This is a genomic window from Nocardia sp. NBC_00403, from assembly GCF_036046055.1.
Lineage (GTDB): Bacteria > Actinomycetota > Actinomycetes > Mycobacteriales > Mycobacteriaceae > Nocardia.
The window spans coordinates 5,851,467-5,966,809 of the sequence record NZ_CP107939.1; the positions used below are offsets into that span (position 1 = coordinate 5,851,467).

General features: G+C 64.6%; 93 protein-coding genes, 8 pseudogenes and 1 riboswitch (2 of these 102 cut by a window edge). Of the genes and pseudogenes, 47 read left to right on the forward strand and 54 right to left on the reverse strand.

All coding sequences use genetic code 11. The features are described 5' to 3' along the window. Positions 1–1,225: the 3' portion of an MFS transporter gene (locus OHQ90_RS26055; RefSeq protein WP_328401772.1), read on the forward strand. The gene continues 161 nt to the left of window position 1, outside the view; the window shows 1,225 of its 1,386 coding nt (coding positions 162–1,386); its start codon lies beyond the left edge, outside the window; the stop codon is at positions 1,223–1,225. Positions 1,226–1,397: 172 nt separating this feature from the next. Here OHQ90_RS26055 and OHQ90_RS26060 read toward each other — a convergent pair whose 3' ends face one another. Then, a complete protein-coding gene (locus tag OHQ90_RS26060) occupies positions 1,398–4,304 on the reverse strand; it encodes a helix-turn-helix transcriptional regulator (RefSeq protein WP_328401774.1) in 2,907 nt (968 codons plus the stop codon). A gap of 442 nt (positions 4,305–4,746) precedes the next feature. Here OHQ90_RS26060 and OHQ90_RS26065 point away from each other — a divergent pair, with 442 nt between their 5' ends. Further along, entirely contained in the window at positions 4,747–5,361 is a 615-nt protein-coding gene (locus OHQ90_RS26065; protein ID WP_328401776.1) for a TetR/AcrR family transcriptional regulator, read from the forward strand. A gap of 826 nt (positions 5,362–6,187) precedes the next feature. Here OHQ90_RS26065 and OHQ90_RS26070 read toward each other — a convergent pair. The 3 genes and pseudogenes from OHQ90_RS26070 to OHQ90_RS39555 all read right to left on the reverse strand — a co-directional run. After that, a pseudogene (locus tag OHQ90_RS26070) lies at positions 6,188–6,598 on the reverse strand (transposase); the annotation flags it as partial. Positions 6,599–6,857: 259 nt separating this feature from the next. Then, positions 6,858–7,805 carry a tryptophan 2,3-dioxygenase gene (kynA, locus tag OHQ90_RS26075; protein WP_328401778.1) on the reverse strand — a complete coding sequence of 316 codons (948 nt, stop codon included), beginning with the start codon at positions 7,803–7,805 and terminating at the stop codon, positions 6,858–6,860. A 3-nt stretch (positions 7,806–7,808) separates the two neighbouring features. Then, entirely contained in the window at positions 7,809–8,972 is a 1,164-nt protein-coding gene (locus OHQ90_RS39555; protein WP_442941495.1) for a menaquinone biosynthetic enzyme MqnA/MqnD family protein, read from the reverse strand. A gap of 695 nt (positions 8,973–9,667) precedes the next feature. Between OHQ90_RS39555 and OHQ90_RS26080 the strand changes: the two genes are divergently transcribed. Then, the gene (locus OHQ90_RS26080; RefSeq protein ID WP_328401780.1) at positions 9,668–11,233 is read left to right on the forward strand and encodes a hypothetical protein; all 1,566 of its coding nucleotides are present in this window, start codon (positions 9,668–9,670) and stop codon (positions 11,231–11,233) included. A gap of 50 nt (positions 11,234–11,283) precedes the next feature. Here OHQ90_RS26080 and OHQ90_RS26085 read toward each other — a convergent pair whose 3' ends face one another. Beyond that, on the reverse strand, positions 11,284–11,490 hold the full coding sequence (locus OHQ90_RS26085; protein ID WP_328401782.1) for a hypothetical protein: 207 nt from the start codon (positions 11,488–11,490) through the stop codon (positions 11,284–11,286). Positions 11,491–12,957: 1,467 nt separating this feature from the next. Here OHQ90_RS26085 and OHQ90_RS26090 point away from each other — a divergent pair. From OHQ90_RS26090 to OHQ90_RS26100, 3 genes are all read left to right on the forward strand, one after another. After that, a complete protein-coding gene (locus OHQ90_RS26090; RefSeq protein ID WP_328401784.1) occupies positions 12,958–30,303 on the forward strand; it encodes an alpha/beta fold hydrolase in 17,346 nt (5,781 codons plus the stop codon). A 652-nt stretch (positions 30,304–30,955) separates the two neighbouring features. After that, on the forward strand, positions 30,956–31,570 hold the full coding sequence (locus tag OHQ90_RS26095; protein WP_328401786.1) for a hypothetical protein: 615 nt from the start codon (positions 30,956–30,958) through the stop codon (positions 31,568–31,570). Between the two features lie 2,098 nt (positions 31,571–33,668). Beyond that, positions 33,669–34,049, forward strand: coding sequence for an acyl transferase (locus tag OHQ90_RS26100; RefSeq protein ID WP_328401788.1), 381 nt, complete (start codon positions 33,669–33,671; stop codon positions 34,047–34,049). A 397-nt stretch (positions 34,050–34,446) separates the two neighbouring features. Here OHQ90_RS26100 and OHQ90_RS26110 read toward each other — a convergent pair whose 3' ends face one another. The 5 genes from OHQ90_RS26110 to OHQ90_RS26130 form a co-directional block, all read right to left on the reverse strand. Next, positions 34,447–34,776, reverse strand: a complete 330-nt coding sequence (locus OHQ90_RS26110; RefSeq protein WP_328401790.1) for a threonyl-tRNA synthetase editing domain-containing protein — start codon at positions 34,774–34,776, stop codon at positions 34,447–34,449. Positions 34,777–34,927: 151 nt separating this feature from the next. After that, positions 34,928–35,149, reverse strand: a complete 222-nt coding sequence (locus OHQ90_RS26115) for a transposase (RefSeq protein ID WP_328401792.1) — start codon at positions 35,147–35,149, stop codon at positions 34,928–34,930. Between the two features lie 120 nt (positions 35,150–35,269). Then, entirely contained in the window at positions 35,270–35,542 is a 273-nt protein-coding gene (locus OHQ90_RS26120) for a response regulator transcription factor (RefSeq protein WP_328401794.1), read from the reverse strand. A 271-nt stretch (positions 35,543–35,813) separates the two neighbouring features. Then, on the reverse strand, positions 35,814–36,548 hold the full coding sequence (locus OHQ90_RS26125) for a cache domain-containing protein (protein ID WP_328401796.1): 735 nt from the start codon (positions 36,546–36,548) through the stop codon (positions 35,814–35,816). Between the two features lie 743 nt (positions 36,549–37,291). Then, positions 37,292–37,873: a MerR family transcriptional regulator gene (locus tag OHQ90_RS26130; protein WP_328401798.1), complete on the reverse strand. Its 582-nt coding sequence runs from the start codon at positions 37,871–37,873 to the stop codon at positions 37,292–37,294. A 19-nt stretch (positions 37,874–37,892) separates the two neighbouring features. On the opposite strand from OHQ90_RS26130, the gene OHQ90_RS26135 reads away from it, so the two are divergent. Further along, positions 37,893–38,591 carry a methyltransferase domain-containing protein gene (locus OHQ90_RS26135; protein WP_328401800.1) on the forward strand — a complete coding sequence of 233 codons (699 nt, stop codon included), beginning with the start codon at positions 37,893–37,895 and terminating at the stop codon, positions 38,589–38,591. Positions 38,592–38,675: 84 nt separating this feature from the next. Here the strand turns inward: OHQ90_RS26135 and OHQ90_RS26140 are convergent, their stop codons facing one another. From OHQ90_RS26140 to OHQ90_RS26160, 5 genes and pseudogenes are all read right to left on the reverse strand, one after another. Then, entirely contained in the window at positions 38,676–38,909 is a 234-nt protein-coding gene (locus tag OHQ90_RS26140; protein ID WP_328401802.1) for a hypothetical protein, read from the reverse strand. Between the two features lie 77 nt (positions 38,910–38,986). Then, positions 38,987–39,828: pseudogene (istB, locus tag OHQ90_RS26145) on the reverse strand (IS21-like element helper ATPase IstB). Continuing rightward, a pseudogene (gene istA / locus OHQ90_RS26150) lies at positions 39,825–41,408 on the reverse strand (IS21 family transposase). Before istA ends, istB begins: the two co-directional pseudogenes overlap by 4 nt. Positions 41,409–41,824: 416 nt before the next feature. After that, a complete protein-coding gene (locus OHQ90_RS26155) occupies positions 41,825–42,160 on the reverse strand; it encodes a hypothetical protein (RefSeq protein WP_328401804.1) in 336 nt (111 codons plus the stop codon). Further along, positions 42,157–42,336 (reverse strand): hypothetical protein, encoded by a 180-nt coding sequence (locus OHQ90_RS26160; protein WP_328401806.1) that lies wholly within the window; start codon positions 42,334–42,336, stop codon positions 42,157–42,159. Before OHQ90_RS26160 ends, OHQ90_RS26155 begins: the two co-directional genes overlap by 4 nt. A 51-nt stretch (positions 42,337–42,387) precedes the next feature. Between OHQ90_RS26160 and OHQ90_RS26165 the strand changes: the two genes are divergently transcribed. Beyond that, the gene (locus OHQ90_RS26165) at positions 42,388–42,663 is read left to right on the forward strand and encodes a hypothetical protein (RefSeq protein WP_328401808.1); all 276 of its coding nucleotides are present in this window, start codon (positions 42,388–42,390) and stop codon (positions 42,661–42,663) included. Between the two features lie 380 nt (positions 42,664–43,043). Continuing rightward, positions 43,044–43,108: riboswitch (guanidine-III (ykkC-III) riboswitch) on the reverse strand. 106 nt (positions 43,109–43,214) lie between these two features. Next, positions 43,215–44,672 carry a hypothetical protein gene (locus OHQ90_RS26170; RefSeq protein WP_328401810.1) on the forward strand — a complete coding sequence of 486 codons (1,458 nt, stop codon included), beginning with the start codon at positions 43,215–43,217 and terminating at the stop codon, positions 44,670–44,672. Between the two features lie 508 nt (positions 44,673–45,180). Here OHQ90_RS26170 and OHQ90_RS26175 read toward each other — a convergent pair. From OHQ90_RS26175 to OHQ90_RS26200, 5 genes are all read right to left on the reverse strand, one after another. Further along, positions 45,181–45,564 (reverse strand): hypothetical protein, encoded by a 384-nt coding sequence (locus OHQ90_RS26175; RefSeq protein ID WP_328401812.1) that lies wholly within the window; start codon positions 45,562–45,564, stop codon positions 45,181–45,183. Positions 45,565–45,644: 80 nt separating this feature from the next. Then, complete coding sequence (locus OHQ90_RS26180; RefSeq protein WP_328413107.1) at positions 45,645–45,902, reverse strand: DUF1330 domain-containing protein; 258 nt, start codon at positions 45,900–45,902, stop codon at positions 45,645–45,647. A gap of 69 nt (positions 45,903–45,971) precedes the next feature. Continuing rightward, on the reverse strand, positions 45,972–47,417 hold the full coding sequence (locus OHQ90_RS26185; protein WP_328401814.1) for an MFS transporter: 1,446 nt from the start codon (positions 47,415–47,417) through the stop codon (positions 45,972–45,974). Next, positions 47,402–47,860: a MarR family winged helix-turn-helix transcriptional regulator gene (locus OHQ90_RS26190; protein ID WP_328401816.1), complete on the reverse strand. Its 459-nt coding sequence runs from the start codon at positions 47,858–47,860 to the stop codon at positions 47,402–47,404. Before OHQ90_RS26190 ends, OHQ90_RS26185 begins: the two co-directional genes overlap by 16 nt. 475 nt (positions 47,861–48,335) lie before the next feature. After that, a complete protein-coding gene (locus tag OHQ90_RS26200; RefSeq protein WP_328401818.1) occupies positions 48,336–49,238 on the reverse strand; it encodes a LysR family transcriptional regulator in 903 nt (300 codons plus the stop codon). A gap of 188 nt (positions 49,239–49,426) precedes the next feature. Here OHQ90_RS26200 and OHQ90_RS26205 point away from each other — a divergent pair, with 188 nt between their 5' ends. Together OHQ90_RS26205 and OHQ90_RS26210 are read left to right on the forward strand one after the other, a co-directional pair. Next, a complete protein-coding gene (locus OHQ90_RS26205; RefSeq protein WP_328401820.1) occupies positions 49,427–49,720 on the forward strand; it encodes a DUF1330 domain-containing protein in 294 nt (97 codons plus the stop codon). A gap of 513 nt (positions 49,721–50,233) precedes the next feature. Continuing rightward, complete coding sequence (locus OHQ90_RS26210) at positions 50,234–51,013, forward strand: glycoside hydrolase family 16 protein (protein WP_328401822.1); 780 nt, start codon at positions 50,234–50,236, stop codon at positions 51,011–51,013. Between the two features lie 269 nt (positions 51,014–51,282). On the opposite strand, the gene OHQ90_RS26215 is transcribed toward OHQ90_RS26210, so the two are convergent. The 3 genes and pseudogenes from OHQ90_RS26215 to OHQ90_RS26225 form a co-directional block, all read right to left on the reverse strand. Next, the gene (locus OHQ90_RS26215) at positions 51,283–51,483 is read right to left on the reverse strand and encodes an ATP dependent DNA ligase (protein ID WP_328401824.1); all 201 of its coding nucleotides are present in this window, start codon (positions 51,481–51,483) and stop codon (positions 51,283–51,285) included. A gap of 425 nt (positions 51,484–51,908) precedes the next feature. Further along, positions 51,909–52,734, reverse strand: a pseudogene (locus OHQ90_RS26220) (IS5 family transposase). 350 nt (positions 52,735–53,084) lie between these two features. Then, a complete protein-coding gene (locus tag OHQ90_RS26225; protein WP_328401826.1) occupies positions 53,085–53,342 on the reverse strand; it encodes a hypothetical protein in 258 nt (85 codons plus the stop codon). Positions 53,343–53,355: 13 nt separating this feature from the next. Between OHQ90_RS26225 and OHQ90_RS26230 the strand changes: the two genes are divergently transcribed. The 3 genes from OHQ90_RS26230 to OHQ90_RS26240 all read left to right on the forward strand — a co-directional run bounded on the left by OHQ90_RS26230 (position 53,356) and on the right by OHQ90_RS26240 (position 54,693). Continuing rightward, positions 53,356–53,490, forward strand: a complete 135-nt coding sequence (locus OHQ90_RS26230) for a hypothetical protein (protein ID WP_328401828.1) — start codon at positions 53,356–53,358, stop codon at positions 53,488–53,490. Positions 53,491–53,863: 373 nt separating this feature from the next. Further along, on the forward strand, positions 53,864–54,256 hold the full coding sequence (locus OHQ90_RS26235; RefSeq protein ID WP_328401830.1) for a helix-turn-helix domain-containing protein: 393 nt from the start codon (positions 53,864–53,866) through the stop codon (positions 54,254–54,256). A gap of 224 nt (positions 54,257–54,480) precedes the next feature. Further along, positions 54,481–54,693 carry a hypothetical protein gene (locus tag OHQ90_RS26240; RefSeq protein ID WP_328401832.1) on the forward strand — a complete coding sequence of 71 codons (213 nt, stop codon included), beginning with the start codon at positions 54,481–54,483 and terminating at the stop codon, positions 54,691–54,693. 114 nt (positions 54,694–54,807) lie between these two features. Here OHQ90_RS26240 and OHQ90_RS26245 read toward each other — a convergent pair whose 3' ends face one another. Continuing rightward, positions 54,808–56,070, reverse strand: coding sequence for an IS110 family transposase (locus OHQ90_RS26245; protein ID WP_328413109.1), 1,263 nt, complete (start codon positions 56,068–56,070; stop codon positions 54,808–54,810). A 772-nt stretch (positions 56,071–56,842) separates the two neighbouring features. Between OHQ90_RS26245 and OHQ90_RS26250 the strand changes: the two genes are divergently transcribed. The 5 genes from OHQ90_RS26250 (at position 56,843) to OHQ90_RS26270 (ending at position 59,868) form a co-directional block, all read left to right on the forward strand. Next, a complete protein-coding gene (locus OHQ90_RS26250) occupies positions 56,843–57,412 on the forward strand; it encodes a hypothetical protein (protein WP_328401834.1) in 570 nt (189 codons plus the stop codon). Next, the gene (locus tag OHQ90_RS26255) at positions 57,412–57,993 is read left to right on the forward strand and encodes an integrase (protein WP_328401836.1); all 582 of its coding nucleotides are present in this window, start codon (positions 57,412–57,414) and stop codon (positions 57,991–57,993) included. Before OHQ90_RS26250 ends, OHQ90_RS26255 begins: the two co-directional genes overlap by 1 nt. Then, positions 57,983–58,291, forward strand: a complete 309-nt coding sequence (locus OHQ90_RS26260; protein ID WP_328401838.1) for a hypothetical protein — start codon at positions 57,983–57,985, stop codon at positions 58,289–58,291. Before OHQ90_RS26255 ends, OHQ90_RS26260 begins: the two co-directional genes overlap by 11 nt. 4 nt (positions 58,292–58,295) lie before the next feature. Then, positions 58,296–59,111: a hypothetical protein gene (locus OHQ90_RS26265; protein WP_328401840.1), complete on the forward strand. Its 816-nt coding sequence runs from the start codon at positions 58,296–58,298 to the stop codon at positions 59,109–59,111. 373 nt (positions 59,112–59,484) lie between these two features. Continuing rightward, positions 59,485–59,868, forward strand: a complete 384-nt coding sequence (locus OHQ90_RS26270; protein ID WP_328401842.1) for a limonene-1,2-epoxide hydrolase family protein — start codon at positions 59,485–59,487, stop codon at positions 59,866–59,868. A gap of 428 nt (positions 59,869–60,296) precedes the next feature. On the opposite strand, the gene OHQ90_RS26275 is transcribed toward OHQ90_RS26270, so the two are convergent. Next, positions 60,297–60,803, reverse strand: coding sequence for a winged helix-turn-helix transcriptional regulator (locus OHQ90_RS26275; protein ID WP_328401844.1), 507 nt, complete (start codon positions 60,801–60,803; stop codon positions 60,297–60,299). 225 nt (positions 60,804–61,028) lie between these two features. On the opposite strand from OHQ90_RS26275, the gene OHQ90_RS26280 reads away from it, so the two are divergent. Genes OHQ90_RS26280 through OHQ90_RS26290 form a run of 3 tightly spaced genes read left to right on the forward strand, consistent with a single transcriptional unit; the run spans position 61,029 to position 62,082 of the window. After that, the gene (locus OHQ90_RS26280) at positions 61,029–61,211 is read left to right on the forward strand and encodes a hypothetical protein (RefSeq protein ID WP_328401846.1); all 183 of its coding nucleotides are present in this window, start codon (positions 61,029–61,031) and stop codon (positions 61,209–61,211) included. Next, positions 61,169–61,699, forward strand: coding sequence for an oxidoreductase (locus OHQ90_RS26285; protein WP_328401848.1), 531 nt, complete (start codon positions 61,169–61,171; stop codon positions 61,697–61,699). The genes OHQ90_RS26280 and OHQ90_RS26285 overlap by 43 nt, the downstream gene beginning before the upstream one ends. A gap of 23 nt (positions 61,700–61,722) precedes the next feature. Continuing rightward, complete coding sequence (locus OHQ90_RS26290) at positions 61,723–62,082, forward strand: nuclear transport factor 2 family protein (protein ID WP_328401850.1); 360 nt, start codon at positions 61,723–61,725, stop codon at positions 62,080–62,082. A 258-nt stretch (positions 62,083–62,340) separates the two neighbouring features. On the opposite strand, the gene OHQ90_RS26295 is transcribed toward OHQ90_RS26290, so the two are convergent. Next, the gene (locus OHQ90_RS26295; protein ID WP_328401852.1) at positions 62,341–63,462 is read right to left on the reverse strand and encodes a helix-turn-helix transcriptional regulator; all 1,122 of its coding nucleotides are present in this window, start codon (positions 63,460–63,462) and stop codon (positions 62,341–62,343) included. Here OHQ90_RS26295 and OHQ90_RS26300 point away from each other — a divergent pair. Continuing rightward, positions 63,461–65,089: an FAD/NAD(P)-binding protein gene (locus OHQ90_RS26300; RefSeq protein WP_328401854.1), complete on the forward strand. Its 1,629-nt coding sequence runs from the start codon at positions 63,461–63,463 to the stop codon at positions 65,087–65,089. The two genes, OHQ90_RS26295 and OHQ90_RS26300, sit on opposite strands and share 2 nt — an antisense overlap. Positions 65,090–65,229: 140 nt before the next feature. Here OHQ90_RS26300 and OHQ90_RS26305 read toward each other — a convergent pair. After that, positions 65,230–65,864: pseudogene (locus OHQ90_RS26305) on the reverse strand (thiopeptide-type bacteriocin biosynthesis protein). Between the two features lie 224 nt (positions 65,865–66,088). Here OHQ90_RS26305 and OHQ90_RS26310 point away from each other — a divergent pair. From OHQ90_RS26310 to OHQ90_RS26330, 5 genes are all read left to right on the forward strand, one after another. Continuing rightward, positions 66,089–66,472, forward strand: coding sequence for a DUF488 domain-containing protein (locus OHQ90_RS26310; protein WP_328413111.1), 384 nt, complete (start codon positions 66,089–66,091; stop codon positions 66,470–66,472). A gap of 231 nt (positions 66,473–66,703) precedes the next feature. Continuing rightward, positions 66,704–68,227, forward strand: a complete 1,524-nt coding sequence (locus OHQ90_RS26315) for a PucR family transcriptional regulator (protein WP_328401856.1) — start codon at positions 66,704–66,706, stop codon at positions 68,225–68,227. Positions 68,228–68,585: 358 nt separating this feature from the next. Further along, on the forward strand, positions 68,586–69,068 hold the full coding sequence (locus tag OHQ90_RS26320; protein WP_328401858.1) for a GreA/GreB family elongation factor: 483 nt from the start codon (positions 68,586–68,588) through the stop codon (positions 69,066–69,068). A gap of 15 nt (positions 69,069–69,083) precedes the next feature. Further along, positions 69,084–69,659, forward strand: coding sequence for a CBS domain-containing protein (locus OHQ90_RS26325; RefSeq protein ID WP_328401860.1), 576 nt, complete (start codon positions 69,084–69,086; stop codon positions 69,657–69,659). A 703-nt stretch (positions 69,660–70,362) separates the two neighbouring features. After that, positions 70,363–70,770 carry a hypothetical protein gene (locus OHQ90_RS26330; protein ID WP_328401862.1) on the forward strand — a complete coding sequence of 136 codons (408 nt, stop codon included), beginning with the start codon at positions 70,363–70,365 and terminating at the stop codon, positions 70,768–70,770. Between the two features lie 343 nt (positions 70,771–71,113). Here OHQ90_RS26330 and OHQ90_RS26335 read toward each other — a convergent pair. Beyond that, positions 71,114–72,257, reverse strand: a pseudogene (locus OHQ90_RS26335) (IS3 family transposase). 457 nt (positions 72,258–72,714) lie between these two features. Next, complete coding sequence (locus tag OHQ90_RS26340; RefSeq protein ID WP_328401864.1) at positions 72,715–73,719, reverse strand: LacI family DNA-binding transcriptional regulator; 1,005 nt, start codon at positions 73,717–73,719, stop codon at positions 72,715–72,717. A gap of 164 nt (positions 73,720–73,883) precedes the next feature. Here OHQ90_RS26340 and OHQ90_RS26345 point away from each other — a divergent pair, with 164 nt between their 5' ends. The 5 genes from OHQ90_RS26345 (at position 73,884) to rbsD (ending at position 78,069) form a co-directional block, all read left to right on the forward strand. Then, positions 73,884–74,879 (forward strand): sugar ABC transporter substrate-binding protein, encoded by a 996-nt coding sequence (locus OHQ90_RS26345; RefSeq protein ID WP_328401865.1) that lies wholly within the window; start codon positions 73,884–73,886, stop codon positions 74,877–74,879. Positions 74,880–74,884: 5 nt separating this feature from the next. Further along, positions 74,885–75,844: an ABC transporter permease gene (locus OHQ90_RS26350; RefSeq protein WP_328413113.1), complete on the forward strand. Its 960-nt coding sequence runs from the start codon at positions 74,885–74,887 to the stop codon at positions 75,842–75,844. A 9-nt stretch (positions 75,845–75,853) separates the two neighbouring features. Then, entirely contained in the window at positions 75,854–76,624 is a 771-nt protein-coding gene (locus OHQ90_RS26355; protein ID WP_328401867.1) for an ATP-binding cassette domain-containing protein, read from the forward strand. A gap of 76 nt (positions 76,625–76,700) precedes the next feature. Continuing rightward, positions 76,701–77,645 carry a ribokinase gene (locus OHQ90_RS26360; protein WP_328401869.1) on the forward strand — a complete coding sequence of 315 codons (945 nt, stop codon included), beginning with the start codon at positions 76,701–76,703 and terminating at the stop codon, positions 77,643–77,645. A 34-nt stretch (positions 77,646–77,679) separates the two neighbouring features. Next, the gene (gene rbsD, locus OHQ90_RS26365; protein WP_328401871.1) at positions 77,680–78,069 is read left to right on the forward strand and encodes a D-ribose pyranase; all 390 of its coding nucleotides are present in this window, start codon (positions 77,680–77,682) and stop codon (positions 78,067–78,069) included. Positions 78,070–78,914: 845 nt separating this feature from the next. On the opposite strand, the gene OHQ90_RS26370 is transcribed toward rbsD, so the two are convergent. The 4 genes and pseudogenes from OHQ90_RS26370 to OHQ90_RS26385 all read right to left on the reverse strand — a co-directional run bounded on the left by OHQ90_RS26370 (position 78,915) and on the right by OHQ90_RS26385 (position 82,467). Continuing rightward, positions 78,915–79,790 (reverse strand): tyrosine-type recombinase/integrase, encoded by an 876-nt coding sequence (locus tag OHQ90_RS26370; protein ID WP_328401873.1) that lies wholly within the window; start codon positions 79,788–79,790, stop codon positions 78,915–78,917. A 271-nt stretch (positions 79,791–80,061) separates the two neighbouring features. Further along, on the reverse strand, positions 80,062–80,187 hold the full coding sequence (locus OHQ90_RS26375; protein ID WP_328401875.1) for a hypothetical protein: 126 nt from the start codon (positions 80,185–80,187) through the stop codon (positions 80,062–80,064). Between the two features lie 610 nt (positions 80,188–80,797). Then, a pseudogene (locus OHQ90_RS26380) lies at positions 80,798–81,277 on the reverse strand (phosphotransferase family protein); the annotation flags it as partial. A 287-nt stretch (positions 81,278–81,564) separates the two neighbouring features. Beyond that, entirely contained in the window at positions 81,565–82,467 is a 903-nt protein-coding gene (locus tag OHQ90_RS26385; RefSeq protein ID WP_328401877.1) for a helix-turn-helix transcriptional regulator, read from the reverse strand. A gap of 101 nt (positions 82,468–82,568) precedes the next feature. Here OHQ90_RS26385 and OHQ90_RS26390 point away from each other — a divergent pair, with 101 nt between their 5' ends. The 5 genes from OHQ90_RS26390 (at position 82,569) to OHQ90_RS26410 (ending at position 89,186) form a co-directional block, all read left to right on the forward strand. Beyond that, the gene (locus tag OHQ90_RS26390) at positions 82,569–84,017 is read left to right on the forward strand and encodes an MFS transporter (protein ID WP_328401879.1); all 1,449 of its coding nucleotides are present in this window, start codon (positions 82,569–82,571) and stop codon (positions 84,015–84,017) included. Between the two features lie 165 nt (positions 84,018–84,182). Continuing rightward, the gene (locus OHQ90_RS26395) at positions 84,183–85,772 is read left to right on the forward strand and encodes a GMC family oxidoreductase (RefSeq protein WP_442941496.1); all 1,590 of its coding nucleotides are present in this window, start codon (positions 84,183–84,185) and stop codon (positions 85,770–85,772) included. A gap of 419 nt (positions 85,773–86,191) precedes the next feature. Further along, positions 86,192–87,925, forward strand: a complete 1,734-nt coding sequence (locus OHQ90_RS26400; protein WP_328401883.1) for a CDGSH iron-sulfur domain-containing protein — start codon at positions 86,192–86,194, stop codon at positions 87,923–87,925. A 127-nt stretch (positions 87,926–88,052) separates the two neighbouring features. Beyond that, positions 88,053–88,379, forward strand: coding sequence for a hypothetical protein (locus OHQ90_RS26405; protein ID WP_328401885.1), 327 nt, complete (start codon positions 88,053–88,055; stop codon positions 88,377–88,379). 39 nt (positions 88,380–88,418) lie between these two features. Beyond that, positions 88,419–89,186: a 2-phosphosulfolactate phosphatase gene (locus OHQ90_RS26410; protein WP_328401887.1), complete on the forward strand. Its 768-nt coding sequence runs from the start codon at positions 88,419–88,421 to the stop codon at positions 89,184–89,186. Between the two features lie 71 nt (positions 89,187–89,257). Here OHQ90_RS26410 and OHQ90_RS26415 read toward each other — a convergent pair whose 3' ends face one another. Both OHQ90_RS26415 and OHQ90_RS26420 read right to left on the reverse strand, forming a co-directional pair. Then, positions 89,258–89,518, reverse strand: a complete 261-nt coding sequence (locus OHQ90_RS26415; RefSeq protein WP_328413460.1) for a hypothetical protein — start codon at positions 89,516–89,518, stop codon at positions 89,258–89,260. Then, on the reverse strand, positions 89,481–89,828 hold the full coding sequence (locus tag OHQ90_RS26420) for a DoxX family protein (protein WP_328401889.1): 348 nt from the start codon (positions 89,826–89,828) through the stop codon (positions 89,481–89,483). The genes OHQ90_RS26415 and OHQ90_RS26420 overlap by 38 nt, the downstream gene beginning before the upstream one ends. A gap of 135 nt (positions 89,829–89,963) precedes the next feature. Between OHQ90_RS26420 and OHQ90_RS26425 the strand changes: the two genes are divergently transcribed. Continuing rightward, positions 89,964–90,842, forward strand: a complete 879-nt coding sequence (locus tag OHQ90_RS26425; protein WP_328401891.1) for a sigma-70 family RNA polymerase sigma factor — start codon at positions 89,964–89,966, stop codon at positions 90,840–90,842. A gap of 13 nt (positions 90,843–90,855) precedes the next feature. On the opposite strand, the gene OHQ90_RS26430 is transcribed toward OHQ90_RS26425, so the two are convergent. Both OHQ90_RS26430 and OHQ90_RS26435 read right to left on the reverse strand, forming a co-directional pair. Further along, on the reverse strand, positions 90,856–91,206 hold the full coding sequence (locus OHQ90_RS26430) for a DoxX family protein (protein ID WP_328401894.1): 351 nt from the start codon (positions 91,204–91,206) through the stop codon (positions 90,856–90,858). Positions 91,207–91,330: 124 nt separating this feature from the next. After that, complete coding sequence (locus OHQ90_RS26435; RefSeq protein ID WP_328401896.1) at positions 91,331–92,092, reverse strand: trans-aconitate 2-methyltransferase; 762 nt, start codon at positions 92,090–92,092, stop codon at positions 91,331–91,333. Between the two features lie 576 nt (positions 92,093–92,668). Between OHQ90_RS26435 and OHQ90_RS26440 the strand changes: the two are divergent. Continuing rightward, a pseudogene (locus tag OHQ90_RS26440) lies at positions 92,669–93,007 on the forward strand (transglycosylase family protein); the annotation flags it as partial. A 152-nt stretch (positions 93,008–93,159) separates the two neighbouring features. Next, a complete protein-coding gene (locus tag OHQ90_RS26445; RefSeq protein WP_328401898.1) occupies positions 93,160–93,606 on the forward strand; it encodes a nuclear transport factor 2 family protein in 447 nt (148 codons plus the stop codon). A 164-nt stretch (positions 93,607–93,770) separates the two neighbouring features. Here OHQ90_RS26445 and OHQ90_RS26450 read toward each other — a convergent pair whose 3' ends face one another. Continuing rightward, complete coding sequence (locus tag OHQ90_RS26450) at positions 93,771–94,106, reverse strand: hypothetical protein (protein WP_328401900.1); 336 nt, start codon at positions 94,104–94,106, stop codon at positions 93,771–93,773. 245 nt (positions 94,107–94,351) lie between these two features. Between OHQ90_RS26450 and OHQ90_RS26455 the strand changes: the two genes are divergently transcribed. The 3 genes from OHQ90_RS26455 (at position 94,352) to OHQ90_RS26465 (ending at position 98,181) form a co-directional block, all read left to right on the forward strand. Further along, complete coding sequence (locus OHQ90_RS26455) at positions 94,352–95,602, forward strand: PucR family transcriptional regulator (RefSeq protein ID WP_328401902.1); 1,251 nt, start codon at positions 94,352–94,354, stop codon at positions 95,600–95,602. Positions 95,603–95,708: 106 nt separating this feature from the next. Next, on the forward strand, positions 95,709–96,698 hold the full coding sequence (locus OHQ90_RS26460; protein ID WP_328399578.1) for an IS481 family transposase: 990 nt from the start codon (positions 95,709–95,711) through the stop codon (positions 96,696–96,698). 88 nt (positions 96,699–96,786) lie between these two features. Beyond that, positions 96,787–98,181 carry a pyridoxal phosphate-dependent decarboxylase family protein gene (locus tag OHQ90_RS26465; RefSeq protein WP_328401904.1) on the forward strand — a complete coding sequence of 465 codons (1,395 nt, stop codon included), beginning with the start codon at positions 96,787–96,789 and terminating at the stop codon, positions 98,179–98,181. Positions 98,182–98,475: 294 nt separating this feature from the next. Here OHQ90_RS26465 and OHQ90_RS26470 read toward each other — a convergent pair whose 3' ends face one another. Then, entirely contained in the window at positions 98,476–99,729 is a 1,254-nt protein-coding gene (locus tag OHQ90_RS26470; protein WP_328401906.1) for a serine hydrolase, read from the reverse strand. A 149-nt stretch (positions 99,730–99,878) separates the two neighbouring features. Between OHQ90_RS26470 and OHQ90_RS26475 the strand changes: the two genes are divergently transcribed. Both OHQ90_RS26475 and OHQ90_RS26480 read left to right on the forward strand, forming a co-directional pair. Next, positions 99,879–100,154, forward strand: a complete 276-nt coding sequence (locus tag OHQ90_RS26475; protein ID WP_328401908.1) for a YggT family protein — start codon at positions 99,879–99,881, stop codon at positions 100,152–100,154. 202 nt (positions 100,155–100,356) lie between these two features. Continuing rightward, entirely contained in the window at positions 100,357–101,475 is a 1,119-nt protein-coding gene (locus OHQ90_RS26480; RefSeq protein WP_328401910.1) for a CHAP domain-containing protein, read from the forward strand. A 412-nt stretch (positions 101,476–101,887) separates the two neighbouring features. Here the strand turns inward: OHQ90_RS26480 and OHQ90_RS26485 are convergent, their stop codons facing one another. Beyond that, a complete protein-coding gene (locus tag OHQ90_RS26485; RefSeq protein ID WP_328401912.1) occupies positions 101,888–102,361 on the reverse strand; it encodes a hypothetical protein in 474 nt (157 codons plus the stop codon). A gap of 223 nt (positions 102,362–102,584) precedes the next feature. Here OHQ90_RS26485 and OHQ90_RS26490 point away from each other — a divergent pair, with 223 nt between their 5' ends. Next, entirely contained in the window at positions 102,585–103,538 is a 954-nt protein-coding gene (locus OHQ90_RS26490; RefSeq protein ID WP_328401914.1) for a GlxA family transcriptional regulator, read from the forward strand. Positions 103,539–103,542: 4 nt separating this feature from the next. Here OHQ90_RS26490 and OHQ90_RS26495 read toward each other — a convergent pair whose 3' ends face one another. The 14 genes from OHQ90_RS26495 to OHQ90_RS26555 form a co-directional block, all read right to left on the reverse strand. Beyond that, positions 103,543–104,304, reverse strand: a complete 762-nt coding sequence (locus tag OHQ90_RS26495) for a DUF6390 family protein (protein WP_328413115.1) — start codon at positions 104,302–104,304, stop codon at positions 103,543–103,545. Then, positions 104,304–105,371 (reverse strand): HoxN/HupN/NixA family nickel/cobalt transporter, encoded by a 1,068-nt coding sequence (locus OHQ90_RS26500; protein WP_328413117.1) that lies wholly within the window; start codon positions 105,369–105,371, stop codon positions 104,304–104,306. Before OHQ90_RS26500 ends, OHQ90_RS26495 begins: the two co-directional genes overlap by 1 nt. Before the next feature lie 95 nt (positions 105,372–105,466). After that, positions 105,467–106,552 carry a hydrogenase expression/formation protein HypE gene (gene hypE, locus OHQ90_RS26505; RefSeq protein ID WP_328401916.1) on the reverse strand — a complete coding sequence of 362 codons (1,086 nt, stop codon included), beginning with the start codon at positions 106,550–106,552 and terminating at the stop codon, positions 105,467–105,469. Beyond that, positions 106,545–107,657, reverse strand: a complete 1,113-nt coding sequence (gene hypD, locus OHQ90_RS26510) for a hydrogenase formation protein HypD (RefSeq protein ID WP_328401918.1) — start codon at positions 107,655–107,657, stop codon at positions 106,545–106,547. Before hypD ends, hypE begins: the two co-directional genes overlap by 8 nt. After that, the gene (locus OHQ90_RS26515; RefSeq protein WP_328401920.1) at positions 107,654–107,995 is read right to left on the reverse strand and encodes a HypC/HybG/HupF family hydrogenase formation chaperone; all 342 of its coding nucleotides are present in this window, start codon (positions 107,993–107,995) and stop codon (positions 107,654–107,656) included. The genes hypD and OHQ90_RS26515 overlap by 4 nt, the downstream gene beginning before the upstream one ends. An 18-nt stretch (positions 107,996–108,013) precedes the next feature. Then, positions 108,014–110,344, reverse strand: coding sequence for a carbamoyltransferase HypF (gene hypF / locus OHQ90_RS26520; protein WP_328401921.1), 2,331 nt, complete (start codon positions 110,342–110,344; stop codon positions 108,014–108,016). Beyond that, entirely contained in the window at positions 110,341–110,583 is a 243-nt protein-coding gene (locus tag OHQ90_RS26525) for a HypC/HybG/HupF family hydrogenase formation chaperone (protein ID WP_328401923.1), read from the reverse strand. The genes hypF and OHQ90_RS26525 overlap by 4 nt, the downstream gene beginning before the upstream one ends. A 3-nt stretch (positions 110,584–110,586) precedes the next feature. Then, positions 110,587–111,048 (reverse strand): hydrogenase maturation protease, encoded by a 462-nt coding sequence (locus OHQ90_RS26530; RefSeq protein ID WP_328413119.1) that lies wholly within the window; start codon positions 111,046–111,048, stop codon positions 110,587–110,589. Between the two features lie 47 nt (positions 111,049–111,095). Beyond that, entirely contained in the window at positions 111,096–111,215 is a 120-nt protein-coding gene (locus OHQ90_RS39560; protein WP_406230613.1) for a DUF6893 family small protein, read from the reverse strand. Further along, positions 111,197–112,597: a hypothetical protein gene (locus tag OHQ90_RS26535; RefSeq protein WP_442941497.1), complete on the reverse strand. Its 1,401-nt coding sequence runs from the start codon at positions 112,595–112,597 to the stop codon at positions 111,197–111,199. Before OHQ90_RS26535 ends, OHQ90_RS39560 begins: the two co-directional genes overlap by 19 nt. Positions 112,598–112,605: 8 nt before the next feature. Then, on the reverse strand, positions 112,606–113,256 hold the full coding sequence (locus OHQ90_RS26540) for a DUF6084 family protein (RefSeq protein ID WP_328401927.1): 651 nt from the start codon (positions 113,254–113,256) through the stop codon (positions 112,606–112,608). Then, complete coding sequence (locus OHQ90_RS26545; protein ID WP_328401929.1) at positions 113,253–113,888, reverse strand: DUF5947 family protein; 636 nt, start codon at positions 113,886–113,888, stop codon at positions 113,253–113,255. The genes OHQ90_RS26540 and OHQ90_RS26545 overlap by 4 nt, the downstream gene beginning before the upstream one ends. Beyond that, complete coding sequence (locus tag OHQ90_RS26550) at positions 113,885–114,730, reverse strand: NifU family protein (protein ID WP_328413121.1); 846 nt, start codon at positions 114,728–114,730, stop codon at positions 113,885–113,887. Before OHQ90_RS26550 ends, OHQ90_RS26545 begins: the two co-directional genes overlap by 4 nt. Before the next feature lie 121 nt (positions 114,731–114,851). After that, positions 114,852–115,343, reverse strand: partial view of a nickel-dependent hydrogenase large subunit gene (locus tag OHQ90_RS26555; RefSeq protein ID WP_328401931.1) — the end only. It continues 1,305 nt past the right edge of the window; the window shows 492 of its 1,797 coding nt (coding positions 1,306–1,797); its start codon lies beyond the right edge, outside the window; the stop codon is at positions 114,852–114,854.

Genomic DNA, 115,343 nt, shown 5'->3' on the forward strand with positions numbered 1-115,343 from the left:
CATGTTGCTGGCCGGCCGGGCCACCGATCTGTTCGGCGAACGTCGGATGCTGGTCGGCGGGTTGGCTTTGTTCACTGCATCGAGTCTGACCGGTGGTCTGGCGGGTGCGCCGCAGATACTGGTGGCAGCCCGCGTAGCACAGGGCGTGGGTGCGGCGATGATGGCACCGGCGACGTTGACGGTGGTCAACACCAGGTTCACCGAAAAGCGTACGCGGGCGAGGGCTTTCGGTGTCTGGTCTGCTGCGGGTGGCGTGGGCGGGATGATGGGCGCGCTCGCGGGCGGAGTCATCACTACCGGCCTCTCGTGGCGGTGGGTCTTCCTGATCAACGTGCCGATCGGCGCGGTTCTGATCGCACTGGCGTCAATTACATTGTCCAACAAGCAAACCCGCCGGAGCGAATCGCTCGACCTCAGCGGTGCGATCACGGCAACGGCAGGGCTGGCCGCCCTGATATACGGAGTGATGCAAACCACCGATCACGTCTGGACGTCGCCCCGGGTACTCGGTCCGATCGGAGCGGGGCTCCTGCTGCTCGCGGTCTTTGCCGTGGCAGAGGCGCGCTTTGCAGCCGAGCCGCTGATGCCCTTGCAGCTCTTCCGAATCCGGCGAGTAACCGTCGGAGTCGGCATGCTGACGCTGCTCGGCGGAATTTCCATCGCGATGTGGTGTTTCACGCCGCTGTTCCTGCAGAACGTGCTGGGCTACAACTCACTTCACGCCGGACTCGGGCAAACACCGGCCGCGATGACCTTCCTAATTGTCGCGCGAGCGGCTGCGACGCTGCTACCGCGAACAGGGCCGCGCCCGCTGGTGCTGACCGGATGTGGTTGTCTCCTGACCGGTTTCGGCTGGCTCGCCCAAGCCGACACCGCTAGCGGCTACCTCTTCGGCGTGCTCGGTCCGACGTTGCTCGTCGCGGTCGGCATCGGGCTGACCTTTCCAACGCTCATGGCTACGGCAACGGTCGATGCCCTCGACAGCGACACCGGGATTGTCAGCAGCCTCGCAACCACCGGCAATCAAGTGGGCGGCTCGATCGGCCTGGCTGCACTCTCCGCTGTAGCCGGGGCCAAAGTGGCGCGGGAAGCGGTAAACTCCCTTTCCGCCGTCGCTGCTGGTTATGATTTGGTCTTCTTGCTGGCGGCCGGGCTCGCCTGCGCCATTGCCGTTGCGAGCGTGTTACTGCCGCCCAATCAACGGAATCGACCGCTTACTCGCTGAGAGCTGTTGCCTGTACTACAGAGCGGGGCCGAACATTTACGTGGGCGGGCCTGCGCCGCAGGCGATCTCGATTCATACAATCGATCGTCTGGTGGCTCGAACACTACCGGCCCTATCCCCCCTACCAGATCACCGAGCAATCCGCCCACATATTCGCGATTAGTCGGGCGTATTACGAGCTCTGCCCGGCCAAGCCGATCGCCACTTGGACCCGCGACTGCAGATTCAGCTTCGTCAGAATGCTGGAGACGTGTGACTGCACAGTGCGCGGGGACAGGAACATCCTGGTCGCGATATCGGAATTCGACCGTCCCTGCGCAATCAGCGCGACGACCTTCCTCTCGGTTGGCGTCAGCGCATCCCAGCCCGTCTTGGGCCGGTTGCGGGGCCCGCGGCGACCGCGCCGTATCCCGAAATCGCGTAGACGTGCCTCGGCCCGCGCAATGTCCCATTCGGCCTCGAAGCGGGTGTACAGTTCGATCGCTCTTTCCAGTGCCGACCGAGCCTCGTCCAGTCGGCCATTGCTCGCGAGCAAGACGGCGAGGTTTTCGTTCGCCTGTCCTTCATACCAAGGCCGACCGGCACACCGGAATGACTCTACGGCCTCGGCTACAAGTTCGATGCTGCTCTCGGCCAGCCCACGGCACAACGCCGCAGTCGCGTGGCGACTGTGTGTGAAGTAACGCGCTTCCAGCGCTTCCGCAGCGGCGGTGACCTTGCTGGCAATATCGAGCCTGTTGGTCATAACTGCCAGCCGCGCCAGATCCGGATACAGCGGATACACCGCGACGGAAGCCGCCGGTTCGGCGAGTTCATCGCAGATGTCCGACGCCGCTTCCAGCGCCTGATCCGGACGGCCTTGGGCCTCGCACACCAGCGCATGGACCCAGGGACGCAGATGGCGAGAATTGCGACTGCCCAGCCGGTCGTCTGGTGTAGGGAGCGACTCGGGAGCACCGATGAAGGTGCCACGGCGCACTGCAACGAGAGCGACAAAGCACTCGGTGGCTGCGGCATATCCGAAGATGTCCGGTCCGTCCTGGCAGATTCGGACATCGGCGAGGGCGTCGTCCCAGCGGCCTTCCAAGTAGTGCATGCGCGCCAAATCCAGCCGAATGGACCCGAGATACATCCCGGAGGTGCTTTCGCTCAATCGAATTGCCAGTGTGAACGTCTTCTCTGCCGCCGCGTACTGGTCGAGCTCGGTCAGGCACCGACCGCTCAGCGAGTACGGGTCGATGTTGGAAAGTCGCCGGCGGCCACTGTGTTCGTAGCTTCGAACCAGCCGATCGCCGAGTTCCTGCGCTTCACCGAGAAATCCCTGGTGATACCGCAGTAGGCCAAGCGCAAAGGCACCCAGTCCCCACGCGATGGGCTCCGCGCAGGCTTCACCAGTCGAAATCGCCAATGCCGACGCGTCTTCGACGATATCTCGGCGCCTGAGAAGCAGATAGGACAAGGCGCGGAACCCGTGATACTGGCCCTGTTGTAACGGCGTGAGGCCAGGCCGGGCAAGGACGGATTCGGCGACAGCGACGGCAGCGGCCACGTTTCCTTGGGCGAAGCACGCGTGAGCCAACAGCCAGTGGAGCTGATTGCTGGCCGCTGGTTCCTGACCTGCCGAGGCGGCATCGTCCGACAATGTCCGCCGCGCTACTACCTCTGCCTTGCCAGGATTTCCGCTCCACAACAGCGCCCTGACATGCCACAGTCGCAGCACATCGCAGCGTGCGGTGTCCAGCGTCGGAGACCCGATGGCCTGATCGAGCAGACCTACTGCCAGCTCAGGAGCGCGAACCGTCAGTCTCTCCGCAACTTCGATCAGCCAGTCCAAACTGCCACTATCCAGCGGCGCATCGCCTGCCAGCAGATAGGTCGCGACGCGCTCGACCGGCGCCTCCATCGACATCAAGACACGCGCCGCCCGCAACTGCAGCGTCGTGCGTGTCGACGGCGGGAGTTGATCGGCCAGAACTTGGCGGATCAGATCGTGCCGGAATACCAAGTCCGAACCGGCACGAACCAGGATTCCCGCCTCGACCGCCACACTGATGACGTTCCACACGTCGATGAGTGCCGCTCCAAGCACCGACGACAGCTCGATCGCCTCGACACCTGGCCCCAAGGCCGCCGCCATAGGCAGAACCTGCCGTGACTGCGCAGGTAGATAATCCAGCCTGCGCACAATCACATCGGTCAGCGATTCAGGCAGCCGGATTTCACCAGGTCCTTTTGCCTTGAATGTCGCTGGGTCGGGTCTGATCTCGCCGAGTTCGATCAAGCCGGCCTGCATCAATCCAGCCACCAGTTCGATGACGTACAGCGGATTTCCGGCAGCACCCGAGACGGCGGCGGACAACCGCGGTCCGGCGGGCAAGCCGAGGGAGTCTTCCACTAACGCGGCCACTTCCGCATCGTTCATCGGACCGAGCCGCAGCTGCTCTGCACCCCACGACTCGAATTGACCGAGCACGCATGACAGACTCTTATCGCGCGGTAACGGCCGAAGCGCGAGAACTATCGAAAGTGAAAGCTCACCAACGGATTCGCCTAGGCGCTGCAACGTCAGCAGACTCGACGGATCGGCCCATTGCACATCATCCAAGATCAACACTGTGGGCCCCGACCTGCAACTGTCCTTGAAGGCCGTAACCAAGGACTCGACCATCGCCATCTCTTGACCGATCGCCACGCTGTCGGGGTTCATGTCCGGTCGTACAGTTACCGGGGGGCGCTCGCCTGAAGCCGCTGCGATGGCGCTCAGAGTGGCGAACGGTACGCGCTGTTCGAGCTCTTTGGCTTCGCCGCGAAGAACTCTCACACCGCGCGCGGTCGCCACTCGCGTGGCCGCCGCCAGCAGCGCGGTCTTGCCGATGCCTGGTTCGCCTTCGAGAATGACAATCCCGCCACGCCCTGTCGTCGTTCTTCGCATCCACCGGTCGATCCGGTCGAGTTCCTCCTTGCGACCGATCAGCTGGCCGATCAGTCCGTGCTTGCGAGTGGATTCGGGAGACACACCAACGTCGGACTGTCCCACTGGTTCGACCTGCGACGCGGTCTCGAAGTGCATTTCCATCATGTCTACTGCCTGGGAATCGAGAGGCCAATCAGCTTCTTGTGGGCAAAATGGGCCCGCCCGTGGGCAACCCCTGACCTGTCCGCGACCTGTCGAGAACATGACGGTCACGTGAATGCAATGGGTGGAGAGGACATTTCGACCAGATCCCCTACCTCACCGACATCGGCTGCCTCCCCTCTTCCCGCTCGGTTCATTCTGGTTCGCGATCACAACCTCCGAGCGGCACTTACAACGCCGAGCTTCGCGCTCGAACGGAATCGCAGCGGGCCGGGCAAGCGTCCAAGTGTCTCGCACTGACATCGATGGCGCTGCGACACCATTGTGACTTCTATGCCAAATCGGAAAGGACCTGGTTCATTTCTGATCCTGCTGGAGGTATGCTGATCTACCAGTAGGTCAGATTCTCATCAGTACTCGCCCGATAGTCAAGGGGTAACCGACGATGACGCCACGCCCCGTGAGCGGCGACAGCAGCACCCGGTCGCACATCCTCGACGCAGCCGAACGACTCGTGCAGAGTCGCGGGTTCAACGGATTCAGTTACGCGGACATCGCCGCCGAACTGTCGATCTCCAAACCCGCTCTGCACTATCACTTTCCAGGCAAGGCGGGACTCGGCCTGGCACTCATCCGACGGTACGAGCACCGCTTCTTCGAGGCACTGTCGGCCGTCGACGAGCAGAGCGCTCCTCAGCGGCTCGAATACTATGCGAGCCTGTATATCGGCGTCCTGCGCGAACAACGAATGTGCTTGTGCGGCATGCTCGCTGCCGAATACACGACGTTGTCCGATCCGATGCAGAGGTCGGTGGTCCATTTCTTCGACCGAAACGAAGCATGGCTCTCCGAAGTTCTGACACAGGGCAGGAGAGAAGGCACGCTCACCTTCGCCGGATCGCCGCACCAGAGGGCGCACGTCATCATTGGCTCTCTTGAAGGAGCGATGCTCGTCTCCCGACTATACGGCAATCTCGACATTCTGCAGACGACAGCGACCCATCTGCTGATGGGACTCGCACCCGTCACTGCGGGTGAAATCACCAGCTCCACAATGTGATTCGTGACGCTCGAGTTCCTTGGCGACGACACGACAGCACCGCGTGTTTCATCCCGGTCCCAATGATGGGCGCCCGGTCGTCACTCGGCCGGAGCCTCCCGCAGGGCCGAAACTGATACGTTGACGGCCAAGTCGCATCCGCCGATCCAGTGGCGTCGATCGGCGCACCACCCGCGTTGTCGTACAGCCGGATTCCCGCACCGAGCAGGACCGGTGCTATGTACAAATCCGATTCATCGGCCAGACCCAGTTCGAGTTGAACCCGCGACTCTGCACGAGCCGTTCGGCTGCGTCGAGGATGTGCTGTTGTCTCTGTTCGAGGGGCGTGGCGTCATGGTCGATCAACTCCTTGACTATCGGGCGAGCACCGACCAGAATCTGACCTACTAGAAAGTCAGTGCTCTCCCGGCGATCGAAACGAAATGCAGGTTTTCAGTCTCGCGGACCAAGCGGCGGCCCACCGACCCCGCATTGATGTCTGTGTAAGGCGTGCGAATGGGCCGGCTGTCGAGAGTGATCCCGACACTGCGCGAGGCGCCGTTGGTCCGGGTGCTGTCAGGTGTTCGTTCATGCGCGAACCCGCTCATATGAGGAGGAAGTGGGTGAGGCAGCAGACGTCGGTGGAGTAGCAGTGCGGACGCACGTCTCGAGCATTCTGGCGAAGCTGAACCTGCAGTCGCGGGTTCAGGTGGCGATTGGTCTGACTCGTCAGAGTTCTTGATGACCAATGTCGAAAGTGATTTGGCCCATTCCCACCCGGTCACAAATGGGCCAATCAGCGTCAGCCGGATGATCGGGAAACTATCAAGTCCGGTTCGTCGGGAGGCCGCGCGGAAAGCGTCAACACCATGTTCTCCACACCGTTCAACCGGCGCTGGCGCTTACGCACGATCTGCGGCTCGAAACTCCCGCCCCGATCACGTGGCACGTCGATCTCCACCGGCCCGACATCGGTCACCACCGTCTTAGACCGAGTTCCGTTGCGGGAGTTACCCGTTCCGCGACCCGCCGCGTCGCTATGGCCATAGCCGAGATGGTCGGTGATCTCGCCATCGAGAGCGGATTCGACCACCATTTTGGTCAGCTGCCGCAGCAGACCGCCCTCACCGGTCAGCTGCAGCCCGCTCGCGCGGGCTTGGGCCACCAGCTGGCCAAGGGCCACGTCGAGGTCCACCACATCGGCGATTACCTCTGGTATTGCGAACTCGATTTGCGTCCTTCGGCTGCCGACCGTCATGTATCTCACGACCAGCTCCGCCACCGCCGGACTGACCGCAACGATCATGTCGCCAAATCGGCACCAGCGCGGTCAACAGCAACCCAGCGCCGCCGTCAAGCCGGCCCATGCGGGCATGCCCAATCGAATCCCCAGCAGTGGAACCGAAACGCATACAAGCACTCCGGGCATGGTGCGCCGCAATGGGAGTCCTGTAGTCAACCAATTGTCCTGCCGCTGTTGAACATCCAGAGCCTAGCTCCCGCTCACGACACACACCTCAAACAACCGTCCTCACGTGCCAGAGCTCTGGAAAAAGCGTGACGTCCACAACCTTCCGCAGATAGGTCACGCCGCTCGTTCCGCCGGTCCCCCGCTTGAAACCGATGATGCGTTCGACTGTCGTCACGTGACGGAAGCGCCATTGCCGCAACATATCCTCGAGGTCGACGAGTTGCTCGGCCATCGCATACAGCTCCCAGTGTTTCTGCGGCTTGCGATACACCTCGATCCACGCATCTTCAACCGTTTGGTCGTGCTGCGTCGGCTGCGCCCAATCTCGCTCGAGCCGCGCGGGCGCAATCGGAAATCCGCGCCGAGCGAGCAGGCGGATCACTTCGTCGTACAACGACGGCGCGTCGAGCATCGCGCGCACTTGCGCGAGGACCTCCGGCCTGTCCGCATGCGGACGGAGCAGGTGTGAGTTCTTGTTGCCGAGCAGAAATTCGAGCTGCCGATACTGATAGGACTGGAATCCAGACGACTGCGCGAGATACGGCCGTATCGCCGAGTACTCCGACGGCGTCAGCGTGGCGAGCACGTTCCACGCCTGGACGAGCTGCTCGAAGATCCGCGCCACCCGAGCGAGCACCTTCAACGCGGGTGACAGCTCGTCGCGATGGATCGCCTCGAGTGCCACACGAAGCTCGTGAAGTACAAGCTTCATCCACAGCTCGGTCGTCTGATGCTGGATGATGAACAGCAGCTCGTTGGGATCCGGCGACAGCGGTTGCTGTGCGCTCAGGATCGCCCCGAGAGACAGATAGTCGCCGTAGCTCATCGCATTCGGAAAATCGAGTGTCGCGTTGTCGGCGCCGACGGGCTGGTCGGCGCCGCTTGGCATGCGCGGCGTTCCGTATCTGGTGTGCTCGCCCGAGGACGGGCAGCTCACCGATGCGCCGTCGCCGCGCGGTCGCATCCGGGCAGAATTCACGATCGTGTCCTCCATGAATCAAACTGCGAATGATCGAAATTCGAGTGCACCGCCCGCCGGTGACGCGAGCGCACACACCCAGCCGTAGGCCAAAGTGCTCGTCGGACGCGAAATGCCCTGTGCCAGACGGTGATCGCCACAGTCCCAGGAACAACCCATTTCCCCGTATTCAAAGCCAAATGCGATGGCAATTTCAGGGTCGCCCGACCTGTCGGCGTCGATACGCTTCATTGTTCGAGTGGGCCGACGCGAGCTCGGGAAATTTTCGCCTCGATCGAATTCTGTTGTAGCGCAATCAAACGCTAGGAGCATGCCTGGAAGCTCAACCCCTACGCGGTCGCCGAAGTTGCCTGGGCACCGCTCGGGTGCGAGATCTCGCAAGCAGCCGAGGCCTCCTTTCTCACCTATCGGCGTCACCGAGACTAGGAAAACCGGAATGGTGAGACATCCGCCATACTGCGGAACGCAGGAACGTAGCCAGGCAACCGGCAGCGACACAGCCCGGTCCGACGGGCGAACTCGGCGACGCCGTCGCGCTGCCACTGGTCGGACGAAAGTCCAGCGCCGCCGTGTAGTAACGACGCAGCGTGGCTTCGTCCACCGTCTCCCACAGAGCAACCTCACGGCAGATCTCCTCGAGCGCCACATCGCGTGGCGTGAGCAGGTCGCGATGGACCGCGTGAACGATCTCGAGATGACGGTCCAGGAAGACCGCCGCGCGGCGACAACCGCGAACACGAACGGCAAACCCGTCCAGTCATGCCACATTCGGCCGAGATCGTAGACATAACGGCCTCGGCGGGCCGCTTCACCGGCCGCACTCGAGGCGACATCGCCGATGATCACTGCTCCCGTGGCGACCCGCACCATCGCCTCCACGTCCGGCGAACATGTCACATACCGGCATCGGACACCGACGGCTTCACGCAGCAAGAGTTGCGCCAACTGCACGGACGTACGGCTGGTACTTCCGAGCGCGGCCGTCGCACCGTCCAGATCCTCCACCGGCACTGTGCTGATGATCAGACACGAAATCACCGGCCCGTTGCAGCCCACTGCAATGCCCGAGAACGCGGTCAGATCGTCGGCATGCCAGAGGAACTCGAATGCGCTGATCGGACCGATGTCGAGTCGATCGGTCGCGAGCGCGCCGCTGAGCCACTCCGGCGACGCAACCGTCAGAACTCTCCGATGCTCCGCGGCCCGATAAGGATCTCCCGTCGTGTAGCGAGTGCTTTGTCATGTCACGGACCGACGTATGAGCCGTTCGATGTCAGCAACGAAGGGTGCACGCCTGATCGTAGGCCGCCGCAACCACACCAGGGCATTGCCAGACCCGGGAACACCGGACTGAAACCGCTACACGAGGGGTGCCCCGCGTTACGCCACTGCGCTCCCAAGCGGTCTCGCGAATCCGCGCAGCCCGAAATTTCCGCATTTGTGCGCATGTCTTTTCGCCCCGCGTGGCCGACCATACGGAGGTGCGGTGGAGAGCGGGCAGTTTTCCATTTGTTCACATCTGACGGGAGTTGACGCTGAATCACTCAGGGCTGCGAAGCGAAAGGCTGCAGAGCGTGGCGTATCGGCTGGCTGTCGACCTGGATGACGTGGCACGGTTGCTAAGGAGCACTTCGCAGTGGCCGAGACGTTGTCGGGTTCGTTATCTCTTCCCAACCTCGCAACCCAGGAGCGACAGCCGACCGCCTCCCCACGCCGGGGCCCGCGAAACCGAAACCCTGCTCGAGGCCGCCGGTTACACCGAAATCAGAACCGAGACACTCGACCTCGAACCACCCGTGGTCTGCATCCACGCCAGCAATCCGGCCGCAGCCACCTAGATGGTGGTTCACACGCGCAGCGATGCGCGGGAGGTGATGATGACGAGTCAGACCCTGTACGTCGATCCGCAGGCTTTGCGGGCGAGGGCGGCGGCGTTACGCCAGATCGGTACCGCAGCGTTACAGCGACTGGACGAGCTGCAGACCGAGTTCGCGGCGAAGGGACAGCCCTGGGGTGGTGACGCGGCGGGCCAGCAATTCGAGAAAGACGTGTTGCCACAGATAAACCAGAGCTTCTCGGTCTGCGACCAAGCAGCGCGCGCAGTGCTGCAGCTTGCCGACCAACTGGGCCAGATGGCGGATCAGTACGAGGCAGCGGATCTCGCCGGCGCCAGAGAGATTGCGAATGCAGGCGATATGGGAGGAACGTCCGGCGGTGAGCCGACTCCGGCAGCACCACTGTCATCGCTGTCGGTGCCGCAGGCGGCGGCAGCACCGACCTGGTCGGCTTCCGCTGGCGCATCGCCCGCCCAAGTCGAATTTCCTGCCCGAGTCGAATCGCCCGCGCGAGTCGCACCGCAAACCGGACCTGAATCGCCCGTCGGTCCCTCGGGTCCAGGGGGCCCCGGCACCTCGTCAACGCAGACCGGCGGCAAGGCAGGGCCCGCACGCACGCCTTCCCGGAGTACCGGGATCGGCCCAGTCGGGCCGTCGGCGGACAACGGTCCGGCCAGTGGCCAGAACCCACCTCGCCCGCCCGGGAGCGCACCGGATGGAGGTCTCCCCGGCGGACCCGGCAAGACGCCGTCGACCACACCGGACCAGAAGGCCACCAGTGCTGCGGATGGAAAGTCGAGCGCGAAACCTGCCGGACGATCGGTCAACAAGGGCTCACGTCGGGCACAACAGTCGACCACGCCGTGGTCTCGGTCCAATGCCGGTGCGCCACAGGCGACGCCGCCGCGCCAAGCAACCGACCAGCCACAGCGGCCGGCCTCTGCTCGGCCTCGGAACGCTGAGAAGAAGCAGCCCAAGAAGCAGACAAAAACCAGCTTTGGTTCGGATCTGTTGCACGTGGGACGTGAGCTGGCCAACAGATACGGCCTGGAGGTGATCGGCTTCGACACGCCGGATCTCGATCCGGCCTCCGTCACCGAATTCGTGGCGGCCATCGACGCCGTCCTGCCTAACTACCCGGAGATCGCTCTCCGCTCGGTGCGGATTGGGCTCGCAGCAGCGCATTTGGTCGAGTTGGTGGAGCCACGAGACATACCTGGATTGGTGCTGACCTTGAACGGCGCGCTCGTGAGAGCAGCGGCGGCGCCGCCGGCCGACACCACGTTCGCCGCGACCGTGCGCGCGTTGGGCCGAGCGCTGATCGCCGCAGGCGGCGACCGCGCGGCGGCATCGACGCACCGCGTGCTGATCGGACTGTATTTGGATTCCCTGAACATCCGCGAACGCTTCGACACGATCGCGCGTGTTGTGCAGGGGTATCGGACCTGGCTGATCCGCGAAGGCAGCACGGTAAGCGAAGGTCGGCTCGACCCGATGGCCACATTGGAGGAGGGGTTTCTGTCTGTGGTGCGTGATGGCGACAGTGCGGGCAACACGGCGAAAGCCCTGCATCAGGTTATTGTTTCGGCCGCACGCCAGGCCGGTTGATCGGCCTCTGTCTCGTGATCAACGATGACGACATCGTCGAACTGGTGGATTCAATTCCGACGCCGCTCCAACTGGCGCTGCTCGCGGGCCGGTTCCCGGAGCAGAAACCTGGGGCGTTGAGCGAGGTCGGCACGATCATGAGCAAGCTCGGTGCCCATGTCGAGCGGTTTTCCGCCGACACCCAGCAGCAGTGGGCGCTGACACAGCAAGCGCTGCAAGGCGTGTCGCAACAGCAGGCCACACAATTCCTCGACCATGTGACGGCGGCCTCCAATTCAATCGCGGAGGCCACACCCAAGATCGGCGACGCGACGCACAAGCTCGCTAGCGAGTCGTTGGCCTCCCAGCTGGCGATGATCATGATGACGCTGCGGGCGGCGTGGACTGTGATGGCAGGCTTGGGGAACCCGATCGCCGACGCGGCGGCAATCGAGGAGACCCTGCCACGGATCATCGAGGAAAAGGCCGCGTTCGACGCTGCTGCCGAGGCGACGATCCGCGAAATATCCGGCTTGGTGCGACCTCTGGGCTCGTTCGTGGGTCATGCCGCGGTCGTGTCGTTTCGGATCGGTGCCGAGCAAACCGCTTTCACGCTGGCCGCCGATGTTTTGTCCGGTGAGACCCTCGATCCCAAGACGCTGGGTTCGGCGTTCTTGCAGGGCTCCGGATCGGCGTTGGTCAGCCACCTGGCCACCGGGGCGGCGGTGCATTTCTTTCCAGCGCTGCAAAACTCGGCGCTGGGTCGGCTCGGGGTGGGATTCGGGTCGGGTGCCACCATGGTCGGGGCCGGGGCGGCGTTCACAGGACACTGGGACTGGTCGGGACTCCTCGGCGGTGCGCTCAACGGAGCACTGCTGGGTTACGCCGGGGGGCGCAAGTCCCCGGCGGTGGAGGCACCTGAGACCGCCGCTGTACGGAACGTCGGTGACCAGCTGTCCGACGCCGAGCGGGCGAGTTCAGTGGCAAACATGCTCGCCCAGGCGAACAAGCCGCCACGTGAGATCACGACGGCGGGCGTCACCGGAAACGCGGCGGCCGATGTGGCTGCGTTGCAGGGAAAATGGTTGCCCACGAAGCGGATCCCGGAGGTGTCGACCGGTCCTTTTACCCCTGAGGCGGTGCAACAGGCTCGGGAACGGATGGATCTGGCGAAGGCCGATCGGGACGCGGCGAAGGTCGAGGCCCAGGCGCGGATCGAGGAGGCGCAGTCCAGGGTGGAGGATCGGGCTGCCAGGGACCCGCGGGTGCGACGGGCCGACGAACGTGTGGCCTCCGCCGAAGCGGAGTTGGCGGGCCGCCAAGCCCGACAAGAGTCGGCCGAAGCGGTACTGAACGCGTTTCGTCGTGATCGGAGCACTCGAAGCGAGAACGTGGCACATGAGGAGCGGGCGCTCGAAAGGCGGGTGCGTTCGGCGTCGTTCTGGAAGTCGGTAGGCGAGTTCACCGTGGGACGGGCACTCGCGGACCGCGAAGCGGTGTTGGCGGAGGTGGTAGCCGAGCACCGGGCCGACGTAGAGAGTCGGGCTGTCGGCGCGGTGCGGGCATTGCAGGAGCGTCAGCGGGTGTTCGCGCAGGCCAGTGCCGAGCACGACAAGTTGGTGCGGGAGGAGGCGCAACGCCGGTTCGAGGAGTTGCAGGAGCAGGCACGGGCGGCGATCGATGGGGCCGCTGAGAACAGGGGTGGGGTTGGTGGCACAGAGGGCGTCGAGAAGCCGCGTACGCAGGTGGCAGAGGGCGATTCGACGCGACTGGCCAGGCTGCAGGCGCGGCTGGAGGCGGCGCGGTCGCGGGTGGAGCGCGCGGGGTCGCTTGGCGAGCAGATTTCGGCGGAGATGGGGGAACTGCGGGCGAAGGTCGAATTGCGCGCGGCGGAACGGGCGTTGCGTCGGTCTGCGGTGGCGGAGGGGGAATTTGCACAGGCGCTGGCGCGGGCGGAGCGATTGCGGGAGACGGGACGGCCGGAGGCGATAGCCGAGGCAGATGCCCGGGTGGAAGCGGCCACGCGGGCGTGGGAGCGGGCGGCGGAGCGGGCCGAACGGTTGGCGGATGCTGTGGCCGCGCACGTGGAGTTGTTGGCGGTGGATATCGCGTCGGATGTCGAGGTCCGGGCACGGGTGCTCTGGGAGGGGTATCTGTCGCGGCTGGGTGTCGAGCATCTGCCGGGCGAGGCGCCACCGCCGACGTGGTGGCAGCAGCGGCCGTGGCCTCCGGAGCCGGATGCTGATCTGCCGCAGTGGGATTCGATGTCTCACCAGGACCTCGAAGTGCGGTTGAAGGGTCAGTTCGGTGAGGACGAGCAGATCGGCGCATTTTTGGAGGTGCTGCGCCGCGAGGGTGGTCAAGTGATCCGCCCGAATCAATTGATGATGGCGTTGCATATGAGTGAGGGCGGGTTCGTCAATCTGCGGGCCGGCGGTGGCAAGACGTTGCCGTTCGATGAGGCGTCGGCGTACATGGCGTTGAAGCATGGTTCCGTGGTGCGGGTGTCCAGCCATGAGTATCTCGCGGACCGGGATAAGGAGGGGTTCGTCAAGAAATTCGGGAAGTACGGGTTCAAGGCGGTGCGGCTGAACCCGGACGGCAAGTACGCGGAGTTGGACGGTCCAACAGTGTTTTTCGGCACCGATGGCGAGTTGGTACATAGCGATCAGCGCGGCAATATCGTGCCGGCGCGGGCGTTGCTGGCCGATGAGGCGTGCGAGGTGCTCGGTCTGACGCACTCGAACGGCAAGATGTACGCGATCGTCGACGGTGATGACCACAATCTTCCGGGTCCCGAGGCCGACATGGTGATCTGGGCGCGTGACTTCCTGGATGGGTCGCTGGCGAAAGGGGTGTTGACCGAGGCGGATTGTCGGCCGTTGAATGCGATTCCAGCCAAGGCAGATGAACACGGCGGGGCGCGGTTGAATTCGGTGGGGTTGGCGAAAGTGCATGCCGAGTTGGGGCGTGCGCCGACCGAGGAGGAATTGCACCGGTTGAACAACGCGGTGACCGCGCATTTCGACTACCCGGAGAAGGACACGTGGTTCAACTCCGGTGGCGATGATCCGCAGGTCGTGTTGATCAGCCGTACCACCCACGAGCCGGAAGGCAACGCCGGTTCCTCGGGGCGCGAAGCGGTCCACGTGAATCAGCCCGACCCGAAGCAGGCCGAAGGGCAGGCACCCGAAAGCGCCGAGCGGGGTGCGACGTTGAGCCGGGTCGAGAATGGCATCCATCAGGCTTTGGAGGCGATCGCGCAGAAATCGGACCCCAACATGCGAATCCGCGCCGAGCACGACAAGGCGCAGCAAATCAACTCGAAGGAGTACTTCAGTCGGGAATACGGTCGATTCGACGTGGTATCAGGCGCGTCCGGGACGTTGACCTATGTTCCGGCCGAGCGGCTGGAACAGTTGGGCTGGGGTGAGGTGCTCGATGCCCCGGACTACTACGAGGACGTGCTGGTCCAACTCGACGATCACGAGCCTGCCGAGACCCCTGCGGCGAATCTGCAGCAGGTGTTCGACGCGGCGTTGGCCGACTACCGAGCCGGTCGCCCGGTCATCGTGGGCGCTGTCCTCAACAGTGAGGTCGAGCAACTAGTCGCGATGGCCGAGAAAGCCGGGATCCCGTGCAGGTATATGGACGCGCAGAAGCAGTGGCGACTCGGCGGCGCCCGTTTCCACGCCTACATGACCGAACTCGCCGGCAAACACGGGGAGATGGTCATCGGCAACTTCGCTGTCGGTCGAGGCTTCGACAGACACGTGTCGCAAGACACCTGGGAACTTGGGGGCCTGGCATTGCACGGCACCGCCCGCCCCGACGACGTGGCGTTCGAGCAGTTGCGCCGACGCGCCGCCCGCGGCGGCGTCCCGGGATCCGCCCGCTTCGGCAGCACCACCGCACTCGCGCCCGACCCTCACGCCCATGTCTCCATCCACCACGTCCCCAGATCCGGCGAGCAGAACCACGCGGCCGGCAAAAAACCGTACGGCCTCAAACGACTCGACACGCCGACCCAACAGCTACCCAGCAAAGTGGCCGCTGGGTTACACCAAGTCCAACGGCAGGCCGGTGCGGACGCGCCGGCACCGAAATCCGCTGCCCTCCAGACAATTCCGCATTCGCCGACTGACATCGACGTCCGCGATTCGACCCAGCCGCGGTGGACCGACGATCAGGCCGCCGCAGCGCGGCGGGACGCGGAACTGGCGACGGAGCGGCGGCAGGCAGCCGATCAGAATTCCGCGGCTATCGGACGTCATCTGGGTCCAGCCGCATTGATACCCACGCATATACCGCCCACGGCGCCACAAACTCCCACCATCCCGACCCCAACCAGCGCACCAGCAGCAACGAACGCCCCCGCCGCCAACCACACCGCGACCAGTCCACAAACCCCGGACCATCAGGCACTCGACACTCCCGCCACACCCAGGAACACCGCTGCGCCGCAGGTCACGCCTGAGCAGGCGGCTACGCAGGCTCCGCTCACACCTGAGGTGTCGTCTGGACACTCTGCGGAGGCCTACGTGGTGTCGGAGGTGTATGTCCCCGAAGCGCTGGACCCCGTGGGGGCCGCGTTATCGCGTCTTGATCATCGGGAATCCGACGCCGACAATCACGAAACCCATGGGCTGGACGGCCCAGCGAATCCACTGGAGTCCCGCCGCGCACAATCCGAAAATCAAACCGTCCCAGACGACTTCGTCCGCCCTGCCGACACGCCCGGCACCTTACCTGACCAGGTATCCCCCGCTGCAGAACACGCTGGCGGTGCGTCAGGAACCGGCCGGTGGATGCCCGCGATCACCGACCCTGTGCGGCCATCCGGCGACCTCACCCGGGCAACGTTGCTGCCTGTTGCCCTCGAGCGGGCCCTCGCGATGGTTGACAGCGATCCGGCCATCGCGGCGGGCGCGCGGCGTTTCGTGATGCAGAGTTTCGCGGAGTACCAGCACAGGTCTCTGGCCAGCGCCGAAGAGGTCCGCACGCGCGAGTTGATCAGCCAGGATGGCATGACCCCCGTGGCCGCCGCGCTGCAGGCCCGACACAACCTCCAAAACGACAAGGTGCAAGAAAGTATTGACAACTCTGCGGCCGAAAATACCCGGAGGCTGGTCAACAATATATTGCGCGCCAGCAAGCAAAGACGATTGAGTCTGCCGGAGGCACTTGCCCATTTGCATCGCGTCGGCGCCACCACGAAGAACTGGACCGATGCGCTGAAGTCACAACGTTCGGGCCAGGCCACCAGTCCTGCCAGCGACCGTGACGTCGTCGCTACGCCCCGCGAGATATCGACGGGATTAGTCGATACACCTCCTGCTACGAATAGCACACCCGCCACATCCTATTCCGAAGCCGAAGATCGCTCCACAAGCCACCCGGATGGCAGATACGACGGGTACGGGCGAGGCACCGCAGCGCGCCGCAACTATGACGACGATCCGGAGCCTGACCCGACCACGTCACGGGACGAGGCATCGGTGGCCGCGGCACAGCCCACCGACGACAACCAGGTCGAGCTCGATACCCCGGCCACAGGCCAGGTCGACGCAGAATGCGCCGAATACGCGCTGCGCACAGCCGCGGACCTACGAACCCCTGACGGCACTCCGGTATTCGACGTCAAAGTACCCGACGCAGCCGCAATCGCCGAAGCAAAAAAGGCCGGCTACTACCCTCGTGCCGCTATCTCCTGGTACGCGGGCGGCCAACACAAAGAGTACCGCGGCGGATACCACGGCCTCGCGAACGCACTTACCCAATTCAGCATCGCCTCCAGCGACGGGATCGCCGGAATCCTCGTCAACATCGCACCAACGGGCGAAAAAAACGGCCACGTGTTTCTCGCCTACCACGACGGCACAACCATGTGGCTCCGCGCCCTCCACAAAAACATCCCCGACCAACCATTCAACCCAAACAACCCCCCATTCGACACCAAAACCGTCCACGGCATCACGCTCACCCGCCACGGCACCACCCAAACAATTGAATCCCGCCGCGAAGCATTCCAAGACCATGCGGTCCCAGAAGGTTTCGTCCGCCCTCCAGATACCTCCGGTGCCCTACCCAGGCGCGGGATGAGATTGCTGAGGCTATCAGCAAACAACGACGGGTCAGGCGTCGTACCTGGCAGGCGAGGGGGCAATCGATCGGACAGCAACACCGCGCGGCCGAACCCGCGATGGGCCAAACTACCTGGGGGCGGACATCTCTTTATCCCAGCCGTGGGCGGCGACTGGCCGGCGGCCGGGTCACCTGAGATGGGTCAGCCTACCAAGCGTGAAGTGTTGAGCCACGAGGACGTCTGGCCAACGTATTTGGGCGATGTGTTGAATGCTTTCGGCACCAATACCGCACAGCGTGGCATGGTGGGCGCGACAAGCAACCCTGCGGAGGCAGGCATCGCGCTGGCCCCCATTGGCCTCGCGCAGCTTGCTGCGGTACGTGCCGGAATTATGAAGCGGGATCCGCGAGAGGTTATGAGGTGGTCGACAGCAGGCGGCTCGGCCGCGTCTTTGGCTACCGCCGCTCTTCTTGCCGGCAATGGACCCCTGAGTATCGCGCTCCCGCTGGCAACGGGCGCAGAAGCCTTATTCGCCACATACTTTATCAATGCTGTTCAAAGAGATCTTGGGCATGCTTTAAGGCCCGGCGAGGAGTCCATTGTCGGTGGGTTGTTGGCGTTGCCCATTGGAGCCCTGGCCGGTGGGTTCCTCGGACCTTTTCTTGCAGGGCAGGCGGGTTATCTCCCACAGGCCTTCGATGCCGTCATGTGGATGGCAGCGTTCGGGGTGCTGCGGTTTTTGCCGAAAGACCATTCGTCGCACACGCCTGAAGCATCTCAAGGCTTCTCGCGTAGTATGCGTCAAGCCGTCCGCGAACTCGCCCGCACACTAGGCGCGGACAGCTTGCGTAGTATTCGTCAAGCCGTCCGCGAACTAGGCGCGGACACATCCTTCAGACGATTCATCATTCCTGTCTCTCTCAGCAATCTCGCCCTTGCCGATCTGATGTTCCACTTCTCGAACGTGGTACACGACAGTGGCAAGTCTCCGGCGATCCAAGGGGCCGCGACCGCCGCGTTCGCGGCGGGCGGAGTGGCGAGCATGCTTGCGCCTACGTGGATGAAAAACTGGATCGAGGAGCTCGAATTCCGGCATCTCGCTTCGGCTACCCTCGTAGGTTCTGCCGGGTTGACCGCAGTCGCTTCGGTGTGGGACAACCTCGGGGCAATGGCGGCAGCACTAGCGGGGTTGGGAGTATCGTCCACGATTATCACCGCCCGGATTTTCACCTATCTAAAGGAGAATTTCGGGGATTCGTTCGCTCTAGCAACCGGCGGGAAAGACGCCGCCATTGGCTTCGCGACGGCGCTGGGTACCTTTGTCGCCGGCTTTGTGGAGTTATCACACAATCACGCCCTAGAGTCCTTGGTCCCCATCGGCGCTGCTGGGATTGGCGCTGGCCTCTACATCGGTTCCGTTCTGCTGGAAAAAGCCAGCCAGCGGCAGGAAGAAGCACAACGGCGGCAGGACGCTGTCCTTTTCGAGAGCAGGCGACTCGACATGACGGGCAGCAAAGGCGAAAAGACACTGAGCTTTGTCTATGACGTCGGCAACGATGTCGCCGAATATCTCCTCACAGAAGTCAAAGAGATCGTCGACGGCCTCGCCTCCATGCCGCAAGGTCTCACACCTCGGGTACTGTTCGTCGACCCAGGTCTGAAACATGCTGCAGCGGTGGCCAATCCAGATTTCATCCGCGACCACGGCAGAGCACATGAGATCAAACGGAATCGCCTCCGTGATCTGATCGTCGCAGCACAGCGGGCGAATCGCACTGGAGCTGCGGCTCGCGATCAGTTGACCAGGGTTCTGCATAAGGCGGGGCTGCTGTTGGCTGATGGCGGTGTGAATGTGCTGTTCGGTATAGACCGCGACCAGGTCGAGGTGCTGTGCGAGGCACTTTCGGAGCTCTTCCCAGAAACACTCTGGGGGTATGCATCGCTAGTGACCGCAGAGCGTGGGCATGAGAGTCAGGACCACGCCGCAAGAATGGCTGGCGACGTGTTGCAAACCGGCCTCGGTCGTCTCGCCGTCCACCGTCGTTTACAACATGCTGCACTCGAGGGGACAGCGGGGCGTCGAACGGCCGCGCGTGCTGCAAAGCGATGGGTCAAGTTGGTGGGAAGCGAACCTACGCAGGTAGAACCAGACCTGATCCCTGCGAGGACCACACAGTCCGTTGAAGCGTCGGCTGTCAGCCAGCAAGCTGTAGCGGAGTCGGATCCGCACGCGAGTGCCGAAGAACCACACCGCCAACCACACCCGTCCGCGTCGACAATGCTGGCAGACAGGCGGTTGACCTCCGATCATGTACGACGATACATTGAGAAATGGACGCCGACTCTAGAGCAGGAATTCGCAAATCGGCAATTTGATGTAGAGAATGTTCTCGCACGCAGACCCAGACCGACACTGGAACCCGATAAGGTTAAGACAACTGCCGACATCTTTACCCTTCTAAGAAGGGACGGTATTTACGAGATGCGCCGCAAGGTAGGTATCCTTGAAAGGTTTTTGTCGGGAGATGACCTCGAAACATGGACGAGCGAAGAAAGCGAAATACTTGACAGAGCGCTCGGCAGCGTTGCTCACGGAACACTTCACGTAACTACCTGGGAAGATTACCGCGGAAACAATCCAGATGCGATCGCCAGCCACGCACTCGAGGCGAAAGCATCGGCGCCGTGGATGTCGACTCGACCGGGATCGTTGCGTGAACGAATGGAGACGTTCGCTGCTGGTCAGTTATGTTTGGTCGACCTCAGCGGCCAGCTGTTGGGCATCCTCTCGACGAATCGCATCGACTGGGATGGCGACCCGCGCACCCTGGGCACTCGACGTGAGATCGCAGGCGAGGAGGGCACGTACCGCGATACATATAGGCCTACCGGAAACACTCTGTGCATTCTCGCAATGAATATCACGCCGAACGTCGCGCCACAGTTTGCGCAAGATCCATTGATAAATTCCTTGGTCGAATTTGCTGGCCGCGAGAATATCGAGCACATCGTTGGATCATTCCACCCCTCAGGCTACGCCTTCAGCGTCAGAATGGCGCACCACCGGAATGAACATTTACCGACTTTGGCGGAGTACGTTGATGAACCCCAGAACGATGGCACGCTCGCACACCTTGCCGACCACTTCGGTATGCAGGTTCTCGAGGTTGAACACCGCTCCGTCCAGATACCGCTCAGCGCTGTCGAATTCGAGAGCTTCAGGCGACCGAATTGGATCCGGCTCGATACCGTAGAGGGCCCCGCGTGGTGGTGTGGCGAGGCTGGATTCATCTATCAGCTCCCCGACGGAAATTATGAATACCGCGAGGACAATGTTTGGGGCCTGATTCCCGTACCGGGTGCGCACACCGAATCTGCGCAATCCAGCCCTGACGACGACCCGGAGTCCGACCCGACGACCACCTCACGAGACAGAGTCTCGGCGACCGGGGCACGACCCACCGAAGACAACCAGGTCGAGCGGGACATCCCGCCCCCGAGCCCAACCGACACGGCATGTCTCGCACATGCCCTGCGCACAGCCGACAAGCTACGGACCCCCGACGGCACACCCGTATTCGACGTCGAGATACCCAGCGAGGCAGCGATCACCGAGGCGGCGCAGGACGGCTTTCCGCGAGCCACAATCTCCTGGTTCGCAGGTGGTCAACACGACCCCTACGACGGGTACCACCATCTCGCGAGAAAACTCACCCGACTCAGCGCCGCATCCAGCGACGGTGTCGCCGGCATCCTGGTGAACGCCAAGCCGACCGATGCCGAATTAGGCCATGTGTTCCTCGCCCACCACGACGGCACAACCATGTGGCTGCGCGCCATCGGCGAGAACATCCCCGACCAACCGCTCGACCCCGACAACCCCCCATTCGACACCGAAACCCTCCACGGCATCACACTGACCCGTCACGGCACCAAGATACTGGACTCCCGCCGTGACGTATTCCAAAACCGCAAGGTCCCAAAAAAACGTTTCCGAAAGATCCCCAAAAATCGCTTCATCCGACCCCCCGACAACTCCGGCGCCCTACCGAACCACGAGACGGCCGCTTCCTTCGGGGCTGGTGAGGTCCCGGTACACGGCGGCGAGGACGAGACATCACCTGCACCGGACCACGACGTACGCAATCGGCTGGTCGAGCTGGTCGAGGCCAACCTGGACCTGATCGGCGCCCATATCGAGTGGGATCACGATCGCAAGGTCTTCTGGTTTCGCAATGACCAGGACGCAGTTGTCACAGTCGAACTGCAACCGCATTCAGACCCGGTCGGCCCGATCGCCGGGCGGCCTGACGATGGGAAGGTATTGGCCTATGGGCTGCCTGTTGCCACTTGGGCGTCGGATGTGGCGGCGATGCCCAAGATTGTGCGGAAGCTGGAAATCCTTCGGGCCCTGCAACAGCACAATGTTGAACTCCGCGAGGAGAAGCCACCGTTCCGCATCAATGGGGCCAGGGCCGCCATAACTGCGGAGCAGATGGGCGGGTTCGCCGAATTGCGGGCCCTCGTAGGGATGGCGCAACGAGATGGTGCAGTCCACGGGTCCGAACTGCGCAGTGTCTTGGACGAGGTGGCCGCGGAACTGCAGCTACGCCCAGGCGACTCGGACGTCGACACGCGGATGGCGCAGCTGGCACAGTGGGATCGACAGAGCCGCACAGCGGAGCGGCTCCGGGAATTGATGCCGGAGTGGGCATCCGGATCCGACGCACGATTCGACCAGGCGTTCCTCGAATCGAAAGCCGCAGAACTCGAGCAGTTGATCAGAGAAAGCCGTGAATACCGCCCCGCCTCCCAGCTTCCCAGACGCGATGGCTGGGTCAAGGCACGCCCGCCGAGATCGTCTCTTGGCTTCCAGGAATTGCTCCGCTGCATCGAGACAGACCTCGCCCTCATCACCCGTGAACACCTACGGTGGGACCCGGGCAGGGCGCGATTCACATTCGTCGACAAGCAGGGTGACCGCGTCGAGGTGGCAGTGTGGGCGGGAACCGCACGGGTCGGTGGAACCGCAGACATCTTCTATAACCGCCACGATGACCGTTACGACATCGTCGTCGATTCCCGCGTCGACGAGGCACATGTGGCTCAGGCGGTCGCGGACGCGGTGGGCCGTATACTGCATCGCGCCGACAACTCGATTCAACTCGACCTGATCGGCAGCCGGGCGGTCCAGATGACCGAGAGCCTCGCCGGTCTGTTCTCCCAAATGTCGGTCGTCGTCGGCCGGTTGGAGCGGGCCGTAGCGGCAGTACAGCCGGATCTGGTGCAGGTCATGATCGAAGAGCTGCGAAAGACTGTCGCGCATGCGGAGCAGGCATTATCCGAGGAGGGGTCCGCGAGCTGGACGGCCTTGCTCGCCGCCCGTGAGCCTCTGCTGGCCGAACGTGCCACCCATTGGGTATCGACACTCCTGCCCGAGCACGCCACCGACGAATCGTCGGTCTTCGACGAACCTGAGATACATCTCCAAGTCTACAACCTAGGCGAGTTTCGTGCCGACGCGCGGACGGATTTGTCTAATAACGAACTGTTTCATCGCATCGAGGCCGATCTCGATCTCATTATCGATCAGCGAATAACCTGGAACAGGGGGAGATTCACGATTATCACCGCCAGTGGTGAGCATCACGTCATCTACGTGAAGGTGCATCCGGTCAAGTCCGGCGTTGTTGCCTCTGCCCATAGCACTGGACCCGGCACGTATTCGCTTCTGGTGTCGCCTCGCACGCATCCGGACGACGTATCGCGTGCGGTGAAAGGGGTGCTGGATGAGATCCTGCAGCAACACGAGCCATCACCCCGACCATGGTGGGCACGCCGATTCGGCCAGCTGGGATTGGTGGTCAAGACATTCGTGGACGCAGAGGCCCGCGAGCTCAGCGACCGTGTGTCTACGTTGGGTCGAAAGCTCGTCGCCTTGGCCGCGGACTTGAGCATGCGGCCCACCGATCCCAGTTTCCCGCACCGGCTCGCGGCCTTGGCCGAGTACGACGACCAGCTCGCGACGGAATTCGAGGAGCTGATCTCGCGTATGCCCGGCGATCGTCTGCCGGTCAGCAATCGCCATCAGGCGCGACCGCAATCGGTGTTGAGTTTCGGTGCGAGCGCGGTTCGGCACAACAGCACGGAGGTCAGCAAAGCCACCTCAGCACGCGTGATCGGCGAGGTGTGGGAGATCGCGCCGGTGGAGACCGCGCGCGCGATGGAGGAGGGAGGGGTTGAGGCACTGCACGCACCGCTGCACATCGGACTGCAACTGCGGGCCGCCGGTGTGACGATGCCGATCATCTCGCCCGGTTCGGCTATCGACGCCGAGGTCGCGGCGATCGCGATCAACGCCGACATCACCCTCACGGTGTCCTCGATCGACCAGCTACACACGGTTGCGCGCACCGCACGAACACTCGGCGCCACCGCCAAGATCGCCGTCGAATTCGACACCGGTAAACACGCGGGCGGCATTTCACCCAGCCAACGTCCAGAGCTGATCGAACGCCTGAACGAATACTCCGATGTGATCCCAGATGTCCATTGCTTCACCGAGCTGGCTCACGACGATGACCCGTGGCACCCGATGAACGACCGTCAAGTCCACCTTATGCACCAGCTTGCGCCCGAGTACAACACCTACCACATCGCAGGTGACGCGCTCGCAGTGCGACCGCAACTATGTCCCTCCCCCGCTGTCCGCTTGGGTGCACCCTTGTACGGGTATCTTCCCGGTGAGTCGCCGAACCTGGCATTGCAACCCTCAATCACACGCTGGGCGCGTGTCGCGTTCGTTAAAACGGTGCCCGCCGATGAAGGGCACGGCTACCTGGGTGTGCCAGCGGGTCGCGAACGGCAGATCGCGTGGGTCGGGCTGGGGTACCCGGACGGTGTGCCCCATGATCTGGGCACGTGGGACCAGGGCCTGTGGGTGCTGATCAACGGCGTGCGATGTCCGATCGCCGGTCCGGTGTCGATGGACCAGCTCCCCGTCGAAGTACCTGCCGGGGTGCACATTTCAGAGGGCGACATCGTCGTGCTCGCCGGACCCGGCATCGACGGTGAACCCACCGCGCAGCAGTGGTCTACCGCATTGGACGTGCCGTTGGACCAGTTCGCGAGCGCGCCACCCGGCCGCACCCGGGTGGTGGTGCACGACGGGGTCGACCTCGTCATGGACCCCATGTACGCGCGCAGCAAGGTGAACCCATCCGTCGCCTCGGCATCGGCCACCGTCAGCACCGACGCGCTCACGAACAACCTGACTGTGGCGCGCCGACGATTCAACGAGGAGATCGACGAATACAACCGGATCCACGGGACCAAACTGGCCGCACCTCGAATCATGCTGGTGGTGAAGGGAAATGCGTACGGTTTCGACGCTGAAATCCTTGCCCGCGCAGCGGAGGCGGCGGGCGTCGATGCAATCGGAGGAGCGCAGATCGACGAGGTGGTCAAGCTACGCGCCTCGGGTATCGGTGTCCCGTTGCTGGCATGGCAGACCAACCCCCGCTCAGACTTCGAGTCAGCAATCAGATCGAATGTAGCGGTGGGGGTTTCGTCGGAGGCGGTACTGCGCGCGGTGGCCGCGGCCGCCGAGCGGGTCGGGGAGCCTGCGACGGTGCATCTCGCTGTCAACACCGGCTTGAACCGTGAAGGATTGTCCGCGAACGAACTCGCTCGACTGATTCCCATACTCCTCGACGAGGTCGACAGCGGCCGGATCGTGCTCGAGGGTCTGATGTCTCACGCCGATCTCGACGAAACAAAATCGGACAGGCACTACCAGCGCTTCATGGAGGCAGTCGACACCCTGGCAGAGGCCGGTCTGCACCCAAGCATGTTGCACCTATGGGCCAGCATGGCGACAGATATCCCACCGGACCGACGCATGACGCTGGTCCGGTTGGGAACGCTGCTCTACGGGCGATGGTGGGACTTCGGACCGCACCCGGAACTGCAAGATGTACTGGAGATCCGCACTCGGGTCGCTGACACGATCCACGTCCGCGCTGGCGACGGTGCGGGGCTGCACCACCGCTGGACCGCCGAGTGTGACACCATCCTCGCGCGGATCCCGATCGGCTCCGCCGACCTTCCACTGCCCAACCCGAACATGCCGTTCGATGTGGCGATCAATGGCAGATGGTACCCGAAGGTCGGCCCCGCCGAACGACACCACATCCTGGTCGACCTGGGCCCCGACTCAGAGATCGGTGCGAACACCGAGGTCGTCGTGCTCGGTGCGGCAGAGCGGGGTGAACCCACGGTAGCCGACTGGGTAGAGGCCGGATTCGCCCAAGGACCAGCCCTCGGCCCTGGTGTTCACGTTGAGATCGTGTCGAGCCCTCCCGCCCAAGCCTCCATCTCCGAGCCCACTCCGGGGCCGCCACCCTCGACACCCACAACAGATCCCCAGGCCGAGCGTGCCTTCTGGACCATCGATTTCGACCATTACGGCGATCTCGTTCAGGACCCGGCCGACCACGACAATTTCGATGACCGACCAGGAGAAGCCGGCGAGGAGCCGGGTGATGTCCCCGAGCCCGTCGACCAACTGCTCGACAGGTCAGTTCCGCGTGGTGACACACCGGAGTGGGTGCGCCCAGATGAGTGGAATCCGGGGCGAGCGGCCGACGTCGCTGGCAGGTCACCGTGGGCTGCGCGCGAAGTGGGCACGGACTTCGTGGCTGATTCGACGAGGCGTCCACCACACGCAGGTCCGGCTGTACCCGCCCCGCCCCGCTTCCCTGACGAACACAACGAGGAACCCGATCGGCACCATCGTGAACCTCCAGGCGACCAACGTGGCCCGAAAAGCACCGCGCCCGAACCTCAATCCAATCCTGGACCAAGATCCCGTGCCACCTTCGACGATGGCGCGGAGACAAGAGCCGAACTGCAACTGGCAGCACCCCAGCCGAACGCCGAACGTGGTGTAGCCCAGGCGTCGGGGACAATCGACCTCACCCCTGAGAGGTCGGATTCGCCTGGTACCGATGACGTGCCTGGAACGACCGCGCAGTCCGAGCAACGATCGGGTGCCGATGCACAGCATGAGACATCCCGCGCTGCGGCTCCACGGAAGTCTGCCATGCCGACACCGTGGACCGCGGCGAACAGTGCTGGACGGGCCATAGCACCGCCCGGCCCGACCGCGCATGTCATGCATACACCCTGGACCGAGCGAGATCTCATGGAGCAGGGTGGTGCCGCGTTCACGCCCTGGCCGACTGCCGGTCGGGTCGCTCCAGCGGGCCCCGCTCCTGAATGGGCCGACGTACACGACCAACTGTCACGGACCCACGTACCGCCCGGAAATGCTGCTGCCGACGGCCGCGGTGCAGAGCTCGCCGCTCGATCGAATCCTGATGCGGCTCCACACGATCGCAGTCCGACAGGGTTACCTGCGTTGGCTGACCATCGCGATTCATCCGAGGTCGACAGTGCTGGCAACGCCAGTGAGGAGACACACACGAGCACTTCTCCAGCGATCACTGTCGATGGTCCGACAGACCCCGATCACACGGGCGCCGAGTGGGCGGCGGTCGCAGACATGTTGGACCGCTGGTTTGTATCGTCCGAGGAGAAGGCTCTGCCCGGCTTGGTCACCGATGTCCGGTTCTTGAACGACCAGATACGGCGGCCCGCGACAATCGATCCGCTGACCTGGGTGTTCGGTTTGGCGACAGTGGTAGCGGACCGCCTCATGACCTTGGCGACCGGGATCCCACAGCGGTCACAAACTGGTCTTCCAGGGGGTGTGCGGGACGAGGCAGAATCGATACTCGCCCAGCCGTCGCCCGAGGCGAAGGAGCGCGTGTGGGTGGTCTTGGAGAGGTTGCGCCAGGAGGCGCTGTTCCCAGCCCCTCCCGCGGCGGGCGACGACGAGCCGGAGATTGCGGCGACATCGACGCCAGTCGACTACGACTGGGATTGGCCGTTCGAGGTTGACGCGGCGTTCGACGGGCTCGGTTACAAGCCAAAGAAATACATGGAATTGCGGGAGTATGCACAAGATCTCGAACAACGTTTCGGCACTGTCCATGTAGAGGACGTCGGAGTTACCGACGGCGATCTACCGATTTCCATTGTCACGATCCCGGGACCGCCCGGTTCGCCCACGAAGCTTGTGTACAACCTCGATCATGTCGACGAATACTTCTCCTCCGGGACCGCTGAAGCTGCGATGCACCTCCTGGCGACGAACCCGGCAGCCCGCACGGAAACCGTGGTCTTCTATCTGGCTGTCGATCCTGATGCCGCCGTCCGGTCGGAGAACTGGGACACATCCCGCTGGCCGCTCCGGACCGGTGGCCACTTCCAGGACAGTTCCCGCCAGATCCCTGACGAGCAAATAGAACACCGATTCGGCACGGGATGGTCGGCAGCAGTGATGCGTACGTTTGTCGAGGTGCTGCATAGGATCAAGCCAGATATCATAGTTGCACTTCACAACAGCTTTTTCGAACCACCCTATGTCGGGGTCACCGAGCCCGTGCGTGGGCTACCCGCCATCGTGGCCAGGGCTTCCGCGGAGGCGGGGTCACCCGCACGAGGACCCGACCACGAGTGGCCGAACGCCGTTCGACTTGGACCAGGCGTCGTGTTGCTGCCCGACGACTCATACTGGGCAAAAATCGCCGACGATGTGTACGAATACACCGGAAAGCGACCGATTGTGGCGTTTGCAGAAGGACAAATATGGCATCGGCGTTTCACTCCACGCCATACTGTCGGCGAAGCGCGTGATTTCGCCAAACAGCAACTGAGAGGAATGAAGAAGACCGTCACACGCCTGGCAGAAACCTCCCCATCACATCTTTCAGCGGCAGGAAAGAACTTCTTCGACGCAACAGGTAAAGAACTCGTCAAAGAATGGCGGCTTCGGGCTGAGAAGAATTCAGACGAGGTTGCCGCGGATCATATCTGGGCTTACCTGTACTTGCTCCGGATGCTCGGCCAATTGCTGCACCACGCCAGGAATCTGCAACGCAATGGAATGAATGAGCCCTGGCTTGACAAGGTCGTTGCCCAGCTGCGTCGGCGATTTGCCATCTTGGACCGACAACTGGTGCATACCTATGGGATCGAACCTGCCGAGTTCCAGCGTTCGGTGGAGGCACAACTCAAGATCACGCTAGGTGTGGGTCGAGAAATCGTACCCATGACCAGTACATTCGGAGGCCCAGCCGACGTCGAGACCACCACCGATGTCGACGAAAGCCAGACCCCCACCGACAACAACGCAGACAGGACAGTCACAGTTGCCACTCCGCACGATACTTCCAACACTCCAGCGCAATCACGCACTTCGCAGACTGGGGACTCGCCAGAGGGAGATTCGAATTCGGGCAGACGCCGGTTCACGGCGGACGCTGGGAATCCGCTCGCCGGAGCGGTCGGACACGCAAAACTGGGCACGACACGATGGGCGATTCCAGGGCAGGCAGATCCTGCGGCGTTCCGTGCGGCGCGGTCGCCATGGACCGGCCATTCGTCGACCGACGACATTGAGTTCGGCGGGGAGATGCGGCCGCCACACGTCAGCCCGCACGTGCCCGAGGTCAACCGCTTCCCCAGGCGAAGGAATCACGCGCCAATAGAGAGCGTCGACACCGAACAAGACCTCGTGCAGTCGACGGACGCTGACACCGGGCGGATGACGCCGCCACCTGACAACAACCCGTTCGAAGGCGGCAGTGGCCCCAAGCGCGGCGCTCAGCCAAAGCCCAAGGCCGCCTCCAACGACATTCCGGACCCCAACCCGATCACGAATGTACTGAACAATCAGATCACAGTGAATCGATTGAATATCGGCGGCGATCTTGGTGGCCAGGAGGAGCATGACAAACAATTAGCTGCCGCAGCCCACGAAAACGCCGACGGGACACCGCCGCCCGTTAGCAAGCCCGAAATCCATTCAATTGCAGGCGATAACGACACCGACCCAACACCAGGCGGAGACCGGGTTTCACAGATTTCGCTCGATCGATATGTCGGAGATTTCGCGGTCTTCCTCCCCAACGGCCGCAAATTGCAATGCCGTGTCGAGGGACCAGAGGGCGGGCAACCAGTGATCCAGTTTCATGGCAGGCCGAGTAGCCGTCTGGATACCGCTCCGCCGGAGTTGCTCGATCGACTGAACATACGACTCGTAACTTTCGATCGGCCTGGCTGGGGTGGATCCGACTTCCAAGAGGGCATAACAATCGCCGATAGCGCTGCGCACGTCGAAGCGATCATGGACCATCTCGGATACCAACAATTCGCTGTCGTCGGTCGATCTGGCGGAACCGCCTACGCGGCGGCCGCAGCAGCTCTTCTACCCGACCGTGTCACGAAAGTCGCACTTCTCGTTCCGGTTGCACCTCCGTCTCTGATGCAAGAGGGATACCTCGAGAACTTGCATCCAAATCAGCGCCTCGCCCGAACCTCGCCTGACGTGACTGCCGAGCGATACGCGAGGTACAAGGAAACCCGCAACCCATTGGAGATCATCGGAACTCCGCGAGATGAACTCGTCAGTATGGACCGAGAGATTATCGACAAATATTGGGAAGACTTGGTCCTCAGCTTCGACGAAGCTTTCACACAGGGTCCCGCAGCTTGGAAAGCTGAAATCGAACAAATGAATGGTGTTGATACCTGGGGCTTCGAATATAGCGATATCAAATGCCCAGTTCTCATCTGGGCTGCGAGTAGAGATGAGAACACGCCTGCTCTGTACGCGCAAAGGGTCGCCGAACAGTTGTCGCCGGGGCAGTGTCGGCAATACCTCGCTGTGGACGAAAGGCTGGGCCACTTCGGAGCTTTCGAAATCAAGCCTGGGACATACGCTTGGCTAACTGGACGAGAAGACTTGATACGCTTTCCCACCGAGCGGCCAGCCGGTCAGGCGCCGGGGACACCTATCCGCACCAGTCTCGAACAATGGAGCGCCCTCGCGGAGAACGATGACGCCCTCCCACGCGCGGCCACCGATTCGCCCCAATGATCAGGCCCACGGTTGGCCTAAGCGGTTGTTGCGCCTGCTGCTGCACGATCTAGACGAAGCGAATCAAATCGTTGGTGTACTGAAGTCATCCGCCGCAGCGGCTTCAACCGACTCAGTCTCGATCGATCTGTTGCATGGCGCAACTCTGTCCCGAGCCAGCGGCGTCCGCTATCCCATGCTGTTGGTGGTGCTTAATCCGGTGTCGGGGATTGCCGACTCGGAATACTATTCTGCGTTGGACAGTGCGACTGAGCGTTTCGTGAGTGGCTGGTCCAGGTGACGGGCTCACCGTTGGCAGTGGCGCCATCGTCTCGAGCCACAGAACCGAAACATGAGAGTCCGTCTTCTGGGCCACTCAGTTCTTTTCGCCGAGGCGCTCGGCAAGGCCGTCGAATCGCTCGAGCACCCCGCACCGACGACGCCCCGCCGAAAACTGCGGCAACACTCTGGTGCCAACCGCAGCCCGCCACCACTCAGACCCGACGACTCGACCACCCCGCAACCGGAGAACCGACACCCGGCCAGAACCCAGTCGGTGAGAACGAACCGGCAACGCAGTCGATGACGAAAGGGTGGAACGATTCCGAAGATGATCCGTTCCGTATCCGTCGACGCCGCTTGAATAGTCGAACACGATAAGGAGACAGTTGGCATGTTCGATGATGACCTCGCTCAAAGTCTGGTGGACCGGGCTACCACGTTCCAGCGGGCGCTCGTCGCCACTTCGTGCTTGAACCGAGCGGTCGCCCTCACGCACGACGAGTGGACGGACCGTGAGGTACCCGGATTCCGGCAACTCATCGATGACTCAACGGAATTCTGTCGGGCCCGAGCGGTCGGCGGTCCGCCCCGGACTGATCCGGACCTCCTGAACGCACGATTCCGCGAGATTCTCGGCCCGGACGATTGGCCGTGCGACGAACCCGACGGTCTCGCGGCCTGGCTCATCGACGTGGTCTCGATCGCGGATTATGTGATACGGACGTGGAACGAGCCCGACCTGAGCGATTCTCGGTGCTTCAATGTCCTTGTCGCCTCCTATTCCCTGGCGGGAATGTTGAACGACGATGCTGTTCAAACCGGCGCCCGGGAGCTCGGCGAGCTCGAGGTCACGAGGCAGATCGCCGACCTACGAGCGGTGACCAGCCTGCACAATCCGATCGGTGTCGACCAATTGGACTGGCTGTTGGCGGAGTCAGATGCGCTCGCCGAAGCGTATCGGCGAAGATTCCAGGATATTGTCGCTGAGTATGGATCGGAGCGATGACGGAGTGACCGCACAGCTACGATGATTGCGATCGTCACTGAAGTCGCCTACCTGGCAGCGTGATTGCCGGGCTGTGTGGTGGCGTTCGTGCTCCCCCGGCTCCGTTCCTCCGACCACATTTGATCCTGGTCGAGTGCCGACGATGCTCCCAGCGCCTATGACGGCTGTGATGACCAGGTCGCCTGTTGCGGCTTTTCGGATGCTCAGGCAGCCGGATCAGGATGCGGTGTCCGCGGGCTGACCCGCCTGCCGTCGAACAACTTCCGCGCATAATGCCCGCTCACGGTTGGTGAAGCGTGCACCGATGAGGGTCGCTGACAGGAGCGGCCCGACCAACTCTCGGGCAGCACTGTGCAATTCCCTACCGCGCAGCTTCCCGATCATGCCGGCGACCGTGTCGGTCACGAGATCGGTGGTCCATATGCCCGGCATGGCCGGCACGCAGTGCTCAGCGGCGGGCGACTGCCCTCGATACCACCGACCGTCGTCCCACCAGGAGCAGAACGAGAGCAGACCGGCATCGCGGCGCGGGTTCAAGACGGGGCTGGCTACCCAACTCGGCGCGCCCTCAAAGAGATTCGGCGGCGGCCGGGCCCCGCCTGTCCTCCCTTGTTGCCGGTGCACGGCGCGGCGCTTGGCCGCTGGGCTCAGAATGCAGCGAAATCTAAGTTGCTGCACTTCGTAATTCGGAGCTCGGACCGGCGGCAGATGCCCGCCGCTCAGTCTTCGGCCCTACGCCGCTCGGATCGACCGGATCTTCAACCGGTTCGACCCGTCCGACCTCGTCGCAGCGTCGACCCAAATCACCGATACAGACGACGAAATCCCTTTGTGCCCTGAGGAACTCACCGCATGATGAAAGCACTCGCCTGCTTCGGACACCACTGGCAGCCGAGCTCGCCGTTCGCGGCGGCCGACGTCTGAGAACTGGCCGGTTCGACTCTGCCCGGCGGCACCTACCGCCCCGTGTTCGACGACGATATCTGGAACTTCACCGCAGTGGTCGGGCTGCCGGTCCAGATGGGAAAGTCCAGCCGCCGGTTGGATTTCACCGCAATCCGCGCCCACCGATGGCAGCTGGTCGCGAAAGAGCTGATCATGGCCCTACTCGCGCCGCACCATCTGGCTGTCGCACCGCTGCCGCAGGCATACCGAACGCCACTGCACCCGAGCAGGTGCATCGGCCGGCTCCACGAAATCTCCGGCTGTTCGATGGCGTGTGCGGAGGGAGCGGCCGGGTGGCGGTTACGCTCGCGCAACAGGAAACCTTGCGGTAAACGGCTCTCGCCTACGGATATTGCCGCCCAATTCCGGCGTCCCCCTGGAGGAATCATAAAGGCTCTGGTCTCGACTCGGGCCTGCCGCGACCTCCTCCGGCGAACAGCACGGTTGCTACGCAGACTTCGGTTCCGGAGCGGTGCGGATGCAGCGGCACGCCTCCTGGTCGAGGGAGCAAATCTTTCGGTGTTGTTGCGGATGTCTGCCCGCGGTCGGTGGACCATGCTTGCTTGCGGATGCTTTCGGCGGAGGTGCAGTGGTGAGTACGTTGAAGGCTGCGCAGGCCGTGCACAACTTCGTCCATAACTCGGCGTGGAAGCCGATACAGCTGCAGTACGCGCTGCGGCAGGCGTTGAAACTGCCCGCGCCGGGCGGCGACCCCGAGCAGATAGCCGCACGCACAGGCCCAGGCCTATCACGGGACCGCTACGCGGCTGACGCAGGTAGAGCACCCCCGCGAGGGCCGCCACAAGGGCAGCGGTCCCTTTCGAGCCGCAGTCGGGAATCCCGTTTCTAATCGAGGAGTTCTATGCACAACACAATCCCTGGTCGCGGTCTGTCCGCTCGTGCCCTGCTCAATCGGCGAGTCACGGCGGCAGTTCTCGGCATTCTCACCTCCGCGGCAGCAATCAGTGGCTGTACGACTGCGTCGTCTCCGACGGGCCAGTCGTCAACGACGGCTTCGACCGTGGTCACCGCACCCTCCTCGCCGGCTTCCGGTACCCCTTCTCTGTCGGGCAATGGCGCCGGTCCCTCCCAGTCGGGTGGTGGCGATGGATCTTCCCTGTCAGGAAGCGGCGACCCGAACACACCCTCGGCGATGCCGACCTCGCCGGAATCCCCTGCCCCGCAACCCACTACATCGGCATCGGCATCGACGCAACCCAACTCGAGCTCGTTCCCGCCATCGGGGACGCCGTTCGGCGGCGAGGGCCTTGGTGCACAACAGATCACCGACTTGCAGAAGGCCGTCGACAGCGGCCACCAGCCCTGGCGGCTGGACCGCATTCAAGTCGCAAAGACTTTCGTGCAGAGCCGATTCAGCTGGACCAGCGTCCAAACTAGCGGCGGCGCCCCCACGATCGTCTTCGTCACCAACAGCGATGGCGGCAAGGTCGCCTTGAACCTCAGCCAGCCCGCGACCCAAGGCGCCCAGGGAATCTGGGTCGTGCAGAGTGGGATGTGGAGCCGCGAGGGTTGAGGATCGAAGTGAGAGCCGCCGGAATCGAACCCGCGCTCTCAGCTGGCCTCGGCGAATCCTGGGGCATCGCGGCGGTGACCAGTGTGATCGTTTTGGCGGCGCGGACCGGGCTGGACAGTCCGGCTCGGATCCGGCCGGCCAACTCGGTGGCGAAGGGAAGGTGGTCAGTCCCGGGCCCCCTGGCGCATGGCAGGCTGCGCAGGACAGTGGTGCACGGCTGGTGGGGTCGAACGCCGCGACCAGCGATCGCAGGCGCGGCTGTGCATTCTTGCTCGTAGAGTGGAATAGGTTGTCGCCGTATAGGTTCCCGTCCCGGGAATCGTTGAAGGAGCTCGACTTCGACCATCAACGGTCATTGAAACGCGACACAATCGCCGAGCAATGGTCACCGGAGACGTTACAAATGCAGATGCAGGCACCTTTGCGACCATGGCCCGGCGACGGCATCCATCGTCCAGTCCTTCCGCCATCCGAACGGCATCACATGGACCTCGACGTCCGGATCCAAGGTGTGGACTCTCACCCGCAAACTCTGCAGTAGCGCGGCGGATACCTCCGGATCGGCCGGGTCGGCGGACAAGCCCGCGAAGCCATTGATAACAACGCTTTTGACGCCCGTTTGCCGAATTGTCCTGCGGATCGCCTTTGCCGCCGGCCTGAGTCGTGCGGCTGAATCACCCGACTCCACGCCCACCAAAAGGAATAAGCAGTTGTCGTAGTCCTGCACCGCATCAATCTCTTGAGAGCTTAGGTCGATTGCATGTGGCGTGGGCGAAACAGTCCACAGATGACGAGGACAGTCTCGACGACCTCGATCCACGTCGGCGAACCGCGCAACCCGCACGTGTGGTGAAGCTCGTCGTCAGCCGCGGCGACGGTTACGTACTCCACAGGTACGCACGTGATGGCACGTCGCGCCACGGTGAGTCGACCCGGGTCCGCCACCGGATCCCGTTGATGAGCCGTCGTTTAGTCCATCTCGGTGGACGGCCGGTTTTCGTCGGTCGGGGCAGCAGCGGTTCCAGGCGTGCCCATTGGGCATCGGTCAGGTCCGCGCGTCCCGACACGTTGCGCTGGTCGCGAGGTCTCCGGTAATTCACGTTCTTCTTCGTCGCTGAACCGTCTACCGGAGTCCTTTTCTACATCTGGTGACCGACACACCAACGCGGACAACGTGTTCCATAAACACCCAGGTGAGAGGCACCGCAAAGCGGTGCCTCTCACCTCAAGCCGCTTCGAGCGATATCCGGTGAACTCAAGGCATCACGCAGCGCCGCACGTGAAGTGACGCCGAGCTTGGGGAACACCTGATAGAGGTGGGTACCGACAGTGCGCGGCGAGAGGAACAGTCGGTCGCCGATCTGTTTGTTGGTCAGCCCGGACGCGGCGAGCAACGCGATCTGTCGCTGCTGCGGGGTGAGGTTTCGATGGAGCTGGCCGGCGCGGTGGCGCGCCCGGTCGCACGGAGTTCGTTGCGCGCGCGGTCCGCCCACGGTCGAGCCCCTAGCCGGTCGAAGGTGTCCAGTGCCGCGGTCGGGTGCCGGCGGGCTCCGACAGTGACTTTCGCGCGGCGAAGGCGCTCACCGTAGGCGAGTTGGATTCGAGCGTGGTGGAAGGGCCATCGCTCGGCGCCGGGTGTCGCCAGCGCGAGGTCGAATCGGTCGCGCCAGTCCTCGGGTCCGGCGACCATGGCTCGGGCTCCGGCTACCACCAGCCCCAGGCGCGGCGAGATCGCCGCGACATCGGTAGGTAGTGTGCTGCGCGTCAGTGGGACGGCATGGATCCCAGCGGCTGCAACAACCAGGGCATCGCCTCGATCGGCACTGCCGCAGCAGATCGGTCCGTCCGGCTCGTCTTGGACCCGGTCGTGAATTCGGAATCGGTCCCCATAATGACGCAGCCTTCACTGTTGACCAGCACCAGCCGCTGACCGAATACCTGGAAACGCGGAAGCAGGACCTCCTCGATCGAGGCAGCCGACACATCGGCACCGGCGATTCCGAGGAAGGCTCCCGATGTGGTCGTGACCGGTATCGCGAACGTACACACGCACCGATTAGTGCACGCGTAATCGCGGTGCGGCCCGTCCACCCACCGCTTACCCTGGTCGCGCGGGATCACGAACCAGTCCATTCCGGTGTAGTCGTAGAAGTATTCACTCTGCGGATTCAATTCGAGCATCAGGCGTCGCGGTCCGCGTTGCACGTCCAGAAGCCACCATTCCAGATGCCGGGGCTGATCCACGAGAAGGCCGTCGGCCAGCACAACGCCTGCGCCGTCGAACAGATTCCCATGCCGCTCGAGCTCTCCGACAATGGTCTCGCGCAGCGGTGCTAGATCAGTCGACCGAGGAGCGGACCCCAGCAGACCATCCCACAGGGTCGTCAGCGCGGTCCCGATGGTTGCTAGCGACAGGTAGATCTCGTCGGCCAGTCTTGCGACGGCAGAAGCGAGCGACTCGACGGTCACCGGGGCCGGAAAGTTATCGGTCTCCTTCATCGATCACGGAGCTCCAAACGTAGGGCGAGGAGGCGGCGGATGCGTGATTCTGTATGTCATTCTGCCAGTTCTCTCGCCTGGGCATCATCTTCTCGTTCGATCGCGTCTAGCGGCTTAACGCGTGGGAGCAGTTCATCTCGTCCCTGGACTATGACATCGAGATCCGGCGGGTCATCTGCTCGACGGCTCGACGAACCGATCGAGTCGTTCACCGCCATCTACCGGCGTGGGGATGGCGTCTCCGGTGCCCGGATCGTCCCCGCATGCGTGGGGAGCACGGTTTGGTTGTCGCGAAGCCGTCGAGTTCGGCCGGATCATCCCCGCATGCGCGGGGAGCACGCCGAGTTCGGCCACGAACATCTCGAGGCCGACGGATCATCCCCGCATGCGCGGGGAGCACACTTGTTGACCTGGCAGTATCCTCAGCAATCCGTCGATCTTCATTCGGCTTGTTCATATGGGGTCACTCAACCCCGGAGCGATGTCAACACATTCAACCGATTCCTCAACACCGACCCGTGGCTAGACGGGTGAATTCCGGCGGCAGTTACAGGTGAATTTGGGCGGCGTTCGGTGTCCCGCTTGGCGATTTGTGCAGACGAAAAATGACAGCACTTCGTCTGTCAGGGGGCGGGTTGGGGGCGCTGGCCGGGCGGCCCGCTCTGGGTGGTGCAAGTCGGGAGAGGGACTCTCGGTATGACTGGGGTTATCACACCGTCGAGTCGTCACCGAGAGTTCTTGCGTCAGCGTCGCTTACCTGCTTGTGTTCGTCGTGCGCGGCCTACAGCGAGTCGCTGACCGGCATCCTCTTGGTCGACGTCCGACTCGACGCGGTCTGGGTCGAGTCGGACGACTATGTCCAGTTCGTCTGGGGCGTCTTCATGATTCCCTTCGGCGAACTCGACTGCCCGATCGGTGTTTCGGCCGTCCGAACACGTCATGGCAGAGGGCTGTAGTCGGTCGGCCAGCAATCCTTGGAAATGCGGGCACGTCATGATGTCGTCGTGTGGGCATTCCAAGCCGCCCTCGAGCATGTCGAGTGCGGCCTGCGCCCGGGCGATCCGTGCCAGCAACCTCTCGCGGTGGCCGGCCATCACTTCATGGCGGGCCGGTGCGGACCGGGCGGCCAACATCGTCCGGATGTCAGCGAGTCCGAGGCCCGCCTCCTTCGAGATCAGGATCGCCGCCACCCGGTACAGATCCGTGTTGGTGTAGCGGCGACGGTCGCCCGCGCGGGCCGGTTTCAGCAGTCCTTCCGCCTCCCAATGTCGCAGCACGTGTGTCGGCAACCCGAACTGAGCCGCCACCTCGCCGATTGACTTCATGGCGACATTAAGTCGCACAATGACGGTCATGTCCACATTGCTTACCCTCCTCAACGCCTTTGATGACCTACCCCAGGCTCGTAACCTGCGGGAACACACGTACGAAGCGCTTGGCGACACCGTTGTCGACGTCGGCTGCGGGGGCGGGCGCGCCGTCGGCGAGTTAACTGCCCGTGGTGTGAGAGCCGTCGGCATCGACCTGGACCCCGCCATGATCGAGATTGCCATCGAGCGCTGGCCCATGAGCGAGTTCCACGTCGGTGACGCCACCGAGTTGCCTCTCGATGACGGCTCGGTCACTGGCTACCGCGCCGACAAGGTCCTGCACGCCCTCGCCGAGCCCGAGCGAGCCGTCGTCGAGGCCCGCCGGGTCCTGGCCAGAAACGGCCGCGCGGTGCTCGTCGGCCAGGACTGGGACACGTTTGTTATCGACTCCGACGATCCCGACCTCACCCGCACGCTCGTCCACGCTCGCGCAGACGGTATGCCAAACCCGCGGGTCGCCCGCCGATACCGGAACCTCCTGCTGGACAACGGGTTCGTCAACGTAGCCGTCGAGGTCCATACGATCGTGTGGACAGACGGCGCGTGCCTGCCGCTGCTCGCCAACATCGCAGGAGAAGGCGCCTGGCTCGATGAGCAAGCCGCCAGGGCACGCAACGATCGGCTGTTCCTCGCCTTTCCGGTCTTTCTCGCCTCCGGCACTCGCGCCGATTGAATACCAGCTTGGGGTGGCTCTGGTGGGGGTAGCGGGCGGCTGAAGTGGACGTGTCGGGGTTGCTGGCGGGCTACGCCGTGCTTGTCAGCGCTCGGGCCCGGTGACGGATTCCTGGTCGGTTTCAGTGATGTTGGTGAGCATGACGGCCGTGAAGCGGTAGAGGTCTTCGCGCAGGCATTGCGTGGAGTAGGCGCGACCGGCAAAGCGGTCCAGGCAGATGCGAGCGTCCTGGTCCGCGGCGAGCCAGTCATTGATGAACTGGAGCAGTTCGGCGAGTTCGGTGGAATCACCGATTCGGATGCTGCTGCTGTCGGACATCCGGATAACCCCGAATCATGGTGTGACCAGGTAAGTCCAGACAAATACCGGCGTCACCTGGGTATTGCGGTAGGTGGTCAGGGTTGGAGTTGCAGCGCCTGCTGCTGCGTCGGGTCCTTCGGCCGTGCGGTGTGTCCGGCGGCTTGCGCGGTGCGGGTCAGGCGGTAGCTTTGGGTGCCGGTCTCGATGATGTGCCCGCCGAAGGTCAAGCGATCGACAATGGCCGAGCACAGACGAGGATCGGTGAAAGTTTTCGTCCAGCCGCCGAACGACTCGTTGGATGCGATAGCGACACTGCTCTTTTCCTCCCTCTCGGTCAGAACCTGGAACAGCAGCTCAGCGCCACGCCTGTCCAGCGCCATATACCCGAGTTCGTCAAGGCAGAGCAGATCAACTCGGCCGTAGCGGGCGATGGTCGTACTCAGAACTTTGTCATCGGCGGCCTCGATCAGTTCGTTGACGAGCTTGGTGGCCAGGGTGTATTTCACGCGGAAGCCCTTCATCGCGGCCTCGGTGCCCAACAAGATCAGCAGATAGCTCTTGCCGGTGCCCGAATCACCGATCAGACACAACGGCAAACCTTTCTCGACCCACCGGCAGGTGGCGAGAGTGTGGATGAGTGCAGCATCGATGCTGAGGTTGGCGTCGAAATCGAACGCGCGCAACGACTTATCGCGCGGGAACCCGGCTGCGCGGATGCGCCGCTCGGAGCGGCGGCGAGCGCGATCGTCGCACTCGGGCAGCAGCAGCTCGGCGATGAACGCCCGATACGACATCTGCTCACGTTCGGCGGTGTCGGCGATCTCGCCGAACTGCTGACGAATCGTGGCAACCGCAACATGCGACATGCCTGATCGATCGAGGCGTCCGCGGCCTGCTCGGTCATTCGGCGGCGCCGCGGCGCGCTAGAGGTTGTCATGAACTGGTCCCTTCTTTCGGTGGATGGGGATGGCGCAACAACTGGTCGTAGATGGCCACCGACGGCAACGGCCTCAGATCGGGTGGGAGTTGCGTCAGTCGGCGTGTAGTCAGCGACGACACGCCATTGGCCTGGGCATCGGGGGTGTCCAGGTCCACAGGGGGCGCTGGCGGCGGGGTCGTATCGGCGATCTTGCGGGCCTCCAGTGCGACAGCATCAGCGGTCAACGCACCGACCGACAGCGCGACCTCGACGCCCGCGACCACCTGGTCGTGGGGCATGTGCCGATGCAACAGCAGCACTTCGATGAGCGCGCGGGTGCCGTCACGATCACCGTGTGCCTTGCGCGCGGCAGCCCACCATGCGTCGTGAGCGGCGGTGAACTTGCCGGCCAGGCGAGCCTGCTCCAACGCTGTCGCCCCGGCAAGTGCTCCGGCTTGCGCATCAGCCCTTCCAGATAGTGATCGAGGTCCATGCGGGTCTGCGCCTTGCCCGCGATCCGCTCGTGCCGGGCGACCTCGACCCGGTTGTCGTAGACGACCAGCATCGATGCATGCAACAGCACCCGCAGCTGGCGGCCGATCAGCCGGACCGGAACGCTGTAGCGGTTGGTGCGCACCGTGATCAACGAATACCGGTCGACACGCGGGGTGAACCACAGCCCGGTCTCGAATTCCTCCTCCGGCAGCGGTTTCAGCAACGGTCTCTCGACCTCGAAGTGCTCACCGACAGTCCTGGCCCGGGCACCGATCCGGCGGGCGTCATCGGCGCAGTCCGCACCCGTCGACCATCGCGTTCAGCTCATCTACCGAGTTCACGCAAGGCACGGGCACGAGGTGGTTGCGACGGAACCACCCGATCTGTCCCTCCACACCGCCCTTTTCGTGGGCGCCCTGTTGTCCGGGCTGGCAGTAGAAAACATCCAGGTCATAGTGGGATCGGAAGGCCGTCCACCGGTCGGTCTCCACTCGCAGACGGGAGAATCCGATGACCCGCGCGACGGCCGCATTCAGGTTGTCGTACCGCACCTTGCCGAACGGCACTCCGCCCAGCATGCGGAACGCATGGACATGTCCCTCGAAGAACGCCTCCTGCCCGCCCGAGGTGGAGATTCGGCGAATCGACTTGCCGGAGAACGAGAGCCGGAACGAGAACAGGAACATTCTGACCGGCTCACCACGAAGCTCGACCACGAGTTCGCCGAAGTCGACCTCGGCCTCGTCGCCGGGCCGGTGTGTCTGAGGAATGAACACATCGACCGGGCCACGACCGGCCGCGGCGCGGATCTCCGGGGCCCGTTTTGCCACATACTCACGCACCGTCTCGTAGGAGACGTCGATCATGTAATGCTCGTCGATCAACCGCGCGAAGATCCGCCGCACCGTATGCCGTTGCTTGCGTGGCGCATCCAGATCGGCCCGTAGCCACTCAGCGATGACCGGTTTGAACTCATCGAGCTTCGATGCGCGCGGCGGATACTTTCTTGCGGTCGGTCGGTCGGTCGGCCACGCCGAATTCAATGCCGCGCGGACCGTGCGATACGAGACGTTGTACTTGCGCTCCAGCCCCCGACCCGACATCCCTGCCCGCGAATCCCGGCGGATAGCGGCATACAGCTCCACCTTGGACTGACGAGGCGGCAACGACGGCTCCTACGAAGCAGGTTCCGGCGTCGACGAAACGCACAGAACGTTGCGCCGCAACCTACCACCGTCCAGGCCACGGTGACGTCAAAATTCGTCTGTACCAACATCTTCAGGTCGAGGGTGCCGCCGAGATTCCCCGGTAAGTGCTGTCACAGATGACCTGTACAACCAATTAGCCGTAGGACAGCCGCGCCAGGCCGGTGTCGGGGCACACGTACCAGTCGTCGAGCGCTTTAGCGGGGCTTGGCGCCAGCGCAGCCGCCAGATGGTGGCGGCGGCGACGCCGGCCCGCGACACCACATCCGTGTCAGTGGCCATCGCAGGCTGACTGGTTGGCCATTGATACGGGCCTACTGCATCAGTTGGACGTGGGGGTGATCGGGTGACGTTGGGCAGACGCGAAGGATCATGTTGTAACCGCGAGCAATTGTGACGTCGGGGCCTGTGGTCGTGCTGTAATCATCTGCGAGGGCCTGATCTTCGTGGGGGCCGCCGGTGCCGTCGACCGCCAGCAGTTCCGCGGAGCGGTCGTAGATCCGTATCTGCTGGGTGTGGAGTTGGTCCTGCAGCACCCAGAGCCGGGCGTGCTCGATCAGATCATCGAGATCGGGCAGTTCGAGCCGGGTGTTCAACGTGCCGTGACCCGGTATCGGGGTGTGAGCTTCCAGACGAAACCGCGCCGTCACTCACCTCCGGTGTCCGCATCCGCCGCGACGAGCTCGGACACACGTGTGCTCCATCGGTAGCGGCCTGGTGCGTCCTGGGCGGACTCGACGATCGCGTCGTCGCCCTCGATCTCGACGACCCGGAACACCGATACGCCACCGGCCACCAGCAACACCTGATCGCCAACCTTCACCATGCCCACAGCCTATCTCTAACAAACCGCGCGGTATGCGGAATCATCGAACTTATGTTCGAGTATTGGAGTGATGATTTCACAGCGTCGCTCCGCCACGTCGTCGACCCGCCAATACCGGTCCGCGTCGACCTGAACGTCGCGATCTCGCCGCAGGGCGCGTTCCGCAAAGACGCAGTGTCGATGCGCGTGAAGGCCGGCGGGCTCGACCTCACGACCGCCGTGCCCGGTCTGCTCTACGCCTGGGCCCGCTGCATTTCTCTGCACTTGGCAATCAGCTCCACCGAATCGGCCGCAGCGCTCCGCGCAGCGCCAGCTCGGCACGGTTAGCAACGCACTCTCATTCCGAGTTGAGTGCGTCGATTCGGGCGAGGGTATTTTGCGCGGGCGCCGAATCCAGGCTTCGGTATTACCTGAACCGGGGCAAGTCCCGAGCCGGTGCTGCCGGTGCCAGGACCTTGGACCTGACTTCGCGAGCGTCGAGGTCGGGGGCTACCCGGCTGTATGAGCGGCTCGGATTCCAGCCGCGTGAATCACGCGTTTACCGGTTCGCGCAACCGGCTGACCTCCGGCAGCAACGCACTCTCGAGCCGCGATCCGAGGCGGTCGACGCGGGTCTCCCGTCGGCCGAGCACTAATGCAGACTTCGAGTCCGATCACTCAGCCCACAATCCCGACAAGGAACGCGACCTTCAGCGCCGAAACCGATTCCAGGGCCATCTTGTCGCGCGCCGGGTACAGCTCGCTCGTCCGGAGTTCCATCGAGGGACCGACCTCCATCATGGCAAATTCAGTGCCGCGGCAGCTTCGAGGGTGGTGATTTTCTCTCCGTATCCGGCCAAGTGTGCAGCATGTCGGTACCGGCAGACACAATGCAGGACATGGAAAACGGTGATGACAAGGACGCGGCCCAGCCCTCCCCGGCTGTGAACAGATGGACGGTGGGTCTCACCTGCGCCGCGGTCGTCGCGGCCGGCTACCTTATCGCCTGGCTGGTGCACGAGCCGGAGCCGTCGGAGCCCACGGCTCGGGCCAAAAACTCCTATGTCACCCCGCCGGTCACGTTTCCGGTGCAGATCCCAGGCTGTGATGTCGTGGAACCTCCGCGGCAAGCGCAATTGTTCGGCGTGATGTACTCCGACAAATATGAATACGACAATCCGTCCTATCCATGGTTCTCCGGTTCCAAGGCTGTCGCGATGACGCAGGCGCTGCAGGATGCGCTGCCCGGTGATGTCGAGATCGCCTTCGCCCCGGTAGCGCGCTCGCTGGTGTTCCAGCCGATCATCGGCGATCCCACGCAGAACAAGAGATTCGGCGATTCGACCGAGGCACGCGCCACGCTGCTGCGTGGTGACCGAGCGGGCGCGCTGGCGGTGACCGTTCGCCAATCCACCACACCGATTCCATCGTGCGTCGCCGGCGATCTCGACGAGCGTCGCCACCTCCCCGACGGCACGATCGTCGATACCGAGGACACCTGGTACGAGATCAATGGGGTCCGCACCCTCTCGCGCAACGCCACCGGTTACCTGCCCGACGGATCCGTCGTTCACGCGAACGCCACTGATCAAGCCGCTGACGGCAGCGGCCGTACCCGCGCCCTCCCCCTGGCCATCGATGAACTCGTCGCGTTCGTGACCGAACCCGGACTACGCATCGGCGCGCCGGTTCCGCCCGGAACGCAGGACCCGCCCGAGACCTGCCTTCGCTTCTCGAAATCCGGCGCGGTGATCGATCAGGCCCAAGCTCGTCGATGGGACGAGGTGCTGGCGCAGATTCCGCTCGACGGTGTGACCCTCGACCGGCCGCTAGGGGCGCTGCTGCCAGGGTATATGGGCGGCGGCGTGTGCCAGGCGGTTCGAGTGACGACGCCAGGCCGACAATCGCGGTTGAGCGTCGTGATCAGCACCGGGCAACCCGTCCCGCAGGAGCCAGATAATTCGTCGTACGACGGTGCGACGCGGCGGCTGCCGGACGGGGCGGTGGTCGAGTCCAGCGAGCTGGGAAGCTCGCCGTCCCGCACCGTCACCATCACTCGCCGGTCCGGGGTGCAGATCCAGGTCAGCTCCACCGATGCCGCCGATGAGCCTCTGCCGTTCGCGGCTGGAGGAGATCGCCCTGAATCCGGAACTCGAGGTGTCGCGATAAGGACGATTCCCGGGCTGCGCAATCTCGTGCTCGCCGCCGCGAGGGGCGTAATCACCAGCGCCGGTGCGGTGGTGATTCTCTCGCGACCCGAGGACAGTACGCGCAAGATCACCAGAACCACGCGGATTCCGCTCCGGGTTCCGCCGTCAGTTCGTGCCGGTATCAACCGATTCGGACCCGCACAGTGAGCGCGGTAGTCGGCGAGACCGGATGCGGCGCAGGAACATTCACTATTGCTGCAACCCGTGCGTCTCGAACCAGCCTGTGCGGGCAGGCGGAAGATCGACATCCTGAGCGGCTTCCGGCGCCGGTAGTGCGCGCCCATGCCGCATACCGACAGAAACGACGACACAGGGTCAACTTCGGAACCGTGGAACACCACGATGTACGGCACCACCCGCGGCGGCTCGACCTGCTGCACACTCCCGATCGCCGGCAGCTCGATACGCCCGTCACGAAGCGCGCGCCTCGGCTCCTCCACTCGATGCACCCCCATAAACGTTAGACCCGTAGATCAACGACTGAAGTGCAGTTAGCAGGACCGACGGCTCTTGGACTGGGTTGATCGGGTTCGCCATCCCAGCGGGTCACAAAGGGCAAGGGCGAGTCGAGACCAAGCAGTGGTGCGCGAGCCGAGCTATATCGGGGTCGCCGTAGTATCGGCCGAATTTCGGGCGGATATGGCGTAGCTGCTGGTCAGTGGGTGCGGGAAGTGCCGGGGCCGATGAGGCTGGTCAGTTCGCGCATCGCCTGGGGAGACGGTTTGAAGTAGCGGCGCAGGTTCTCGGCCTTGCGGCGCCGCGACTTGGCCATCAGTTCGAGCAGGCTCGCGCCGGATTCGCCGAGGTGCGTCAGCCCGGAGTGCCGGAGTTCGTGGAGTTCCCAGCCGGTGCCAGACCCCCTGGCGGCGGTGGCGGCGTCGAGCAGGTCGTAGGACAGCCGCGCGAGCCCGGTGTCGGGGCAGCGTCGCGGTCGGCGAGATATTTTCCCGGCTCGGGACGGCGGTGGGTCACGAACACCGGCCCGTGGGCGCGGCCGCGGATCAGCCTGGGCAGGCCCCGGGCGGTGCCGGCATCCCAATACACGGTTTCCAGGACGTTAACTGCCCGTCCTCGAGATTCCCGACAGAGTCCTTCAGTGAAGATCCGACTGGACCTCGGTCAGTCGATGCCTTCGACGATGCGGAAGTCGCGCTCGACGCCGTCGGAGAGGGCGACCAGCGCCTCCTGGTAGGCCGCACTCTCGTGCGCCGCGACGGCCTGCTCGAAGCTGTCGAACTCGATCAGGATGGTGCGCTCGGCGATTCCGGCGTCATGCGCCACGACCCGACTGTCAAGGGCGAGGATCCGACCGCCCCCGGCCTTGACGGCCGGAGCGGCCAGCTTGTTGTAAGCAGCCAGCTTCTCAGGGTCTGAAATGGTGCGCTAGGCGCTGACCCAGTAGCCCTTGGGCATGGAACCTCCAGTGTTGGGATGAGTGCATCTGACTTACGGGTTGGTCTCGGACGAGCGTCGGCGGGCGAGAGCGAGGCTTGTCAGCGTCGTGATCGCCATGGCGCCGATGCCGACCAGCGCCGCGGTGGTGTAGGCGCTGTCGTCGGGGAAGAGGTGGCCGGGGCCGGTGCCCGCGGCGAGGATCAGGCCGCCGATGGCGCTGCCCAGGGAGTACCCGATGCTGCGGACGACGTAGTTGAAGCTCATAGCGCTCGACGTCTCGCTCTTGGGGATGACGGCCAGGATGACGCAGGGCATCGCGGCCGAGAAGCCGCCGACGCCGAAGCCGAGCACGCCCATCGCCGCGAACAGTTCGGCCAGATCCGACCGGGCCGCCGCGAACAGGGCGAACCCGCCGCCGACCACGACGGCGCTGCCGGCCAGGAGCAGGGGGTCGGCGATCCGCGTCCGGACCCGCGGCGTGAGCTTGCCGGCGACGAACCCCAGCACCGAGAACGGGATGAGGACCAGCCCGGCGACGAAGGTCGTCAGCCCGAAGCCGTAGCCGGCGCCGTGCGGCGTCTGCGCGTACCGGGTGATGAGCGTGAGCAGGAGGTACATGCCGATTCCGCCGACGAACATGGCGAGGTTCGCCCCGGCGACCGCCGGGTGCCGCACCGTCCGCACATCGACCAGGGGCGTCGTGCTGCGCAGCTCGACGACGGCCCAGACGCAGAGCAGCACCACCGCGACGACGGCGAGACCCGCCGCCACAGCGAGGTGCCGACTCCACAGATTCCGTTCGCCGGCGAGGAACAGCACCAGGAGCAGCGCAGCGGCCAGGACGACCGCGCCTGCCACGTCCACGTGGGCGGAGCGGCCTTCGGGGGCTTCGGGCATGGAGCGCCACGCGGTCAGGAGGGCGGCGGCGGTGACGACCAGGCCGAGGCCGTAGGCGGCCCGTACCCCGCCGAGCTCGGCGAGCAGTGCGGCCAGCGGGTAGCCGACGCCGACCCCGATGATCGAGACCACCGAGATCAGGGCGATCACGGCCGCGCTGCGCTCCTCGGGGAGGTGGTCCCGGGCCACGCCCATCATCAGCGCCGTCAGCCCGAGCCCGACGCCCTGGGCCGCCCTGCCTGCCAGCAGCCACGCGAACGGCAGCGGCAGCACGGTGAGCGCGCTGCCGGCGACGACGACCGCCAGCGTGGCGAGGATCGTGGCCCGCCGATGCGGGCCGGCTCCGAGCCGGCCCAGGACCGGCGTGGCGACGGCGCCGCTGAGCAGCGCGACGGTCAGCGTCCACTGCGCGCTGCCGAGCGAGACGTGGAACGAGGTCGCCACGCTGGTGATGAGCGGCGCCCCGAGGCTGCCGATCGCCGCCACGACCAGAGCGATGAACATCAGGGCGGGGACCAGCAGGCGCGCCTCGGAACGCGCCACCGGGAACGCCTTCACCGCGACACCGCCGACCGGCTGCCCGGTCACCGCTTCGGCCATTCGCGGTCCTGGCTTTCGAGCTCTGCCAGATGCTTCAGCGCCGAAAGGGCCGCCACCAGCGCCTCGACCTCGTCGCCGGTGAGCTCGCCGATCAACCGCTCGAACGCGTGGACGCCCGCCTGGCGCCGCGTCCGGACATAGGAGGCGCCGGCCTCGGTCAGGCACACCAGCGTGACCCGCTTGTCGGACGCGTCGCCCCGCCGCTCGACCAGGCCGGACTCCTCCATCACCCGGACCAGGGCGGTCATCGCGGGTTGGGTGACGCCCTCGACCGCGGCCAGATCGGTGATGCGCCGCGGGCCGGTCCGGTCCAGGGTGGCCAGGGTGGCGGCGGACGTCAGGCTCATGTCCCGGGGCAGGCGTCTCGCGGCCGTGGTGGCCAGGCCGTAGAGGGCTGCCCCGATGGCGGCGGACGCGCCAGGAGCGGTGTTTTGACGACTCATGCTCAAAGCATAGCATTTTTATATTCATAATCTATGGAAATAGTCGACTGGTGCGGGCAGCCTCGATCCGCACCCGCGGCGGCGGCCGGCCATCGCGCTCGGTGCGCAGCCGGAACCTGCCGCGCCCGTCGACCACGGCCTCGGGGGAGCAATGGAACAGTGGTTGGCGTTAAGCATTGACCGACGTCATGGACGCCGTTGACGGCGAGCATTCCCGCCGGTTACCCGTGCTTGTCCGGTTCGGCGTCGGCGAAGGCGCGGTATCCGCCGAGATCTCGGGCTGGGCGAGGACGTCGCCGCGGTGTATGACTCGGACCGGACCCGGGGCCATCATCGGATGCTGATCCGCCGGTGTAGCGAGTTCGTGTCGGACATTCAGCAAGACCGCCGTCGTCGTCATCACCGCGAAGTCCGCCGGGCGTAAGGTCTTCGGCCTCGCCACCGCAGGCGTCCGTCTCGCGTGACCTCTTGCGCGTCAGTCCGGCAGCCAGTGCAGCTCGTGTGCCAGGGTTTTGGCGACGGCACGGATGCGGCGGTGTAGTGGTGACTGCACGCGCGGGAGGACCAGGTGGATCGTCAAGGTGGGTGCGCCCTGCAGCGGTCGCCAGGTGAGACCGGCCGTTTGTGTCGTGACCGCGGCTTCACCGGCCGGGGCGAGGGTGAGCCCGTCGCGCAGGTCGCGCTGAGACATGTCGAAAGAGACTGCGGGCGTGTGGAATCGGGGGGTTGGCCGGGTGTCGCGGAACAGGGCGGACAGCTGATCGTGGATCACGGGGTTGGCCGCACGGTCGGGGAGTCGCAGCGGATACGCGGCCGCATCGGCGATCTCGATCTCCGGGTGTTCGGCCAGCGGATGATGCTGCGCCAGCTGGACCCCGATCCGCTGACGCCGCAGCAGGAACCGGCGCACGGCACGACCCGGCTGTTCACCGCGGGTGATCCCCGCATCGATGCGGCCGTCGGCGACCGCGAGGGAGATCTCCGGTGTCGCCATCGGGACCGCGCCGACCTCGAGTCCCGGGCTGCTGCGAATGAGCCTGTCCACCAGGGCCGGTGCCGTCTCGGCCCCCGCGCTGAGGCTGTATCCGATGCGCAGCGTGCCCAGTTCACCGGCCCCCGCGCTCCGGGCGATGTCCCATGCCCGGTCCAGCGCCGCCAGCGCTGGCGGCGCGGACTCCGCCAAAGCCGCACCGGCCGTGGTCAATACGACGCTACGCGTGTTACGAACCAGCAGGGCCGTACCGAGTTCCGCCTCCAATCGGCGCATCCGGGCACTGAGTGCGGGCTGCGCGATACCGATCCGTGCGGCCGCGCGGGTGAAGTTCAACTCCTGCGCCAGCACCAGAAAGTACCGCAGGCTCACCGTATCCGGCGCCACATGCCCTCCCCCTCGATTGATAACGATCCGTTTTGAGTCTATCCCGTATCGGTCTTTCCCTCGACCGCACATCAAGCCCTAACCTGCGCATATGACGATTCCACTGACCGCAGTACCCGTCGCCGGGATCGATCGATCTGAGTGTCAATTCGAAGTCGGACGTGTCCGGCCGAACACAGGAGGTTTTCATGACTAAGGGCTACTGGGTCAGTGTCTACCCCGCCATTTCCGACCCTGAGAGGCTGACTGCCTACAACAAGCTGGCCCGTCCGGCTGTCCTGGCTGGGGGCGGGCGCGTCCTGTCCCGTGGCGGTCGAGTCGTCGCCCACGAGGCCGGAATCACGCAACGCGTCGTTCTGATCGAGTTCGACAGCTTTGAACAGGCCGTCGCGGCATACGAGAGCGAGGCATACCAGAAGGCGCTGGTGGCCCTCCCCGACGGCGTCGAGCGCGACTTCCGCATCATCGAAGGCATCGACTGACCGGCGGGCCCAGCCATCGCTGAGCATCCGTCACCTGATACGCACGCGGTGCTGAACGACGACTCACGAGACGAGTTCGCAGCCATGCCCCGCGTCCCAGTTCGTCGTCGACGTCCTCGACGGCCTGATCCCTGTCGGGCGGATCGAAGAAGCGACGCGACGTCCGGGCCAGCTGGACTGTCTCGCTGACCTCGTCGACAAAACTCACCCTCGCCCGAAGCGAACCGCGAACCGCTTCTCACACGACAGATCGGTCCAGCGAACACAAGGCTTCGATGACCAGGGGCGCATCCTGCATCCATCTGCCGTGTGCCCCGTCGGGGCTACCCGGCACGAATCCTGGACCACCGCAACTGGGTAGCACGACTATCGGCTCCCCTTCCGATCAGGCCATCAGACTTCTCGAGGTGATCGACACCCAGTCCCTGACCTCGTCCTGATCTCCTCGGCCAGTTGACAATCCGCGAGCATCAAGCGAACGTTTGACCGTTGATTTCTAACGAGAGGTGATCCTTGATACGTACGTTACGGACCATCGGCGCGGGCTTGGCCAGCGCGGCGATCGCAGTCGCCACCCTCGGCCCGGCTGCGTCGGCCGACCAGCCGGCGGCGGACGGCCCCGGAGCACTGGTGTTCGCGGACGAGTTCGACGGTACTGTGATCGACCAGTCGAAATGGGCCATCCACTCGAACGCGGAGCCCGACCAGTGCCTCGCGAACAAAGGCAATCAGCAGCTCGAGTGGCACACCTGGGACGCGCTGTCGGTCGGCAACGGCGTACTGACGGTCACTGCGCGCAAGGACAACCCGCAACCGGGGTACGAGTGGTCGAGCGGGCTGATCACCACCGGGCAGGCGTGCGGGCACGACCCGGCCCACTCGTTCGCGGTGAAGCCTGGTGACTACGTCGAGACCCGGCTCAAGCTCCCGGCGGCGAAGGGGTTCTGGCCGTCGACCTGGACGTGGAACGGGAACGGTTCGAACGAACAGGACACCTACGAGTTCTACAGCGACAACCACCGCAAGCTGTACCTGACCAATCACCAGTCGGGCGGTGGCAGTTGCCCGTACGAATCCCCGACCGACCTCACCACCGACTGGCACACGATCGCCGAACGCCTAGGCCCGAACAAAACCACCTGGTACCTCGACGGCCGCCAGATCTGCGAACAAGGCCCGTACTCCGGCACGGGTGACGCCCTGATTTTCGACCTCTTCGTCTACGCTGGCATCCCACCCACGGTCACCCAGGAGTCGACGCAGGTCGACTACATCCACGTCTACCGCCCCTGACCCACCACCCGCGTTCAACGACTTGATCATCACACCCTCGTGACCGGAAGCGAGCGCGCCGTCGAAGTACCGGGCAAGGCCACGATCTTCGTCTTGCCGGACCGCGTCTCGCGGACGGTCTCCGAGGCCTGCGCGACATCCGAGAACAGGCGGTAACCCCGGGGTGTGACATATCGCTCAGGACTGCTGTTAATTCACCATTGGCAGAGCTGCGAAAGCGTCAATAAACTGGACACCTTTGGACGGGCCGGACGGTGAGACCCATGGCCTCATGGCGCGGGTGCACGCACCTGTTCTGGCAGGACGTCCGATCGAATGCCTTTCCAAGCAGTGTGCCGCAAAGAACCAGACGTGGCCTCCCTGAACTCGATCTGACCAACCAACAACGGTTCCACCCAATGGGCATGGCTCGCGATCTCCGGATGCCGACCTAGCGGGTTCCGCCACAGGTGTCGGCCTCGTCGGTCCACGGTTCGAACTCGGGTGGGCGACCGGCCCAAGTTCGTCGGCGGTCATACACTTTGACACGAGCGCTTGGCAGTCTCCACATCGCTCGCTTGACGAGTTCGTCGTTGTAGTCGACGTCGTGGCCGACAAACCAGATCGTGTCGGCTCCCTTCGCGGTTCGGCTGGCTGTACGACGTTCGAACTGCGTCGGCCGCAGTTGCACCTCCAGCGCGTACGGCGGTTGCGGCACGAAGATGTCGGCACGGATGTTCGGGTCTTCGGGGGCAAATCGGCATGTGGGGTCCACACCGCCGGAATCCGGCGGTAAGCCCGCTATCGCAGATAATTCGCGGAGTCGGCACCACTTGGCGGGCGCATCTGCCCAGGTCAGCGCCGGAGCTACCGCAGATAATTGGCATTTGTCTGCGCTAACTCCTTAGAGCGTGTCTCATGTCGTGGCCTTCCGGGCTTTCGTGAGTTTCTTGAAGCAGGTCAGTGCTGCGGCGAGGGTCAGGAAGGCGCAGAAGTGTGTGTCTTTGCGGTCGTATCGGATGGAGAGTCGGCGGTAGCCGAACAGCCAGGCGATGGATCGTTCGATGACCCAGCGGTTCGGCCGAGCTTCGGGCTGGACTCGATACCTTTGCGGGCGATCCGGACACCGATTCCGCGCTGACGTACCCACCGGCGCAGTTCGATGTGGTCGTATGCCTTGTCGGCGTGGAGTTTTCCGGGTTTGCGTCGCCGCGGTCCACGCCGGGATCGCACTGCCGGGATCGCTCGGACGAGTGGTTTGAGTGCGTCGGCGTCGTTGGTGTTAGCCGCCGAGACCGCGACCGCGAGCGGAAGCCCGTTGCGGTCGGACAGCACGTGGATCTTCGAGCCGGTCTTGCCGCGGTCGACTGGGCTCGGTCCGGTCATAGGGCCCCCTTTTTGGCTCGTACCGACGCCCCCGTCGCAGACCGCGCGGGACCAGTCGATCAAGCCTTCGCTGCCGAGTTCGTCGAGGATTGCGCGATGTAACCGGCGCCAGAGCCCGGCCTCGGTCCACACGGTGAACCGCCGATGCGCTGTCGGCACGCTCACCCCGAACGACGGCGGTAGCAGCCGCCACGCGCAACCACTGGTCAGCACGAACACGACCGCCGTGAACACCGCTCGTTCATCGGTCGGCGCGGTCCCACGCCCTGCGGGCGCTCGGAGAACTTCGGCAGCAACGGCTCGACCAGCGCCCACAACTCATCCGGCACCAGCCGCCGCGACAGATCATCGACCACAGCCAGACATCATGCTGCACAACCGATTACGACACACCCCAGACCAACCTCAGCGACATGAGACACGCTCTAAGCGAGGTGATCCGGGGAATACAGACCAGTTGAATACAAGTCCTTACCAGTCCCCCGGGCCCAGTAGGACGTCGAACGTGGGAAACGAACTGACCTTTGGGCGGCAGCGTTCGGGTGCTTAGGAGCCCCTAACGCTGTCCGGCTACGTCCTACGACGCCCGACCTCGGCGGCGTAGGCGTCGGCGGGGGCGCCCGGAAGGTTGGTCCACCGCACCACCGGCACGGTTTTCTGCGCTACGAGTCGATGTGCGAGGTGTTAAACAGCAGCGGTATGGGTTTCAGCTGCCCGCGCTGCCGGTGGAAGGTCGCGCCCTGCGCAGTTCGCAGGCCAGCCGGTCGGCGTCCGGCTGGTCCTCGCCGGAACGGGCGCAGCCCTGCGAGGTGTAGCCCCGTTCGTTGTAGCCTTGCCGGTCGTAGCCCCACCTGTCGTAACCCCAGCGATCGTAACCCCACCGGTCGTAGCCCCAGACATCGAAGCCGTCGGGGCCGTAGGGGTCTTCCGGCTCAACAGGTTTCGGAAATGACGGAGTCGTCACGGGCGGTTCGGTCGTGACCGGCGGAACACTGGTGACCGGCGGCGTGGTCGTCACCGGCGGCACGGTGGTTACCGGCGGCGCGGTCGACACGGGCGGCACAGTCGTCACGGGCGCGATGGTGACAGGTGCGGTAGTAGCCGGGGGTTGATCAGGGGTTGCGAATGCCGGTATGACCAACGCGGCCGGAGCAAGCACCACCGTCCCGGCGACTGCGGCCAGCAGGACCGACTGTCGAACCGTGCGCGGACTTCTCCTCCAATGAGACATCGTTGACCTCCAACTCGAGATAAGCGCGCTCGCCGCACCCGAGTCCCCTATCGGTCGAATGTCCAAATTTGCTACACAGCAGAGAGTTTGCTTCCCCACCCGGGACGGGGAAACCTGCTCAACGCGCGGAGATGGCCGAACCCCTCCCATAGTGTGATCAGCACCACGGAGTTCGACGCACACGATCATCGGGGTGCTCTCAATAGGTCAGCGCAACACTGGATTCTCACGATGAATCGGGGATGTGGTGTGCGATGACGAGGACGGCGTTATCCGAGGTCGAGGTCGATGAGGTGTGGCGGCGATGGCGGCCGGGTCAGGCGGTGAAAGTGCTTGCCCGCGAGATGCGCAGGCATCCATCGACGGTGCGTGACCTGCTCAAACGCTGTGGTGGGGTGCGGTCCGCGCCTCGCCGTCGCGGCCAGTTGCGGCTGAGTTTGATTGAGCGGGAAGAGATCTCACGTGGGTTGGCCGCAGGTGAGTCACTGCGCGCGATCGCTGCCCGGCTGGGGCGAGCGCCCTCGACGATCACCCGCGAAGTCGCCGGCAACGGCGGTCGGCACCGGTATCGCGCCCTGTCCGCCGATCATGCGGTGTGGGCGCGAGCAGTGAGACCGAAACCGACCAACGCGCGCCCAGCGACATAGCGCGCACAGATGTCTACAACCATGCGGCAGACGTTTCCGGTGGTGCCTGTCACGACAATCTTCGCGTAATCGCTACGATGCGAACGGCTACTCGAGCAAAAATAGTGCAGGTCAGAGCGCCTGCGGCACAATGCTTCCGGGCTCCGATTCTGTCACCGACACCCTGGCACGATTCGAAAATGCGTTCTATCATCGGTTCCGTCGACGGCTGATGAGCGAAAGAAGTGGCCGAATTGGCTGATGAACAGGTAGACCCGACGGCGGACGAAGACGACTACGACGTCAACTTGGAGGAACCCGTCATCGACTCCGCTGTGCCGACCACTTGGCAGGAATTCGCCGAGGATGCCCGGACAGGACAGTCCGGCAACGTCGCGCCTGTGGCCATAGAGGGGTTCAGCGTCACTCTTCCCGGGGCGGCCCGCCTCATCGAGTAGACATTGTCACTCGTGTTGGATCGCCATGCCGGCCACATCGGGCGGGATTTCGACCTGCCGCACTTCTCTGGGGTAACGCACTATTCGGCAGAAGACCTCCGATCGTGCTAACTGTCAAGCCGCGGCCGATGTTTCAGGTTTGGCGGCGGGGTGTCCGAAGGCCTTCACCGGGTCGTAAACCTGGTGGGTCTGTAGGCAGTGATAAAGCTGGCCGAGCATCTTGTTGAACAGATGCCGGACCGCCGGGGCGTGACGGTCACCATGCTGACGACGCTGACGGTAATGCTGTTGAGCTGGACCAGGATTCATCACCATCACTGCGGCCCAGACCCAGCCGACCGCAGCTAGACGGTCGTTCTTGATCCGGCGGTAACTGATCGAAATGGACTTGCCCGATGCCCGGGTGACCGGCGCAGACCCAGCGTAGGACTTCAGCGCTCGAGCATCAGCGAAGCGCCGGCGATCATCGCCGAGCTCGGCAAGTACCCGGGCGCCGGTCGAGTCGGCCAACCCCGGAAAGCTGGTGATGACGGCGTAGTCCGGGTGGGTGCGGAACAGCTCGGAGGCCGCCTGTTCCAGGTCGCGGGCGCCGTCGCAGGCCGCGTTGAGCATGGCGAGAATGGCCAGGGCCTGGCGACCCATCGCCGTTTCGACCATGACCGGTTGTCGCAGTTGCGGTGTGCGGAGCTTGTCGATGATCTCCGCGGCAAGTCCGTCGACGCCGCGCTGACGTCCGGCCCGGCGCAGTGCTGCGGCGACGCGAGATTTGGTCAGCTTCGCGGCCGCCGCTGGGGTCGGCGCGACCGCGAGAATGGCTCGGGCCTCGGGTTCGGCGAGGTTGGTGGCCGAGCGGGCGCTGAAGGTTTCCAGGAACGCGGGATAGTACTCGCGCAGCAGCGAGCGCAGCTCGTTACCCGCTTTGGTGCGCCGCCAGATAGCGTCCTGCTGGGCGCGGGCCAACACCGAGATCGCTTGTGCGAGCTCGGAATCAGCAGGAAGCGTGCGGTGCAGATGAGCGTCGGCCCGCAGAATGTTGGCCAGCGTCATGGCGTCGGCGTGGTCGGATTTAGCCCTGGCCAGGCTGTGGCGTTCACGGTAGCGGGCCACCGCCATCGGGTTGATCGCGTAAATCGGCCGGCCGGAGGCTCGGATTGCGGCAACCAACAGGCCGCGGGGAGTCTCGATCGCGACCGGGATCGGATCCTCGGCGTTGTCGCCGGCGTCGGTGAGTAGCCCCGTCAGCGCGGCGAAACCCGCAGGGTCATCGCCGATCCGCTTCTTGGCGACCAATTTGCCGCCGACGTCGATGATCGCGATGTCGTGATGGCCTTCGGCCCAGTCGATACCGCAGTAATGGTTCAATTCGTCCTCCATCAGGCAAGGGTCTTTGCGCTGGTCGGAACCCGAGTGAGAACGCGCAGCGCCCTACTTACAAGCCTCTGTGGGCTGGCCTCCGATGAGCTGTTCGCGATCCCAGCGCACCCCCACGGCGCCGGTCTGCATCAGAGCTCGAAGGCTCTCGCGTTGAAGCGGGCGTCCAGCCGTGGGAGCGGGCTCGAACCACGATCGATCCCACCCGATAACGGCGGCCGGACCGCGGAAGACACACCGTGACATCGGAATCCGGCCGCCGCCGCACCACCGGTTGTCCGCGGTCTTCTGCGAGGGCTCCAGGCCCCACGGACGTTCAGGGATCGCGGTGGCGAGATCAATCCTTCGCAGTTAAGTAGCGGACGTTCGCGAACGCCCGCGCAGCGGCATGAGCGTGCGTTGCTGACCTATGTGGCGTCCGGGCGGCACCCTTCCCTCGACCGGGCAGCGACGACCCGAGCATCGAACGAGGCCGCCGCGGCTGGTGGCGTCGCTTCGGTGCTGCCGATCAGCACGCCAGGGTTGTCAGTTCCCTTGCGCCGGAATACTTCCGGGAACGCTGTTCCGACTTCTTTGCGGACGCCGATGGAGTGGACTCGGTGTTCGACCGAGCATTGTGCCTGTAGGGTTCGGTGAGCACCCCAGACCGTCACCGCGTGGCGTGAGCAGCCTCGAGCGACGCAAGGCCCGCATGGACCAACGCACACGCGAACGACTGCCTGTCCCGCCGAGCCTCGTCCGGACCGCCAACGATCGGCGCCTGTCGGCTGCTCGTCTGTTGAGCGCCGCCGCGGCTACCGAACCGGGAGCCGTGATCGACGGCACTAACGGGACATTGCGCAAAGCTGTTGTCCCCAAAGCAATTGGACGGATCGTCTGGGCCGAGGACATCGTCACCGGCAAGCGCCGCAACTTGTCCTACGAAGAGGAAGAAGCGTTCTGGGCGTTCGCCACCATCGAGGTTCTGCGCTTGACCGGCATCCGCTGCGAAGAGCTGCTCGAACTGTCGCACCACAGCATCACCGAATATCGGCTGCCCGGCACCGGTGAACTTGTTCCGTTGCTGCAGATCGCACCGTCGAAGACCGACACCGAACGGATGCTATTGGTCAGCCCTGAGCTGGCCGATGTCCTCAGCGCCATCGTCCAGCGACTCCGCGGCTCAGACGGATCGATCCCCTTGGTCGTCTCCTACGACATCAGGGAAAAGATCTGGAACCCGCCGATGCCGGTGCTATTCCAGCGCGGCGTCGGAAACGAGCGACGCGCGTTCACGGCCTGCGCAATCCGCAAGCTGCTGATTAAAGCGCCGCCACCTCGCTCACCGACGCCAACGGCGATCCGCTGATGTTCCAGGCCCACGACTTCCGAAGGATCTTCGTCACCGACGCCATCATGAACGGCCTGCCACCACACATCGCGCAGAGCATTTGCGGCCACAAGACCATCGACACCACCATGGGCTACAAGACCGTCTACCCGGCCGAGACGATCGAGGCCCATCGAGCGTTCATCGCCCGCCGCCGCGCCACCCGGCCCAGCGAGGAATACCGCACACCCACCGACACCGAATGGGATGCGTTCCTGGCCCACTTCGAGAAACGCAAGGTGTCGGTCGGAACATGCGCCCGAGCATTCGCCACGCCCTGCGTCCATGAACACGCTTGCGTCAGATGCTCACTCCTCCGACCGGACCCCGCCCAACGGGCGCGGCTCGAAGAGATCCACGACAACCTCGAAGCCCGCATCATCGAAGCCAAACGCGAAGGACGGCCCGGCGAAGTCGAAGGACTCCAAATCAGCTACAGCGGCGTCAAAGACAAGCTCGCGCAGATCGACTCCACCTCCGGCGCACTGCAGCAGCGACGGGGCTCGGATTGCCAACGTTCGGCTCCATCTCCGGAAGAAGCTCTGCCCCATGAACATTAAGTTCAGAGAAGCTTGTGTCAGATGCGCGCTCCTCCACCCCGACCCGGACCAACGGCGACGGCTGATCGACATCCGCGACAACCTAATTGCCCGTATCGCCGAAGCCGAGCGCGAAGGCTGGCTCGGTGAGGTCGAGAGACTTCGCGTCAGCCTGGCCGGCGCCGAGGATAGGCTCGCCCAGATCGACCGGCGTTCCCACCGCGAAAAGTCATCGGTCTTGGCCTGCCTATCACCAGGAGCGGAGATCGCTGAGCCCCGAAATCACACTTACAGCTCGCCAGCTGTGACGTTACCGTGAGCGGATGAGTGAGGAGTTGAAGCCGCAGGTGCTCTCGAACCGCTGGGCTGACGCCGTTGGTCCTGGCGGCCACGGTTCGCCTCGTGATCTCTGCAGATGCATCGAGCAGATCAGCACCAAGCCGCCGCGACCGACCCGCTTCCATCGAGAACGCCAGGACACCACCGCACCAGGCTGGATCCGCCTTCTCGAGCTGGTTGAAGAGGCGGCCGCCGACGGACGGGAGGCCTTCAAGCCACTGGTCGAACTCACAGCGGAACAGCGGCGCCAGGTCGTCACGCTCCCGCCAACGATCACCAAACTCACCTCGGTGAAGCACCTCGTGCTGTACGGCAGCAACCTGGTGCGTATACCGCCTGAGATCGGCGCTATGCGGAGCCTTGAGGAGTTCACCCCGTACACCTCCTACCGCCTGCACTGGTTCCCGTACGAGATCACCCGGTGCCCCAATCTGCGGCGCAGCACGGTGAGCACTCGCGCCATCTACGGAAACTACAAGCGGCGGCCGCTGTTTCCGTCGTTGTCGGTCGCAGCGACCAGCACGCAAGGCATTGACCTCGAAGACCTCGACCCCGGCGTATGGGGTGCCACCGCGATCCGTACATGCAGCGTCTGCGATCAGCACATCGAGGGCGTGAACCTCCGCCAGGCCTGGATCTCAATATGGACGTCAGGCGCTGACGTTCTGCCCTTGCTGGTCAACGCCTGCTCGACGACATGCATCGAGGCGCTGCCCGTGCCGGCCAAAGGCTACGTCCAGATGCCGCACTCTGGCGGACCAAGCGTCGAGCAGCCGCCAGCTGGCCGACAGCCTCGCTAACGCGGTGCGGACCCAGAAGCAGCCCGTAGTTCAAAGAAGCCTGTGTCCGCTGCCCATTCCTGCGACTGGACCCCACCCAAAGCCCAGGGCTCGAACAAATGCAGCACAATGCCCGCGCCCGCCTCGACGAAGCCTGCCAGCACCAGTGGCTCGGCGAAGTCAGGCGATTGGACGATCCCGCCAGACCTTCGTGTCACGCGATGCCACAAATTGGCTTCAGCTGAAGCGTGCGTTCTCAGGTCGCGCGCTTCTCGGCGGAAGCGCACGTTCGGCAACCGCGCGCCCGGCGGCATTTCAGTGCGTTCGGCAGTTGGGGCCATGGAGGCGGGGAGGGCGCGACATATGATCTGATCATTGCGCAGGAGGGAGCCCGATGGAGAGCCCGATCGAGGTGGTGCGCAGGTTCTGCGCGGCGTGGTCCGACGACGCCGGGGTCAGCGAGCTGGCCGCATTCCTCACAGACGACGCCGTCTACCACAACATCCCGATGGCACCGGTCACCGGCAGGGAAGCGATCGCCGACAACATCGCCTCGTTCATCCGCCCTGGCCCGCCAGGCATCATGGGCATCGACTTCCGCATCATCAACATCGCAGCCAATGGTCCGGTCGTGATGACCGAGCGGGTGGACGTCTTCACGATCCCCGACAGGTCCTTCGAGCTCCAGGTCATGGGGACCTTCGAGGTCAGGGACGGCAGGATCAGCGCCTGGCGGGACTATTTCGACCTGAACCAGTTCACCAGCCGGATGGGATGACTCCGGTTAACTGCCCGAACTTCGTTGGATTTCGGCGATTACTACCGAGACCCCGAAGTACCACGCGTAGCAGAGGATTACTACGGACAAGCGTCCCGTATTCGGCATAGCCGTGCGTTCATTTCGGCCACCTCGGTCGAAACCTCGTAGCTTCGACACATTGCATCGACATCCACCGGTGTGACTCGCAGCGGTATGTGGCTGGTGCATCGGTCGATACAACATCCGCACGTCGGCATTATGGTGCGGCAGGACTACGGTGCCTGGGCGGTCCGGACCTACATCGCAAGCGAGCTACCGGGGTGTGGCCGGCCCCGCAGCTGCGTTCATCGGAGTCGAGGCGTAACGACTATTCACCTCGAGTCGCGGCCCGCCAAGCGGGCGGGCACGCTCGCCCGCGGGCTTGTTCGGAACGTCGGTTTGGCTGCTCAGCGGTTCGTGGACAAGGGCATTCGATCCGGATACCGGTTACGCATCGCTGTGCTGGCGGCGGGTCCGGCGGCGAAGACGTAGGCGTTGCTGTCATCGAGACGGCGGCCGGTTTTCGCATCGATGACCACCGGCTCCACCTCGTTGCCGGTATCGGCGTCGATCAGGATCATGCTGCGTTCCTCCGGTGCCAGGCGGGTATTGCCCCACGCGGCCAGGGCTACCAGCACCGGGCGCAGCGAACGCCCGAGATCGGTCAGCACGTACTCGTGGCGTACCGGATTGGTCTGGTACGGGCGGCGCTCCAGCAAACCGTCCGCCAGCAATGCCTTCAATCGACTGGTCAGCATGCTCGAGGAGATACCCAGATTCTCCTGGAACTGATCGAACCGGGTGTAGCCGTCGAAGGCGTCGTGCAGGATCAGCAAGGTCCACCATTCGCCCACTTGTTCGATCGCGGTCGACAGCGGGCATTCCTTATCTTCGGCTCTGATGCGACCGCCCAAGATGTGACATCCTCTCCAGTTCCTGCTAAATTCAAAGTTAGTTACTTCTATTTTAGCAGGTACTGAAGCGTGGGTCTCCCAGATGCTCGCATGTGAAAGGACAGTGCCAATGACCCTGCCTATCAGCGATTCCCTCCAGGGCAGACGTGCGCTGGTGTCCGGGGGCACCAAGGGTATCGGTGCCGCGATCGCGACACGCTTACATCTGCGGGGGCGACCGTGCTCGTGACAGCACGTAGCCGGCCCGCCGATATCGCGGAGGAGGCGTTCATCGCCGCCGATCTGAGCACCGCCGACGGTGTCAGAGCCGTTGTCGCCGAAACGAATTCACGTGTTGCGGGCCTCGATATTCTCGTCAATACACTGTGGGTGGATCCGAGGCTCCCGCCGGTGGATTCGCCGCCCTGAACGAAGACGATTGGGCTCGGGAGTTGAACACCAACCTGATGGCCGCTGTCCGGCTGGACCGCGGCCTGCTGCCGGGCATGATCGACGCGGGCGAGGGTGTCATCGTGCACGTCACCTCGATTCAACGGCGGATGCCGCTGTGGAACGGCACTCTCGCCTACGCCGCCGCCAAGGCCGCGCTCACCACCTACAGCAAAGGGTTGGCCAACGAGGTCGCCCCACATGGTGTCCGTGTCACCGCAGTCTCACCCGGATTCACCCAAACCGCCGCAGCTGACAACCTTATCGCCCGCATCGCGGCCGAGGCCGACATCAGCACCGACGACGCTCTCACCAGACTGATGGACTCCCTCGGCGGAATCCCCTTGGGCAGACCCAACTTTCCCGAGGAGGTCGCCGAACTCGTCGCCTTCCTCGCTTCGGACCGCGCCCGCAGCATCGTCGGCGCGGAATACGTCATCGACGGTGGCACCACCCCCACCGTCTGAACCAATACAGGACAGGAACCACCATGGCGTCGACATCCACCCGACCTATCGCCCTGACCGCACTGCCTGCGGTGATCAACCGCTATCTGAGCGCACACCGCGCTCACGACGCCGCTACCGCGATCACCACATTCGCCGACAGCGCGACAGTCCTCGACGACGGCCACCGCCACGACGGCCGCATAGCGATCCAACGGTGGCTGGACCACTCTGCTACCGAGTACACCTACACGATCGAACCCATCGACACCGAGATCGCAGACCCCAAGCACTATGTGGTGACCCAACATCTGGAAGGTGACTTCCCCGGAGGAACCGTGAACCTCCGCTACCAATTCACCCTCGACGCAGACCTCATCCAGGCACTGACCATCGAGCCGTAGCGGCCACGTGCAGATCCCATCAACGCAGCGCGCTTCGATTCACGAACGGCACGAACTACACCGTAGTGTCGATTACCGCAGAGTTGTTCGGTCTCCGCGATCGTCGAGTGGCCCTTCGTCGGACACACAACTGGCGAAAATACCCGCTGCGGGCCGTGCGCCAAAATCCTCAACTCGGCATTACCGGGAGTGTCTGATTAACTTTCAGACACTCCCCGCGGAAGGGTTCAAGGCGGCCATGAGTGTGGTCGCGTCCCTTCAGGCGCTTGCCGCACCGTCGAGGACTCGCAGCGTCACGCGGGCGGCGAGAGGTTCGTAGTGGTCGGTGAAGAGCTTTGCCACGAGTTCACCGCGACTGGTGACGCCGACCTTGTCGAAGATGGCTTTCACATGGTCGCGGACGGTGTGCGCGGAAAGGCTGAGCTCGGCGGCGATTTCGCCGGTGGAGCGGCCGCGCGCAATCAGTTCGGTGACCTCGAGTTCGCGGCGGGTCAGTTCGTAGGCGGCGACCACCAGGGACATGACCTCCGAGGGGGTGGCCACATCGATGACCAGCGCGGTCATTCCGGCGTTCCCGTCGGCATCACGCAGGCATGAGGCGTGGCAGGTCAACCAGCGGCCTGTCGTGGTTCGGATGCGGATCCGGGCGCTCTCGCCGGTCAATCGAGCCCGGCCCGCGGTACTGAGAATCCAGACCGGTAGCGGCAATTCGATGCCTGCGGCCGTCGCCGCCGACGGTCCCGGCGGCATCTCGGCGAGCAGGTGGCGGGCTTCGTCGTTGATCGAGACCAGACCACCCGTCGCGTCGAACAGCAGCATGCCAGGAGCGTTGTCGCGGTGCGTCGCAGCCGGTGTCGAGGGCTGTGCGAAGCTGCGCAGCCGCCGGGCCATCGGGGCGGACAGAGTGTGCACCAACGCAATGTCAGCAGCTCGGAACGGCTTTCGCCCGCGCTCCCGGAACAGGCTCAGCTGCCCCCACGGCTGTCTGTCGACGCGCAGCACCGCGCGCAGTTCGTCCTCGAAGCCACGTGGGCACATGAAACTCCGGTAAAGCGGGCTCAGCGTGGGGCGATCGCCGGTCACCTCCCGCAACCCGGCGACCGGTACCGGGGCTCGCGCCAGATCGCGGAAGAGATTCACGTGTTCGGCGAAGAATTCGGATTCCCAGTAAGTTCCGCAACCACCCTCGTGCAGATTCTCGACCCGCACCGGCGCGGTGGTGAGCCCGTTGATCGGATCGGTTGCCACCCATACCGCGGCATCGAACGGCGCGATCCGGCGTAGCCGAGCCGAGGTCTGCGCGAAAAGCGCACGGGCGTCGGGAGCAGTGGCGATACCCGACAGCATTGCGCCGACCGCGTGCGGTGTCGGAGTGCTCATGCTCGTCATCCTGCTGCCGCCCGCACGCAATCGCCATCCCGCATATGAGGGGGAAGCCGAAGGACGGCAGGGAAATTCCCGCAATCGCGGGATATCGCGCACGCCGCCGCCGGATGACGCTGATCCACATCGCCCCGGAGCCGGGGCAGGTACCAGCCAAGGGAGATTAAACATGCGCATCGGCATCATCGGCGCCGGCGCGGCCGCGGTCGGCCTGCTCGACGCACTCGCCGGAATGGATTCGACGCCCGGCAGCATTACCGTGTTCGATGGTTCGTCCTCGGTGTGGCGGGGCCGCCCGTACCAGCCGGACCTGGAGGCGGTGCGGGTGAACGCCCCGCCTGCTCTGATGTCGGTGCGAGCAGGCGACCGGAGCCATTATGAGCGCTGGTTGGATGGCCGCGGCGATACGGCGTGCTACCTCGACGAGGGTCTTGGGCAGCCACTTGTCCCGCGTGGCGTGTACGGCGAGTATCTCGAGCAGAGCGCGCGGACCGCGATCACGCGGCTGCGGCGCAGCGGGTGGCAGGTGAGCGTGGTGAATGCCCGCGTCACCGGATTTGCCGTGGCCGGCGGCTGTGCGCTGTACACCGACGGCAGCACCCATGCGGTCGATCGCGCCGTCCTATGCGTCGGAAGTGGGCAACCCCATGACCATTACGGACTGACCGGCGCGCCCGGATACACCAATGAGCCGTATCCGCTGGCCCGAACATTGACCGGCGTCCGGCCCGACGCCCACGTCGCGGTCATCGGCAGCGGCCTGACCGCGGTCGACATCGCCGCCGCCCTGACCACGAACGGCCACACCGGTCCGATCAGCCTGCTGTCCCGCAGCGGCGTCCTGCCCTTCGTCCAGCAGCGCCCGATTCCGCTGGAGCCGAAACACCTCACCCCCGCCAACGCGCTACCGCTGGCCGAACATGGCACCGTCACCATCACCCAGCTGGTCGAGCTCATGCGCGCCGAACTTGCCGACCTCGGCCAGGATTTCGACTCCCTCGCCGCCGAAATCCTGGAAACCGACACCGAGCAGCCGCTTTCCCGGCTGCGCCGCCAATTGGCCGCGATCGACTCCCCGCACCAGGGCCGTCGTTTGCTGGCCATGGCGATCCGCACCATCGGCCCGATTCTGTGGCCGGTGCTCACGGATGAGGACAGAACCCTGCTTCGTACCGCGCATTTCCGCAGCATCAGCAGCCTGAGCTCCCCGATGGTCCCGCACAACGCGAGAATCATGCTGCGCCTGCTGGATTCGGGACAGCTCCGTCTCCGCTCCAGGGTCACCAAGATCGAGGCGCGCCCGGGCGGCGGCTTCACGGTGTTCGACGATGCCGAGTGGACCGCCGACACCGTGTTCAACGCCGTCAACCCACCTGCCTACACCACGCCGCTGGAAACCGAACCGTTGGTCAGCGCCCTACTCGCCTGCGGCGCGGCCGAACTGGCGCCCACCGGCGGCCTACGCGCCGAACCGGGCACCCGCCGACTCCTCGTCGCCGACCGACCCGACCCGACCTGGCACATCCTCGGCAACCTGGCCACCGATTCGATGTTCATCGCCACCAATCCCCCCGGCCTGGCCGCCGAAGCCGCCTCGCTCGCCCAACACCTGGCCGACGGATAACCCCCAAGCGGCTCCGAGCTCGCCCGCCTCGTCACGAGAACTGGGCGGTGCGCGCTCGAGATCGCTTGGGCCGGTGAGCCAGTCGGTGCCGGGCGATGCCAACACCATGCGTCTGTCGGATCAACGGACGGGATCGTCGGTCATCCCCTGCGAGCAAGCTCGGACTCGTAATGCCTGGTGAGCAGGTCATAGATCACAAACTCTTGCCGATTCGTCGCCGCCCGCAGGATCCGGTTGATCTGCATGTGCACGATGCTTGCCGCCCAACTATGCAGGAGTTCTGCGTCCACGGTGTCCGGTAGCCGGATCCGGACGGCCCGCAACGCCGCGCTTCGCGCCGTGAACGCCGCCAGCGGGCCTGCCGGGTCGTGCATTGCCCGCTCCAATCCGGCGCGCTCGACACGGTAGCGCTTGCCCAGCTGCCGACGCAGTGGCGTGTCGACCCGGAATCGTCGCGCGAACCTGGCTCGGGGCTGTCGGCGAAGAACACACGTTCGGCGAGCACCAGACCGTGCGCGCCGCCGTAGCGTTCCACCTCTCGCTCGTAGGTGTCGACCTGCAAGCGCCAGATCAGCCCGTCCTGTAGACGCGCATCGCAGCACGCGGTCAATGCGGGTAGCACTTCACCGAGTAGCTCCGCACCATCGCCATGCAGGCGGAGGCGAAGATGCCAGTCCGGATCGCTGTACCGGACGAAGAACCATTCGTCGACCACGCCCGCGGCGAGCACGTCGGAGACAATCGGCCGCACGATGGAGCGCAGCCGGAAACACACAGCTCAGGAGGCATGTTCTCCGGGCTGCTACGCCGCACAGACGCCCGAATCGGCGTATAGGCTCTTTACAGGCCGACCTCACCAGAAACTCTATGGCTGGATCGCTCTCGTTGAGTTCGACGCTTACTCCTCGCTGCGACGCGGGTGCTGGCAGGCTCGATGTTGCGGCTATCGCCCAACTGCGCTGCACCGACTCGCCCAGCGATAACAACCGGAGGTCGATGATGACGACTCGACGCACTGTGCAAATCCGCAGAATCTACGACGACCCAACCCCTCGAGACGGCACCCGCGTCCTGGTGGACCGTCTCTGGCCCCGTGGCGTCAGCAAAACCAGAGCCCAGCTCGACGAATGGTGCAAGCAGATCGCTCCATCCACCGAACTGCGCACATGGTACGGCCACGACCCGGAACTCTTCGATGAATTCGCCCGCCGGTATCGCGACGAACTGACCGAGCCAGACCGCGCCGCCGCCCTCACACACCTGCGCGAACTGGCAGGCCAGAACAAACTCACATTGCTCACCGGCACCAAGAATACCGACATCAGCGAAGCAGCCGTACTCGCCGATCTCGTCGCACAATCGAACAGATCCCTCGAAAAGTGATAGACGGCAACGCAGGTTGGCCGTGGAAGCAAAGAGCCCTCGCCGTACACATCGCACGAGGCGCGACACCGGAGATCTCATCTGGTGGATGCGGCGCGCGGGGTATTGATGGCGTCCATCCTGATGTACCAGTGTCGCGAAAGCTGGACCGACTTCTTTGTCCACCAACGTCTACTGGTCGCGTCGGGCGCTTGATCGCGCTGCACCGTCGATTCGACACAGGAGCGGCTCATGGTGACGTTGGACCGGTTGGCGAACGTACTGGGTGGCTATGGGATCCGTTTGCGGTTGTGTTCGGTTCCCCGGTCCACCCAATTGCGCAGTGTGGTGATCCGCGGGGCCGATCAGGACCCCACTGAAGCGGGTGATGTGCTGCTGGGCATCGGGGCACGCTCGGTGCAGGAGGTGGTGGACTGGGCAGTGTCGACGCGGGCTGTCGTCGCGCTCATCCGTGGGGGTGAGGAGATCGCGGATGAGCCGGAGATCGAGGGTGTGGCGGTGATGGTGGTCGATCCTGCGGTGGCCTGGAGCGAGGTGGCCGCGGTGGTCTACGGGTTGGTGCTGGAAGGACGCGAGACCGAGGCCGGTCGCGGCCCGACCGATTTGTTCGCTTTGGCCGACAGTCTGGCCGACGCGGTCGGGGGTGCGGTGACGATCGAGGACCGGCTGTCTCGGGTGCTGGCGTATTCGAGGCCGCAGCAGCACCTCGACCCCGCACGGGTCGAGACGATCCTGGGCCGGGAGATGCCGCAGTGGTTGCGGGCGGTGTTCGATGCGCACGGTGTTTTCACACACTTGGCGGTCTCGGAGGAACCGTTGTTCGTTCCCGCGCAGGCAGAACATGGTGTGACGGGGCGGATGGTCGTGGCCGTGCGTGTGGGCCGGCAACTGCTGGGTTCGGTATGGGTGTCGTGCCCAGCACCGTTACACGGGGCTCGACGGATGGCCTTGGCCGACGGCGCACGCACGGTGGCCCTGCACCTGTTGCGGTCAAGGGCCAGCGCGGACCTGGAACGTCAAGTGGAATCCGAACTGGTGATCAGTTTGCTGGAGGGCGCCGCGGACGCGGCGACGGTGGCCAGCAGGCTGGGGTTGGCGCCGCAGAGTTTGCGGGCGATCGCGCTGCGCGCACGGATCGCCGACGAGCAGCACGCCGCGCTGCTGCTGATCTTCGAGCGAGCAACAACCGGATTCGGCTGGTCCCGTTCGAGCCGCAGCGCCCTGGTCGGCGACACCATTTACACCGTGCTGCCCGCAGATCAGGCGGCGACGGCACGCCACTGGATCAGCGAGCTACAGGCGGCGCTGCCCGCGCAGATGACGGTGTTGGCCGGCATCAGCGGTGGGGCCCGGGCCACGGAATTGGCGTTGGCGCGCCAAGAGGCCGAGGAATGCCTGGCGCTGCACGAGGCCCACTCATCGGATGCTGCGCCCCCCGCCTATGACGAGTCGTGGGACGAGATCCTGCTGCAACGATTGCGCGCCGCAGGGCTTTCCGGACGCACCCCCGCACGCGGGCCGGTGTCGCAGTTGCGACGCCACGACCAGGCAAACTCCACCCACTACGTGGCAACGCTGCGCGCCTGGTTGCAGGCCCAAGGCGACCCCGCCCAGGCAGGCGCACAGCTCGGCGTGCACGAGAACACCATCCGTAACCGGCTGCGCAAGATGGCAGAGGTAACCAACCTCGGCTTGGACGACCCCCGCAAACGGCTCGCCATGATGATCGAACTCGCCATCACCGACAACGAATGACTGCGCTGTGCCATCGCCACAAATCTCGACGCCTCGATTGTCGGATCAGCGCAACCGATCGCCTCGACAACCACGCCATCATGGAGTTGACAAGAACGCCCCAGGTGGCAGGAGCGACATGGTGAGCATCGATCGGCCCGACAACCGACCATAGCCAGCCATATTGTCGCCGAAGACGCGGCTACAGACCGGACGCGCCGCGCGAATCGATTCGGCACGACCCGCGATACCCGTGGGTCCCAGCGACTCAGACCCGGCCCGACATCAGGGCCTGCGCGTTGTCAGGGGCGGCACCGCCGCCTTGGCCCGCCCCTGACGACAATCTCCAACCCAGCCAGAAAGGAAGGGATACAACCACATGACCAGTACCGCAGGCGTCTGGATGACATCACAAGCCCATGATCGGCTTCAGACCGAATTGCACGAACTGCTCACCCGAGGCGACATCGAGCCCGATGAGGACAGTGGCGAATACGCACGCAACCAGGCTCTGCATTCCGCACGCCAGGCACGCATCCGCCGGATCCACCACCTGCTCAGCAACGCCCTCATCGGTCGCAACCCACCCGACGACGGAATCGCCGAGCCCGGCATGGTCTTGACCGTCCGCTACGACGACACCAGAGCGGTCGAGACGTTCCTGCTCGCAGTACGCGAAGCCGAACGCACCGAGACGGAGGTCTACTCCGTGCAATCGCCACTAGGGCGCGCCATCACCGGGGCCCGACCGGGCGAACGCCGTACCTACCGCGGCCCCAGCGGCGCGACCATGGCAGTGACGCTGCTACACGCGGTCCCCTACGGGGCTGACGGACCCAGCCCCCAGCCGGTAACTAGCTGAACGGAGTTGAACGGAATGAAGAACATGCGGGTATGCGAGGTCATGCAACGACCGATCATCGCCGTGCGGCACAACAACACGGCACGCGAGGCGGCGCTGATGCTCGCCGAACTGGGCTACGCAGCGTTGCCCGTTCTCGACCAGAACGATCGCCTCATCGGGGTACTCACCAGCGGCGACCTCTTGCGGGCAGGCGAACTCAACGACACGGTCAGTTCAGTGATGACCACACCGGCGGTCTCGGTCCCCGACAACGCCGCACTGGCCGAGGTCATGAGCAGGCTGATAACGCACGGACTGCGCAGTCTGCCAGTCGTCGATGGCGGCAGCCGCGTGATCGGCATGTTCAGCCGCGGCGACGCGTTGCGACTCATGCTCACCCCCGACGACGCACTCGTCGCCGATGCACAGAACCTGCTGGATCAATACACCGGCGCACGGCGCTGGCATGTCACCGTCCACGAAGGCGACGCCACCATCTCCGGCCGGTTCGCCGACCAATCCGAGCGGCGAATCACCATAGCCCTCACCCGTACAGTGCCCGGTATCCGCACCGCGACCATCGCGACCACGCCAGCCGCCGCGCACTGACCCGGCAACCGCAACAGTCCGAATCCAACCTTCGACATAAGCGGCGTACCGCCACATCGATGGATTCAGCCGTGTGGAGCCGAACGTGGACAGATTGTGGCCACTGAACAAGATGCGCCGGGTATTGGCCGCACCTGGTCGCAGCTCGCGCTATCACACAGCCCTGGGGCATATCGGTCCGCGCACACATCGCCGCCGAATAGCCCACCACGCTGCTGGTGGCCTTCGCTCCGGCGACCACGGGGTTCGACTTTTTCACGCCCGGCTCGCAGCACCTGTCCGGGAATACCTTGTACACGATCGTCCCCGGTGAGGTACTCGAGCGCGGGAGGTGTCCAGGCGCCCCGCGACAATCGGCCGGGCGTTGTCGGGATCCGGCTACCTCATCCGGACCATCACCCGGCCGCTGGGATCCTGTCGCTAACGACCGCAGCCCGACTCGACCATCCACCTACTGTCGCACTTCCCGCCTGGCGCTGTCGAAAACGGACCCAGGGATACGAGTGGAGAAATCGGAGAAGTGGCGCACCCGCAATTGTCGCGGACGGACAAGCGCCGCCGTTCCATGTAAACGATCCTGGAGTTGTCAGCGAATATTCGGATGGCGTCGTGGTGATACAGCAGCCGCTGGCAGGGCGGCCCACCCCTTCTCACTCGACCGCATCTCGAACCACATTCCCACCACCAGTCCTGGAGACCCCGGATGACCCACGCGCACCCCTTCTCACGCGCACGTCTTATCGACCACCTACCCGCACTGCGAGCCACACTGCACCAGCAACGCCGCTTCCGCCTGCAGCAGTTGGCCGAACTCGAATCCGATATCGACCGAGCCGCCGCACCCGCCAACGTGGCTGATACGGCCAGACATGAGGTCACCATCAAGTTGGCCGCGGCAGCACGACAAGCGTTGGCCGACCTCGATGAAACCCTCATGCTCATCACCACAGGCCGTTACGGCCGCTGCGGCCGCTGTTATGCCGAGATCCCGATCCACCTCCTACAAACCATTCCCACTTCGAGGTGGTGCCTGAATTGTCGGCAGCATCTCACCCCCGCGGGCCCAATGCCGGTTCCAACCGATGCGCATCCCGCTCGCGGCCGCCGATAAGGTGAACTCACCTCCGAGTCCGGCTGTGCTGCAAGCTATATCGCGTGTAGGCGATGGTGCTTGTCCTCGGACACGAACAGGATCACTCCTTCGTCCTCGACGTCGCCGGTGCGTTCGGCCACAGCGCAGGTCGCTGGCCGATCGGTTCGGGGTTTCTCCAGCTCCCCCGCCCGTCGGGCAGCGGTAGTGGTCCGGATCCGTGAGTGAGGCAGTTCGATAGCCGCCCGCAGCGGGTCAGGCGACAAGGTATGCGAAGAAATCGCCGGTCCACTGACCGAACGCCAACTCACACTTCTGCAGAACGGGACTGCCCCGAGTTCGGTTGACTCGCGGGTGTGGTGTTTCAGGCCGCGAGCGCGGGCTGGTTCATTGTCTCAAACTCGATCGGCGTGAGTCGGCCGAGTCGGCGTTGGCGGCGGGTGCGGTGGTAGGTCTTCTCGATCCAGACCACGATCGCCAACCGCAGTTCCGCGCGAGTCGCCCAGCGCTGCCGGTCCAGGACATTCTTCTGCAGCAGCGCGAAGAACGACTCCATTGCCGCGTTGTCACCACACGCCCCGACCCTGCCATCGAACCTCGTAAACCGTTGAACAACAACGCGTTAACGAACTTTCGAGACCGAAATTGACTGCCCCTGTCCGAGTGGGCAACCGTCGCGGCAGGTGCACGGAAAGCGACCGCGTTGTTCAACGCCGACACTGCCAGCGACGCCTTCATCCGTGAATCGATCGAGTACCCGACGATCCGGTTGGAGAACACATCCTTGACAGCGCACAAATACAATTTGCCCTCGTCGGTGGCGTGCTCGGTGATGTCGGTCAACCACACCGTGTTCGGGGCGTTCGTGGTGAATCGGCGCCCGACGAGGTCGTCGTGGACCGGCGGACCGGATCTGCGGTTCAACCCGCGCTTCTTGGCGAACACACTCCAGATCCGCTGCTGAGAACACAATCTGGCGACCCGGTTCTCGCTCGCACGGATTCCGCGGGCGGGCAGTTCGTCGGCGATGAATCGGTAACCGAACGCGGGGTCGTCGGCATGGATGTCATAGGCGGCGTTGATCAGATGCGCATCGTCCCAATCACGTTGGCAGACAGAGTGTTTCTTCCAGCTATAGAATGCTTGCGGGGAGAAACCGAGCACCCGGCAGGTCACCGCGACGGGGATACCATCGGCGGCCAGGTCGAGGACCAGCGGGTAGGTCATTTTGGGTTCACATCGCGGGAGAAATAGGCGACCGCGCGGCGCATGACCTCGGCTTCCTGTTCGAGCTGCCGGATCCGCTTGCGGGCCTCCCGCAACTCGGCCGACTCGTCGCGGGTCGCACCCGGGCGGTGACCGTCGGAGATATCGGCCTGTTTCACCCAATTCTTCACGCAGCTCTGCGAAATCCCGAAGTCTCTTGCGATATGGGTCAACGGAATCTCGCCCTTGCGGGCGACAGCGACCACGTCGCGGCGGAACTCCTCGGGATAGGGCTTGGGCATGTCGATGATCCTTCCACTGCGAGGAAGTCCTCACAGGTCAGGAGTCAACCGAACCGGGGGCAGTCCCGATTGCCGTTGTCACGGTCGGGTCGTGAGTTATGTCTCGTATCACCAACGCAGACCAGCTAAAAACGATGCGAACAAAACTACAATAGCGTGACGTTTTGAACCAATCATCGTGACGAATCGTCGACTTACTTGAGATTGGTGTCAGGGCCGGGCCCGGGCGAGGATTCGGTCCCTGTTGAGATGCTCCGTCAATGCGGCTGCCTGCCTGTCCTCTGACTGGTACGGCGATGCCGGGTTCCAAAAATACACGCCGAGACAGAGACTCAGCGCGTGACCGTCGGTCTATGCCGAAGGACAGACCGGGCCTCCGCCCTCCAGACGGTGGGAATCGCGAAGCCGTTCGAGTGCACGGTAGCGTGCAGGCGCCGCACCGGCGGACCGGGCGCTTTCAGAACTCGTCGGGACAGCCACACGACCCCCTGGTGTGCAGGACCGCCTCGAGGTTCACCACACCGGGCCGGGGCGTGCGGTCCTCGATCTGTTCGAGCAGCAGATCGACCGCGGTCTCGCCCATGCGCCGGGTGGGCTGCACCATGGTGGTCAGTCCGGGCCTGGTGTAGCGGGAGTACTCGATTCCATCGAAGGCGACGACCGCGAGGTCGTCGGGCACCCGCAGCCCGGCATCGTAGGCCGCACGCAGCATACCGATCGCCTGGAGGTCGCTGGTCACGAATACCGCTATGGGGCGGCGCGAGTCGGCCATGAGGTCGGCCAGTGCGCGGTAGCCGGCGGCGCCGCCGAAATCCGTTCGCACGATGCGCCCTTCGGCCAATCCAGCGGCCGCCAGCGCGTTGCGGTAGCCCTGCACGCGGTCCTCGGCGGTGGACACATGTGGGCCGCTCAGACAGGCGATATCGCGGTGACCGTGCTCGATTAGATGTGCGACGGCCTGCTGTGCGCCCGCGACCGAATCACACATCACATGCGCGCAACGCGCCGGATCGATGACGCGGTCCAGCGCGACCAGCACCATTCCGGCCTCCTCGCACGCGTCGGCGACACCGGTCTCCCATGACGACGAAATCGCAATCAGCCCTTCGACTCTACGATCGATAAAGGTGCGCACATAGGCGCGTTCGCGTTCCTGGTCGCCGGCCGCATTGCCGACGAACAGCGGATATCCCCGTGCGAAGGCGGCTGCCTCGATGACCGCGGATAGTTCGGCGAAGAACGGGTTGGCCCCGTCGGGGATCACCATGCCGAGCGCGTGCCCGCGATTCATGCGCAGGCTGCGCGCGGACATGTTGGGCCGGTAGCCGAGTTCGGCGATGGCGGCCTCGATGCGGGCCCTGGTCGCGGGCGCGACCTGCCGCGGACCTCCATTGAGCACGTAGCTCACCAGCGCCGGTGATGTACCGGCGAGCCGCGCCACGTCGGCTCGTGTGACTGCCATCTGAATTCTCTCCTTGCTCCGACCGTCCATCCAAGCACTCCGCATTAGCACTTGACAGTCGGTGACTCGGGTCACACACTACTCATCAACTCGCGTTGATCAACACGAGTTGATACCGAAACGGATAGGTCGAACTCACGATGAATGCTCGATTCAGGTGTGCAATGGTGCCGCTTGTCCTCATCGGCGCGCTCGCCGCCGCCGCCTGCGGTCGCGGCGGTCAGGACGCGGGCGACGGCGATTTCAAGATCGCCATCGTCACCCGGAACTTCACCAACCCCTACTGGGCGGCCCTGCGCGACGGTGCCCTCGCGGAGGGGCAACGGCTCGGCGTGAAGGTCACGGTGCAGGCCGGGCAGTCCGAGACCGATGCCGACGGTGAAAACGCCCAGATCTCGACCTTGGCCGCGCAGGGCTATGACTGCTTCGGTGTGGTGCCGGTCAACGCGACGAATGTGATCACGCCGCTCACGCCGGTGGCGCGCAAAAATATCCCGATCCTCGACCTCGACACCCAAATCGACGCGAAGGCCTCTGAGCAGGCCGGGGTGTCCTACGCGAGCTTCATCGGTTCGGACAATCTCGATGCCGGTCGCATCGCCGGTCAGCATATGCTCGACGCGCTCGGTGGCACCGGCAAGATCGCCATCCTGCAGGGCATCGCGGGCGAGCAGAACGGCATCAACCGCGACAAGGGCTTCACCGACACCGTCGCAGGCAAGCTGGACATCGTGCAGAAGGCGCCCGCCGACTACGAACAAGATAAGGGTTTGCAGGTCACCGAGGCGATCCTGAAGGCGCACCCCGACATCACCGGTATTTTCGCCGCCAACGACACTATGGGCTTGGGCGCCGCACAGGCGATCAAGAACGCGGGCAAGACCGGCCAGATCAAAGTGATCTCCGTCGACGGCATCCAGGCCGCCCTCGACGCCGTCAAGGCGGGCACCCTGACCGGCACAGTGACCCAATACCCCTATGCCGAAGGACAACTCGCGGTCCAGAGCTGCCTGGCCCAACACCAGGGCAAGAAGCTGCCCGAGCGGGTGGTCTCGCCCATCGCCTTCATCGGCAAGGACAATGTCGAGCAGCAGATCTCGGCGTTCCCGCGTCCGATTGTCGCATTCGACAACCCAGTGGAAGGGCTGCTGAACAAGTGACAGCCATGGCACCCGCCGAGTCCCGTGCGTATGAGGGGCGCACGGAGATCCTCGCCAAGGTAGCCGAATTCGCGGCACCGCTGGCCCTGGTCGTGCTGTGGGTGGCGTTCTTCATTGCCACCCCGGACTTCCTGACGACGGACAATATCGGCGATCTGCTGGTCGCCTCAACGATCCTGACCGTGCTGGCACTCGGACAGCAGTTCGCGATCACCGTGGGCGGCATCGATCTGTCGGTCGGCGCCAACCTCCCATGGGCAGCAGCCGTTCTCGGCTACCTGGCAAGCCACGGCTACCCGATGGCGGTCGCCATTGCGGCGGCCATCCTCAGCGGGCTGGCGGTCGGCGTCGTGAACGGTGTGCTGATCGGCCGACTGCATATGACCGACTTCGTCGTCACGCTCGGCATGCTCAGCGTGCTCAATGGCATCACGCTACTGCTGACGCACGGCAATACCGAGGCCGTGAGTTCCCGCTTCCTGCAACGGCTCGCGCTAGATGGCATCGGACCGGTGCGCTGGTTCTGGCTCATGGCATTGGTGGCGGCGCTGGTCGTGGCCGGCATCATCTTCCGCACCCGGATCGGCACCCACCTGCTCGCCACCGGCGGGCGCCTGGAGGCCGCGCGCGACACCGGCATCTCGGTGAACCGGATCCGGCTGTTCGCCTATGCCATGTCCGGATTGCTGTGCGGCATAGCCGGTGTCATGCTGGTCGCCCGCAACGGCGGCGCGGATCCGTCGCTGCAGACCACCTACCTGCTGAGCTCGATCGCCGCAGTGGTGCTCGGCGGTTCGTCGCTGTCCGGCGGCAAGGCGTCGGTGCTCGGCACCGTCTGCGGTGCGGTGCTTTTCACCTCGCTGATCAACGGGTTCACCATTCTCGGCATCTCGCAGTACTACCAGCCGGTCGCCGTTGGCGCGGTGCTGCTGCTGGCCGCCGGGATTGCCCGATTCCGAAAGTAGGCCAAGGACATGACGATTCCACTGCTCGAGGCGCACGAGCTCACCAAGTCGTTCGACTCGGTCCGTGCGCTGGCCGGGGTCACGCTGACGATTCCGGAGGGTGAGGTCACCGCCCTGGTCGGCGATAACGGCGCGGGCAAGTCGACGCTGGTGCGCTGCCTCACCGGCGTGCAGGCACCGGATACCGGGCACATCCGGTTCAAGGGCGAACCGGTGCGCCTGCGTTCGCCCGAGGACGCGCGCAAAATGGGCATCGAGACCGTGTACCAGGATCTCGCTCTCATCGACGATCTGGCGGTGTGGCAGAACCTATTTCTCAACCGGGAGTTGATGTATCCGCTCGGCATTGTCAACCGCAGGGCAATGATCGCCCGCAGCGGCGACATCCTACGCGACCTGGATGTCGACGTGCCCTCGGTGCGCACCACCGTACGCAGGATGAGCGGCGGCCAACGCCAGAGCATCGCCATCGCCCGCGCGGTGGCCTGGGGCAAATCCATGGTGATCATGGACGAACCCACCGCCGCGCTCGGCGTGCGGGAGACCGCCGCGGTCGAGAAGCTGGTACGTGGCCTGCGCGACCGCGGAATCACCGTGTTGATCATCAGCCACGACCTGGCACAGGTCATGCGGATCTGCGACAACGTGGTGGTGCTGCGGCGCGGCAGATCCGTTGCCGCGCACCGGATCGACGAGGTGGACGGCGACCGACTGGTCGCACTGATCACCGGTGCCGCACCCGGCAATCTGGAGGTCGCCGGGACCGGCGTCGAATCATGAGCGAGCGACAGCGAGTGAACCATGAACACAGTGCGCCTTCGCGCACGACGGAGCCGAGCGCTAGCGAGGCGCAGTCGTGAGCGTTGTCGTCCTCGGATCGGTCAACCAGGACATCGTGTGTGAGGTGAAACGGCTGCCGCGCCCCGGCGAAACCGTGCTGGCACTGCGCGCACGAACCAATCTGGGCGGCAAGGGCTCCAATCAGGCCGTCGCGGCAGCCCGAGCCGGCGGCCGGGTCGAGTTCATCGCCAGGATCGGCCGCGATGCCGATCCCGGGCTACGGAAGTCGTTGCGCGACTATGCTGTTGGGCTCGCCACTCTGCGCGAGGTCGAGGACGCGCGGACCGGCACCGCCTACATCACCGTCGCCGACGGCGAGAACCAGATCGTGGTCGACTCCGGCGCCAACTTCTGCTGGGAATCCGAACCCGAGCTCGACGCCCTGAACGAGGTCGAGTTGCTGCAGTCGGCGGATGTGGTTGTCGTGCAACTGGAGGTGCCGCTGCGCGTCGTCGCCTGGGCCGCGCGGCATGCTCGCCGGCTCGTGCTCAACGCTGCGCCGGCGACGGTGCTGCCAGATGAGCTGCTGCTGCGCTGCCACCCGCTGGTCGTCAACGAATCCGAGCTGTCGGCATTGACCGGGTCCACCGCGCGGACACCCGAGCAGGCATTCCACCTGGCCCGCTCCTTATGCCTGCGCGGGGTGGCCTCCGTCGTCGCCACGCTGGGCGCCACCGGCTCGGTCTGGGCGCACCGCTGCGACGTGCCAGCGCCGGTCGCTGGCGGGTATCAGGCTGCGCCACAGGTGAATTCGGTGGATTCCACCGGTGCGGGCGACGCCTTCGTCGGCGCCCTAGCCACCGCACTCGCCGATGGCAGGCAGCTGGGCGCCGCCGTGGCCTACGCCACCGCGGCCGGTGCCCTCGCCGTTCAGACGCCGGGAACGCATGCCTCCTACCCCACCGCGGACCAGATCCGCACCGCGCTCGCGACCATCCCGGCGGCCCGGCCACTCGTTTGACCGGGGCTTCACCCTCTTCGATAAGGACCGAACCTTGCGCACTAGCGGACTAATTCACGCCGAATTGCTATCGGCGCTCACGGCATTGCGCCACACCGACCTCTTCGCCGTCAGCGACTCCGGTCTGCCGACACCGGCCGGGGTGCCGGTCATCGATCTGGGTATCAGCTACGGATTCCCTCGGTTCGAGCCCATCCTCGACCTGATACTCGACGAGGTTACCATCGAAGCCGCCTGGGGTAGCCGCGACGTCGCGGACCAGAACCCGGAAGCGGCGAACCTGCTCCGCCACCGCCTGCACGCGGAGTTGATCGACCACGACGACTTCAAGCAGCGCATCGGGGCCTGCCGGTTCGTGGTGCGAACCGGTGAGGCCCGGCCCTACGCCAATGTGCTGCTCCGAGCCGGGGTGCCGTGGTTGTAGCCCACCGCGCCCGGCAGGGCGTAATCCGGCAGAGCGAAATATTGAAATCGGCGATATTGAACTCCGCGACCTCGCCGACGCGATGGCCGCCCGAGACTATGGCCACCTTTTTTCCGGGCGGTAGTTCGTGGCTGCGGAAGAGGTAGGCCGCGGTCGTTACGGCGCCGCTGGGTTCGGCGATCAGGTGGGCTTGGCGTGCGAGAGCCCGGACCGCCGCAGGCCGCCGCATCGAAAGGCCGAGCGAGCTCAGCCGCAGTGAGTATTTCGAACCCTGCTTGCTCGGACAGGGCAGTCACCAGGTCGGGAGCCTCGACAAAGGTAAGGGGACCAGCCTCGATCGCACCCTCATCGAAATCGATCACCCGTGGTTCGGCGACCGCGAGCACCGCAGAATCGCGCAACGCAACCGCTGCGACGTGCCGGTCTCGGTAGGTGATGACTCCTTGATGGAAGTTTGGAGTCACGCCCTCACCCACGCGGAACTCGATCACCGTGCCACCGGTGCGCCGAGCAGCTTCGTAGCACGCTTGACGGAAGGCGCGGAGCTCGGTCACAACTGCGAAGGTATCCGGCGGTGTCGGAATTCGCGACCACCGTCAGCGGATGGTGCTGAGATTCACGATCACTTGGTGGCCGGATTCGCGATCAGAACCAAACTCACTGCTGGGTGATGACGGGGATCCCGAGGTCGGTCGTCGTTGTGCTCGTTCCGCTCTCGCGGGCCCGCATCCGGTCGAGGGTTGCGATTTTCCCGGCAGCGGCGTTGAGGCTGACTTGCAGTCCCTCGGCCTCGCCGGTCCAGCCGTTGGCGTGGGCTTCGGAGCTGCGGTCGCGCAGGTTGGCGGCTATCTCGGCGAGCCGTTCGCGGGCGCGGAGGTCGACGCGGAGGCTCGGGCATCTGATGCAAGCATGTTCATGCTGGCAGGGACTTCCGTATGGGCGTCCGCAGGTGCCCAGCTCCAGCTTTCGGAGTTCGAAGTGCTGTTGGAAGTCGTTCCATTCCTGATCGGTGGGTTCTCGGTATTCCGATTCGGGGCGCTGCGCGCGGCGTGCTGCGAGGAAGGCCCGGTAGGAGCGGACGAGTTCTTGTTGAAGACGGCGACGTAGGTCTGGGTGGTGTTCAGATTCTGATGGCCCATCAGCTTTGCGGCAATGTGGATCGGCAGCCCGTTGCTGACGGAATCGGTGGCCCATAGTCTGCGGAAGTCGTGGGGCGTGTAGCGCAGCGGCTGGCCGGCGGCGTCGGTGAGACCGGTGCGGGCCAGTGCCTTATCGAGCAGGTTTCGAATCGTGGCTGCGCTGGGGACTTTCCAGATCCCGCCGTGGCGGTGCTGAAACAAGTGCGGCATCGGCGGCAGGGATTCGCGTTCGTATGGGTTGTATCGAGCAGTCAAGGGAACAGCGCCGCCATTCTCGCTGCGGAGGCGCGTGATGATCGTGGCAAGAACGCTGGCGAGTTCGGGGGCGACCAGTAGCAACCGTTTCTCATCGCATTTCGACGGCACGATCTGAAGCATCGGGACGACTTCACCGGTCTTGGGCAGCTTGTAGGAGACCAGGCCGAGGTGGGTGAGATCGAGAAGTTCCTCGATCCGGATGCCGGTGTGCCGCAAGGTCTCGATGACCGCCCAGGCCCAGAACGCTTCGCGCTCGGCCCTGCTGACATCGATGACTTCACCGGTGACCAGGTCTTTGCCGGATCGATGAGCGAGCCGATCCATCCGGAGCCGTCGTCAGCGCCGGACATGTTCCATCGGTCCTGCCATTCGTCGCCGGGATGGCTGCTCAGCCATTCGAGAATTCGACGGGCACTGGCGATTTCGCGGCAGCCGTCGGCGCTTTCGATGGGCGAGGACAGCAGTTCGACGACCTCGTCGATGCTCAGTGCGCCCCGCGCGCCGCGCGCAGTCGAGGTCCCGGCCGGATCGTCATCAGGTTTCGAGATCAGACTCTGATCGCGACGCAGCCCGGATCCGAGTGTCGGGGTCCGATTCACGCCTGTGTCCCTCCGAACAGGATGGCCAGGTCGTCGGTGTTGTAACCGACACCGAGCTGGGAATCGGGCTGAACTGGATGCTGTTCGCGGTCGACCAGATGGCGCCGGACTCGGCGGATCACCTCGGCCTCGTTCTCGACGAGATAGATCGAGGCAGTCGTACTCAGGTGAGCCCAGATTCCACTTCAGGTGCATTGCGGGGCCGATTGGTCGTGGTCAACTCTGACCTGCCGGACTCGGGGATGAACGAACGGGACTTCGAACATCGGTGTGTCCCGAACTCGTTTGCAGTACAGTGCTTTTCGTTCGTACTCGTGTTCACGACGGTAGGGGTGCCCGATGGCGGATGCGCCGGTGGCGGACCGGCTGTGCTGCCTGCGGGCGAAACCTCGGTGGCGGATCGCGGTGCGGCGGGCGGAGGTGATCAGCAAGCTCGCGCAGCTCGATCGGGTGAGCACAGCGGCGGCGAACGCGGCTGCTGCGGAGCCCGGGATATCGCGGCGGCGAATGATTGCGCTGGTGGCGCGTTGGCGTGCCGGGGAGTCTGGCTTCGGATCTGTTGCCGGGCACCTCGAATGGCGGCCGAGGTGGGGAACGGCTGCCCGAGGATGTGGAGGCGATCATCCGCCCGTGGCTGACGTGATTGGTCTCACCTGCGGGCGTGTGCTGTGTCGAGCCACGCGTCGAGGTGGGCACGAGCGTTTGCTTCGCCGTGGGGGTAGCGGTGCAGCATCAGCAGTCGCCAGCACAGGCCGAACAGCTGCCGAAGATGAATGCAGGTTGTGAGTTCATCGTCGCTGGGGCGGTCGGGATACGCTTGCAATGCCGACACCGCGAAATTCGTGCCGTCCTGGTCGGCGGGGAGGCGAGATCCCAGGCGATCGGTCCGCGCCAGGTGTCTTCGAAGTCGATCCAAACCACACCATTCGGTGTGGCAAGTGCGTTGCCCTGATGCGCATCACCGTGCAGCGGCTGGACCGGGAATACGGCGAGTGCGTCGCGGAGCGTTTCGGTTTCGGCCCGTAATGTCGACAATTCGGTGCCGGTCAGCAGCTGTTGCCGGTCGACGAGGTCGACCAACCGCGTGATGTCCCCGAGCGGTCCGTCGGTCGGCAGTTCACCCGGGTATCCGCGTAGCACTTCGTGGAGTTCGGCCAATGCGGGCGCCAACTCCGCCGCGCTTGGTGTCCGCTCGGGTTCGTGCGGAATGTACTCTCGCGCACGGGACTGGACACCCGAGGAACTCGCCTACATCGAAGAAGGACAGGAAGCGTTGGCTGGACCGCTGACTCAACGTCAACTCACACTTCTGCGACGCTGGTGGAACGGTGGCTACCGCTCGCGGCAAGACTGAGCAGACCCATATGCATCAACGAAGCCAAGATTTCGAGACCCGGGTTCGAGGCATTCCTCGTGCACCACCCCAACAGCGGCTCCGCTTACCGTCCAGCCCGCGCAACCCATCGAGCAGTCATCCTGAACCTCGACACCCGGACCCCCTACCCCGCTGCCGAGTGGAGCTGTTCGCGATGCTCAACCCAAGGACGCTGACGCTCCTCCACACTCATCGCCAACAACTCCCGCAACTTCCCCCACGCCACCTCATTAGTCGGCGTATAAATCTGCATCCACGCATGCGGAACCGACGGCAGAGACATACTCGTCAAAAACATCTCCAACTCCCCCACCGCCAAATTACGAACCTGCTTGGTACGACTGACCGGGACAGCGACATCGTTACGCGCCCACAAAGCCTTGAAATTCGAGGACTCCGAACACAACTCGACGATGAACTCCTCCCAGTACGGATCGCCCAGGTTCTTCGCATAGGCACCACGCAAATAACCGACCATACGGCGCAGGTCATCCCAGTTGTGCTGGTAGGTATTGCAACATTCCGGGGTAAGGAAGACCCGGCGGGCGACGTTACGTTCGCCGGTCAGGAAACCAGGACACAACGCCTCGTACGGCTCGTTATGAGCCAACACGTCATACCGCGCACTCAACACCACCCCCGGCAATGGATCCAAATGATCCAGAATCACCTGGAGCTCCTCCGGCAGAGCAGTACCCGCATGCGCCGTCGGCACCGTCGGCACATCCGCCAAACGATACAAATGCGCCTTCTCCGCAGCATCCAACTGCAGAGTACGCGCCACCGAATTCAACACCTGCACACTGACATTGATACTGCGGCCCTGCTCGAGCCACGTGTACCAGGTGATCCCGATCCCGGACAGCTGGGCGACCTCCTCACGCCGCAGACCGGGTGTGCGCCGCCGGGGCCCAGGCGGCAGGCCCACGTCCTCCGGCGAAATCCGCGCACGCCGTGACTTCAGAAAAGAGCCCAGCTCGGCACGGCGCGCCTTGCGCAAGGTGCGCATGTCCACAACATCGGTCATCTTGTGATCGTCCCCGAAACCCGGGACCTTATCCAGGTGCTGCCAATACCAGTTTTATTGGGCTCCTGTTACTGGTGTCGAATCGGCTGCAAGCTCAGTGCATGACCCAGACGTTGTCACCGGGTTCGGCCAAGACGACACCCGCCACGCCGACTCCCCCAGCATCTCCCGCGTACGGCGCGCGGCGCACCATTGCGATCCTCGCCGTCATCCTGACCGGGCAGTTCATGGCGGTGCTCGACGCCTCCATCGTGAATGTCGCTATTCCCTCCATCCGCACCTCGCTGCACACAAGCGGATCGGCGCTGCAGCTGATCGTCGCCGGATACGTCATCGCCTACGCCGTGCTGCTCGTCACCGGCGCCCGGCTGGGTGACAGGTTCACTCAGCGTCGTACCTTCATCGCCGGCCTTGCGGTGTTCACCGTGGCCTCATTCGCCTGCGGGCTGGCGTGGAACGAAGTCACCTTGATCGTGTTCCGATTCCTGCAGGGCGTCGGCGCGGCGGCCATGGTCCCGCAGATCATGACCCTGATCCAGCGGAATTTCACCGGCAATGCCAGAGCCAAGGCACTCAGCACATACTCTGCGATCATTTCCGGCGGCATGGTTGTCGGTCAGGTCGTGGGCGGTCTGATCGTCAACGCCGATCTCTGGGGTAGCAGCTGGCGTGGCGTGTTCCTGGTCAATGTGCCGATCGGTGTGGTGCTGCTGCTGGTCGCGCCGCGGGTACTGCCTTCGGACACGGCACGATTCGACCGCAAGCTCGATCTGGCCGGGCTGGCGATGCTGACCGTTTCGGTGCTGCTGCTCGTCCTTCCGATGGTGCTCGGCCACGAACAGAACTGGCCGCTGTGGACATGGATCACCCTGGGCGCCAGCGTGATCGGTATCGTGGTATTCATCGCCATCGAACGAGCGGTCGCGGCGCGCGGCGGCGAACCACTGTTCGCGCAGCGAGTATTGCGAACGCCCGGGTTGGTGCTCACCGCGTCGACACTGTTCGTGATCATGGCGACCTTCGGCGGCTGGATGTTCGTGATGGCCATTCACCTGCAGAGCACCCTCGGCTACACCGCGCTACATGCGGGGCTGCTGTTCATCCCGATGGGTGTCACGTTCGCACTGGCCAGCCTGAACTGGGAGCGCATTCCACACCGCTTCCATGCCGCCATGATCCCGTTGGGGCTCGTACTCGGCGCGGCGACGATGGTGACGCTCGGCATGTTGCTGCGCAACGGCGCCGACTTCGGCCCGCTGCCGCTGACGATCTTCGGCATCCAGGGCATCGGCTTCGGACTCGCGTTCAGCCCATTGATGACCAGGACCCTGGCCAAGATCCCGATGTCGCTGGCCGCGGACGCGAGCGGCATCCTGGTCACCAGCGTGCAGCTGGGCATCGTCGTCGGCATCGCCTGCTTCGGCACCATCTTCCTCGGGCTGCTCGGCACCACCGCTTTGTCGGCGGCCCATGCGCTGGGCGGCACGGCGATCGCCGAGGGTGCGACGGTACTGGCCGCCGCCGCGCTCGCAACCCGGGCAGCGCGCTGAGCACTGTCCACTTTTGATTCACCAGAAACCCACCGCTGACCCGCAGCGGTGGGTTTCCGGCGGTTTGCTGTCCAGATTTCCAAGAAAGCGAACCCACAGCCGCCTGATACTCGTATGTTTGCCCTACGCAGTGTGGATCGGAGTGGGACAGTGCAGACAGCTGGGATAACCGCGGACTATGTGATCGTCGGCTCGGGATCCGCCGGTGCGGTCCTCGCCAACCGGCTCAGCGACGACCCCGGCACCACCGTCGTGCTGCTCGAGGCGGGGCCGCCCGACAAGAACAAGTTTGCGCACATTCCTGCCGCCTTCGCGAAACTATTTCGCACAGAAGTGGATTGGGACTATCTCACCGAGCCGCAGCCGGGGCTGAACAACCGGCAGATCTATTGGCCGCGCGGGAAGATGTTCGGCGGATCTTCGTCGATGAACGCGATGATGTGGGTCCGCGGCTTCCGCGCCGACTACGACGAGTGGGCGCTGCTGGCGGGTGAGGAGTGGGGATTCGCCGCCGCGGTAGAGCAGTACCGGCGCATCGAGAACGTCGAAGAGGCTCAGTACCCGGACGAGGGGGCAGCCGGGCCGCTGCACATCTCGCGGCAGCGCAGTCCGCGCGCGTCGACAGCCGCTTACCTGACCGCGGTGCAAGAAGCCGGGTTCGCGGTGGAACCGCCGAACCGGCCGCAGCCGGACGGGTTCAGCGAAACCATGGTCACCCAGCGGGGCGGTCGCCGATGGAGCACGGCAGATGCCTATCTGCGGCCTGCGCTGCGGCGGACAAATCTGACCATCCGGACCGAAGCGCTCGTCTCCCGTGTTCTTTTCGAACGTGATCCGGCAGGCGCACCGCGCGCAGTCGGCGTGGAATACCTGCAGGGCGCCGCCTCGCACGCGGTCACCGCGCGCCGCGAAGTGATCCTCTGCGGCGGCGCAATCAACAGCCCACAACTGCTCATGCTCTCCGGCATCGGCGATCGGGACGAGCTCACCGGGCAGGGCATCGAGGTCGTACACCATGCCCCGGAGGTCGGCGCGAATCTGCAAGACCATCTGGTCGCCGGCATCGGCTACGGCGTCGAAGCGGACTCGCTGTTCACCGCGGAGAAGCCGCGCCAGCTGTTGGATTATCTGATCCGGCACCGCGGCATGCTCACCTCCAATGTCGGTGAGGCCTACGGGTTCGTGCGCAGCCGATCCGATCTCGACCTGCCCGACCTGGAATTGATCTTCGCGCCGGCGCCCTTCTATTACGAAGGGCTGCTCGACCCCACAGAGCACGGCGTCATGCTGGCGACGGTACTGCTGCGGCCGCACAGCCGCGGCCGCGTCACCCTCGCCTCGGGCGACCCGACGGCGAAACCGGTCATCGATCCCAGATATCTCTCCGACAGTGCGGGGGCCGACCGCGCCGCTCTCATGTCCGGACTGCGGACCTGCGCCGAACTGGCGGCATCGCCTGCGATGAAAGCGATACTCGGGCCGTTGATCTATCCGCCGCAAGCGCCGAGCGAGATGGAAGCAGCCCTCGAGCTGGCGCTGAACGGCTACTCACACACCCTCTACCACCCGGTGGGCACCTGCCGGATGGGTACCGACGAAGCAAGCGTGGTCACACCGCGACTGGAAGTCCGTGGCGTGCACGGACTTCGGGTCGCCGATGCGTCGGTGATGCCGCTGCTCATCCGTGGCCACACCCATGCGCCGAGCGTTTTCGTCGGCGAACAAGCGGCCAAGTTCCTCAGCGCAGGGCGCTGACCACTTCAGCACCAGGAAACTCGATTCTGCGCGGAGCATCCGCGTCCATCTCGGCGAGCGAGCCAGAAGAATGTACCGACGTCCTCGACGAATAACTCCGAAGGCGGCGGCGTGGTCGGCGCGCGATGGCTTATGCCATTGGTCCGTGCCGAGAGTTTCTCGATGAGCAGGGCGCACAGTGCCGCAGGCGAACCCACCGCGCCGCAGTCGGCGGCCTGCGGCCGAGTGGCGCGCAATCGGGAGTGCCCGATTTTCTGACCAGCGGCCTGCTCGAGAGGGCGCGTGTGCGGTATGAGGTCGGCGCTGGTGACGGAATCGCCGCCCATTCCCGGCGTCGGGGATTCCCCTTCGTGGACGAAACAACGTAATGAAGTAATCATTATTCAGTTGGACCGCTAGACAGAGAAACAGGAGCAGGAGTGCACAACGAACTGGAGTCCTTGCTGACCCGGGCCCTGACGCTCGACCGGCACTTCGCCAAGCTTATGGAAGGCCACCCGGCAGGAAGCGCTGCGCCCCTGCAAGATTCGGTGATCCGACCACTGACGGAAGCGTTCACCGAGATGACCGGCCGGGGCCCCGACGTCAACGCCGACGACGAAACCGGAGCAGAAACCACAGACCAGGTGTGGCAGCTGGCGCGCGACATTACCCGATTCCGCGGCAACCCCGGACTACCGACCGGGGTCCAGGAGGCCACCGCCGCCCTTCAACACCTGGCCGTCCTGTCCGCCGACGACCCGGACGCTCGCGTGGCCGAGCTCACCGCGCTCCAGTCGGGCCTGGAATCCCAGATCCAGGTTGCCCCCGACGGGCCGTACCTGGTCACCAACGCCACCAAGATCACCGACTGGCTCGGGGTGGCCATCCGAACGCTTCCACAGCTGGCCCTGTGCCGCTGTGGAGCTTCGGAGACCAAACCGCTCTGCGACGGCAGCCATGCCCGCATCGGATTCAGCGGCGACAAAGATCCGCAGCGGGTGCCCGACAGCCGGGAAACCTACGAAGGCGTTGCGGTCACCGTTCTCGACAACCGCGGCCTGTGTGCCCACTCCGGGTTCTGCACCGATCGGTTGCCGAACGTATTCCGTGCTAGCGCAGAACCTTTCGTCGCACCGAGCGGCGGCCGGATGGACGAGATCAAACGGGCGGCACGAGCCTGCCCCTCCGGCGCTCTCGGTTACGCAATCGACGGTAAGGAGGGCGACGCCCCGGCCAGGGAACCCGCGATCGAAGTATCGAAGGACGGCCCGTACCGGATCTCCGGTGGCATCCCGCTGGTCGATTGCGGCCAACGCAACACGGGCGCGTCGAGCGAGCACTACAGCCTCTGCCGGTGTGGGCACTCGCAGAACAAGCCGTTCTGCAGTGGGATGCACTATTACGTCGGATTCGCCGATCCGGTGCCCTCCGAGGAGCCGACGCTGTTCGAGTGGGCAGGCGGCCTGCCTGCGCTCACCCGGATGACGCACATCTTCTACGGCAAGTACGTCCCCGAAGATCCGCTACTCGCACCGCTTTTCGCCAGCATGTCACCCGATCATCCCGAGCGCGTGGCCGCCTGGCTCGGCGAGACCTTCGGCGGACCGAAGCTGTACACCGAGATGTACGGTGGCTACGAGCACATGGTCGCCGAGCACGCGGGCAAGGCGCTCACCGAGGAGTGGCGGGCGCGGTGGGCGCAGCTCATCTCTCGTGCCGCGGATGACGCCGGGTTACCGACCGACGCGGAATTCCGGGCCGCATTCGCCGCCTATATCGAGTGGGGATCGCGTATCGCACTGGAGAATTCGCAACCGGGCGCAACTCCACCGCCACACATGCCGGTGCCACGGTGGTGGTGGGTATGCAACGCCACACCCGGGTCCCGGGTTTCCGCCCTCACACCTCCCGCCGATGCCGACCACACCATCGAACTACCGAGCCCGGACGAACCGGTCAGCTTCGACCGGCACATCAAACCGCTGTTCCGGGCGATGGACCGCAAATCGATGAGCTTCGTCTTCGATCTGTGGTCGCACACCGACGTCGTACAGCACGCCGCCGGCATCCTCGACCGACTCCAGCAAGGATCCATGCCCTGCGACGGCCGCTGGCCCCAAGACCATATCGATGTCTTCGCCCGCTGGATCGCCGACGCCACTCCCGAATAACACTCGCGGCTGCACCGCTCTGCCCTACCGGGGTAGAGCGGACCGCGGCCGGTGCGGTCCGACCTCGATAATCGGTGGTGGCGGGCTCGGGTTCCGCGCTAGCGTGACAGCCTCGAAGGGAGACACTGTGACGCTGCCGAAGAAGGGTGCCCGGCGCATCGTCGTCGATGGGACCGCGTACCGATGGCGCGTCCGGCGACGGCCGACCTATATGCAAGGAATCGCGCTGACACGCATGACCTTTGCCGTCGAGCATGCCGCCCATCCCGGCACCACGTTGGTCGTCGACACCGGCCACGCTCATCCCCGCAACTGGATGGACATTCCCCCGGTTTCCATCCGTCCGGCCGACGTTGCCACCAGCATACGTCTGGGACTGGCACGCGGATGGCAGCCATCTTTCCCCGGTTCACCTTTCATGCTGGCCCGGTCGAGCAGCGCCACCTCGCCCTGATCACGGGTCGAAGCGCTCGACACGGTAGAAAGGTCGGTCGTGTCGGGTGACGAGTGGTTCGGACAGCGATCATGGGGCGTGCGCTTCGAGTGGGGTGTGGCGGGTGCACTGGCTTTGGCGCCCGGGAGCGCGTGTGTGGTGATTGTCGACGTGTTGTCGTTCACCACATCGGTTTCGGTGGCCGTCGAGGCGGGCACGGAGGTCATTCCTTACCCGTGGCGCAACGACAGTGCTGCCGAATTCGCCGAGCGACACAATGCGGAAGTCGCCGTCGGGCGGCGTGCGGTCAGCGCACAGCAGCCTTGGTCGTTGTCGCCTGCCGCTTTGCGGCGCGCGCCGACAGCACGGCGCTTGGTGTTGCCCTCTCCCAACGGTTCGGCCATCGCGGCGGCGGTGGCGGGAGTGCCGGTGGTCGCCGGGTCGCTGCGGAATGCCGATGCAGTCGCTGCGTGGATTCACCGGCAGGGGTGGGGCACACCGGAGCTGCCGGTCACGGTGATCGCCGCGGGCGAGCATTGGCCGGGACAGCCGGTGCTCCGCCCCGCGGTCGAGGACCTGCTCGGTGCGGGCGCGATCATCCACGGGCTGAACCAGCGCGGTGCGAGCGCGCTGTCACCGGAGGCACTCGTCGCCGAGGCGAGCTACACCGATGTGGAGATCGCGACCATCGTCATCGAGTGTTCCTCCGGTCGTGAGCTCACGGAAGGCGGGTTCGCCGAAGACGTCGCGATTGCCACCGAACTCGATACCACCGACGTAGTGCCGCTGCTCGTCGACGGCGTCTTCATCGATGGCCGGCGCAGGTGATCACGGCGTAAATCGTCACCCGCGACTTCTTCGGCGCTGACGACTGTGTTCCTGGCGCCGGCGCCGACCCTTCAGCCGGGCGCCGGGAAAGGCTCGCGTGGTCTCCGTAGCATCAGCATCAGCATCAGCATCAGCATCAGCATCAGCATCAGCATCAGCATCAGCATCAGCATCAGCATCAGCAAGGATGCCGAATTGGCATGGCGTGCAACATTGCTCGCGCTGCGCCAGTGCGCAGCGCGTGTCTCCGCATCGGCCGCCTCTCGGGTTCCTACGTCGTTGTGGGCGGCGGGCTCATGCGGCCACGAAGAGGCCGAGAGATCCGGCTGCAAGCACGAGCCACGGCAGCGGGTAGGCGATGTCGGAGTACCAGCGGGCGCGCACGATGGTAACGACCGCACCGAGGAAATACAGAACCAAGCCGATAGCGGCAGCCAAGCCGATGGGAGGGATGGCGAGGCCGACCAGGAGGCCGAGCGCGCCGATGGCTTTGATGACACCCAGCAGGCCGAGCACCTGCGCAGGGATGCCGTAGTTCTGCATGTTGTCCAGCAGCCACTGCGGCCGGACAACATCGATGGCTGCCGCGACCGCGGCTGCCACCGCGGCGAGAACGGTGACGACGATGTAGGCGATATGCACGGGAAATACCCTCCTGTTCGATGGCACCCGAGGTCTGCGATCGTGATGGGGCCCGCGAAGCGCCGCACCCGCGGTCACTCGGGCGGTGTTGAGTTCGTCATCCAGATGACGGATGGCGACGAGGAAAGGTGACCGATGCACGCACAGGATTTGCTGGCGCGCCGATTCGAAACGCATCGCGACCACCTGCGGTCGATTGCCTATCGGATGCTCGGGTCTTCGAGCGAAGCCGAAGATGCGGTTCAGGAGGCATGGCTGCGGCTGGCGCTGTCCGACACCGGCGATATGGAGAATTTGGCGGGTTGGCTGACGACGGTCGTCTCACGGATCTGCCTGGACATGCTGCGATCGCGAGCCGCGCGACGCGAAGACCCCGTGGACTCCATCGCCGATCACGGCGACACGGCCTACGACAGCGACCCGGAACACGAAGCCGTGCTTATTGATTCGGTGGGGCGCGCGCTGCTGGTGGTGCTGGACACCCTCGGCCCCGACGAGCGGGTGGCGTTCGTGTTGCACGACATGTTCGCGGTGCCGTTCGATCAGATCGCGCCGATCGTGCGGCGCACGACTGCCACCACCAAGAGACTCGCGAGCCGGGCCCGATCGCGCGCACGCGGTGACGCGACCGCATCCAGCGCCGAACTCGCCGAGCAGCGCCATGTCGTCGAGGCGTTCCTCGCCGCCGCACGCAGTGGTGACCTCGCTGCTTTGCTGGTGGTATTGGCACCGGAGGTGGTGCGCACCGCTGATCCGGCCGCGCTGCCCGCCGGAATGGCCTTGGTTGCCCGTGGCGCGGATGCCGTGGCGAAAGAGACTCTGGTGCTTCGCAGGCGCTCGCAGGTCGCCGCCCTTGCCCTGGTCAACGGCACAGTCGGCATCATTGTGGCGCCGCGCGGTCGGCTGTTGCTTGCGCTCACGGTGACCGTCGAAGGCGATCGGATCGCGGCCTACGAGGTGTACGCCGATCCGGCTCGCCTGCGGCAGCTCGAGCTGGCCGTGCTTCCTGACTGACCGTCGAACCGGTTCACGCAGTGGCGATACGCAGCACAAGTGCGACGATCGACAGGATCAGAATGGCTGCGGGCACAGGCATGCCCTTCCAGTCCTTGGACTTCACGTGGAAGCCGATACCGCCGAGAAAGTAGAGAATCAGCCCGACCGCGGCAGCAATCCCGACCGGCGCGAACCACAGGCCGATGAGCAGACCCGTCGCACCCGCGAGCAGCAGTGCGGCCAATGGATTCAGCCATCTCTCCGGCACCCCGATGGCGGCATACCCCTCGACGAACTGCGGGCGCCGAGTGATCTTGAAGAACGCCGACATGGACAACATGCCGGCAAGCAATACAGAAATAATGACGGTCGCAACGAACATAATGCGTCTCCTCGAATGTCACTCCCAGTGACTGCGTTCAATGTAGGTCGTCGCGACGATCTACGGAACACGAATAGCGGTCGGCAAGCCACGGAATGCCTGCGCCTCCATACGGTCCGGTGCCCTACCCGGTCTTACGGCCGACGACGAACACTCGGCGGAAAGGCAGCCAGGTGGTGCCGTCGGTGTGGCGCGGGTATTCCGCCCGCAGGAGTGGGGCGAGTTGTGCGGTGAATTCTTGCCATTCGGTGTCGTCGATCACATCGCGAACGGGACGTAGGGCAGTTCCGGTGAGCCATTCCAGTACGGGGTCTTCACCCTCGAGGCGCTGGAGGTAGGTGGTTTCCCATGCGTCGATCTGACAACGTGTGAGTAGCCGGGCGTATCCATCTGGGTCGAGCACCGCTCGCGGTTCGAGGATGCCCGACGGGGCAAGTTCCGCGCGCCACCGATCCCGGGACGCCAGTTCGCGGATTGTTCGGTGGGACGGCGCGTCGAAGTTGCCGGGAACTTGGAAGGCCAGCCAGGCTCCCGAAGGCATGCGGTCGACCCATCGTGGCAGCAGGGTGGTGTGGGTCGGCCCCCATTGCAACACGGCATTGCAGATCACGACGTCGGTATCAGGGGCAGGGTGCCACGCTTCGACGGTGCCGAGGGTGGCGTCGACACCGCGATCTCGTGCGGCCGCGACCATGTCGGGTGAGGAGTCGGATGCCTCGATGACCGCTCCCGGCCAGCGCTGGGCGAGTGCGAGGGTCAGATGACCCGGCCCGCATCCGAGATCAACTACCCGGCGCGGCTGTTCGGCGGCCACGCGGTTCAGCAGATCGAAGAACGCGCGTGAACGGTGATCGTCGAACGCAAGGTACTTCTCGGGATCCCACATCGGACCTCCAAGTCATTGGATCGCGTCAAACCGTACGGACGTACTGTAAAGCACGGTGAGCACTAAGGCCAGCACCTACCGCAGGAACCCCGTCACATCAGCACTCGTCAACGAGGCTTACCCCAACGGGATCGCCCCGAAGGCAGGCCGATCGATGCCCGACCAGGCGTTCACACTCGGCGTCGAACGGTTCCGTCGGCGTCGGCATCGAAGTTCGAGAAGTTCGAGACTGCACGATCGAACACCGATCGACGCGACCCGAATCACTATTTCATAGTGATCCCAGACACATCACGTAACAATAACTGAAAATTGTAATATTGCATTTTCCCAGCGCCATCCCTGAAAACGAAGTCACTCTATCGATAGAGTTCAGGCAATTCGGACGTTATCTCGACGTGATCCTCCGCGACTTCTCGGTTAACGTCGCTGGCGGCCCGGATCAACATCCGGTTCTGACTCGAATCGCCGAACACCGGCAACCCTGCCCCACGGTTCGAGGATCCCCGACATCCCTGGGGGCAGGGACTCGTGTGCGGCTTCCACGGGCCGGTAGGGCGCAGGCAGGGAATCCATATGTTCAAGAACCGTAAGTTCACCACCCGCGCGCTTGGCACCACCGCCGTCATCGGCGCCCTCGTTGCCGTCCCGTTCAGTGTCGCCACCGCCACCGCCACCGCGTCGGCCGCAGGCCACAACTGGGACGGCGTCGCGCAGTGCGAGAGCGGCGGCAACTGGGGCACCGAGACCGGAAACGGCTTCTCCGGCGGCCTGCAGTTCACCCAGAGCACCTGGGAGGCCAACGGCGGCGCCGGCAGCCCGAGCGGCGCCAGCCGCTCCGAGCAGATCCGCGTCGCGGAGAACGTGCTCGCCACCCAGGGCCCCGGCGCATGGCCGGTGTGCGGCGCCTACCTGTAAGGCCGCAACCCCCCGTTCGACCAGCACGGCCCTGTCACGCGGATTCCGCCGACAGGGCCGTTCTGCGTCACCAGCCGGAACGCGCTCTTGCTTACTTGCTCCGACACTGATGGCATTACTGAAACCTGTGTCAGTCCAAGGAGGCGCGCATGCTGTCGTTGCAGGAGATTTCCGATCGCCTGGAGATCCAGGATCTGATGGTCCGCTACTCGCACGCGGTCGACACTCGGCAGTGGGACCTGCTCGACGACGTCTTCACCGCGGACGCGCACATCGACTACTCGGCAATGGGCGGTGCGATCGGCGACCTCACGTCGACGAAAGCCTTTCTCGCCCAGGTGCTCCCGAACTTCCCGGCATTCCAGCATTTGGTCGGCAATTCGTCGATCACTGTCCACGGCGACACCGCGACCGGCCGCACGATGTGCCATAATCCGATGCTTGTCGAGAACGGCGACGGACAGCAGAGCGTCATGTTCTGCGGCCTGTGGTACCTGGACACCTTCGTCCGCATCGACGGCCGATGGCGCATCAAGCAGCGCGTCGAGGAGAAGAGCTACATGTATCTCACGCCTGCGACGCCGAGCATGGGCTGAATTGCCGAGGGCATCGACGCAAGCGGCAACAGTGCTACCGAGCTGGCGCTGCCCCGCCTGGTTAGAGCGAACCGGCGGGGCAGCTGCCGTCATTCAACGGGTCGGTCCTGAGATCAGAGCGCGGATTTGTTGAGAGTTTCCTGAGAACGCCTGCGCGACATCGCCTATTGCGCATAGGCCCGCGTCACCGCGGAGGTCAACATATCGACGACTCCGCCGGCGCCGGGCTCGCCCCCGCTTTCCCAGGTGCACGCCACCGGCTCCTCGACCGGACCAGCCTGGGCCAGAGCGGTTTTCACGCTGTCACGCACAGCGTCGTGCACCGCTTCGATGGGGATTCCCGCCGCGGCGCAACGGGCGGCAGCGTGCTCGAACCATGACATCACCATCGAACCCGAGGCCTCGGCCGCATCCACGAGGACGAGTGCGAGCTCGAACCCTGCCTTGAGCAGCGCGTCGGGGCCCGTCGCCCAGGCCTCGTCGGGTGGGCGCATCGTCATGGGACTCCCTCCGCGTAACGCCCTTATCGGATTCCGACGCTACGGGCTGACGTACCGGCCTTCGAGCTGACGGGCCCGTTTCGGCGAATGGACGAACTCGGGTGCGGATTGATTGTGAACCCTCACAGGCATGCCCTCGCCAGGTTCGGAACATGCCCGGAACCGACGACGGCCCCCTTGTTCTGCGAGGTCGCCGCGTTACCGTGGGGTGCTTCGCCACGTTGCGACGCCGGAAGGGAGTCACGATGACCGTCACCAGTTCGGATCGACCGGATCTGACCGTATCGGGCAGGCCGGTGACGTCCTCACTGCAGGATGTCCGGGCATTGTCACAGCAGATGGTCGGGCACTTCGTCGAGAACGTCGTCCCATGCCGGACGCTGCCGGGCGAGGCGCTCAACGGCGACATCACCACTGTCACCCGGGTCTGCCTGGAGTTGGCGGTGAGCATGTTCGACGGCACCGATATTCCGGAGAAGACCCAGCAGCTGCGGAAGGTCGCCGCAGGGTGGGCCCGCGAGGGCATCCCGATCGACACGATCCACCATGCCGTGCACGAGGGTTTCAAGCTCGGTTTCGATCTCATCCTGGCCAATGCCACCGCCGCCGACTTCGACAATCTCAAGCAGATCAGCCGGCGATTGCTCGAAATCCTCGACACCATCACCTCTACCGTCTCGCAGGCCTATGTCCGGGAGCTGCGGGCGGTGGTCAGTGAGCACCACACCGCCGCACACACTCTCACCTCGGCACTGCTCGGCGGCCACCCCACCTCCACCATGGCGCGCGAATGCGGGATCGAGATCGCCGAATCGTATTCCGTTCTCGCCGTGTCGATTCCGCAACACCCCGAGGAATGCAATCCCAGGGTCGACAGCACCGTGGTCGCCCGGCGCAAGTTGCGCCGCGTACAGGCCGAGCTGGCGACCCGATGTGGCGAGGGCGCGCTGTCACTATTGAGCGTCGACGGCGGCACCATCCTGCTTCCCGCCGCACTGTTCGAGGACGACACCCTCGACTCGCTCGTCGACCAACTCTCCCACGCCGCACAGGTCCCGATCACCGCCGCGGTCATGCCCGCGACCCCGCCCCAGGTGCCCGCCGCAGCTGATCAAGCCCACGAACTGCTCGACATGGTGGCCCGACTGCACTGCGCCCACGGCCTGTATCGCTTCGACGATCTCGCCCTGGAATACCAGCTCACTCGGCCGGGCCCCGGCCTCGACCACCTACGCACCCTGCTCGACCCGCTCGACGAGCACCCCGAACTGCTCGAAACCCTGCAACGCCATATCAGCAACAACCTCAATCGTCAGCGCACCGGACGCGCCCTGCACGTGCACACCAACACCGTCGACTATCGACTCAAGCGCATCGGTCAGCTCACCGGCTTCGACCCCGCCCAAGCCTCCGGCGTCTGGTACCTCAGATCCGCGCTGATCGCCCGCAGCTACAAGCAACCGAGGCCAGGGGGCCCACAGCGCGAAGCGAGCTAGGTGTACTGACCATGGACGTTGGTGACGGCGTGGCGAGCTGACATGGCGAAGACCTCCGAGTGAAGTGCGAGCTGTCTAGGAACGCATTCACCTGTCGGAGGTCTTCGTGTCTCACCGTAATGCCCCGCTCACGGAGTTGGGCCGGTTGCGTCTTGCTCGTTGTGTCGTCGATGAAGGTTGGCCGCTCCGCCGGGCGGCCGAACGGTTCCAGGTCTCGGCCACCACCGCGTCGAGGTGGGCGGGTCGCTATCGCCTGCAGGGCCCGGCGGGCATGGTCGATCGGTCCTCGCGACCACATCACAGCCCGCGCCGGACACCGACTCGCACCGAACGCCGCATCATCAAAGTTCGTGTGCTGCGCCGATGGGGACCGGCCCGCATCGCCTACCTACTGGGCTTGCATCCCTCGACGGTGCACCGGGTCCTGACCCGCTACCGGCTGGCACGGCTGCGCTGGCTCGACCGCGCCACCAGCCAACCGGTACGCCGCTATGAACACGATGCCCCGGGCGATCTGATCCACATCGACGTCAAGAAACTCGGCAAGATCCCCGACGGCGGTGGCTGGCGCAAGCTCGGCCGTTCCGCTGGCAACCGAAATTCCCAGGCGCACAAGCTAACCAGGGTCAACAATGTTCACGGCAACCCGATGCACGGCTACCACTACCTGCACACTGCCCTCGATGATCATTCCCGGCTGGCCTATACCGAACTCCTCGGTGACGAGCGCAAGGAAACCGCCGCCGCGTTCTGGGCACGCGCCAACGCCTGGTTCACCGCCAACGGCATCATCACCCGAAAGGTGTTGACCGACAACGGGTCCTGCTACCGATCCCGCACCTTCGCCGAGGCCCTAGGGCCGGTGGTCCACAAACGCACCCGTCCCTACCGGCCCCAAACCAACGGCAAGGTCGAACGCTTCCACCGCACCCTGGCCGACGAGTGGGCCTATGCGCGGCTCTACCGCAGCGATGTTGAACGATGCGCAGCCTTCACCACCTGGCTCCACACCTACAATCACCACCGCGGCCACACCGCACTCGCAGGCCACCCGCCCGCTAGCCGCGTTACTAACCTCTCAGGTCAGTACAGCTAGGCCACCAGCAAAGACCAGCGCCCGGAGGTCCAGTTCCTTCCGACTGGACCAGGACAAGTCGGGTGGTGCCCTCGTAACGTCTGCGGATGTGGACCAGAAACTTGCCGACGATCTCGCAGAGCTGCCCGCGCTGCTCGAAATAGTCCGCCATGCTGCCGAACAGGTGTTGACCGGAATCGCCGAACGTCCGGTGGCGCTGCCGCAGGATCCGGTTCCGGCGGCACCCCTGCCGGAACGGGGATTCGGTCTGCGCCAGGCGCTTTCGGAGTTCCAGCACCGTTGGGAACCGAACTTCTCCGGTAGCGCGGGCCCGCGCTACCTCGGCTTCGTCACCGGTGGCGCGACGCCTGCGTCGATCGCAGGCGACTGGCTGACCAGCACATTCGACCAGAATGTCATGTCCGGCGGTGATTCCACGGCGATCGATCTGGAGCAGGAGACCGTCGGCTGGATCGGGCAGCTCTTCGGCTTGACGCAGCACACCGGCGCATTCGTGAGCGGAGCGACCACCTCGAACCTGGTCGGGTTGGCGATCGCGCGGGAATGGCTCGGCGAACAACTCGGGGTTTCCGTGGCCACGGCCGGGGTTGGCGCGCTCGGGCCCGTCCATGTGTTGTCCGGGTCGCCGCACTCGAGCGTCACCAAGTCGTTGTCGATGCTCGGCATCGGCCGCGACCGGCTCCAGCGGATACCCACGCTGCCGGATCGGGAAGCCGTCGATGTGGACCAACTCGCCGCGGCACTCGCCGCATTGGACGGTCGACCCGCCATCGTGGTCGCCAACGCCGGAACCGTGAATACCGTCGACTTCGACGATCTGCGTGCCATTGCGGCATTGCGCGAACGATTTCCTTTCTGGCTGCACGTCGATGGCGCTTTCGGAGCGTTCGCCGCGCTTTCGCCGCAGCATGCGCATCTGGTCGACGGTCTCGCCGAGGCCGATTCGGTGTGCGTCGATCTACACAAATGGCTCAACGTGCCCTACGACGCCGCGGTCCAGTTCACCCGGCGCCGCGACCTGCAGGCCAGGGCCTTCCAGAACTCCGGCGCCGCATACCTCGGCGCACCGACCGAAGAACCGGAATTCGGGGATCTGGTACCGGAGAACTCGCGGCGACTGCGTGCGCTCCCCGCATGGTTCACCCTGTCGGCCTACGGCCGCGACGGACACCGAGAGATCGTGCAGCGCAACATCTCCTGCGCAGGCCGCCTCGGCGATCAGCTCGCCGCGACCGGCGTGATCCGGCTACTCGCCCCGGTCCGTCTCAACGTCGTCTGCTTCACTCTCGCCGACCAGCCCACCACCGAACGGGTGCACGCACTGGCCGAGGCGATTGCCGCGAGCGGGAAAGCGTTCGTCACCCCGACGGTGTACGACGGGCAACCTGGCCTGCGCGCCGCCGTGAGTAATTGGCGCACCACCGACTCCGACATAGACCGGGTGTGTGATGCCATCACCGCCGCGGCCCGCAGGCTCCCCTAGATCCTCGTTGTGGTTCTGCCGGCGGCCCCACCTTGCAGTGGGGCCGCCGCAGCCGAACCAATCGGTGCCCGAGTCGATGCTCACACCCCGATCTCGAGAAGCAGGTTGCCACATCGGAACCGCTTCGTCGACTCGGGAAGCATCGATGCGTTCGTGCAAGCGCCCATGCTGTTGTGCGTTCGCAAGAGTGCGCGCCGACCAGGCAGATCGCGGCCTAAGCGCATGCATCGATAACGAAATGGCATCGAGGATGGCCCGTTGTTTCCGAACTGTTCCCGAATGGAAGGAATTCGATCAGAGGCTGAACACTCGGTCAGCGGTGTCCAGACGACCGATGGTGCGGGAGATCTGCGCGCACAGCTGCCACGGCCGCTTGGTATCGGTGGTCGCCTTGCCACTGGTCAGAATCGCCCCGGACAGCCCGCGGGCCGGATCGGCCCAACCGTATTGGGTCGTCAATCCGCTACGCCCGAAATGAGATTCGGTGTTGCGGCCGAACTTCGACCGCCGCCCACCCAGTTCGAAGCCCGCTCGGCTCACCGCCCCGGCCACACCCGGCATCCGATTCGCCGGTTGCACCGCCTGCCGTAGCGTGTCCGGTTCGATGATCCTGATGCCATCCAGTTCGCCACCGCGCGTGAGGATTTCATAGAACCGCGACAGCTCGTACGCCGTGGTGACGAGATTGCCCGAAGGGAGCTCGGCGGTGAGGAGCGCCCGGGTCGCGGCATCGGATACCGAACCGTCCAGCCGGCCGCCGAGCGCTTTACGCGCCAGGAAGGTCGACACCCGAGACGCTCGCGGCCCGGTCTTCACGCTGGGAACCACCTTGTCGACATCCTCCGGGGACACACCGAAGTTCGTCCACCGGAACCCGAGCGGATCGAGCACCTGTTCGGCCAGATGCTCACGCATCCGTTTTCCTGTCGCCCGCTGGACCAGCAGCCGTTGGATGAGCCCACTGGTCAACGCGTGATAGACCCGGAACCGCCCCGGCGGCCAGCTCGGGACGAGATCGGCCAGTCCCCGCACCGCCAACTCCTCGTCGACCACCATTTCCATGCCCTTGTACGGCGCCGTGACAAAGGGGACGCCCGCCGAATGGGACAGGACGTCTCCGATGGTGATGGTCGCCTTGCCGTTGGCGGCGAACTCCGGAATGTACTGACACACACGATCGTTCAACGCGAACGCGCCCTGCTCGATGAGCATGAACATCAGTGCGGCCGACACGCCCTTCGCTGTGGAGAATCCGCAGAACGGTGTTTCCGGCGTGACCAGCACTTTCGCCGCGCCGGGCCCGTCTGCGGGCGCGTTCCCCCAGCCGTGTCCGATGGCTCGGTTCAACACGACCTTCTCGTTGCGTCGCAGACACACCTGGATCGCGGGAGTGGTTCCCAGTCGGTACCACCCCCGCACCGACTCCCACAGCGACTCGACCTCACCACGAGTCAGCCCGGCGTCGGCCGGATCGTCCTCGTTCCCGACCGTCGTCACCGATTCCATATCCTCGGCCACCATCACCAACGAGCCAGACGATGTACTCATCCACCCACCATAGGTGCGTTCACACCACCGCCCCTTGCTGGTCAGACCTGATAGTCCACTGAGAACATCGCAAAGGTGACACTTTGGACCTCACCGGCCGCGTTGATACCGGTAGAACGGCCGACCCGGCCACTACGAAGGAGTTCGTCATGACCCTCATCGGAACGCTGATCGGGTACGCGTTGACGGTGTTCGTGCTCCTGCTGCTCGCCAGGATGGTGCTGGACTGGGTGGGGATGGTTGCCGATGCGCCATCGTGGACGAACCGCGCTCGCACGCTGACCCATACCTGGACCGAACCGGTGATCGCACCGGTGCGCCGGGTGCTGCGACCGGTGCGAGCGGGCGGGCTGTCGATCGACCTGGCGTTCACGGCAGTGTTCGTCGTTGCGCTGATTCTGCGCACGATCGCCTTCAGCCTGTAGCCACACCCCTCTCGGGCGTTTACCTGCGACAGATAAGGCGCTCGATGACTCAGGCTTGCCAATGTCGGGAATGCCCGATAATCGAAGACGTTGAGGGTCGGCCGAGCGGCCGGATGGGTCGTGACCGAGTGAGGTAACGGATGTCGCTGTTCGTAAGCCCGCGGGCGGGTGCTGCCCTGACCGCCTGCAGTCAGGTGCGTCGATGACCACCGAGGAAGCCGATATTCGGCTCGATGTGCACATCCCCACGGCTCCGACCGATTTCATCGTCGCGTTTCTCGATACGATCGAGGAGAAGATCCACGATATCGTCCTCACGCTCGCCACAGGCAAACCCGCCGAGCGAACGGATCTCAAGGACGAATTTCGTAATGCGCACCTACTCCGTGAAGGCACACCCGACGGCACCAAGCCTGGGTCCATGATGGTGGACGACTATCAAACGAAGGTCGGCGAAGTTCTCAAAATCAAGTCCAAGCTGCATGCCGACAACGAAAAGGTCAACAGCTCCTCATTTGCCACCTTCAGCACGTCGAATGACACCTTCGATGGCATCGAGCAGGAAGTTGGTCGGCTCAACGACATCATCGACGCAGCCCCCCCACCGAGCAATGACGTGACGATCTTTCGCGCTAGGGATATGAGTTTGGTCGACTCCGCATTCCAGACCCTTGGCAAGATATACGACAGGGCCGCGGCGGCCGACAAGCAGATTCAGAAATTTGCGGATAACATTCGCCGTTCGACGCCCTCCGCCGGGCCCAACTTTTCCCCCTACGCAGCGGGCGTTGGCGGGGGCCCAACCGCTATCCCCCGGCCACACAGCAACGGTGAGTACGTGGCTGCCACTCCACGGGACAGGGTCGACGTGGCAATCAAAGCCGCATGGGGCGAACTCGCCAGGGGCGTCAGCGAAACCAATGGCAACAACCACGTCGACGCGCCGTACAACATCGACGACGCGTGGTGCGCGTCATTCGCGACCTGGGCGTGGCAGCAGGCAGGCATCGACCCCGGCTGGGACAACAAGAACTACGTGCCTGCCATCTGGGCCGAGGCTGCGGGTGGCCCTAAGGGCATAAGCCAAGGCCACATATCGACCGCCACCGCGGGCGACCTCCTCATCTGGGGCGACCAAGGCCACATCGGCCTCGTGGTCGCCCGTAACGGCAACATGATCACCACGATCGAAGGCAACTCCGGCGACCAGGTGTCCGAACATACCTACGACATCACGAAAGGGGGCTTCGCGGGTGTCGTCCATCCGCCCCCCGGTTCCAGGTCTCCAGGTGTGGGAAGTCTGCAGCAAACCGCTCCGTGATTCCTTGGCTACGGTCCTCCCACGTCGTCTGCACTGTGACGGCCGCGACACTGAGTCCATGGATCGAGCTCGTCACATGTGGCGAACCTGCCCATCGACGTCGCTTCACCTACCAGGATCCGCGATCTCAGCGCGGATCCCCCGAAAAGAAGAGTGAGCAATGGATATTCAAGGAATCTTGGGACTGATCCTCGGCGCTGGCAGCAGCGTGCTCAGCCTCGGTAGCAGCCTGGTCCGCTAAGGCTCCGACCACAGGCAGGCAATCGCTCACCTGGCGAATGCACGCCGACACGGAAGACCGGGCGCTCGCGCGAGCGTCCGGTTCGCCGATCAGCAAGGCATCCGTGGACAACGAATATCATTGCCATACAGCAGTATTCGGCTGATCCGCCGGAGCAGGGGTGATCACACCTCACGCCCCGGTTGTGGACCCGGGACGAATGATCATCAAGACCGTCACAGTCGCCCACAGCAGGTTGAATGTTCCGGTGTACATCGCCAATTGACTGATCACGGCGCGCGCGGGCGCAGTGGGATGCGACATCCCGGTGAGCCCGGTCAGAATCTTTGCCTGGTCAGGAAGCACCATCAGCGCAAGGACCCCCGCCGCAGCGGCGGTCAGGGCAATCGAGATCATCAACCACGTATCCCCCAGCACACCGAGGCTGATCGCGGTGGCGATTCCGAACACCGGGACGACGATCCCGACGGCCGCGTACACCCGGCAGATGCGATGCAAGGTCCGCAGCACCACAATGGGTTGTCCAGCAACGGATTCGGCTGCGGCGCGACGGGCGAAGGCGGGGAACATGCTGGCGGCGACGGTGACCGGTCCGACCGCGATGATCGCGGCGAGGACGTGGACCGAGAGCAGGAACTCGGTCACGACGCGACGACCCCTGACGACACGAATCCTGCGGACACAAGCATGGGCATTCGTTCCTCTCCGTTGGCGCTTCCCGCTGACGGTAGCCAGTGCGCGCGATCACCGGAATCGGCTGGATTGCCATATCCCAACGGATTCTCGCCAACATGCTGAACTCCTTCTTTCAGGCCGGCCCCAGGCCGGAATGCTTGGCGGGAATTGTGGTCAGGCCTAGTTTGTAGCCATGCATACCGTCGCCGTCCTGGTACTGGACAAGGTGATCCCCTTCGACCTGTCCACACCGATCGAGGTGTTCACCCGCATCCGGCTGCCCGACGGACGCACGCCCTACCGGGTCCGCGTCTGCGGTGCGACGCAGACGGTCGACGCGGGCGCGTTCACTCTCCAGCCGCGCTGCGGCATGGAAGCGCTGACCAGCGCCGACACGATCATCCTGCCGGGCTGCTCCGACCCGACCGCCCCGATACCGCCCGAGGTCATCGACGCGCTGAAACTGGCGGCGCACAACGGAACCCGCATCGCCTCGATCTGCTCGGGCGCGTTCATTCTCGCCGCCACCGGGCTGCTCGACGGACATCGCGCCACCACACACTGGCTCGCCGCCGAAGAACTCGCCGCACGCTATCCGCTGATCGAGGTCGATCCGAATGTGCTCTACGTGGACAACGGCCACATCCTGACCTCGGCGGGCGCCTCGGCCGGAATCGACCTGTGTCTGCACCTGATTCGCCGCGATCACGGCTCCGCGGTGGCCGCCGACGCGGCACGTCTTTCGGTCATGCCGCTGGAACGTGAAGGCGGACAAGCCCAATACATCGTCCGGGACAACCCGCCCGCACCGCGCGGCTCGGTTCTGGAACCGGTGTTGCACTGGATGGAAGACAACGCGGCGCGCGAACTCACCCTCGACGACATCGCCCTCCGCGCAGGTATGAGCACCCGCAGCCTCAACCGCCACTTCCGCGAACAGACCGGCACCACACCGTTGCAGTGGCTGCACCGCACGCGCGTCCGCCATGCCCAATACCTGCTGGAGGCCACCACACACCCGGTCGACCGGATCGCGAGCCAGGTCGGGTTCGGCTCGCCGACGGCCTTTCGTGACCGCTTCAAGCGCATAGTCGGCACCAGTCCGAACGCTTACCGGTCAGCGTTCCACAACGCCGAAAAGGCGTGATGGTTCAGGAGTTTTCCGTTGATTGTTTCCCCCGAGCCGACTCGGCGAGCCGAAGGTTGGTTACCTTCAGCTGGTGGGCGGTACTGGCTGCCAGGTCTCGAGCCTGTTCCGGGGTGAGGCGACCGCACAGGCGACCCCAGTGCACGCCGACCTCGTCGCCGACCTCGACGTCCGGCACCGAGCTGTATCCATCGGACCAGATGTCCGCGCGCAATATCGACGGCATGGACAGCTCGAGCGTCTGCCCATTCCACGCCAGAGTTCGACATCGCAAGGCGACGCCGGTTCGGTCACGGGAAACGACTGTTCCCCAATTGATCCGGCAATTGTCGAGGACGCTCACCGGATGCTCGTCCATCCCCCTGCCCAACAGTCGCGACCACGGGTACACACCGAACACATGGAAACAGTGGTTGGCGGCGGCTTCCACGGCCAGTTCCGGGGTGAGGTGCGCCCAGTAGGCTCCTGCCACCGGACCGATCACCGAAAGCAGCTCGGTCATGAAGGCCCCTGCGTCGAGCTGAGCGCCGATTCCGCCACCATGCCAGTAGGATTCGACAAGGCGATGGTCCAGCGGATCGTCGATCCCGGTCAGCCGGGACATCACCTGTAGGTAGGGCCACACACCGGAAAAGCGGGTGGCGACCGCCCGAATCTCGGCGCCGGAGCCGCCGCGCAATGCCGCCGCCTCCGCAGGGCCACAATAGCCGAGCCGGTTGGGCGCGTAGGTGTATCGCGCGAACATGTCCGTACCACGTGCGTCCATCACCCCTGCGGCTTCCCTGCCAGGTCGGCCTGCCAGCGATGCTCGACATCGCCGATGCGCCACACCGCAAAGGCCGCGATCCAGGTGAGCGCGAACAGTCCGACGATGATGAAACCCATCGCACCGAGATCGAGGTTCCCAACCCAGGCCAGCGGGCCCGTGGTGACATCGAGCTTCTCGGTGAGAATCGAAATCACCTCCTGTGCACCGATCAGCAAGGCGACCGCCACCGACAGTCCCGTCACGACAATGTTGTAGTAGATCTTGCGGATCGGCCTGGCGAACGCCCAGCCGTAGGCAAAGTTCATGAAGGTCCCGTCCAAGGCGTCGAACAGCGACATACCCGCCGAAAAGAGCACGGGCAGAACCAGAATCGAGTACCACGGCAGATCTGTCGCCGCGGCCCCGCCCGCGATCACCAGCAGACTCACCTCGGTGACCGTGTCGAAGCCGAGGCCGAAGAGCATCCCGACCGGATACATCTGCCACGGCGTGCGCACCGCACGCGTCATCGGTGCGAAGAGCCGATTCAGTGCGCCCCTGGATTCCAGTTGCGCTTCGAGCTGTGTCTCGTCGTAACTACCCCGGCGCATAGTGCGGTAGACGCGCCAGATCCCGATCAACGATGCTGAATTCAGGAGCCCGATAAGGATCAGGAAGGTGCCCGAGACGACGGTGCCGAACACGCCGGTCCACTGTTGCAGGTCGGAGTTCTCGTTCTGGATATTGGCGGCCAGCGCTTTCATACCCAGCGCGAGCAGCGCCACGAGAACGAACACGATCGTGGAATGCCCGAGCGAGAACCAGAATCCCACCGACAGCGGCTGCTGCCTATCGGCCACCAGCTTTCGAGTGGTGTTGTCGATCGCGGCAATGTGGTCGGCATCGAAGGCGTGCCGCATGCCGAGGGTGTATGCGGTGACCCCCAGCCCGACACCGAATACCGTGCCCTCTACAACATAGTTGTTCGGGACGACAAGGAAGAACAGCGTGGCCCAGCCGACGATGTGCAGGGTGAGGATGGTGGCGACCATTCCGACAATGCCGACCCGTTGCCGAGATTCCAACTCGATCCACGCAGGCCGCAACGCCCTCGGATGGTTGGTGATCGACACGATGACGTGGACCTCGCTATCTCTCCAGCGGCGAATCACCGCCCCGCTCAACAAATCCGCGGCAGCTGCTCTCCGGCCGGCAGGGCGACCACCCTGGTTCCACCCAATGCGGTACGCGCGACCACCATGCCCGGATGCTCCGCGACACACACCCCGATCGCCTCCGCCCGCGCGCCGAGCGGATGATCGCGCATCGCGGCCAGCACTCGATCCGCGTCCTGTGGTGCGACGAAGGCGATCAGCTTGCCCTCGTTGGCGACGTACATCGGGTCCAATCCGAGTAGGCCGCAAGCATCGCGCACCTCGGCGGGCACGGGAAGATTCCGTTCGTCCAGTGAGACACCGACTTTCGCCACGCTCGCGATCTCGTTGAGCGTCGCCGCCACACCACCGCGGGTGGGGTCGCGCAGCACGTGCACATCCGCTCCGGTCGCGAGCATCGCCGCGACCAAACCGTTGAGCGGCGCGGTGTCACTGACCACGGTGGTCCCGAATTCGAGCCCTTCGCGACAACTCATCACCGCAACCCCGTGCACACCGATGTCACCGCTGACGAGCACGACATCGCCCGGCGCGGCGCGCTGCGGACGGATATCGACGCCCTCGTCGACGATGCCGATCCCCGCGGTATTGATGAAGATGCCGTCGCCGTGCCCGGCATCGACCACCTTGGTGTCACCGGTGACGAGCGTGACCCCGGCAGCGAGCGCCGCTGTGCCCAATGCCTTGGCGATGTGCGCGATATCGGCAAGCGCGGTGCCCTCCTCGAGGATGAACGCGGTCGAGAGCACCATCGGCCGCGCACCAGCCATCGCCAGGTCGTTGACGGTGCCGTTGACGGCGAGGTCGCCGATCGAACCGCCGGGAAACACCAGTGGCTTCACCACGAACGAATCCGTCGAGAAGGCCAGCCGAGCGCCGCCGAGCGTGATCACCGCGGAGTCGCCCATGCCTGCCTCGGCGGCGGACCCGAACGCGGGCAGGAAGAGATGCTCGATCAACTCGCCCGACATCGCGCCGCCGCCGCCGTGCCCCATCACAATATTCGGTGAGTCCCGCAGGGGCATCGGGCACACCCAGCTCTCCATGTCGATCGTCGGAGCCGGCGAGGGCATTCCGATCTGATCAGGCATGAGCCACCTCCGCGGGTTGATCGAGGCGCCGGTAGAGGTAGTAGGCCGCGCACGCGCCCTCTGACGACACCATGGTGGCGCCCAACGGGTTTCGCGGTGTGCACTCCTTGCCGAATGCGGCGCACTCGTGCGGTTTGATAAGACCCTGCAGCACCTCACCGGAGCGGCAGATCGACGATTCCGCAGTGTGCAGATCGCCCACCGAGAACCGCTGCTCGGCGTCGTAGTCGCGGTATCGCTCCGAGAGCCGCCACCCGCTCTGCGGTATCACCCCGATGCCACGCCAGGCACGGTCGGTGACGTCGAAGACATCCCGCAGCATCGCTTTCGCGGCGGTATTGCCCTGGGCCATCACCGCGCGGGGATACGCGTTCTCCAACTCGTGTCTGCCTTCCTCGAGCTGAATCACGGTGCGGCGGATGCCCTCCAGGATGTCGAGCGGCTCGAAGCCGGTGACGACCATCGGCACCCGATACTTCTCGGCGAGCGGCGGATATTCCTCGGTGCCCATCACGCTGCACACGTGCCCGGCCGCGAGGAACCCCTGCACTCGGCAGCTCGGTGACTCCATGATCGCGGCGATCGCGGGTGGCACCAGCACATGCGAGACGAGCAGCGAGAAGTTCTCGATGCCGAGCCGCTTTGCCTGATAGACGGTCATGGCGTTGGCAGGCGCGGTTGTCTCGAATCCGATACCGAAGAACACCACCTGGCGATCCGGGTTCTCCCTGGCGATATTGAGCGCGTCCAGCGGTGAATAGACCACTCGGACGTCGCCGCCCTCGCTCTTGACGTGGAAGAGGTCCTTCTTGCTGCCGGGCACGCGCAGCATGTCACCGAACGAACAGAAGATCACACCGGGTCGTGCGGCGATAGCCAATGCCTTATCGATCACCTCGAGCGGGGTCACACAGACCGGGCAGCCCGGTCCGTGGATCATCTCGATCTGATCGGGAAGCAGCTGGTCGATGCCGTGCCGGATGATCGAATGGGTTTGGCCGCCGCAGACTTCCATAATGGCCCAGCGTTGTGTGGTGGCCCCGCGGATCTTGTCGAGCAGCTTCTTGGCCAGCTCCGGATTGCTGAACTCGTCGAGATACTTCATGGCGCCACCTCTGTGTCGTGTTGCGGCTTTGTTGGTTCGGCCTCTTCGGCCGTGGGGTCGGCGAGACCGGCTTGTCTGGCTGCCAGCGCGAAACCGTCGCCGAATTCCTCGTTCAGCACGCCGAGGTGCTCGAATTCGGCCAAGGTCCGCAGCGCGGACTCCTCGTCGAGACGCTGGATGGCGAAGCCGACGTGGACGACCACGTAGTCACCGACAGCCGCGTCCGGGATGTATTGCAGGCACACATCTTTGTGCACGCCGCCGAAGTCGACGACGGACATCAGCGTGCCGTCGCGCTCCTCGAGGCTGAGCACCTTTCCTGGGACTGCCAGGCACATCGTCGGCTCTCCTTTCGCTCAGCCCGCGCCCGCGGCGAGTATCTGCCCGAACGCGAGACCGCCATCGTTCGGCGGCAGCCGACGATGACACAGGACGTGGAATCCGTTTCCCCGCAGCAATGTTCGCGACTGCGACAACAACAAGGCGTTCTGGAAGACCCCACCCGACAGGGCGACGGTCGTCGATTCGCTCGCGTAGGCGAGCGCCAGTTCGAGGACAAGGCGCGCGACGGCCCGGTGGAATCGCGCGCCGATCACAGCGGGTGCGACGCCGCGCGTCGAGTCGGCGACCACCGCCGCGACTACCGGCGCCGAGTCGATCACAACGGGCTCGACGTCGTGATCCAGCGCGAACCGGTAGGAGTGTGGGCCGATGGCGTCGGCAGCGACGTCGCGGGACAGGCCTTCCAGCTCGATCGCGGCCTGCGCTTCATAATCGGCGATGTGCCGCACGCCGGCCAACGATGACACGGCGTCGAACAGCCGCCCCATGCTCGAGGTCGACACACAGCCGAGGCCGGTCTCGAATTGATGAGACAGCACACCTCTTTCGTTTACCGGGCATGCCGCGACCGACGCGATGGACGGCGACCACTCGATATCCGCCGCTCGCAGGTGTGCCAGCGCCATCCGGTACGGCCGCTGCACACTCACATCGCCACCGGCCAGCGGCACGTATTTCAGGTGCGCGAGTCGCCGGAACCCCTTGTAGCCGGCGAGCAGCACCTCACCACCCCAGACTGCCCCGTCGGGACCGAACCCCGTCCCGTCGAAAGCGAGACCGACGACCGTCGCCGATTCGCCGAGCCCATGCTCGCCCATCACCGCGGCGATGTGGGCGTGGTGGTGCTGGACCGTCCGGATGGGCCGGTCACCCGCGTGCTGCCGCGCCCACGCGGTGGACCGGTAGAGCGGGTGCGCGTCGACCGCAAGGTGCGTCGGGCGGACACCGGTGAGGTCCTCCAGATGCTGTTCGGCAGCACCGAAAGCGCGCAGGGTCGCCAGATCGTCCATATCGCCGATGTGCTGACTGAGCCACGCGTAGCGGCCATCGGCCACCGCACAGGTGTTCTTGAGGTCGCCGCCCACCGCGACGGTGGGCGGCACGGGGACCGGTAGCGCCAACGGCATCGGCGCATAGCCACGCGATCGCCGGATCGGGAGTTCGATCCCGTCGACCAGCCGCACCACCGAGTCGTCGCACGGTACGAGGATGCGACGGTTGTGCGAGAGCCAGCCGTCGGCGAGATCGGCGAGCCGCTCGCGCGCATCGGCGTCGTCGTAGCAGATCGGCTCGCCGCCGAGGTTGCCCGAGGTCATCACCAGGGCCTGCGGGCCGGGTGGATCGCCGGGCAGACCGAACAGCAGCACGTGCAGCGGAGTGTAGGCGAGCATGATGCCGAGATCGGGGTTGCGCGGCGCGACGGATTCGGCGAGCACGCGGTCACCGCGGGCCAACAGCACGATCGGTCGTTGCGGACAGGTCAGCAGGGCGGCGCCGGTCTCCTCGACATGGACGATCGAGCGCGCCGCGGCCAGATCCGCGACCATGACGGCGAAAGGCTTGTCGCCGCGGCGCTTTCTCCTGCGCAACTCGGCAACAGCGGCCTCGTTCCCGGCATCGCAGGCGAGGTGGTAGCCGCCGATGCCCTTGACCGCGAGAATCCCACCCGTGCGCAGCAAGTCCCTTGCGGCGGTCAACGGATCGCCGGGACGGCAGCGCACCTCTTCCGAGATACTCTGTGACACAGGTACATTCGTGTCCCTCGCAAAATAGTCGAGGGTCGGACCGCAGTCCGGGCACGCGATCGGCTGGGCGTGGAAACGCCGGTCGGCCGGGTCGGCGTATTCGCGAGCGCAGCGCTCGCACATCGCGAAATCGGCCATCGAGGTTTGTGCGCGGTCATAGGGCAGACCGGCGATGATGGTGAACCGTGGACCACAGTTGGTGCAGTTGATGAAGGGATGGCGGTAGCGGCGGTTCTGTGGATCACGCAGTTCGCGAGCACAGTCCGCGCACATCGCGACATCGGGCGAGGCCAGGGTGCGCCCGCCGCCGTCTCGGGTGGTGTCGGCAATGTGGAATCCGGTGCCACCACGCACCGCGACAGCGACCTCGTGCACCGATTCGACTACGGCGAGCGGCGGGGGGCGATGTCGAACCCGGCGCGTGAACTCGTCCAGATCCGCAGGCGCGCCTTCGACTTCGATCATCACACCGGAACTGTTGTTCGACACGCTGCCGGACAACGCCAGTTCGGCCGCTGTGGTGTAGACGAACGGACGGAATCCGACGCCCTGCACCACGCCGCGGATGATCAGCCGCCGCCGTGCTCGCGCGCCGGTCACGGCTCGCCACCGCTCCCGAGCAGGCGAAGTCCGTCCAACGCCTGCGCCGCGCCCGCCTCGTCGGTCTTCTCGATCACGAAGCCCATGTGAATGATCACCCAGTCGCCGGGTTGCACCGGATCATCCTCGAGGAGGCCGACATTCACCTTCCGCTTCTCGCCGGAGACATCCACCAGCGCGATCTGGTTGTGGTAGCCGTCGAGAATCTCGACGACCCGGCCCGGGATACCGAGGCACATCGTTCACACCTCCTGTCGTGTGTTCAGCAGGTCCGCGACGACCCGATCGACGGCGTCCACCGCCGCGTCCACTGCCGCGGCGACCGGTTCGGACAGGCCGATCCCCTCCGCAACGGACTCGACCTGACAGCCGACGACGACCGTCGGCGGCACTGTCCCGCCGAGCGCTCGCACACCCGCGAACACGGCATCCGGATTCATGGCATGGGCATCGAGTGGCGCCGCGCTCGTCGGATCGGGCTCCGCGTGAAAGACCACGAGCGCACCAGGAGTGCCGCGATTCGGCACGGCGTCGATCAGCACCAGTGCGTCCCACTGGTCGAGCAGGTCGTAGGCGAGGTGCATGCCACGGATTCCGTAGTCGACCACGCGCACGGCACTCTCGGGATGCGGCGGCAACCGCCGCACCACCTCCGGTCCGAATCCGTCGTCGCCGAAGAAGATATTGCCGATCCCGGCGACCAGTAGTTTGGCCGTCTGCTCGCTCCTTTCCCGGTGCGCTTCGGCGTCGGCTACATGTGCCGAATCTTCAAATAGCGCTTGAGGTCCGGTATCGACCGGACACCGAGGTAGAGACCGCCCACTACTATCAGCGCGACCACTCCTGTCGCGATCAATCCCACCGTTTCCATGGCAGACCTTCCTTTCCGTTCTCCGGGCTGCTGAGTGGTTCGATTTCCTCCGGCGCGAAATACAGATAGCGGCCATACCATTCGTGCAGGTCGGCAGCTGGGTCGTCCGCGATGACGACCCCGACATGGGCCTGACCATCGACGTCTTCGTGCACCGAGGTGACACGCGCGAGCTTGCCGTCGAAGAACAGATCCTGGGCGTCCGCACGCCGTGCGGGATGCAGCCGGACCAGGCTGCCTCGGCTCACGCGAACACCCCGAACCGAGACCGCGTCCGATTCCGGCGCAACGGCGTTGTCCGCCAATGGATCCCACCAGTCGACGCCTTCGGGGATTTCCGGTACCAGCCGCGGTAGCGCAGCGCCCGAATCGATGGGGTCCAGTGGACCGGGATCCGGTCGCCCCAGGTGTGGATCTCGCAGCACACCGTGCAGTAGCTGCATCGCCTCCGGAGTCATGCCGTCACAGCGATCGATGATCTGGGCCGCGCGCGCATCGGTGGCGCGGGCCTGCGCTTTCTCTTCGTCGGTCATCGTCATCACACGCAAGGTGAGGATCTCGTCGATCTCGGTCGAATCGAACAGCGGTCCCTCGCTCTGCTCGGCGATCTCGGGGTGGTCGTAGAGAATGATCGGGGAGATCAACAGCAGGCTGTCGTCATCGGGCGGGCCCGCCAGCACCGGAAAGCAGCGGTGCTGGTGGCAGCGCGCGATGGCGTCGGTCGCGTCCGAGGGCGGTTCGAGTAGCGAAATGAACCGCGCGCCATCGACTTCGGCGATGACGTGCGCCCCGATCAGTGAGCGCGCGATGGCATCGTCCTTATCAGTCGCGGCCGGGCCGACATTCCGGACCTCGACCGTGAGGCGCAGGTAGCCCTCATCGCGCTGCACCGACATCGCCAGCCGGCCTTCCACCGGCAGACGGGTGCGTACCAATCGGCCCGCCGCCCGGCCCTCGGCGTCGACGATCTCCTCCACATCGAAGCCACCGGGAATGTGCACCGGCTGTGTCGTATCGGTGGCCGGAAGTGGGCCGAAGCTCAGTTCACGCTCGACGGCTTCGTCCCACGTGATCCAGGATCGTGCGCCGACCACGAGTTCGTCGACCGAGTGACCGTCGGCATCCACCGCGAGGCGGTGTTGCAACTGCAGAAAGCGGACGGTCAGCGTGATCGATACCGCGTCGCCCGCGGTGAGCAGACATTGCGCCGACAGGCTCGACTCCTCGCCGAGACCTGCCTGCGCCGCGCCTTCGGGCCCCAGCACACCGAACTGCCAGCGGGATTGGTTCTTGCTGGAATTCGCCCGGTAGGGGTAGAGCAGATAGCCCTCGTAGAGCACAGCATCGGCGACCGCACGGGCCCGCGCTGCGCCGGGAGATATGGCGGCGCTCATGGGATCTCCTCGGTCGAGGAATCCAGCAGGCGTGTGACCGCGTCATCGAAGCCGAGCATGCCGTGGCCGGACTTGTACGCGGCGAGCGCGTCGAGGGTGTCCCTGCCCAAGCGGACCCAGCCGGAGTTCGGGAAGTGCGCGGCCACGAGGTCGTGCCAGACCGAAACCGGCATATCGAACTTGTCCTCGCGGTCCCATGGAATCTGCTGGATGGCGAAACCGGTCTGCCCCTTGAAGAAAACGGTGCCGCTGAACAGGAAGATCAACGGCACGGTGCCACCGCGCAGCGCGTGCAGATATTTGGACCCTGTCACCTCGAAGTCGTAGGTGCACGGCATCGGCAGGTCTACCTCGGTGCCGCCATTGAATCCGGGAATCATGGTGGCGCAATGCATCCAGAGAAACGAGCGCTGCGTGTCCTGCCACCGCTCACGCGGACCGAACAGGTCGGCCAGACCTGCGCTCTCCTCGTCGGTATAGGTACGGCGGTACGGCTCGATGCGCACCTGCGCTCGCAGTGCGATCGCATGCACCGGGTCTTCGCCGAGCGCCGCGATGCCGACGCGCGCGGACAGGATCGGCGCCACCGCGTAGGGCTCCGGCTTGATCCCGAGAACGGCGAAGGTGGTCGAGTAGACGGGGCTCATCGCAGACCACCTGGCCGGGCACGGGCCGACATCTCGGTGAAGAATTCGTCCATATAGCGGCGAACATCCTGACCGCCATCGAAACCGCGCCACAGCATCCGCATCCGGCCGACGAATTCGTAGCACGCATCGATCGGCAGCAGCAGGCATACGGCGTCGGTGGTGCCGCGCTCGGGCACGCGAATCAGTAATGCCTCGACATCGGCGGCGAGCACGTCGAGTTCCGGATGTCGCTCCAGCACCGAGCGCCACTGTTCCAGCGGCAATTCCGATTCCGTCGCTCCCGCCGGACCCGGATAGAACGCGACGGTCTTGCCGAGCGCGGAATTGCGGAAGAAGAACGCCAGGCCCACCGGGATCTCGAGTGCGTCCCACTCACCCTGGCTGATGGTGAAGTCGGGGAAGAACAGATAGCGATCGGGCACCGCCCGGTACCGCAGGGCGGCGTTCTCAGCTGTGAACAGCAGGTAGCAGCCTCGGCAGACGCACATCAATTGCCTACCTTCGATATCCACCACGTGCTGATGGACATCGGCAATCGGCTCGGCGCACATTTCACACCGCTCGCCCGCACGTACCGCCGGTCTCCGGTCGGCGGTGATGCGCTGTAGGACATGGAACGGTGTCGTCACCCGCGCACCCCCACCGGCACCGCTACCGACAACTCACCGGAGCGCACCAGCACGGGCAGCGGATCGAGGTGCCCGTCACCGTCAACTCGGGCGCCGGCGTGCACGACATCGAAATGGGCAAGGCAGGTCGGGCACCGCAGCACCGCGTCGCCGACCGGGAATCCGACCCGGCGCTGCAATGCCGCGCCCGCCAGCGATTTCCCACACGCCGGACACTGGTCCCGGTAGGCGAACAGACCCTCACCGACCCGGCAGGCCAAGATCGGCAGGCCGCCGACGGAGAACCCACCGACCTCGCCCGGCTGCAACTGCGCAAGCTCTGGCACGGCGATCCAACTGCCCGACTGCGATTCGTGCGCATGCACCCGGGCGAACAACGAGTCGGTCGAGATCAAGCTCGACGCCGACTCCTGTTGTGCGGCAACCACTTCGATGCGTTCGATCTCCGGTGCGGCCGCGCGCACCGCGTCCTCCACCGCCAGCTCGAGCGTCACCGACGACGACGGGCAGGTACGGCAGCTGCCCGCGAATTCGAGCCGCACCACCCCGTCGGCGACACCGAGCAATTCCACATCTCCGCCGTGCGATCCGAGGTAGGGCCGCACACTGTCCAACGCGGTCAGCACTCGCGTGTGCAGGTCGTGCGGATGCAGGCCGTGCACGAGCAGCAGGCTGGCCACCAGGTCGTCACGCGCCAGCCGGTCGACGGCGGGGCCGTCGACCAGCTGTAATACGCGTGCCAACGCGGCGCCGTACAGATCCGCGACCTCACGCACCAATTGCTCGGCGCGTTCGCGTGCCGCCGTGCCACCGACGGCGCTGGCTTCCAGCAGGGATTCGATGCGCTCGCCGGCATCTCGCCAGCGACCCGACTCCGCCTGCTCTGGTTCGTTCGCCGCAGCGACGTGCTGTTGCCCCGGGCGATCGTCCACTGTCGTCTCCTGTCGCGTCGCCCGGTTCGGCTCACTCAGCGGTGAGCGTTTGTGTCGGGGAGTGCAGCTTCTCCAGCGTCTTTCCGTTGCCGAGATACATGTGCACGCCGCATGGCAGGCACGGATCGAAACTGCGCACGGTACGCATGATGTCGATGCCCTTGAAATGATCCCGATCGTTCTCCTCGAAGATCGGTTGACCCTGCACCGCATCCTCATAGGGGCCGGGCGTGCCGAAGCTGTCGCGGGGGCTGGCATTCCACGGCGTCGGCGGATACGGATGGTAGTTCGCGATCTTGCCGTCCCGGATGACCATGTGGTGCGACAGCACGCCACGCACGGCCTCGGTGAAGCCACAGCCGATACCCTCGTCGGGCACCTCGAACTTCTCCCAGGTCTTGGTGCGGCCCGCGCGAATCTCCGCCAAAGCCTGCTCGGCGAAGTGCAACGCGCTCGCCGCCGCGTAGGCCTGGAAGTAGGTGCGGGCGCGGTTGCGTTCGATGGTGTTGCTGCCGTAAGAGGG

Bases quoted from the DNA above. Each gene is read 5' to 3' on its own strand.
- OHQ90_RS26060 (WP_328401774.1), bottom strand. From the start codon at position 4,304: ATGATGGAAATGCACTTCGAGACCGCGTCGCAGGTCGAACCAGTGGGA.
- OHQ90_RS26065 (WP_328401776.1), top strand. From the start codon at position 4,747: ATGACGCCACGCCCCGTGAGCGGCGACAGCAGCACCCGGTCGCACATC.
- kynA (WP_328401778.1), bottom strand. From the start codon at position 7,805: ATGGAGGACACGATCGTGAATTCTGCCCGGATGCGACCGCGCGGCGAC.
- OHQ90_RS26080 (WP_328401780.1), top strand. From the start codon at position 9,668: ATGACGAGTCAGACCCTGTACGTCGATCCGCAGGCTTTGCGGGCGAGG.
- OHQ90_RS26085 (WP_328401782.1), bottom strand. From the start codon at position 11,490: ATGGTCGAGGAATTGTGTGGCCTGCTGTTGCGACACGCCTTGCAGCGC.
- OHQ90_RS26095 (WP_328401786.1), top strand. From the start codon at position 30,956: ATGTTCGATGATGACCTCGCTCAAAGTCTGGTGGACCGGGCTACCACG.
- OHQ90_RS26100 (WP_328401788.1), top strand. From the start codon at position 33,669: ATGCCGACCTCGCCGGAATCCCCTGCCCCGCAACCCACTACATCGGCA.
- OHQ90_RS26125 (WP_328401796.1), bottom strand. From the start codon at position 36,548: ATGAAGGAGACCGATAACTTTCCGGCCCCGGTGACCGTCGAGTCGCTC.
- OHQ90_RS26130 (WP_328401798.1), bottom strand. From the start codon at position 37,873: ATGAAGTCAATCGGCGAGGTGGCGGCTCAGTTCGGGTTGCCGACACAC.
- OHQ90_RS26135 (WP_328401800.1), top strand. From the start codon at position 37,893: ATGACGGTCATGTCCACATTGCTTACCCTCCTCAACGCCTTTGATGAC.
- OHQ90_RS26140 (WP_328401802.1), bottom strand. From the start codon at position 38,909: ATGTCCGACAGCAGCAGCATCCGAATCGGTGATTCCACCGAACTCGCC.
- OHQ90_RS26160 (WP_328401806.1), bottom strand. From the start codon at position 42,336: ATGGTGAAGGTTGGCGATCAGGTGTTGCTGGTGGCCGGTGGCGTATCG.
- OHQ90_RS26165 (WP_328401808.1), top strand. From the start codon at position 42,388: ATGTTCGAGTATTGGAGTGATGATTTCACAGCGTCGCTCCGCCACGTC.
- OHQ90_RS26170 (WP_328401810.1), top strand. From the start codon at position 43,215: ATGGAAAACGGTGATGACAAGGACGCGGCCCAGCCCTCCCCGGCTGTG.
- OHQ90_RS26185 (WP_328401814.1), bottom strand. From the start codon at position 47,417: ATGGCCGAAGCGGTGACCGGGCAGCCGGTCGGCGGTGTCGCGGTGAAG.
- OHQ90_RS26190 (WP_328401816.1), bottom strand. From the start codon at position 47,860: ATGAGTCGTCAAAACACCGCTCCTGGCGCGTCCGCCGCCATCGGGGCA.
- OHQ90_RS26205 (WP_328401820.1), top strand. From the start codon at position 49,427: ATGACTAAGGGCTACTGGGTCAGTGTCTACCCCGCCATTTCCGACCCT.
- OHQ90_RS26235 (WP_328401830.1), top strand. From the start codon at position 53,864: ATGACGAGGACGGCGTTATCCGAGGTCGAGGTCGATGAGGTGTGGCGG.
- OHQ90_RS26255 (WP_328401836.1), top strand. From the start codon at position 57,412: ATGTTCCAGGCCCACGACTTCCGAAGGATCTTCGTCACCGACGCCATC.
- OHQ90_RS26260 (WP_328401838.1), top strand. From the start codon at position 57,983: ATGAACATTAAGTTCAGAGAAGCTTGTGTCAGATGCGCGCTCCTCCAC.
- OHQ90_RS26265 (WP_328401840.1), top strand. From the start codon at position 58,296: ATGAGTGAGGAGTTGAAGCCGCAGGTGCTCTCGAACCGCTGGGCTGAC.
- OHQ90_RS26270 (WP_328401842.1), top strand. From the start codon at position 59,485: ATGGAGAGCCCGATCGAGGTGGTGCGCAGGTTCTGCGCGGCGTGGTCC.
- OHQ90_RS26290 (WP_328401850.1), top strand. From the start codon at position 61,723: ATGGCGTCGACATCCACCCGACCTATCGCCCTGACCGCACTGCCTGCG.
- OHQ90_RS26300 (WP_328401854.1), top strand. From the start codon at position 63,461: ATGCTCGTCATCCTGCTGCCGCCCGCACGCAATCGCCATCCCGCATAT.
- OHQ90_RS26295 (WP_328401852.1), bottom strand. From the start codon at position 63,462: ATGAGCACTCCGACACCGCACGCGGTCGGCGCAATGCTGTCGGGTATC.
- OHQ90_RS26310 (WP_328413111.1), top strand. From the start codon at position 66,089: ATGACGACTCGACGCACTGTGCAAATCCGCAGAATCTACGACGACCCA.
- OHQ90_RS26315 (WP_328401856.1), top strand. From the start codon at position 66,704: ATGGTGACGTTGGACCGGTTGGCGAACGTACTGGGTGGCTATGGGATC.
- OHQ90_RS26320 (WP_328401858.1), top strand. From the start codon at position 68,586: ATGACCAGTACCGCAGGCGTCTGGATGACATCACAAGCCCATGATCGG.
- OHQ90_RS26325 (WP_328401860.1), top strand. From the start codon at position 69,084: ATGAAGAACATGCGGGTATGCGAGGTCATGCAACGACCGATCATCGCC.
- OHQ90_RS26330 (WP_328401862.1), top strand. From the start codon at position 70,363: ATGACCCACGCGCACCCCTTCTCACGCGCACGTCTTATCGACCACCTA.
- OHQ90_RS26340 (WP_328401864.1), bottom strand. From the start codon at position 73,719: ATGGCAGTCACACGAGCCGACGTGGCGCGGCTCGCCGGTACATCACCG.
- OHQ90_RS26345 (WP_328401865.1), top strand. From the start codon at position 73,884: ATGGTGCCGCTTGTCCTCATCGGCGCGCTCGCCGCCGCCGCCTGCGGT.
- OHQ90_RS26350 (WP_328413113.1), top strand. From the start codon at position 74,885: ATGGCACCCGCCGAGTCCCGTGCGTATGAGGGGCGCACGGAGATCCTC.
- OHQ90_RS26355 (WP_328401867.1), top strand. From the start codon at position 75,854: ATGACGATTCCACTGCTCGAGGCGCACGAGCTCACCAAGTCGTTCGAC.
- OHQ90_RS26370 (WP_328401873.1), bottom strand. From the start codon at position 79,790: ATGGATCGGCTCGCTCATCGATCCGGCAAAGACCTGGTCACCGGTGAA.
- OHQ90_RS26385 (WP_328401877.1), bottom strand. From the start codon at position 82,467: ATGACCGATGTTGTGGACATGCGCACCTTGCGCAAGGCGCGCCGTGCC.
- OHQ90_RS26390 (WP_328401879.1), top strand. From the start codon at position 82,569: ATGACCCAGACGTTGTCACCGGGTTCGGCCAAGACGACACCCGCCACG.
- OHQ90_RS26425 (WP_328401891.1), top strand. From the start codon at position 89,964: ATGCACGCACAGGATTTGCTGGCGCGCCGATTCGAAACGCATCGCGAC.
- OHQ90_RS26430 (WP_328401894.1), bottom strand. From the start codon at position 91,206: ATGTTCGTTGCGACCGTCATTATTTCTGTATTGCTTGCCGGCATGTTG.
- OHQ90_RS26435 (WP_328401896.1), bottom strand. From the start codon at position 92,092: ATGTGGGATCCCGAGAAGTACCTTGCGTTCGACGATCACCGTTCACGC.
- OHQ90_RS26445 (WP_328401898.1), top strand. From the start codon at position 93,160: ATGCTGTCGTTGCAGGAGATTTCCGATCGCCTGGAGATCCAGGATCTG.
- OHQ90_RS26450 (WP_328401900.1), bottom strand. From the start codon at position 94,106: ATGACGATGCGCCCACCCGACGAGGCCTGGGCGACGGGCCCCGACGCG.
- OHQ90_RS26455 (WP_328401902.1), top strand. From the start codon at position 94,352: ATGACCGTCACCAGTTCGGATCGACCGGATCTGACCGTATCGGGCAGG.
- OHQ90_RS26470 (WP_328401906.1), bottom strand. From the start codon at position 99,729: ATGAGTACATCGTCTGGCTCGTTGGTGATGGTGGCCGAGGATATGGAA.
- OHQ90_RS26475 (WP_328401908.1), top strand. From the start codon at position 99,879: ATGACCCTCATCGGAACGCTGATCGGGTACGCGTTGACGGTGTTCGTG.
- OHQ90_RS26480 (WP_328401910.1), top strand. From the start codon at position 100,357: ATGACCACCGAGGAAGCCGATATTCGGCTCGATGTGCACATCCCCACG.
- OHQ90_RS26490 (WP_328401914.1), top strand. From the start codon at position 102,585: ATGCATACCGTCGCCGTCCTGGTACTGGACAAGGTGATCCCCTTCGAC.
- OHQ90_RS26495 (WP_328413115.1), bottom strand. From the start codon at position 104,304: ATGGACGCACGTGGTACGGACATGTTCGCGCGATACACCTACGCGCCC.
- hypE (WP_328401916.1), bottom strand. From the start codon at position 106,552: ATGCCTGATCAGATCGGAATGCCCTCGCCGGCTCCGACGATCGACATG.
- hypD (WP_328401918.1), bottom strand. From the start codon at position 107,657: ATGAAGTATCTCGACGAGTTCAGCAATCCGGAGCTGGCCAAGAAGCTG.
- OHQ90_RS26515 (WP_328401920.1), bottom strand. From the start codon at position 107,995: ATGTGCCTGGCAGTCCCAGGAAAGGTGCTCAGCCTCGAGGAGCGCGAC.
- OHQ90_RS26525 (WP_328401923.1), bottom strand. From the start codon at position 110,583: ATGTGCCTCGGTATCCCGGGCCGGGTCGTCGAGATTCTCGACGGCTAC.
- OHQ90_RS39560 (WP_406230613.1), bottom strand. From the start codon at position 111,215: ATGGAAACGGTGGGATTGATCGCGACAGGAGTGGTCGCGCTGATAGTA.
- OHQ90_RS26540 (WP_328401927.1), bottom strand. From the start codon at position 113,256: ATGAGCCCCGTCTACTCGACCACCTTCGCCGTTCTCGGGATCAAGCCG.